The sequence below is a fragment of the Mesorhizobium sp. B4-1-4 genome, from assembly GCF_006439395.2.
Lineage (GTDB): Bacteria > Pseudomonadota > Alphaproteobacteria > Rhizobiales > Rhizobiaceae > Mesorhizobium.
Genome location: NZ_CP083950.1, coordinates 633087 through 748429, shown reverse-complemented (window position 1 = coordinate 748429; position 115343 = coordinate 633087). Strand labels below are relative to the sequence as shown.

General features: G+C 63.2%; 109 protein-coding genes, 1 pseudogene and 1 riboswitch (2 of these 111 cut by a window edge). Of the genes and pseudogenes, 66 read left to right on the top strand and 44 right to left on the bottom strand.

The window, feature by feature from the left end; all coding sequences use genetic code 11:
• The 5 genes from FJW03_RS03355 to FJW03_RS03335 form a co-directional block, all read right to left on the bottom strand.
• Nucleotides 1-1024, bottom strand: the 5' portion of a protein-coding gene (locus FJW03_RS03355) for a tetratricopeptide repeat protein (RefSeq protein WP_140760836.1). The gene continues 752 nt to the left of window position 1, outside the view; 1024 of the gene's 1776 nt are visible here — the first part of the coding sequence; the start codon lies at nt 1022-1024; the stop codon falls past the left edge of the window.
• A 143-nt stretch (nt 1025-1167) separates the two neighbouring features.
• On the bottom strand, nt 1168-1617 hold the full coding sequence (locus FJW03_RS03350) for a DUF1284 domain-containing protein (RefSeq protein ID WP_140760758.1): 450 nt from the start codon (nt 1615-1617) through the stop codon (nt 1168-1170).
• A gap of 9 nt (nt 1618-1626) precedes the next feature.
• The gene (locus FJW03_RS03345; protein ID WP_140760755.1) at nt 1627-2220 is read right to left on the bottom strand and encodes a biotin transporter BioY; all 594 of its coding nucleotides are present in this window, start codon (nt 2218-2220) and stop codon (nt 1627-1629) included.
• Nucleotides 2221-2410: 190 nt separating this feature from the next.
• Nucleotides 2411-3079, bottom strand: coding sequence for a GntR family transcriptional regulator (locus FJW03_RS03340; RefSeq protein WP_140760753.1), 669 nt, complete (start codon nt 3077-3079; stop codon nt 2411-2413).
• A gap of 103 nt (nt 3080-3182) precedes the next feature.
• Nucleotides 3183-4199, bottom strand: a complete 1017-nt coding sequence (locus tag FJW03_RS03335; protein ID WP_140697689.1) for a polyprenyl synthetase family protein — start codon at nt 4197-4199, stop codon at nt 3183-3185.
• A 291-nt stretch (nt 4200-4490) separates the two neighbouring features.
• Between FJW03_RS03335 and FJW03_RS03330 the strand changes: the two genes are divergently transcribed.
• The 6 genes from FJW03_RS03330 (at nt 4491) to moaB (ending at nt 8257) form a co-directional block, all read left to right on the top strand.
• A complete protein-coding gene (locus FJW03_RS03330) occupies nt 4491-4715 on the top strand; it encodes a DUF2007 domain-containing protein (protein WP_140611048.1) in 225 nt (74 codons plus the stop codon).
• The gene (locus FJW03_RS03325) at nt 4716-5519 is read left to right on the top strand and encodes a tRNA1(Val) (adenine(37)-N6)-methyltransferase (RefSeq protein ID WP_140760751.1); all 804 of its coding nucleotides are present in this window, start codon (nt 4716-4718) and stop codon (nt 5517-5519) included.
• A gap of 78 nt (nt 5520-5597) precedes the next feature.
• The gene (locus tag FJW03_RS03320; RefSeq protein WP_140611044.1) at nt 5598-6461 is read left to right on the top strand and encodes a S49 family peptidase; all 864 of its coding nucleotides are present in this window, start codon (nt 5598-5600) and stop codon (nt 6459-6461) included.
• A gap of 140 nt (nt 6462-6601) precedes the next feature.
• The gene (locus FJW03_RS03315; protein WP_013896713.1) at nt 6602-6787 is read left to right on the top strand and encodes a membrane protein; all 186 of its coding nucleotides are present in this window, start codon (nt 6602-6604) and stop codon (nt 6785-6787) included.
• Nucleotides 6788-6813: 26 nt separating this feature from the next.
• Complete coding sequence (locus tag FJW03_RS03310; protein WP_140760748.1) at nt 6814-7701, top strand: 4-(cytidine 5'-diphospho)-2-C-methyl-D-erythritol kinase; 888 nt, start codon at nt 6814-6816, stop codon at nt 7699-7701.
• A 1-nt stretch (nt 7702) separates the two neighbouring features.
• Entirely contained in the window at nt 7703-8257 is a 555-nt protein-coding gene (moaB, locus tag FJW03_RS03305; RefSeq protein WP_140611040.1) for a molybdenum cofactor biosynthesis protein B, read from the top strand.
• A 135-nt stretch (nt 8258-8392) separates the two neighbouring features.
• Here the strand turns inward: moaB and FJW03_RS03300 are convergent, their stop codons facing one another.
• The gene (locus FJW03_RS03300) at nt 8393-8920 is read right to left on the bottom strand and encodes a glycosyltransferase family 2 protein (protein ID WP_140760745.1); all 528 of its coding nucleotides are present in this window, start codon (nt 8918-8920) and stop codon (nt 8393-8395) included.
• Between the two features lie 148 nt (nt 8921-9068).
• Between FJW03_RS03300 and FJW03_RS03295 the strand changes: the two genes are divergently transcribed.
• Both FJW03_RS03295 and FJW03_RS03290 read left to right on the top strand, forming a co-directional pair.
• Nucleotides 9069-10223 (top strand): PA0069 family radical SAM protein, encoded by a 1155-nt coding sequence (locus FJW03_RS03295; protein WP_140697703.1) that lies wholly within the window; start codon nt 9069-9071, stop codon nt 10221-10223.
• Nucleotides 10224-10377: 154 nt separating this feature from the next.
• Entirely contained in the window at nt 10378-11073 is a 696-nt protein-coding gene (locus FJW03_RS03290) for a ribonuclease HII (protein ID WP_140760743.1), read from the top strand.
• Nucleotides 11074-11287: 214 nt separating this feature from the next.
• On the opposite strand, the gene FJW03_RS03285 is transcribed toward FJW03_RS03290, so the two are convergent.
• Complete coding sequence (locus tag FJW03_RS03285; RefSeq protein ID WP_140611036.1) at nt 11288-11674, bottom strand: hypothetical protein; 387 nt, start codon at nt 11672-11674, stop codon at nt 11288-11290.
• Between the two features lie 78 nt (nt 11675-11752).
• The gene (locus tag FJW03_RS03280; RefSeq protein WP_140760741.1) at nt 11753-12304 is read right to left on the bottom strand and encodes a carboxymuconolactone decarboxylase family protein; all 552 of its coding nucleotides are present in this window, start codon (nt 12302-12304) and stop codon (nt 11753-11755) included.
• On the opposite strand from FJW03_RS03280, the gene FJW03_RS03275 reads away from it, so the two are divergent.
• On the top strand, nt 12303-13202 hold the full coding sequence (locus tag FJW03_RS03275; RefSeq protein ID WP_226890573.1) for an AraC family transcriptional regulator: 900 nt from the start codon (nt 12303-12305) through the stop codon (nt 13200-13202). The genes FJW03_RS03280 and FJW03_RS03275 overlap by 2 nt on opposite strands.
• 145 nt (nt 13203-13347) lie before the next feature.
• On the opposite strand, the gene FJW03_RS03270 is transcribed toward FJW03_RS03275, so the two are convergent.
• The 8 genes from FJW03_RS03270 to FJW03_RS03235 all read right to left on the bottom strand — a co-directional run bounded on the left by FJW03_RS03270 (nt 13348) and on the right by FJW03_RS03235 (nt 19849).
• On the bottom strand, nt 13348-13839 hold the full coding sequence (locus tag FJW03_RS03270; protein WP_140760737.1) for a F0F1 ATP synthase subunit B: 492 nt from the start codon (nt 13837-13839) through the stop codon (nt 13348-13350).
• A gap of 10 nt (nt 13840-13849) precedes the next feature.
• The gene (locus tag FJW03_RS03265) at nt 13850-14431 is read right to left on the bottom strand and encodes a F0F1 ATP synthase subunit B (RefSeq protein ID WP_140742604.1); all 582 of its coding nucleotides are present in this window, start codon (nt 14429-14431) and stop codon (nt 13850-13852) included.
• A 59-nt stretch (nt 14432-14490) separates the two neighbouring features.
• A complete protein-coding gene (locus FJW03_RS03260; RefSeq protein ID WP_140611028.1) occupies nt 14491-14715 on the bottom strand; it encodes a F0F1 ATP synthase subunit C in 225 nt (74 codons plus the stop codon).
• A gap of 67 nt (nt 14716-14782) precedes the next feature.
• Nucleotides 14783-15541, bottom strand: a complete 759-nt coding sequence (locus tag FJW03_RS03255) for a F0F1 ATP synthase subunit A (protein WP_140611026.1) — start codon at nt 15539-15541, stop codon at nt 14783-14785.
• Nucleotides 15542-15595: 54 nt separating this feature from the next.
• Nucleotides 15596-16003, bottom strand: a complete 408-nt coding sequence (locus FJW03_RS03250; RefSeq protein WP_140611024.1) for an AtpZ/AtpI family protein — start codon at nt 16001-16003, stop codon at nt 15596-15598.
• A 256-nt stretch (nt 16004-16259) separates the two neighbouring features.
• A complete protein-coding gene (locus FJW03_RS03245) occupies nt 16260-17441 on the bottom strand; it encodes a cell wall hydrolase (RefSeq protein WP_140760734.1) in 1182 nt (393 codons plus the stop codon).
• Nucleotides 17442-17740: 299 nt separating this feature from the next.
• Nucleotides 17741-19177: a ribosome biogenesis GTPase Der gene (gene der, locus FJW03_RS03240; protein WP_140760732.1), complete on the bottom strand. Its 1437-nt coding sequence runs from the start codon at nt 19175-19177 to the stop codon at nt 17741-17743.
• A 6-nt stretch (nt 19178-19183) separates the two neighbouring features.
• Nucleotides 19184-19849 (bottom strand): tetratricopeptide repeat protein, encoded by a 666-nt coding sequence (locus FJW03_RS03235; protein ID WP_140760730.1) that lies wholly within the window; start codon nt 19847-19849, stop codon nt 19184-19186.
• A gap of 192 nt (nt 19850-20041) precedes the next feature.
• Here FJW03_RS03235 and FJW03_RS03230 point away from each other — a divergent pair, with 192 nt between their 5' ends.
• Nucleotides 20042-21049: a polysaccharide deacetylase family protein gene (locus FJW03_RS03230; protein WP_140760727.1), complete on the top strand. Its 1008-nt coding sequence runs from the start codon at nt 20042-20044 to the stop codon at nt 21047-21049.
• 34 nt (nt 21050-21083) lie between these two features.
• Here FJW03_RS03230 and sbmA read toward each other — a convergent pair whose 3' ends face one another.
• On the bottom strand, nt 21084-22343 hold the full coding sequence (gene sbmA, locus FJW03_RS03225) for a peptide antibiotic transporter SbmA (RefSeq protein ID WP_140611012.1): 1260 nt from the start codon (nt 22341-22343) through the stop codon (nt 21084-21086).
• A 223-nt stretch (nt 22344-22566) separates the two neighbouring features.
• Between sbmA and FJW03_RS03220 the strand changes: the two genes are divergently transcribed.
• The 4 genes and pseudogenes from FJW03_RS03220 (at nt 22567) to FJW03_RS03205 (ending at nt 23804) form a co-directional block, all read left to right on the top strand.
• Nucleotides 22567-22752, top strand: coding sequence for a hypothetical protein (locus FJW03_RS03220; protein ID WP_140611010.1), 186 nt, complete (start codon nt 22567-22569; stop codon nt 22750-22752).
• 3 nt (nt 22753-22755) lie between these two features.
• Nucleotides 22756-22986: an RNA-binding protein gene (locus tag FJW03_RS03215; RefSeq protein ID WP_140760726.1), complete on the top strand. Its 231-nt coding sequence runs from the start codon at nt 22756-22758 to the stop codon at nt 22984-22986.
• A 36-nt stretch (nt 22987-23022) separates the two neighbouring features.
• Nucleotides 23023-23436, top strand: a pseudogene (locus FJW03_RS03210) (IS1 family transposase); the annotation flags it as partial.
• Nucleotides 23433-23804, top strand: a complete 372-nt coding sequence (locus FJW03_RS03205) for an Imm8 family immunity protein (RefSeq protein WP_140760722.1) — start codon at nt 23433-23435, stop codon at nt 23802-23804. The pseudogene FJW03_RS03210 and the gene FJW03_RS03205, both read left to right, overlap by 4 nt.
• Here FJW03_RS03205 and FJW03_RS03200 read toward each other — a convergent pair.
• Both FJW03_RS03200 and FJW03_RS03195 read right to left on the bottom strand, forming a co-directional pair.
• Nucleotides 23796-24968, bottom strand: coding sequence for a YbfB/YjiJ family MFS transporter (locus tag FJW03_RS03200; protein WP_140760719.1), 1173 nt, complete (start codon nt 24966-24968; stop codon nt 23796-23798). The two genes, FJW03_RS03205 and FJW03_RS03200, sit on opposite strands and share 9 nt — an antisense overlap.
• Nucleotides 24969-25086: 118 nt before the next feature.
• Complete coding sequence (locus tag FJW03_RS03195) at nt 25087-25311, bottom strand: hypothetical protein (protein ID WP_140760716.1); 225 nt, start codon at nt 25309-25311, stop codon at nt 25087-25089.
• Between the two features lie 96 nt (nt 25312-25407).
• Here FJW03_RS03195 and FJW03_RS03190 point away from each other — a divergent pair, with 96 nt between their 5' ends.
• From FJW03_RS03190 to FJW03_RS03180, 3 genes are read left to right on the top strand one after another with little or no spacing between them, the layout of a single operon-like run.
• Nucleotides 25408-26400, top strand: a complete 993-nt coding sequence (locus tag FJW03_RS03190) for a LysR substrate-binding domain-containing protein (protein ID WP_140760713.1) — start codon at nt 25408-25410, stop codon at nt 26398-26400.
• Nucleotides 26397-27653 carry an aminopeptidase gene (locus tag FJW03_RS03185; RefSeq protein WP_140760711.1) on the top strand — a complete coding sequence of 419 codons (1257 nt, stop codon included), beginning with the start codon at nt 26397-26399 and terminating at the stop codon, nt 27651-27653. Before FJW03_RS03190 ends, FJW03_RS03185 begins: the two co-directional genes overlap by 4 nt.
• 28 nt (nt 27654-27681) lie before the next feature.
• Nucleotides 27682-28035: a DUF488 domain-containing protein gene (locus tag FJW03_RS03180; RefSeq protein ID WP_140760708.1), complete on the top strand. Its 354-nt coding sequence runs from the start codon at nt 27682-27684 to the stop codon at nt 28033-28035.
• Between the two features lie 206 nt (nt 28036-28241).
• Here the strand turns inward: FJW03_RS03180 and FJW03_RS03175 are convergent, their stop codons facing one another.
• The 8 genes from FJW03_RS03175 to FJW03_RS03140 form a co-directional block, all read right to left on the bottom strand.
• Nucleotides 28242-28595, bottom strand: a complete 354-nt coding sequence (locus FJW03_RS03175) for an ArsC family reductase (protein WP_140760706.1) — start codon at nt 28593-28595, stop codon at nt 28242-28244.
• A 189-nt stretch (nt 28596-28784) separates the two neighbouring features.
• On the bottom strand, nt 28785-29138 hold the full coding sequence (locus FJW03_RS03170; protein ID WP_140760703.1) for a nuclear transport factor 2 family protein: 354 nt from the start codon (nt 29136-29138) through the stop codon (nt 28785-28787).
• Nucleotides 29139-29285: 147 nt separating this feature from the next.
• A complete protein-coding gene (locus tag FJW03_RS03165; RefSeq protein WP_226890572.1) occupies nt 29286-29918 on the bottom strand; it encodes a 2'-5' RNA ligase family protein in 633 nt (210 codons plus the stop codon).
• A 164-nt stretch (nt 29919-30082) separates the two neighbouring features.
• Nucleotides 30083-31168, bottom strand: coding sequence for an ABC transporter ATP-binding protein (locus tag FJW03_RS03160; RefSeq protein ID WP_140760700.1), 1086 nt, complete (start codon nt 31166-31168; stop codon nt 30083-30085).
• Nucleotides 31158-31766, bottom strand: coding sequence for a cupin domain-containing protein (locus FJW03_RS03155; protein WP_140760698.1), 609 nt, complete (start codon nt 31764-31766; stop codon nt 31158-31160). Before FJW03_RS03155 ends, FJW03_RS03160 begins: the two co-directional genes overlap by 11 nt.
• A 228-nt stretch (nt 31767-31994) precedes the next feature.
• A complete protein-coding gene (locus FJW03_RS03150; RefSeq protein ID WP_140760695.1) occupies nt 31995-33065 on the bottom strand; it encodes an ABC transporter substrate-binding protein in 1071 nt (356 codons plus the stop codon).
• 40 nt (nt 33066-33105) lie between these two features.
• Nucleotides 33106-33936, bottom strand: a complete 831-nt coding sequence (locus FJW03_RS03145) for an ABC transporter permease (RefSeq protein WP_140760693.1) — start codon at nt 33934-33936, stop codon at nt 33106-33108.
• Entirely contained in the window at nt 33933-34817 is an 885-nt protein-coding gene (locus FJW03_RS03140) for an ABC transporter permease (RefSeq protein ID WP_140760690.1), read from the bottom strand. Before FJW03_RS03140 ends, FJW03_RS03145 begins: the two co-directional genes overlap by 4 nt.
• 341 nt (nt 34818-35158) lie before the next feature.
• Between FJW03_RS03140 and FJW03_RS03135 the strand changes: the two genes are divergently transcribed.
• From FJW03_RS03135 to FJW03_RS03115, 5 genes are all read left to right on the top strand, one after another.
• Nucleotides 35159-36316 carry a fumarylacetoacetate hydrolase family protein gene (locus tag FJW03_RS03135; RefSeq protein WP_140760687.1) on the top strand — a complete coding sequence of 386 codons (1158 nt, stop codon included), beginning with the start codon at nt 35159-35161 and terminating at the stop codon, nt 36314-36316.
• A gap of 260 nt (nt 36317-36576) precedes the next feature.
• The gene (locus FJW03_RS03130; protein WP_140607295.1) at nt 36577-37512 is read left to right on the top strand and encodes a substrate-binding domain-containing protein; all 936 of its coding nucleotides are present in this window, start codon (nt 36577-36579) and stop codon (nt 37510-37512) included.
• A gap of 117 nt (nt 37513-37629) precedes the next feature.
• Nucleotides 37630-38616: an ABC transporter permease gene (locus tag FJW03_RS03125; RefSeq protein ID WP_140760685.1), complete on the top strand. Its 987-nt coding sequence runs from the start codon at nt 37630-37632 to the stop codon at nt 38614-38616.
• A 3-nt stretch (nt 38617-38619) separates the two neighbouring features.
• A complete protein-coding gene (locus tag FJW03_RS03120) occupies nt 38620-39411 on the top strand; it encodes an ATP-binding cassette domain-containing protein (protein WP_140760682.1) in 792 nt (263 codons plus the stop codon).
• 136 nt (nt 39412-39547) lie between these two features.
• Complete coding sequence (locus FJW03_RS03115; protein ID WP_140760680.1) at nt 39548-40570, top strand: LacI family DNA-binding transcriptional regulator; 1023 nt, start codon at nt 39548-39550, stop codon at nt 40568-40570.
• Nucleotides 40571-40880: 310 nt separating this feature from the next.
• Here FJW03_RS03115 and FJW03_RS03110 read toward each other — a convergent pair whose 3' ends face one another.
• Complete coding sequence (locus FJW03_RS03110) at nt 40881-41471, bottom strand: TetR/AcrR family transcriptional regulator (protein WP_140747516.1); 591 nt, start codon at nt 41469-41471, stop codon at nt 40881-40883.
• Between the two features lie 123 nt (nt 41472-41594).
• On the opposite strand from FJW03_RS03110, the gene FJW03_RS03105 reads away from it, so the two are divergent.
• The 3 genes from FJW03_RS03105 to FJW03_RS03095 are packed head-to-tail and all read left to right on the top strand — an operon-like array spanning nt 41595 to nt 46306.
• A complete protein-coding gene (locus FJW03_RS03105; RefSeq protein WP_226890571.1) occupies nt 41595-41966 on the top strand; it encodes a hypothetical protein in 372 nt (123 codons plus the stop codon).
• Nucleotides 41960-45136 (top strand): efflux RND transporter permease subunit, encoded by a 3177-nt coding sequence (locus FJW03_RS03100; RefSeq protein ID WP_140760678.1) that lies wholly within the window; start codon nt 41960-41962, stop codon nt 45134-45136. The genes FJW03_RS03105 and FJW03_RS03100 overlap by 7 nt, the downstream gene beginning before the upstream one ends.
• A 15-nt stretch (nt 45137-45151) precedes the next feature.
• Nucleotides 45152-46306 carry an efflux RND transporter periplasmic adaptor subunit gene (locus tag FJW03_RS03095; RefSeq protein ID WP_140760676.1) on the top strand — a complete coding sequence of 385 codons (1155 nt, stop codon included), beginning with the start codon at nt 45152-45154 and terminating at the stop codon, nt 46304-46306.
• Between the two features lie 44 nt (nt 46307-46350).
• Here FJW03_RS03095 and FJW03_RS03090 read toward each other — a convergent pair whose 3' ends face one another.
• Nucleotides 46351-47259 carry a LysR substrate-binding domain-containing protein gene (locus tag FJW03_RS03090; RefSeq protein ID WP_140760674.1) on the bottom strand — a complete coding sequence of 303 codons (909 nt, stop codon included), beginning with the start codon at nt 47257-47259 and terminating at the stop codon, nt 46351-46353.
• A 100-nt stretch (nt 47260-47359) separates the two neighbouring features.
• Here FJW03_RS03090 and FJW03_RS03085 point away from each other — a divergent pair, with 100 nt between their 5' ends.
• The 9 genes from FJW03_RS03085 to FJW03_RS03045 all read left to right on the top strand — a co-directional run bounded on the left by FJW03_RS03085 (nt 47360) and on the right by FJW03_RS03045 (nt 59585).
• Nucleotides 47360-48148: a 2OG-Fe(II) oxygenase gene (locus tag FJW03_RS03085; RefSeq protein WP_140760671.1), complete on the top strand. Its 789-nt coding sequence runs from the start codon at nt 47360-47362 to the stop codon at nt 48146-48148.
• Nucleotides 48149-48267: 119 nt separating this feature from the next.
• Nucleotides 48268-48960 (top strand): GntR family transcriptional regulator, encoded by a 693-nt coding sequence (locus FJW03_RS03080; protein ID WP_140760669.1) that lies wholly within the window; start codon nt 48268-48270, stop codon nt 48958-48960.
• Nucleotides 48961-48994: 34 nt separating this feature from the next.
• Nucleotides 48995-50101: a mandelate racemase/muconate lactonizing enzyme family protein gene (locus FJW03_RS03075; protein WP_140760667.1), complete on the top strand. Its 1107-nt coding sequence runs from the start codon at nt 48995-48997 to the stop codon at nt 50099-50101.
• Nucleotide 50102: 1 nt separating this feature from the next.
• Entirely contained in the window at nt 50103-51287 is a 1185-nt protein-coding gene (locus FJW03_RS03070) for a mandelate racemase/muconate lactonizing enzyme family protein (protein ID WP_140760665.1), read from the top strand.
• A gap of 248 nt (nt 51288-51535) precedes the next feature.
• Nucleotides 51536-53200, top strand: coding sequence for an ABC transporter substrate-binding protein (locus FJW03_RS03065; protein ID WP_140760663.1), 1665 nt, complete (start codon nt 51536-51538; stop codon nt 53198-53200).
• Nucleotides 53201-53339: 139 nt separating this feature from the next.
• Nucleotides 53340-55691 (top strand): molybdopterin guanine dinucleotide-containing S/N-oxide reductase, encoded by a 2352-nt coding sequence (locus FJW03_RS03060; RefSeq protein ID WP_140760661.1) that lies wholly within the window; start codon nt 53340-53342, stop codon nt 55689-55691.
• A gap of 12 nt (nt 55692-55703) precedes the next feature.
• Nucleotides 55704-56657, top strand: coding sequence for an ABC transporter permease (locus FJW03_RS03055; RefSeq protein ID WP_140760658.1), 954 nt, complete (start codon nt 55704-55706; stop codon nt 56655-56657).
• Nucleotides 56654-57535 carry an ABC transporter permease gene (locus FJW03_RS03050; RefSeq protein ID WP_140607310.1) on the top strand — a complete coding sequence of 294 codons (882 nt, stop codon included), beginning with the start codon at nt 56654-56656 and terminating at the stop codon, nt 57533-57535. The genes FJW03_RS03055 and FJW03_RS03050 overlap by 4 nt, the downstream gene beginning before the upstream one ends.
• Complete coding sequence (locus tag FJW03_RS03045; protein ID WP_140760655.1) at nt 57528-59585, top strand: ABC transporter ATP-binding protein; 2058 nt, start codon at nt 57528-57530, stop codon at nt 59583-59585. The genes FJW03_RS03050 and FJW03_RS03045 overlap by 8 nt, the downstream gene beginning before the upstream one ends.
• 29 nt (nt 59586-59614) lie before the next feature.
• Here FJW03_RS03045 and FJW03_RS03040 read toward each other — a convergent pair whose 3' ends face one another.
• Nucleotides 59615-60517 carry a LysR family transcriptional regulator gene (locus FJW03_RS03040; protein WP_140760654.1) on the bottom strand — a complete coding sequence of 301 codons (903 nt, stop codon included), beginning with the start codon at nt 60515-60517 and terminating at the stop codon, nt 59615-59617.
• A 114-nt stretch (nt 60518-60631) separates the two neighbouring features.
• Between FJW03_RS03040 and FJW03_RS03035 the strand changes: the two genes are divergently transcribed.
• From FJW03_RS03035 to FJW03_RS03015, 5 genes are all read left to right on the top strand, one after another.
• A complete protein-coding gene (locus FJW03_RS03035; protein ID WP_140760651.1) occupies nt 60632-62287 on the top strand; it encodes an ABC transporter substrate-binding protein in 1656 nt (551 codons plus the stop codon).
• 175 nt (nt 62288-62462) lie between these two features.
• A complete protein-coding gene (locus FJW03_RS03030) occupies nt 62463-63332 on the top strand; it encodes a DUF427 domain-containing protein (RefSeq protein ID WP_140760648.1) in 870 nt (289 codons plus the stop codon).
• A gap of 433 nt (nt 63333-63765) precedes the next feature.
• Nucleotides 63766-64740, top strand: a complete 975-nt coding sequence (locus tag FJW03_RS03025) for an ABC transporter substrate-binding protein (RefSeq protein WP_140760645.1) — start codon at nt 63766-63768, stop codon at nt 64738-64740.
• A gap of 77 nt (nt 64741-64817) precedes the next feature.
• A complete protein-coding gene (locus tag FJW03_RS03020) occupies nt 64818-65897 on the top strand; it encodes a quaternary amine ABC transporter ATP-binding protein (RefSeq protein WP_140760642.1) in 1080 nt (359 codons plus the stop codon).
• On the top strand, nt 65894-67873 hold the full coding sequence (locus FJW03_RS03015; RefSeq protein WP_140760639.1) for an ABC transporter permease: 1980 nt from the start codon (nt 65894-65896) through the stop codon (nt 67871-67873). The genes FJW03_RS03020 and FJW03_RS03015 overlap by 4 nt, the downstream gene beginning before the upstream one ends.
• Nucleotides 67874-67909: 36 nt before the next feature.
• Here the strand turns inward: FJW03_RS03015 and FJW03_RS03010 are convergent, their stop codons facing one another.
• Together FJW03_RS03010 and FJW03_RS03005 are read right to left on the bottom strand one after the other, a co-directional pair.
• Nucleotides 67910-68488, bottom strand: a complete 579-nt coding sequence (locus tag FJW03_RS03010; RefSeq protein WP_140697121.1) for a hypothetical protein — start codon at nt 68486-68488, stop codon at nt 67910-67912.
• A 15-nt stretch (nt 68489-68503) separates the two neighbouring features.
• Nucleotides 68504-69862, bottom strand: coding sequence for an NAD(P)-binding domain-containing protein (locus tag FJW03_RS03005; protein ID WP_140760636.1), 1359 nt, complete (start codon nt 69860-69862; stop codon nt 68504-68506).
• Between the two features lie 258 nt (nt 69863-70120).
• Between FJW03_RS03005 and FJW03_RS03000 the strand changes: the two genes are divergently transcribed.
• Nucleotides 70121-70846, top strand: a complete 726-nt coding sequence (locus FJW03_RS03000; RefSeq protein WP_140760633.1) for a helix-turn-helix domain-containing protein — start codon at nt 70121-70123, stop codon at nt 70844-70846.
• A gap of 209 nt (nt 70847-71055) precedes the next feature.
• Here the strand turns inward: FJW03_RS03000 and FJW03_RS02995 are convergent, their stop codons facing one another.
• Genes FJW03_RS02995 through FJW03_RS02980 form a run of 4 tightly spaced genes read right to left on the bottom strand, consistent with a single transcriptional unit; the run spans nt 71056 to nt 74839 of the window.
• Nucleotides 71056-72096 (bottom strand): heme-dependent oxidative N-demethylase family protein, encoded by a 1041-nt coding sequence (locus FJW03_RS02995; protein ID WP_140760631.1) that lies wholly within the window; start codon nt 72094-72096, stop codon nt 71056-71058.
• A gap of 9 nt (nt 72097-72105) precedes the next feature.
• Nucleotides 72106-73071 (bottom strand): PDR/VanB family oxidoreductase, encoded by a 966-nt coding sequence (locus tag FJW03_RS02990; RefSeq protein WP_140760629.1) that lies wholly within the window; start codon nt 73069-73071, stop codon nt 72106-72108.
• Nucleotides 73068-73664 (bottom strand): dimethylamine monooxygenase subunit DmmA family protein, encoded by a 597-nt coding sequence (locus tag FJW03_RS02985; RefSeq protein ID WP_140760626.1) that lies wholly within the window; start codon nt 73662-73664, stop codon nt 73068-73070. Before FJW03_RS02985 ends, FJW03_RS02990 begins: the two co-directional genes overlap by 4 nt.
• A 41-nt stretch (nt 73665-73705) precedes the next feature.
• Nucleotides 73706-74839 carry an aminomethyltransferase family protein gene (locus tag FJW03_RS02980; RefSeq protein ID WP_140760624.1) on the bottom strand — a complete coding sequence of 378 codons (1134 nt, stop codon included), beginning with the start codon at nt 74837-74839 and terminating at the stop codon, nt 73706-73708.
• A 285-nt stretch (nt 74840-75124) separates the two neighbouring features.
• Between FJW03_RS02980 and FJW03_RS02975 the strand changes: the two genes are divergently transcribed.
• From FJW03_RS02975 to FJW03_RS02900, 16 genes are all read left to right on the top strand, one after another.
• The gene (locus FJW03_RS02975; protein ID WP_140607324.1) at nt 75125-75412 is read left to right on the top strand and encodes a hypothetical protein; all 288 of its coding nucleotides are present in this window, start codon (nt 75125-75127) and stop codon (nt 75410-75412) included.
• Nucleotides 75413-75424: 12 nt separating this feature from the next.
• Nucleotides 75425-75802, top strand: coding sequence for a hypothetical protein (locus FJW03_RS02970; protein ID WP_140607325.1), 378 nt, complete (start codon nt 75425-75427; stop codon nt 75800-75802).
• A 14-nt stretch (nt 75803-75816) separates the two neighbouring features.
• Nucleotides 75817-75978, top strand: a complete 162-nt coding sequence (locus FJW03_RS02965; RefSeq protein ID WP_140747593.1) for a hypothetical protein — start codon at nt 75817-75819, stop codon at nt 75976-75978.
• Between the two features lie 14 nt (nt 75979-75992).
• The gene (locus FJW03_RS02960) at nt 75993-77399 is read left to right on the top strand and encodes an APC family permease (protein ID WP_140607327.1); all 1407 of its coding nucleotides are present in this window, start codon (nt 75993-75995) and stop codon (nt 77397-77399) included.
• Between the two features lie 45 nt (nt 77400-77444).
• A complete protein-coding gene (locus FJW03_RS02955) occupies nt 77445-78134 on the top strand; it encodes a hypothetical protein (protein WP_181165505.1) in 690 nt (229 codons plus the stop codon).
• Complete coding sequence (locus FJW03_RS02950) at nt 78131-78460, top strand: hypothetical protein (protein ID WP_140760621.1); 330 nt, start codon at nt 78131-78133, stop codon at nt 78458-78460. The genes FJW03_RS02955 and FJW03_RS02950 overlap by 4 nt, the downstream gene beginning before the upstream one ends.
• An 81-nt stretch (nt 78461-78541) precedes the next feature.
• A complete protein-coding gene (locus FJW03_RS02945) occupies nt 78542-79438 on the top strand; it encodes a class II glutamine amidotransferase (protein ID WP_140607329.1) in 897 nt (298 codons plus the stop codon).
• Nucleotides 79439-79442: 4 nt separating this feature from the next.
• Entirely contained in the window at nt 79443-80168 is a 726-nt protein-coding gene (locus FJW03_RS02940) for a GXGXG domain-containing protein (RefSeq protein WP_140607330.1), read from the top strand.
• Nucleotides 80169-80174: 6 nt separating this feature from the next.
• Nucleotides 80175-81503, top strand: a complete 1329-nt coding sequence (locus tag FJW03_RS02935; protein WP_140607331.1) for an FMN-binding glutamate synthase family protein — start codon at nt 80175-80177, stop codon at nt 81501-81503.
• 37 nt (nt 81504-81540) lie between these two features.
• Nucleotides 81541-82848 (top strand): type III glutamate--ammonia ligase, encoded by a 1308-nt coding sequence (gene glnT / locus FJW03_RS02930; protein ID WP_140607332.1) that lies wholly within the window; start codon nt 81541-81543, stop codon nt 82846-82848.
• Between the two features lie 35 nt (nt 82849-82883).
• The gene (locus FJW03_RS02925; protein ID WP_140760619.1) at nt 82884-84137 is read left to right on the top strand and encodes a sarcosine oxidase subunit beta family protein; all 1254 of its coding nucleotides are present in this window, start codon (nt 82884-82886) and stop codon (nt 84135-84137) included.
• Between the two features lie 15 nt (nt 84138-84152).
• On the top strand, nt 84153-84428 hold the full coding sequence (locus tag FJW03_RS02920) for a sarcosine oxidase subunit delta (RefSeq protein WP_140760617.1): 276 nt from the start codon (nt 84153-84155) through the stop codon (nt 84426-84428).
• 223 nt (nt 84429-84651) lie between these two features.
• Nucleotides 84652-87636 (top strand): sarcosine oxidase subunit alpha, encoded by a 2985-nt coding sequence (locus tag FJW03_RS02915; protein ID WP_413466459.1) that lies wholly within the window; start codon nt 84652-84654, stop codon nt 87634-87636.
• Entirely contained in the window at nt 87629-88243 is a 615-nt protein-coding gene (locus tag FJW03_RS02910) for a sarcosine oxidase subunit gamma (protein ID WP_140760615.1), read from the top strand. The genes FJW03_RS02915 and FJW03_RS02910 overlap by 8 nt, the downstream gene beginning before the upstream one ends.
• Nucleotides 88244-88604: 361 nt before the next feature.
• Complete coding sequence (locus FJW03_RS02905) at nt 88605-90974, top strand: DUF1989 domain-containing protein (RefSeq protein WP_140760613.1); 2370 nt, start codon at nt 88605-88607, stop codon at nt 90972-90974.
• Nucleotides 90975-91228: 254 nt separating this feature from the next.
• Nucleotides 91229-92938, top strand: coding sequence for an APC family permease (locus FJW03_RS02900; protein WP_140760610.1), 1710 nt, complete (start codon nt 91229-91231; stop codon nt 92936-92938).
• 127 nt (nt 92939-93065) lie between these two features.
• Here the strand turns inward: FJW03_RS02900 and FJW03_RS02895 are convergent, their stop codons facing one another.
• The 4 genes from FJW03_RS02895 to FJW03_RS02880 all read right to left on the bottom strand — a co-directional run bounded on the left by FJW03_RS02895 (nt 93066) and on the right by FJW03_RS02880 (nt 100343).
• A complete protein-coding gene (locus tag FJW03_RS02895) occupies nt 93066-96206 on the bottom strand; it encodes an efflux RND transporter permease subunit (RefSeq protein WP_140760608.1) in 3141 nt (1046 codons plus the stop codon).
• A gap of 246 nt (nt 96207-96452) precedes the next feature.
• Complete coding sequence (locus FJW03_RS02890) at nt 96453-97595, bottom strand: efflux RND transporter periplasmic adaptor subunit (protein WP_140760606.1); 1143 nt, start codon at nt 97593-97595, stop codon at nt 96453-96455.
• 54 nt (nt 97596-97649) lie between these two features.
• Nucleotides 97650-98258, bottom strand: a complete 609-nt coding sequence (locus tag FJW03_RS02885; protein WP_140607341.1) for a TetR family transcriptional regulator — start codon at nt 98256-98258, stop codon at nt 97650-97652.
• A gap of 444 nt (nt 98259-98702) precedes the next feature.
• On the bottom strand, nt 98703-100343 hold the full coding sequence (locus FJW03_RS02880; protein ID WP_140760604.1) for an acyl-CoA synthetase: 1641 nt from the start codon (nt 100341-100343) through the stop codon (nt 98703-98705).
• 204 nt (nt 100344-100547) lie between these two features.
• Here FJW03_RS02880 and FJW03_RS02875 point away from each other — a divergent pair, with 204 nt between their 5' ends.
• A complete protein-coding gene (locus FJW03_RS02875; protein WP_140760601.1) occupies nt 100548-101513 on the top strand; it encodes a sugar-binding transcriptional regulator in 966 nt (321 codons plus the stop codon).
• A gap of 91 nt (nt 101514-101604) precedes the next feature.
• Nucleotides 101605-103659, top strand: a complete 2055-nt coding sequence (locus FJW03_RS02870) for a bifunctional aldolase/short-chain dehydrogenase (RefSeq protein WP_140760598.1) — start codon at nt 101605-101607, stop codon at nt 103657-103659.
• Nucleotides 103660-103726: 67 nt separating this feature from the next.
• Here FJW03_RS02870 and FJW03_RS02865 read toward each other — a convergent pair whose 3' ends face one another.
• The 3 genes from FJW03_RS02865 to FJW03_RS02855 all read right to left on the bottom strand — a co-directional run bounded on the left by FJW03_RS02865 (nt 103727) and on the right by FJW03_RS02855 (nt 107414).
• Nucleotides 103727-104779 carry a substrate-binding domain-containing protein gene (locus FJW03_RS02865; RefSeq protein WP_096455692.1) on the bottom strand — a complete coding sequence of 351 codons (1053 nt, stop codon included), beginning with the start codon at nt 104777-104779 and terminating at the stop codon, nt 103727-103729.
• Nucleotides 104780-104826: 47 nt separating this feature from the next.
• Complete coding sequence (locus tag FJW03_RS02860) at nt 104827-105822, bottom strand: ABC transporter permease (protein ID WP_140607345.1); 996 nt, start codon at nt 105820-105822, stop codon at nt 104827-104829.
• Between the two features lie 80 nt (nt 105823-105902).
• Nucleotides 105903-107414, bottom strand: a complete 1512-nt coding sequence (locus FJW03_RS02855; RefSeq protein WP_140696576.1) for a sugar ABC transporter ATP-binding protein — start codon at nt 107412-107414, stop codon at nt 105903-105905.
• A 137-nt stretch (nt 107415-107551) separates the two neighbouring features.
• Here FJW03_RS02855 and mtnK point away from each other — a divergent pair, with 137 nt between their 5' ends.
• Together mtnK and mtnA are read left to right on the top strand one after the other, a co-directional pair.
• Nucleotides 107552-108823, top strand: coding sequence for an S-methyl-5-thioribose kinase (gene mtnK, locus FJW03_RS02850; RefSeq protein WP_140760596.1), 1272 nt, complete (start codon nt 107552-107554; stop codon nt 108821-108823).
• A complete protein-coding gene (mtnA, locus tag FJW03_RS02845; RefSeq protein ID WP_140607348.1) occupies nt 108820-109929 on the top strand; it encodes an S-methyl-5-thioribose-1-phosphate isomerase in 1110 nt (369 codons plus the stop codon). The genes mtnK and mtnA overlap by 4 nt, the downstream gene beginning before the upstream one ends.
• On the opposite strand, the gene FJW03_RS02840 is transcribed toward mtnA, so the two are convergent.
• Nucleotides 109926-110465 carry an Lrp/AsnC family transcriptional regulator gene (locus FJW03_RS02840; RefSeq protein WP_140607349.1) on the bottom strand — a complete coding sequence of 180 codons (540 nt, stop codon included), beginning with the start codon at nt 110463-110465 and terminating at the stop codon, nt 109926-109928. The two genes, mtnA and FJW03_RS02840, sit on opposite strands and share 4 nt — an antisense overlap.
• 49 nt (nt 110466-110514) lie before the next feature.
• Between FJW03_RS02840 and FJW03_RS02835 the strand changes: the two genes are divergently transcribed.
• The 6 genes from FJW03_RS02835 to FJW03_RS02810 form a co-directional block, all read left to right on the top strand.
• A complete protein-coding gene (locus FJW03_RS02835; RefSeq protein WP_140760593.1) occupies nt 110515-111729 on the top strand; it encodes an MFS transporter in 1215 nt (404 codons plus the stop codon).
• Between the two features lie 34 nt (nt 111730-111763).
• Nucleotides 111764-111966: riboswitch (FMN riboswitch) on the top strand.
• Between the two features lie 76 nt (nt 111967-112042).
• Nucleotides 112043-112513 (top strand): 6,7-dimethyl-8-ribityllumazine synthase, encoded by a 471-nt coding sequence (locus tag FJW03_RS02830; protein ID WP_140760591.1) that lies wholly within the window; start codon nt 112043-112045, stop codon nt 112511-112513.
• Between the two features lie 251 nt (nt 112514-112764).
• Nucleotides 112765-113103: a FadR/GntR family transcriptional regulator gene (locus FJW03_RS02825; protein ID WP_246678537.1), complete on the top strand. Its 339-nt coding sequence runs from the start codon at nt 112765-112767 to the stop codon at nt 113101-113103.
• A 260-nt stretch (nt 113104-113363) separates the two neighbouring features.
• The gene (gene fba, locus FJW03_RS02820) at nt 113364-114428 is read left to right on the top strand and encodes a class II fructose-bisphosphate aldolase (protein ID WP_140760587.1); all 1065 of its coding nucleotides are present in this window, start codon (nt 113364-113366) and stop codon (nt 114426-114428) included.
• Nucleotides 114429-114751: 323 nt separating this feature from the next.
• On the top strand, nt 114752-114910 hold the full coding sequence (locus FJW03_RS02815; protein WP_140607354.1) for a peptide ABC transporter permease: 159 nt from the start codon (nt 114752-114754) through the stop codon (nt 114908-114910).
• A 107-nt stretch (nt 114911-115017) separates the two neighbouring features.
• Nucleotides 115018-115343, top strand: partial view of an MgtC/SapB family protein gene (locus tag FJW03_RS02810; RefSeq protein ID WP_140607355.1) — the beginning only. Its footprint extends 400 nt past the window's final position; the window shows 326 of its 726 coding nt (coding positions 1-326); the start codon lies at nt 115018-115020; its stop codon lies beyond the right edge, outside the window.

The following is a 115343-nucleotide window of genomic DNA, read 5'->3' as shown; positions in this document are numbered from 1 at the left end:
GCGAAGAATCGGGGATCCGCCGATAAAGCGCGATGGCGCCCTCGCCGTCCTTCAATTGCTCGGCGACCGCGGCAAGCTGCACAAGCGCCGCATCGCTGTCGGGCTTCAAGGCGAGAGCATATTGCAGGTAGAGACGAACGAACGGCTCGCCGCCGCCACGATTGAGCGCGGTGGCGAGATCGAGCAGGATCTCGGAGGCACCGTCGGACGGGCCGGAAACGAAGGGCGCAATCTTGTCGCCCTTGGCAATCCTGTCACGCAAGGCGACGATTTCCAGCTTGCCCGGCGAAAACGCCTCGGCCTGATTGAGCACCGAGATCGCCTTGGCCTTGTCGCCCTTGCGGGCCAGGAACGAGGCATAGGCCTGCGAATTGCGCATCCAGGTTTCGGGAGCCGCACCGCCGGCGGCGGTATCCTGCAACGTCGCGGCATAGATCGCCTCGGCCTTTTCGGGCATGTTGGAGGCATCGGCGATCAGCGCGCGGTGGAAGGACTTGAACAGGCCGAACCAGTCCGGTCCCTGCAGCTTGTCGATCGATGCCATCGCGTCGGCGGCCTCACCGGCACCTTGCTGTGCCCAGCCAGACATAACGCCTGAAATCAGGCGGTCCAGATCGGATTCCAGCGATAGCTTGAGCCAGTACTGCGCTTTGGTGAAATCCTTCTTGTGGAAGGAATCGACGGCCAGCGCCAGGCGCGAGAAGCGCTCGACATCGGGCACTTCCTTGAGCTTGTCGGCATAGACCAGGGATTCGTCGAAGCGTCCTTGGGCGACCAGCGACAGCATCAGGCTTTGCTGCAGGCCGGTATCGCCTGGATTAAAGGCCAGAGCCTGCTTGTAATAGGCGATGGCGCTATCGAGGTCGTTGTCGCCTTCGGCGATCCTGGCAGCCAGATAGGCGCCGGAGAACGACGAGATCTTGACCGGTTCGGTGGATTGCTTGGCATAGGCCGGCAAAGCCGAAATCGCCATGCCGGTCACAATTGCCAGCCTTGTCAGCCAGCGCGCACGTCCTTGCTGCATCATATCCCTTTCAGCCAGGCGCCATCTCCGCGTCAGCGGGATCGACGTAGACTCGATCTTTCCAGGCAAAGCATGGCCTTTTTGGGGTCGCGCTTCAATCCACATGAAATTCACAATCGGGTCACCCGATTAACAAACCATGGCTAGAAGGGACAATCTTGCGCGCCAACGGGCCGCTGCAGCCGCGTATCGGGATAACCGCCGGCGGCGATGGTGCCGCACAGCCCGCTCCATTCGCAGCCGCCGCACGCCGTGCGCACGAGGCCGGTCGAAAATGCCTGCCGCATCCGTATCAGCATGGTGGCATCGAGATCGAGGCGGATGCCGCCATGGATTGACCGGGCCAGCAGTTCCTCCACGTCCTGCGCGGCCAGCTGGTCGCGTGCGGCCGCGCCCTCGCGCAGGCAGTGCGGCTCGGGCTCGTCAAGCAATGGGGCGCAGATGTCGTCCGGTCCGGAAACGAGGAGGATGCCCTCGGCCCGGCTCAAGCGCTCCGCGATCCCGTCATAATTGGCGGTGAAGGCGGGACTATACCCCTTGCCCACATAGGTGAGCAGGCAAAGGAGGTGATGGGCGCGCAGCCTGATCGTCACGGCCGATAATCACATATTGGCCGGCTTCGCCTTGCCGCCGCGAAGCGCCATGAGCGTCGCCGCACCGAGCGCCGACTTCAACAACCCGCCGACAATGAACGGCAGGAAGCCGAAAGTGATGGCCTTCCCGGCACCAATCATGACGGCAAGCCAGGCCGTGCCGAGCGCCAGGCAGACAAGATTGCCGAGCAGCATGGCGGCGAAGGCAAGCACCACCCTATTGCCGTTCCAGCCACGCTCGGCCAGCCAGCCGACCAGCGCGCCGGTGACCGGGAACGCGAAGAGATAGCCGCCGGTCGGCCCGACGAAATGCTGCAAACCGGCAGCGCCTCCGGCCAGGACGGGAAAGCCGGCCGCGCCTTCGACCAGCCATGCCGCTATGGTGAGCGCGCCAAGCCGCCAGCCATAGAGCGCGCCGATGAGCGTCACGGCGAAGGTCTGCATGGTCACGGGGACAGGCACCATCGGCACCTCGATGTAGGAGGACAGCGCCAGGAACAGCGTGCCGAGCACCACGGCGCCGGCCTGCCAGCCAAGGGAGCGGTCCTGGAGCCGGAGTGGGCTGAAGGATGGCTTACGGGACGTGAATGCGATGTCTGTCATGGGGATTCCTTCGACCGATGGAAATTATAGATAATTTCGACTTTTGATCTATTATCGAATCCACATTTCTCCGGAGATAGCAAGCCTCTCCACGGCAAAGACTGTCTGAAGCACGTCACGACGCGCTTCAGGTCCTTGTTTCATGGATGTCGCTCGGCCAAAAACCGAGGCCCCTTGCGGGCGACATGCATCAACCCACGATCGCGAAAGCTTCGCGCGTCGCTCCCGAGGCCGTCCTGACCGGCTTGCGGCCAATCCACTGGACATGCCGCCCCAGCGTCGCAGCGGCCGATTCGGTGTTTCCCTGCCGCAAGGCGGTCAGTATTGCCCGGTGGTCCTGGTCGGTGCGCGTCTCCCACTCCGATCGCCATGCCGCGAACAGGAAGCGGGCGCTCGCGGCGTGCAGGTCGTCGATGGTGGCGAGCAGCCGCGGCATGGCGCATGGCGCCAGGATCAGCCGATGAAAGGCGCGGTTGGCTTCCTCCCATGACCTGACGTCGCGGGATTTGTCACCGGCCTTGGTGGCTTCCTCGGCGAGATCGAGAATGGCCGACGTCAGATGCGGCGCGGCATGGCGCAGCGCCAGCGCTTCGAGTGCTGCCCGCATTTCAGCGACCTCCTTGACCTCGCCGAGATCAAAGGCGGCGACGCGCACCCCGCGGCGCGGCTCGCTGACGGCGAGCCCCTGCGCCTCCAGGCGGCGAAAGGCCTCGCGTACCGGAACATGGCTGGTGTGGAATTCCTCGGCGACATGATCCTGGCGCAGCCGGGCACCAGGCTCGATCGCGCCCGAGATGATGCGGTCCGCGAGCGCCTTGCTGATGCGCACCGCTATGGTGTCGTCCGTGCCCTTTGCCATGTTTTATAGATAATTTGCGACATGGCAGCTTGTCGAGACGGCGAGACCGTTGTTGCCGACATTCCCCCAACACAATGCCGGGGAAACTCCGGAGAAACGCCGCTCAGTTCACCCGGCTGATGCAGAAATCGATGACGTCGATCAGCGCCGATTTCTGCGGCGTCTCTTCCAGCGGCGCCAGCGCGTCGCGGGCGATCTCGCCGAAATGGCGGGCGCGCCCGATCGTATCGGCGATGGCGCCGTGGCGGGTCATCAGGCCGATCGCCTTTTCCAGGCCGGCGTCATCGACGACATTGTCCTCGATGGCGCGTTTCCAGAAGGTGCGCTCGGCCTTGGTGCCGCGCCGGTAGGCAAGGATGACCGGCAAGGTCACCTTGCCCTCGCGGAAATCGTCGCCGACATTCTTGCCCAGGTCCTTGCTGGTGCCGCCATAGTCCAGCGCATCGTCGATGAGTTGGAAAGCGAGCCCGAGATTCATGCCATAAGAGCGAAGTGCGGCGCGATCATTGCGGGTCGCCAGGGCAATGACCGGTCCAACCTCGGCAGCGGCCGAAAACAGCGCGGCGGTCTTGGCCTTGATCACGGCGAAGTGCTCGTCCTCGGTCGTCTCCAGATTTTTGGCCGCCGCCAACTGCATGACCTCGCCCTCGGCGATGATCGAGGCGGCGCTCGACAGGATGTCGAGCGCTTCGAGCGAGCCGACATCGACCATCATGCGGAAGGCCTGGCCGAGCAGGAAGTCGCCGACCAGAACGCTCGCCTGGTTACCCCAGATCATGCGGGCGGTCTTCTTGCCGCGCCGCATGCCGCTCTCGTCGACGACGTCGTCGTGCAGAAGCGTGGCCGTGTGCATGAACTCGACCGAGGTGGCGAGCTTGACGTGGCCTTCGCCGGCATAGCCGAACATCTGGGCGGCGGCCAGCGTCAGCATCGGCCGCAGCCGCTTGCCGCCGGACGAGATCAGGTGGTTGGCGACCTCCGGGATCATCTCGACGTCGGAGCCGGCCTTGGACAGGATCAATTCGTTGACGCGCCCCATATCGCCCGCCGTTAGATCGATCAGATCCTTGATGGAGGCGGGTTCCCGCTTCCCATTTTCCATGTTGAGAACGACACCCACGACAACTCTCCCGCCTTGGTATAACGCGTGCGACGGCACCCTTGGTCCCAGTGTGACTCTAGGGCGGCGGACATGGCCACGGCAAGTGGCGAATTGGCGCGGCGGCGATGACAGCGTGTCAACCGGTACCGCAGGGAGCGAGGCTCTGCCGAGGATGCGAGGTTGGACAGCAAGCGGTCGATAGGGTGGGGCCGCGACCATGCCGTCGCTCAGAGGTAAGTCAGGGTGCTGGAGATGCCGGGAATCCACGTCCCCGTTTACATCAGCGCCGTAAACTGAGAGTTTCACCCGATGATAGAGCTCATCCGCACCAACGACGCCGTCATCATCTCCTTTGTCGAATCGCTGATGCGCGATGCCGGCATCGGCTGCTTCGTCGCCGACCAGAACATGAGCGTGCTGGACGGTTCTCTGGGCATCCTGCCGCGGCGCGTCATGGTCGACGCCGAGCAGGCCGACGCCGCGCGGCGCATCCTGAGGGACGCCGGCATCGCCAACGAGATTCGCGGAAAATAGATGTCGGCCGCGCCAGCCGCCCTCGCCCCGGACACACCGGCCCATACGGTCGACGCCTTCCATCGCGGCCGGTTCTGGCTCGTGCAGCCCAAGCATGGCGGCCACCGCGCCGGTATGGATGCAATGATGCTGGCGGCCTCCGTGCCATCCGCCTTTGGCGGACGCCTCGCCGATTTCGGCGCCGGCGCCGGAGCCGCCGGCCTCGCGGTGCTGTCGCGCTGCCCGGGTGCGGCGGCTGCCGTGCTTGTCGAACGTGCGCCGGAAATGGCGGCATTCGCCTCAGCCACGCTTGCCCATCCCGGCAATGCGCATCTCAGCGATCGCGCAGCCGTGCTTGTCGCCGATGTCACGGTGTCGGGCCGCGCCCGGGCCGCCGCCGGCCTCGCCGACAATGATTTCGACTTCGTCATCATGAACCCGCCCTTCAACGCCGCACGGGACCGCGCCACGCCAGAGCGCCTGCGGAAGGAAGCCCATGTCATGGAAGACGGGTTGTTCGAAAGCTGGATCCGCAGCGCGGCGGCGGTGGTCAGGCCGCGCGGCGGGCTTGCCGTCATCGCGCGACCCGAACAGCTCGGCGCCATTCTCGATGCGATCGCCGGCCGATTCGGCGACGCCGAGATGCTGGCCGTGCACCCTCGCCCCGACGCGACTGCGATCCGCATCGTCGTGCGCGCATCGCTTGGCGCGCGCGGAAAACTCGCCATCCGGCCGCCGCTGATGCTTCACCCGCAGTCGGGCAACGGCCCTGACGAGCGCAGCGAAATGATCACCAATGGTCTCGCCTCGCTGTTTGGAGATTGAGCTATTCCTGGCCGCCACATTGCCGTTGGCCGGGAAATCCCTACATGCCTGCAACCATCGACCGGAGACCGTCCTCTCGTGAAACGTCTTTTCAACCGACTGCTGCCGAAATCCTGGCGCTCCACCGTCGTCACCATTCCGGTCATCCGGCTGCATGGCACCATCATGGCCGGTGGCGGTCCGTTCCGGCCGAGCCTGTCGCTGGCCTCCACCGCTGGCCTCATCGAGAAGGCCTTTTCGTTCGACGCGCCGGCAGTCGCCATCTCGATCAATTCGCCCGGCGGCTCGCCAGTGCAGTCGCGGCTGATCTTCAAGCGCATTCGCGACCTGGCGAACGAAAAGAACAAGAAGGTGCTGGTCTTCGTCGAGGACGTCGCGGCCTCGGGCGGCTATATGATCGCGGTTGCCGGCGACGAGATCTTCGCCGATCCGTCCTCCATCGTCGGCTCCATCGGGGTCGTCTCGGCCTCGTTCGGCTTTCCGGAGCTGATGAAGAAGATCGGCGTCGAGCGCCGTGTCTACACCGCCGGCCAGAACAAGGCGGTGCTCGATCCGTTCAAGCCCGAGAAGAAGGAAGACGTCGAGCGGCTGAAGGCACTGCAACTCGAGGTGCACGGCACGTTCATCGATCTCGTCAAGGAGCGGCGCGGTACCAGGCTGAAGGACGATCCGGACCTGTTCACCGGCCTGTTCTGGACCGGCAAAAGGGGTCTTGAGCTTGGCCTCGTCGACGCGCTCGGCGACATGCGCACGGTGCTGAAGACCCGGTTCGGGACGAAGACGCAACTCAGACTGGTATCGGCGCCGCATGGTTTCCTCGGTCGCTTCGGCCTGTTCGGCTCAAGCAAGGGCTTTTCGGCGCCTGACATCGCCGCCGCGGCCGCCAGCGGCGTCATCGATGCGGCGGAAGAGCGCGCCTTGTGGGCTCGCTTCGGGCTTTGAAAAGCCGGTAAAACCGTCTAGCATGAAGGCTTGAAGTCTAATGCATTGTTGTCTTCCCGAAACCGAACACACTTTTGGACAACATGCATAACCGACCCGACCGGTCGCATTCGCCGGCCCAGCGTGGGAGGAGTTTTGACATGCCGCAGATCATTTTCTTCACCGTCGTTGGCGTCGCCGCCTATTTCGGCTACCGCACTTTCGTCAGGGAAGCCGAACGCGTGACGGCCAAGGTGCGGCGCACCGAAAAGCAGGCGGCCAATGGCGCGATGGGAACGCTGGTCAAGGATCCGAAGACCGGCGAATACCGGCTGGCCAAGGACTGAACATCATTCCCCATACGACTGACGCCGTGGACACCGACATCGGTTCGCGCACCTGGCATGCGCATGCCAAGATCAATCTGGCGCTACATATCACCGGCAGGCGCCCCGACGGTTATCACCTGATCGAAAGCCTGGCGGTGTTCACGCGTTTTGGCGACCGGGTCGAGATCGCGCTCGCCGACAGCGACGATTTCATCGTGTCCGGCCGTTATGCGCCGGCAGTTCCCCTGGACGACAGCAACCTCGTACTCAAGGCGCGCGATGCCTTGCGAAAATCGGCTGCATCCGAAAGAACTCCGCCCGTCGTCATCAGGCTCGAGAAAAACCTGCCGGTCGCCTCCGGCGTCGGCGGCGGATCGAGCGACGCGGCGGCGGCCCTGCGCGGGCTGGCACGGACATGGAGCCTGGACATCGATGGCGCCGAACTGGCGCGGATCGGCCTCTCGCTTGGCGCCGACATACCGATGTGCCTGGCGGCAAAGCCGCTGGTGGCGCGCGGCATTGGGGACGAACTGTCGATGGTGCCGGACTTTTCAGCGCTGGGACTGGTGCTGGTCAATCCTGGAATGCCGCTCCCGACAGCGGACGTCTTCGCGGCGCTTTCCCATCGCGACAACGAGCCATTGCCGCCGTTGCCGCGCAGCATCGATTTTCACAGCCTGCGCAATTGGCTGGAGGTCACCCGCAACGATCTCGAGCCGGCGGCCGTTGCCATGCAGCCCGCCATAGGCAGGGCGCTTTCATGGCTGAACAAGGCCGGATCAGGATTTTCGCGCATGTCCGGATCGGGCGCGACATGTTTCGGCCTGTTCGAGACCGGCAATGTCGCCAAGCGCGCGGCCGCCGAGATCCGAAGCCGCCAGCCCGACTGGTTCGTCGCGGCAACGCGCAGCATGACATCGGAGGCTGAGTGAGATGGCCACGACTGACGAGGGCCGTTCTTTCATTCCCGTGCGCATCGCGGTGCTGACCGTTTCGGACACGCGCGGCCTCGCCGACGACAAATCCGGCCAGACGCTGGCAGACCGCATCACCGAGGCCGGCCACATCCTGGCCGCCCGCGATATCGTTACCGACGACCGTGACAAAATCCGTGACAAGGTGCTTGGCTGGTCGAAGGACACGGGGATCGACGTCGTCATCACCACCGGTGGCACCGGCTTCACCGGCCGAGACGTGACGCCGGAGGCGTTGGAGCCGATCTTCGAAAAGCGCATGGACGGCTTTTCGGAAGTGTTCCACCGCATCTCCTACGACAAGATCGGCACTTCGACAATCCAGAGCCGGGCGACCGGCGGCGTCGTCAACGCCACCTTCGTCTTCGTGCTGCCGGGCTCGCCCGGCGCCTGCAAGGACGCCTGGGACGGCATCCTCAAGGCGCAACTCGACTACCGGCACATGCCCTGCAACTTCGTCGAGATCATGCCGCGCCTGGACGAGCATCTGCGGCGCGGAAAAGCCGCTCCATGAAAACCAAAGGCTGAATGGCTTTCCAAGCGCCATTTCCAAAAACGGAACGGCACCGGCGCCTCCGCTAACCCGCGTCACATTTTCTGCAATGCGAAACAGCCGTTTTCTGCAATGCGAAACAGCCGTTGCAAAATATCACTTCGAAGAGCGGTGTTCCTGCTTGGCCTGGGCGACCCAAATCTCGGCGTCGAGTTTCTTTGTCGCCAGGCCGCGCGCCAGAGCCTCGGCGCTGCCGGCGTTCTTCGACAGGGACGTGGCCTGACGCTTGCTGATCACCAGCCCCTCGGCGAGCGCCCGGTTTCCCGAAAAGACCCGGGCCAGGAACGGCGCGCGGCTGCCCCGCGCGCGTGAGAAGCGCGCCGCCATGGTTTGCTTGGCCGTGTGGACGACGACCGCCTCGATCCAGCCCTCCACCAGCCGCGCGCCCGGTTCCAACAGCAGCAGCCAGTCGCCCTTGGCCTGCCGGATGCCGGCGGCGATACCGCCGCTCGCCACATACTGGCAACCGGCGTGCTCGGCGACATAATGCGTCTGGTCGGTGGAACCGGTGTCGCAGATGATGACCTCGCGCACCACGCCCTCGACCGCCCCGCCAATCAGCGAGCCGAGCGTGCGGGCAAGAGCCTCCTCGTTATTGCGGGTTTCGATGAGAACACTGAGCATGTCAGCCGAATAGCGGAAACCCGCGCACAGTGCCAGTTTTGCAACGCAACATAGAAAGTTCTTGCTTTGTTCTCATCGGCGAAATAGGAATAATTTCATGAGCAGAGCGATTCGACACAACATGGACACTCCTTGGGAGCGGGCAAAGATGGAACCGATCATGCGTGCCGACATTGCCGCCTTTGGGGCAGGAAGAGCCGAGATGGCCAATGCGATGATCGAGCAGAGCGGCATGCGCATCCGTCCGGACCGCAACCGCGGCCGGTCGGCGGGCATCAATCCGTCCGGCCGGTTCGAACCTGTCAGCCGGCATGTTTTCGATGATGGCTGGAGTTCCCTGGAGGAACTGCCCCCGTTCAAGACCGAGGTGCAGGTGGAAAAACCGCGCACCATCATCACCCGCAATGAATCGCCCGATATCTCCTTCGACCGGTCAATCAACCCTTATCGCGGCTGCGAGCATGGCTGCGTCTATTGCTTCGCGCGGCCGACACACGCGTTCATGGGCCTGTCGCCTGGCCTGGATTTCGAATCCAAGCTGTTCGCCAAGCCGGATGCGGCACGCTTGCTCGACAAGGAACTGTCTAAGGATGGCTACCAGCCGCGCACCATCGCCATCGGCACCAACACCGACCCCTACCAGCCGATCGAGAAGCAATACCGGATCATGCGCGAGATCCTCGAAGTGCTGGAAGCGCGCGGCCATCCGGTCGGCATCGTCACCAAGTCCGCTCTGGTGACGCGCGACATCGATATCTTGTCGCGCATGGCCGAACGTGGGCTCGCCAAGGTGGCGCTGTCGGTGACGACAATGGATCGCATGCTGGCCAGGACCATGGAGCCGCGGGCGTCAACGCCGTCCAAGCGGCTAGAAGCGATCAGGCAGCTTTCGGATGCCGGCATTCCAACTTCGGTGATGGTGGCGCCGATCATCCCCGGTCTTACCGACCAGGAAATGGAACGGATCCTCGATTCGGCGCGTGCCGCCGGCGCGCGCGAGGCGGGCTATGTCGTGCTGCGCCTGCCGCTGGAAGTCAGCCCGATCTTCAAGGACTGGCTGCTGCGCCATTATCCCGACCGCTATCGCCACGTGATGTCGCTGATCCGCTCGATGCGCGACGGCAAGGACTACGATTCGGAATGGGGCAAGCGCATGAAGGGCGCCGGACCCTATGCCTGGCAGATCGGCCGCCGCTTCGAGATCACCGCCAAACGACTCGGACTCAACGCCGAACGGCGCACCCTGCGGACCGACCAGTTCGTCGCGGCCGGAAAGGACCAGGAGCAGTTGATGCTGCTCTGAAGACCCTAAAGCGCTGCGGCAGTTTCATTGCTGCCAAGCAAAAAAATCCCGTCCGGCCTGCCCCGGCCTGCAGACGGTGCCCTCCCGGTCCGGCGCCTCACCCGACCCGGAGGGACTTGCGGAGAATCGGAGCCGATGCGAACCTCGCCGCAACATGGCTCGCGCGCGTTCCGATTCTCCGCTTCTCTTCGAAATCGTCGAGAAGCCCGATTTCTCCTTCGAGACGAAGGCGATGGCCGACGGCCTGTGGCCGGTCGCGGGGATGGATGAGGCCGGCCGCGGCCCGCTGGCCGGGCCGGTCGTCGCCGCCGCGGTGGTGCTCGATCCCGCCAATATCCCCGAAGGGCTAGACGATTCCAAACGGCTGAGCCATTTGCAGCGCGAAGCGCTTTTCCAGCGTATCATCGGTTCGGCGCTTGGGGTTTCGATGGCGTCGATCAGCGCGGAAGGCATCGACAACAGCAACATCCTCAAGGCGAGCCTGGAAGCGATGCGCCGTGCCCTGGTCGGCCTGCCGGTAAAACCCAAGCTCGCGCTCGCCGACGGTCGCGATGTGCCGCCGGGACTGCCTTGCGACGGGCGCGCGCTGATCAAGGGCGACCAGCGCTCGCAGTCGATCGCGGCCGCTTCCATCGTTGCCAAGGTGATGCGCGACCGCATGATGTGCGGCTGCGGCGGCCACCACGAACGATACGGCTTCGAGGTCCATATGGGCTACGCCACGGCCCGGCATCGGACGGCGATCGAGGCGCATGGCCCGGTCGCGCGGCTTCACCGCGTATCCTTCGCGCCATTCAGGCTGGGCGGTGCCGAGGTCATTGAAGAAGAGGTCCTCGCTGGGTTGGATTAAACACTTAGTCCGCTATCGGTCACTTCCCGCATAACGCACAGCCGAATGGCTGCTTCTGGTTTCGCTTAGCCAATAACGGGATCGACCGGCGCTGACCGCCAGGGGTCGCGATTTCATAGGAGGTACCGCCAAGGCTTAGGCTTAGCGCCGACCTTGTCACAGCAGCAACGGCCCAAGACAACTCGGCCGCTGTCCAGTGATTTCCCACCAGCTTTCAGGTGTGCACCGTCCCCATCGCGCGATTCTCACCCTTGGGAGCGTTGAATACGAGAGTGACCAGGAGAACCGCAGCGCCGTTTGCCCAGTAGTAGAAGGCGTCCAGACCCTGGAGGCCGAGCGCGAAGGGCACTGCGACGAAGACAATTCCGACGAGACGGTCAACCGCCAAATGCAGCCAATATGGCAGCACACGGAACACACCGGTCCTGTGATCGGTGAACAGGGTCAGGATGAACGCGGCCACGCCGGCTGCGACCGACACCCAGAGCGCCGGCGGATTGCCGCGGCCAAGTCCGAGCAGGAACGGCGTGGCCGCCAGGCTCAGCGCAACGGGATAGTCGAGGAAGGCATGAACGGTCTTTGTGACGAAACGAAAATTCATGACACTCTCCGATTGCGTTTGAAGGTTTTGGGGCAAACGGGCGCGGCGCCGGACCGATTGTGCGCCGCGCCCATCGGGTCAGGCGGCAGAGCGCAGTTCGACGTCGACCTTGGGGAAATCGATCTCCGTCAATGCGACGTTGTTGGTGTAGTTGGTCAACACATTGATGGCGACATTTGCGACGATCTCGACGATGTGCGCATCGCCGAGACCGGCCGAACGCGCTGCGACAAGATCCGCATCCAGGACCTGCCCCCGCACGTCGATGAGACGACGCGCCAATGAGGCAACGGCCGCGTCCAGCGCGGTTTCAGCGCTGCCCTCGCGGGCTTTGCGAATACCTTCCGGGGACAAGCCTGCGCCCTTGCCCATCAGCGTATGGGCTGAGAGACAATAAGAGCATTCATTCGCCTGCCCGACAGCGAGCGAAATGATCTCGCGTTGCTTCGCCGTGAGCACACCCTTGCCAAGGGCATCGGACAAAGCGAGGTAGCCGTTCAGCACGGCGGGCGATTGGGCGAAGGTGGAAAAAAGATTCGGCACCATGCCGATTTTGGCTTTGACGCCCGCCAATGTGGTCTGGACGGCAGCGTCGGCATGGGCAGTGTCGATAGGAGCGATACGGGGCATGTCAGAGTTCCTTGTGTTGATTGCACGCCACTCCTATATGCAGCACTCCAGGTACTCTTCGGTGCCAATAACTTTGCTGATCGTCCCAATGGACCCGTTGGCCGCCCTCTTTACCCATGTCACGCCAACCGCTCAGACGTTCTTCACCGGGACGCTCTGCCAGGCGCTGCAATTCACTGGTGTGGGTCATCTGCACATGCTCAAGGCTGGCGAGCTCAGGGTCAGCCGGAGCGGAGAGGCCGATCTCGAATTCCTTGAGCCAACCCTGCTGTTTTTTCCGCGTGGGCGGACCCATGACTTCGCGGTTGATTCCAGGCGCGGGGCCGACCTCGTCTGCGCAACCGTCGAACTCGGGGGTGCGGAGGGCAATCCCATTGCACTGGGCCTGCCAGACTGCGTGGTCCTACCGCTCGCAGAGCATCCGGCGCTGCGGCCGGTTTGTGACCTGCTGGTCGGCGAAGCGTTCGCGGAAGGTGGTGGCCGCCAGACGGCGCTCGACCGGCTCTTCGAGTATCTCCTGATCCTGATCGTGCGACACGTCATCGAATGCGGTGTTGTCTCAACCGGCGTTCTCGCCGGGCTCGCCGACCCACGTCTCGTCAAAGCGCTGACGGCGATACACGAAGCGCCGAAGAAGCCCTGGAAGCTCGAGGAGCTCGCCGAAGTCGCAGGCATGTCACGCACGCGCTTCGCCGAGCATTTTCGGAAGCTGGTCGGTCGGCCACCGATTGAATACCTGACGGTCTGGCGCATCACGATCGCGCGCCAGCTTCTTGGTAAGGGCAAACCTGTCAAGACCGTCGCAGCACAGGTCGGCTACGACAGCGCGGCCGCCTTCTCGCGGGTGTTCAGCCGAGTCACCGGGCACCCGCCGCGCGATATTAGCCAACCACAGTAGGATGCTCGCCGAAACCTTCGAAGGCGGCGGCTCCATTGCCTCGTCGCAGTCGATCTCACGGTCGGGACGGGGGAGATTATCCGCGCACAACAAAAAAGCCGCCAGGTTGCCCGGGCGGCTTCATGTCGGCGGCTTGGCGCGCCGCTCAGTTCAGCTTGGCCTTCACATCCGCGAGCGAAGCCTTGAACAGGTCGGCCCCGGCCTTGATGTCGACCTTGGCGGCGAGCAGCGCGCGGGCGGCCTCGACGGCGATGTCGACGGCGCTGGCACGCACTTCGCCAATCGCCCCACGCTCGGCCTGACCGATCTTCTGTTCGGCCAGCGCAGTGCGCCGAGCGACATAGTCCTCGGTCTTCTTGTGCGCCTCGGCGGCGAGCAGTTCGGCTTCGCGCTTGGCGGCCGCGACGATGGCGGCAGCCTCCTGCTCGGCTTCCTTGCGCTTCTTCTGGTACTGGCCGAGCAATTGCTGGGCCTCGTCGCGCAGCTTGCGTGCCTCGTCGAGCTCGCTGCTGATCCTGGCGGCGCGGGCATCAAGTGCCTTGGCGATCATGCCAGGCACCTTGATGTAGATGGCGATACCCAGAAAGATGATCAGGGCAATCGTGGCCCAGAGCGTTGCTAGAGATGTGGCGTCCATGATGCGCTCCTCACCTGGCCACGGATTTGACCGCGGCCGCGATCTCGGCCTTGCTGGCCTTGCCGCCGACAAGTGCCTCGACAATCGCCGAAGCGGTGTCCTCGGCAATGGTGCCGACTTCCTTCATGGCATTGGCCTTGATGGAAGAAATGCGCGCCTCGGCCTCGCCAAGCTTCTCATCGAGGGCGGCCTCGATTTTCTTGCGAGCGGTCTCGGCTTCCGCCTTGGCCGCATCGTTGGCCTGCTGGCCGATCGAGTTGGCGTTCTTCTTGGCTTCCGCCAGTTCCTGCTCGTAAGCAGCGACGGCAGCGTCGGCCTCGCCCTTCAACCTGGCCGCATGGTCGAGATCCTGACTGATGCGGTCGTTGCGGACGTCGATGATGCCGCCAACACGCGGCATCACCACCCTCTTCAGGAAGAGGTAGAACAGCCCGAACGTGATCGCCAGCCACAGAAGCTGCGACGGGAACGTCGCAGGATCGAATGGCGGGAACGCGCCGTGTGCTTCCGCAGGCACGCCGGTACCGGAATGCGTGTCGCCTTCCGTGGTGGCAGGCGCGGACTCTTGCGCAAAGGCAGATGTCACGAACATGGACTATCCCCGAAATTCAAGCCCCGAACGCCGTGACGTTGGGCCAGATGGCGCAAGGCTTACTTGAACAGGGCCAGAAGCGCGATGAGAAGGGAGAAAATGCCCAGAGCTTCGGTCACGGCAAAACCGAAGATCAGACGGCCGAACTGGCCATCGGCTGCCGACGGATTGCGCAGCGCGCCCGAGAGATAGCTGCCGAAGATGTTGCCCAGGCCAATACCCGCGCCACCCATGCCCAGGCAAGCGATGCCGGCGCCGATGTACTTTGCTGCTTCCACGTCCATTTGTTCAACTCCTTTGGATCTAAAATTCCGTTGCGATTCCATCCGGCAGCCATGCCGGAAACTCCAATTAGTGCGAAGGATGCAGGGCGTCGTTCAGATACATGCAGGTCAGCACCGCAAAGACATAGGCCTGCAAGAGCGCCACGAGCAGCTCCAGCGCCGTCAACGCCACTGCCATGGCCAGCGGCAAGATCGAACCCGCAACGCCAAGCGCACCCAGCGCGCTCAGGCTGACGACAAATCCCGAAAACACCTTCAGCGTGATGTGACCTGCGAGCATGTTCGCGAACAGACGAACCGAGAGGCTGACCGGGCGCGATACGAAGGAAATCACCTCGATTGGAACAACAAGCACCATCATCACGAGGGGCACGCCCTTCGGCACGAACAGCTTCAGGAAGCCAAGGCCATGCTTCATGAAGCCGTAGACGATGACGGTGCCAATCACCAGGATGGCCAGGCCGAAGGTCACGATGATATGACTGGTAACGGTGAAGAAATAGGGGAACAGGCCGAGCAGATTGGCGACCAGCACGAACATGAACAGCGAGAACACGAACGGGAAGAACTTCATGCCCTGCGTGCCGGCGGCATCGCGCAACATGTTGCCGACGAATTCATACGCCATTTCGGAGACCGACTGCAGTCGGCCGGGGACCAGGCTCCTGCTCGACGTCGTCAGGAACAAGAACGCCGCCGCCACGAACACGGTCGCGACCATGAACAGCGCCGAATTGGTGAAGGACAGGTCGTAGCCGCCGATATTAATCGGAATCAGCTTGATGATATGGAACTGGTGGATCGGATCGACCTTGTCAGCTGCCACGTTCTCACCCCGTCAATGCCGCGTACGGCTAAATTACCATTGCCGCGAGAGCGGCTATTTGCTGTCGTCCCGGTCAGAGCGCGATTTGTCGCCCTGTCCGAATTCCGCCACAACGCCCGCTGAACGCATGACATTGAGCACGCCGGCGCCAAAACCCAGCAGCAAGAAAACGATCAGACCCCACGGCGATGTCCCCGCCATACGGTCGATGATCCAGCCGATGCCGGCGCCCACCACCACGCCAGCGATAAATTCACTGGAGAGTTTGACCGCCTGGCCATAACCGGCCGCACTGCCCGCTTTCGCGTCGTCTTTCCCCTCACGCCGGTTCGGCAGCCTTGTCGCAAGCGATGCTTCAAGTTCACGCCGACGTCGCTCAAGATCGTCATCGCGGATGCCGGCTTCATGCTGCTTGCCGCGGCCGGTTTCTCCGGATCCGTCTGGCCCGCTTTTATCGGCCATCGTACCCCCCCTGCCCGGTCAGACCGTCACCGTCCGTCCGCTTCTAAAGTCGCCGGCAACATAGTTAGAGGGTTTGCGCCCGTCAAGCCACGGGCGGAAGTTCATTGTCATGTATTTTAGGCAGCAAAATCAATCTATTAGAGAGGTGCGACATCGTGCCCGCCACGAGGATGGGGATGCGTTGCACGAATCCCCCCTGCAACGGCTCCCCAATCAGCCGCACAAGCGCATGAAAAGATCGGCGACTGCCGGGGCCTCAGCTCCAGCCGCCGCCATAGGTGCGATAGAAGATATGCAGGCCGATCTTGGTCATCTTCTGCATCGTGTGGGCCCAGCCCGGATGGACATACTGGGCGTAGTAATGCGTCGATGATCCGACCTCCGGGATGAAGATCTTGCCGGCGGTGACGGCCATGGCGATGTCCTGCGCGGTCTTGTAGGCGACAGGATTGTCGATGCGCTTCTTCCTGCCGTCGCAGGCGAAGGAAAACTGGCAACGGTTGAACCAGCTGTCGTTCTGGTAGACGACGCCGCAGATCGAGTTGGGATAGGCGGGGTTGCGGACGCGGTTGAGGATGACCTGGGCGACAGCGGCCTGACCGCGCACGGATTCGCCGCGCGCCTCGAAATAGATGCCGTTGGCCAGGCATTTCTGCTCGGGCTTGGAGAAGACGCTGGCTGGAAGCGGGTTCTGGATCCACCAATGGTCACCCTTGGCCATCGGCGGAATGAAGCGGCCGCTGTTGGGCTGTTCGTCCTGAAGCAGGGCTTCGAAGGGCGAGGCCTTGGCGTAGTCCGGCGCCGATTGCGCATAGGCGGTCGCCAGCACATCCGGATGGGAGTTGTTGACCAGGGCGGCAAGCATGGCCGGCACGCCCGGATCCGGCTTCTTGTCCTCACGCGCATGGAATTCCGAGGCGATCTGGATTTCCTTGCCTTTGATCTGCGGCTTGGCGAACGCCATCTTCAGGCCGCTGTCCATGGTCGGTCGCATCAGGGAGGAGGTCCGCTGGAAGATCGACCCGGCGTTGAAGTTCTTCGGCGGTGCAACGGGAGACACCTGGACGATGCGGCCCTTCTTGTCGGCTCGCACGACGCGGTCCTCGTCTGGCGTCGCGTTGACCTTGCCGCCCTTGCCCCGGAACGAGACGGAGCCGACGCCGGGAAGGCGCACGCCGGAACCGGAGAGCGACGCGGTTTTATCAGAATCGACGAACGGCATCTCGGCGGCATGAACCGAGCCGGCAACGGATTTTTCGACATAGGAATTCCAGCGCGCGGTCGGTGCCTCAAGGCCGGACACCAGGCTCGTCATATCCTGGTAGGCGGCGACGGTCGGAAAGCCTATCCAGATGCCGAGACCAATGATGAGCGGGGATACGAAGCTGCGTTTCTCACCGGCGGCGGCAACAAGCCGCTTCAACATACGTCGATGCACGGAACTCTCTCCAGGAACGCTACTGACCCCACTGGAGAGCAAAATGATGCATTAACCTTGATGGGACGTTAACGGGATTGATCGGGTTTTCTCAGTCGGCTCAAGGTCGTGGTTTCGAAGTCGGGCGGTTTTGCGGCGGAGCACTCAGGTCGGACGCAGAAAGATCGGCGAGGCAATCAGCGCGCAAATTGCGGTCGCCTCGCGGATATATCGACGGAAGCGGCGCGACAGGCACTGCCGGAAAACGCGAGGGCCAGCGATGCCGGGCCTGCGGGCCGTGGCCTGATCGGCGCCGAGGTTCAGCCGCGCTTCTTGGCCCGGCCGGCGAACGGATTGTCCGAGGTGCGCAGCGCCATGCGGATCGGCACGCCGGGCATGTCGAAGGCTTCGCGCAGGCTGTTGGAGAGATAGCGGACATAGGATTGCGGCATCGCGTCCGGCCGCGAACACTGGACCACGAAGCCCGGCGGCCGTGTCTTGGCCTGGGTGACATATTTGACCTTCAGCCGGCGCCCGGCAACGGCGGGCGGCGGGTGATGCGCCAGGATGGCTTCCAGCCAGCGGTTGAGCTTGCCGGTCGAAACGCGGCTGTTCCAGACCTTGTGGGTCTTCAATACTGCGTCCATAAGCTTGTCGAGGCCGCGTCCGGTCTCGGCCGAGACCGGCACCGCCTGGATGCCGCGCACCTGCGGCAGCAGCCGCTCGGTCTTCTCGCGCAATTCCGCCAGCAGTTCCTGGGGCTTGTCGATCAAGTCCCATTTGTTGAAGGCGATCACCGGCGCCCGGCCCTCGCGGATGATCAGGTCGGCGATCTGCAGATCCTGCTTCTCGAAAGGGATGGTGGCGTCCAGTACGATGATGACGATCTCGGCGAAACGGATGGCGCGCAAGCCATCCTGCACCGACATCACTTCCAGCTTTTCGTGGATCCTGGCCTTGCGGCGCATGCCTGCCGTATCGAACAGTTTTATCCGCCGCCCGCGCCAGTCCCAATCGACGGAGATGGAATCGCGGGTGATGCCGGCTTCCGGTCCGGTCAGCAGCCGCTCCTCGCCGATCAGCGCGTTGATCAGTGTCGACTTGCCGGCGTTCGGACGGCCGACGACGGCGATGCGCATCGGCTTGGTGTCATCGTAGGCAGGTGCATCCTCGGCATCCGGATCGGCGATGTCCTCGCCGATCAGCACTTCACTGGCGGCGACCTCCTCGTCATCCTCATCGTCCTCGCCGAAGGCGCGCTCCTCGCCAAGTGCTGCGATCACCGCATCCCGGAGATCGGGCAGGCCCTGGCCGTGTTCGGCCGAGACCGGGATCGGCTCGCCGAGGCCGAGTTCCCAGGCCTCCAGCATGCCGCCCTGCGCGCCTTTCGCCTCCGCCTTGTTGGCAACCAGCACGACCGGCTTGCCGGATTTGCGCACGATCTCGGCAAAGGTCCTGTCGTCCGGCAGCAGGCCGGATTTGGCGTCGATGGTGAAGAAGATCAGGTCGGCCTCGCGGATGGCGATCTCGGTCTGCGCGCGCATGCGTCCGGGCAAGGTCGAGGCGCCGGCGTCCTCGAAACCGGCGGTGTCGATGACGTCGAAATGCAGGTCGTAAAGCTTGGCGGCATGGACACGGCGATCGCGTGTCACGCCCGGCGTGTCGTCGACAAGCGCCAGCTTCTTTCCGACCAGCCGATTGAAAAGAGTCGATTTGCCGACGTTAGGCCGGCCGATGATGGCTACCTTGAACGTCATCCGAAATCACGACGCGTTGCCCGAGCCGCGGATCAGCTCGGACATCAAGGTCGCCCGTTCGCGCGTGTTGCGCGGGGCGCCGTCATCGGCGGCGATCTGGTCGAACAGCTTCAGCGCATCCTGGGTCTTGCCTTCCTTCCAGGCGGCAAGGCCGAGCGCCTCGCGCGCGGTATGACGCAGCGTGTTGGTGTCCGATGTCAGCGCCTCGACGCGGCTGGAGACATCGGCGAAAGAGCCGTAATCGACAAGCAGAAGTGCTGCCCTCAGCCGCGCCATGTCGCGAATGCCCTGGGGGATGGCGGTGTCGGCCGCGACCTCGTCGAAATCCTTGACGGCGGCATCGACGTCGCCCTTGTTCGCCTTGACCGTCGCGGCGCGCATGCGGGCAAGCAGCGGATAGGCGCCGTAGCCATCTTTCTCCAACTGATCGAGCGCAGCCAGTGCCTCGTCGTTCTTGCCATCGTTGGCAAGCTTCAAGGCCTGCGAGAAGGCGTCGCCGGATCGGTTGGCGCGTGTCTCGTCCCAATAGCGATAGCCGACGAAGGCGGCGGTGCCGAGCACCACGAGCACCGCAACGGCAAGCAAGGCCGGGCCGAAACGGTCCCACAGCGCCTGCGCCTGTTCGCGACGGATCTCGTCGTTGACTTCACGGATAAAACTGTCGTCGGACATCAATCAAACCATTCCTGCCCCGGGCCGGGGCGGTTCATGAGCCCGCGTTTTAGCGAAATTTTGTCGGCATGGAAGGGGTTCGACCGGAAAATCGCCTATTGCCAGGGCAAACGGACGAAAAGGCCAATCGCACCCGCGCCACATTTGGGCGATAGCCGGCTTTCTGACCGACCGGAGCCTGTAAATTTGCCTATGTCTCGTTTGTGTCGCGTTGTCGCGTTCTCGCTTGCCTCGCTGACCACTGTCGGCGGGGCTCTGGCCGATCCTCCCGCGCCGCCACTGCCGGCAAAACCGAAGCAGATCGTCATCATCTCCTTCGACAGCGCCCGCGACATCTCGCAGTGGAAGCGCAGCCGGGCGCTGGCGCAACGCACAGGCGCGCACTTCACCTATTTTCTGTCGTGCGTCTTCCTGCTGTCGCCAGAGACGCGCAAGGAATACACCGCACCGGGCAAGTCGACCGGCAAATCCAACATTGGCTTTGCCGCCTCCAGGCAGGACGTGGCCGAGCGGCTCGAACAGATCGGCCTCGCCGCACAAGAGGGTCACGACATCGCCAGCCACGCCTGTGGCCATTTCGATGGCAAGAACTGGAGCAAAGCCGACTGGCTGAAAGAGTTCGCCTCGTTCGAGCATATTCTCGAGAACGCCTACACGATCAACGGCATCACGCCCGAACCGGGAGGCTGGCAAAACTTCGCGCGGCATGCGGTGGTTGGCTTCCGTGCCCCCTATTTGTCGACCAGCAAGGCGCTTTACGAAGCGTTGCCCGCCGCCGGCTATCAGTTCGATGCCAGCGGTGTCTCACAGGGCCCTGCCCGGCCACCGACCGTCGGCGGCATCACCCGCTTTTCGCTGCCGCAGATCCCGGAAGGGCCGAAATCGCGACCAGTGATCGCGATGGACTACAATCTCTATGTCCGCCACTCGGGCGGCTTCGAACGGCCAAGCCAGGCGGACGAGTTCGCCAACCGGACCTATGACGCTTTCCGCGCGGCCTTCGACGCGCAATATCAAGGCAAGCGCATTCCGCTTGAGCTCGGCTTCCACTTCACGCTGATGAATGACGGCGCCTACTGGACCGCGCTGGAGCGCTTTGCAGGCGAGGTCTGCGTCAAGTCCGATGTCGAGTGCATCAGCTTCCGCGACTATGTCGAGCGGCAGGGCGGAGGCCGAAAAAAGGCCTCGGTTGGCGGCTGAACCGCCAACGCTTCGCATCAAGATCCAAGCTTTTTCAAGCCGGGTCCTCGGCGCCCTGCCTTGCGAGATAGCGCTGGTCGATGTCAGGCAGCGGCGCGCCTTCCAGCGTCGCCTCGAAGGCGCGCAGGCGCTTGTGGACCGACTGCAGCTCGACGATGGTCGACCAGGAGGTGAGCAGGAACTGCAGCGAGCCCGTCACCTTGCCGAACGCATTCGATATCTGGTTCAGCGCGCCGAACGTTATCTTGTGCGCGACCAGCGACGGACCCAGGATCAGCAGAGAGAAAATGTTGTCGGCCTGCAAGTAGGTGTACCGGACGACGTTGAAATAGATGTAATGGAAATAGAGCCTGAAATAGTTGTGTCGGACATTGGCGAACAGCTCGGCCGTGGTGGCGGGTTGCGCACGATCGGCGTGATCCTCGCCGTAAACAAGCTCCTTGCGGTAAGCAGCCTCGACACGCTGGTTGCGGAACTGCAGCCCCGGAAGCTTCAGGCCGGCAATCATCACCGAGATCGTTCCGAACAGACACCAGGCAAGGGCCGCGACGACCAGCGGCTGCGGGATCGCGCCGACGATCGGCAATTCGCTGATGTGGGCCTGCAACTGGATCATAACCGGCAGGAAGGCGATCAAGGTCATGATCGACTGGACGAAGCTGGAACCGAGATCTTCCATGATCTGCGAGAACCGCATCGTGTCTTCCTGGATGCGCTGCGAGGCGCCCTCGATATGGCGCAGTCTGGTCCAGTTCTCGATGAAATAGTTGTTCATCGCCGTGCGCCAGCGGAAGATCCAGTGGCTGACGATGAAGGCATTGACGACCTGCACGTTCATGCCCACCAGCGCAAGCCACGAGAAGTCGGCCAGTCCGGTGTAGAACTCGCCATTGGTCGACTTTCCCGTCCCCGACATCAGCCCTTGCACATAGTCGAAGAAAGGGCCGTACCAGGCGTTGACGGCGACGCTGACCTGCACATTGAAATAGATGAAGAACAGGATGACCGCGGTCATCAGGATCGACCAATTCTGCCATGGATGCGGCGAGTACCAGGTCCAGAACGCGTAGAAGATGGCCACGCATGCCACGAAATAAATATAGAACCAGAGGAACGGCTTCGACACCAGAACGGCGATGCCGATGATTGGTGGTGTCCCCGCAGCGGCTGGCGGCAGGCCAAACACAGCTCCCAGTTGCTCACCACCAAAAAACCAGAACAGGATCGCCGCAAGGCTCCAGACGGCGGCCGAAGAAAAGAAGAGCTTCGGCTGCGGGAAGAAGGATACGAACACTGGGGCGAATTCCTCGATCGATGCGCAAATCAGCGGATGACGGCGGGCATAAAGTCACACATTAGGGGGAAAGAAAATGCCTGCCCGATACCCGGCACAGAGCAAGACCACAAATCATGGCGATTTTGGGTAGTGTCTCAGTTTGAAATCCCGCGATACCGCTTTTAGGTTTGGCATTAAAGCGGTAAGCCCCATATGCTTAGCGGAAAGCATGGGAGCTTCAGTGGCCTACACTGTCATCTGGTATGGAAGACGGGGCGTCATCGACAAGGTGACCTTTGACGCTGAGAAGACGGCCAAAGATCATGCAATCGCCATGTTCCAGACCCGAAGGGGTGACGATGGCGTCGTATGCGTTGAAGTTCGCAAGGACAACGGCGCTGTCGTCTTTAGCCACGCGGAGAACTAGAGAATGCCAACCGGACCTAAAGGCCAGAAGCGGCCCGCCGACGTGATCGGCAACGCCGTCCGCGTCATGCGCATTGCAACAGGCGAGGAAGCCGACGAAATCGTTGAAGACGGCAAAGACCCTGCCGCCAAGGCGCTCGGCGCGAGGGGCGGAAAGAAGAGCGCTGAGAACATGACGCCAGAGCGGCGCGCAGAGATCGCCAAGAAGGCGGCTGCGAAGCGTTGGTCTAAGTAGGGTTTTTGTTGTCCTTGCCGCCAGTCAACGGTAGCTGAATTGTATGGCGAGCCGGAAGGCAAGGCGGTGCCACAGGAACGCCGCTACAGCCCCGCCGTATGCACTGGCGCGAAGAAGACCCGCATCGAAGGCCAGCCCGACCTGGCGCACGTCAGCACGTCGCACGTCGAGCGCCAGAACCTCACCATGCGGATGCAGATGCGCCGCTTCACTCGCTTGACCAACGCGTTTTCGAAGAAGTTCGATAACCACGTCCATATGGTCGCGCTGTACACGGTTTGGTACAACTTCATCCGCGTTCACAAGACGCTGAAAATGTCGCCGGCAATGGCCGCTGGCGTGTCGGCAACGTTGTGGTCGATGGACGATCTCTGCGGAATGATGGACGCCGTCGCGCCGAAACCGGGCAAGCGCGGACCGTACAAGAAACTCAAGGTGCCTGTCTCATGAAGGCCGAGTACAGAGGCTACCGTTTTACAAACTCCGCCATATTGGGGGAAGACCCGGCCACTTGGCTTCCAGACGATCCCGCTGACTTCTTGGTTGAAATAGACTTCTACGCTGGCGAAGCAGGCAAGGAAGGGTCAGACGCGTTCACGGCAACGGTTTGCTCGACAAATAGGTTTCTGCGGTCCCAGACAGAAAAGGTCTTTTCAGGCGGCGGCGTAATCTTCATGCCTAGGTTCGATCATGTAGAGCTGGAGAGTTTCCTGAGCGAACGTTGTGCGGTTGAGGGCGAGACGTGGAACGATATCGCCTTCCAGCTTTCCCGCTTAGGCGAATGGGAGTTTGAGTACCTGCTTGGAAATTCAAACTGAGACACTACCCGATTTTGGCGCGGCCGACCAGGTGATGACGCCGGAAACGATCAGCATGGCCGCGGCGACGATCGAAGCGAGAAAGAAATCGCCTGACATCTGGGCCAGAAACCCGGCGGCGATGGGGCCGATGATCTGGCCAAGGCCGAACGACGCCGTCATCAAGGCAAAGATGCGCCGGGGCGCCCTTGGCGCCTGCTGCCGCGCTGCCTGCAGGCCGAGCGCGGTGATGGCAATGAAGGTGCCGCCGAGCAGCAGGCCGCCAAGCAGTGGCCCCGAATATCCGCCAAGCGCCACGCTGGCGGTGACGCCAATCACCTCGATGAAGCACGCCAGCGCATAGGCGCCATAGAGCCCGATCCGCGTGGCGATCTTCTGCCAGAGCCAGGTCGAGGGAAAGCCGGCGAGGCCGGCGACCATCCATACCATGGCCTCGAAAACGCGGCTGCCGCCACCTTGCCGGACGATGGCGACCAGGAATGTCGCGGTCACCACATAGCCAAACCCAAACAGGCCGTAGGCGACGATGACCTTCCTCAGCGACCGGTCTTTCGGCAGTGCCGGCTCGCGGCTCGTTTCGCCATTGGCGAGCGGGCCCTCGTTTGCCAAGAGCGCGACGACCACGAAACCGCATGCCGAAATGGCCGCCGACCAGAGCCAGCCGGCCGCCCAGCCGGCATGCCCAGTGACCAGCACCGCCATCATCGCCGCCGATATCGCGATACCAAGGCCGACGCCGCCAAAATGCCAGGCCTGCAGGTCGCCACGACCGGCGGCGGCAATATGGCTGAAAACGATGCTGGCCATGAACACCATGACAAAGGCGCTGGCGAGACCCGCCAGAAAACGGATGACGAGAAAGGCGACCATTGTGTCGGTCAGCCCCATCAGCGCGGCAAGCACGGTGCTGGCGCCAAGACCTGTCAGCATCAGCAAACGCTCGCGCCCATGCGCCCAGCCGCCAGCCGCGGCAAGCGCCCCGACAAGGTAGCCGAGGTAATTGGCGGAAGCGATCCACCCGGCATTGGCCGGCGACAGATGCAGTTCTTCCATCATGCCGGGCAGGATCGGCGTGTAAACGAAACGGCCGATGCCCATGGCGACGGCCATGGCAATCATGCCGGCGAAGGCGAAGCGCAGCGCTGTGGAGTTGGCCGATTTCATTGCAGCGCACAATAAATGCAGCGACCGCCGAAACAATCCGCCTTTCATTGGGCCAGCGGGGCCTCAGCGCGCCATGCTCCGCTCGACTTTTGCTTGATCCCGAACGCGTGGCGTCCGCTCAGCAGCGTCCACCGAAATCGACGTGAAATGAAGCGGTCTCATGCACGGTCCGCCGCGCCGTCAGCCTGAACGGCACGTCAGCGAGTTCACGCTGCGACATGGCGTTCAGCACCGGATGCGACAGCGGATCGGTCACCCACCTCTGCGTATCGCGGTCGCAGAGTGGCTCATGCGACGCATTCGCGGCGAACATGACCTTCAGCGACGACAGCATCCTCAGCATTTCCGGCTCCGTGGATCTGTCTCCCCTCAACAAGGTCAGCCGTTTCGGTCTCTCTTTCAATTGAGATTCCGGTCGGATCGGTTTAGAAAAACTCAAATGGCCATGCTCAACCGCGTCCATCTCAATGGCCTTCGCGCCATCGAAACCGTCGCCCGTCTCGGATCGCTGGCGGCGGCCGCCGGCGAGCTCAACGTTTCCGTCAGTGCCGTCAGCCAGCAGATAAGCCGCACCGAAAAGCAACTCGGCCAGGCGCTGTTCGAGCGTACGGCGAGCGGTCTGGTCCTGACCGAATTCGGCGCCATCTTCGCCACCCGCCTCGGCGCGGGGTTTCGCGAGCTTGCCTACGCGGTGGCGATGGCGGACGAAGCGACCCAATGCACGCTGGTGGTTTCGGTGGCACCGGCCTTCGCCTCGAAATGGCTGCTGCCGCGGCTGTCGCGCCACTTCGCCCGGCATCCCGACGTGCTGCTGCGCATCGACGCCTCGGTGCGGCTCACCGATCTCGATCACTCGGACATCGACATCGCCATCCGGCTTGGCGACGGCAAATGGCCGGGCGGGCGAGCAGAACTGCTTTTGGCGCAGGAGATCTTCCCGGTCTGCGCGCCATCGATCGCTGGCAAATTGCAATCGATCGAAGATTTGGCGCAGACCTGCGCCATCACCGACGAACGGGCGATGATCAACTGGGAAAGCTGGTTCGCCGCCGCCGGCGTTCCGCCCGTCACCTTCCAGAAAGGCGCGCGCTTCACCGATCCGATGCTGTGTCTGGAATCGGCGATCGCCGGCCATGGCGTGATGCTGGGCTGGCAGTTGCTGACGGCCGATGCACTGGCCGACGGGCGGCTTGTGGCGCCGTTCGGGGTCCGCGCCCAAAGCGGGCTCGGCTACTGGCTGGTGACCTCGTCGGCCAAGGCGGAGAGCCGCAAGGTCCGCGATTTCAAGGTCTGGATCCGGCAAGAGATCGAGGCGACGATGGCACAGTTCGGATCGGTGACTGCAGGACCCGCTGGCACGAACGCGGTGGAAAGCAGCGTGGCACCGGTCTATGTTGAACGAGACATCCCACTACGACAGGCAGGATCATGACCACACATTCGCGCGGCGTTTCCGCAACGATCGACCCGGTGAAGCTCGACAGGCTGGCGGAGGTCGCCATCAAGGTAGGCCTGCAATTGCAACCGGGACAGGATCTGGTGCTGACATCGTCGATCGCAGCACTGCCGCTGACCAGGCGCATCGTCGAGCATGCCTACAAGGCCGGCGCCGGACTAGTGACGCCGATCTTCAACGATGACGAGATAACGCTGGCGCGCTACCGCTTCGGCGCCGACGCCGGCTTCGACCGCGCCGCCGGCTGGCTGTATGAGGGCATGGCGGAGGCCTTCTCCAACAATGCGGCCCGGCTTGCCGTGCGCGGCGAGGATCCCTCGCTGTTGTCGGCGCAGGACCCGGCCAAGGTGGCGCGCGCCAACAAGGCCAATTCGGTGGCCTACCAGCCGGCGCTGGAAAAGATCACCGGCTTCGATATCAACTGGAACATTATCGCTTATCCCGATCTGGCCTGGGCCAGGCAAGTCTTCCCGGATGACGCCGACGACGTCGCCGTGGCGAAGCTTGCCGACGCCATCTTCGCCGCCTCGCGCGTCGATGTCGAGGATCCGATCGGCAACTGGAAGGCGCACAACGCAGCGCTGCGCGGCCGCACAGAATGGCTCAACGGCCACAACTTCCACGCCCTGCATTTCACCGGCCCGGGCACCGACCTGACGGTCGGGCTGGCGGACGGCCATGAATGGATAGGCGGCGCCTCGACGGCCAAGAACGGCATCACCTGCAACCCCAACATCCCGACCGAGGAAGTCTTCACCACGCCGCATGCAAGGCGCGTCGAGGGGCATGTCTCCTCCACGAAGCCGCTGTCCTACCAGGGCACGCTGATCGACGAGATCTCGGTGCGTTTCAAAGAAGGCAGGATCGTCGAGGCCAAGGCGTCGAAGGGCGAGGATGTCTTGAAGAAAGTGCTCGACACCGACGAAGGCGCACGCCGCCTCGGCGAAGTGGCACTGGTGCCGCATTCCTCCCCAATCTCGGCCAGCGGCCTGCTGTTCTTCAACACGCTGTTCGACGAGAACGCCGCCTGCCACATCGCGCTCGGTCAGTGCTATTCGAAATGCTTCGTCAATGGCGCCTCGCTCAGCCAGGACGAGATCGCGGCGCGCGGCGGCAACAAGAGCTTCATCCACATCGACTGGATGATCGGTTCGGACAAGATCGACATTGACGGCGTCAACAAGGACGGCAGCCGCGTGCCTGTGATGCGCAAGGGCGAGTGGGCCTGACGACGCCCCTTGGCTTTCGGAGCTTTCCATGGCCCTCGAATTGGCGGTCAAGCGGATTTACGAGCCACCGGCGCCCGGTGACGGACAACGGGTGCTGGTCGACCGCATCTGGCCGCGCGGCGTCAGCAAGGAGGACGCCGCGCTGACGCTATGGCTGAAGGACATCGCACCGAGCGACGACCTGCGCAAATGGTTCGGCCATGAGCCAGCGCGTTGGAAAGAGTTTCAGCGGCGGTATCGAGCCGAGCTGGATAGCAATGACGATGCGGTGACGGTGTTGCGCGCTCTGCTTGATAAAGGCCGGGTGACGTTGCTCTACGGAGCGCATGACGAGGCGCACAACAATGCAGTGGCGCTGGCGGGGTACTTGCGCGGGGATTGAAGCGGTTTTCGAAAGCTGGCGGGACAGCGCCGCCCCCCCTCTGTCCTGCCGGACATCTCCCCCACAAGGGGGGAGATCGATGTCGCGATGGCTTTCGCCAATTTTCAACGTTGAAGACGAAGGTCCGACAGCGGAGCTGCCAATCTCCCCCCTTGTGGGGGAGATGTCCGGCAGGACAGAGGGGGGCGCGAAGGATCGCCACCTATCTACTTTGCACCAACCACCTGCTGATAAGCATCCGGCTTGAACCCGACGAGAACACTGTCACCGACCTCCAGCACCGGCCGCTTGATCATCGTCGGTCTGGCCAGCATCAGCGCCTTGGCCTGCTTTTCGTCGAGCGATTGCTTGTCTGTCTCCGGCAGTTCGCGGAACGTGGTGCTGCCCTTGTTGAGGAGCTTTTCCCAGCCGACCTTGCCGACCCAGCCATTCAGCCTGCCCGCTTCAATCCCGTCGGCCCGATAGTCATGGAAACGATAAGGCACGTCATGGCTCTCCAGCCAGACGCGTGCCTTCTTGATCGTGTCACAGTTGGTGATGCCATATATGGTGATCGTCAAAGCGCGCTTCCCTGCTGATTGTCGAATCCGTCCTGCACCCTAAACCGCCCTTCCCGCTTTGCCAGCGCCCGCATCCCATGTGAAGATGATTTGAACCTCGCATGAACGGCCAGGGCATTGCCCCGGCCGCCATGCTCGTTTTTCGCCTGCAGCGAAGAAAGCAGACTCCGGAAAGCCGGCGGCATTGCCTCAATAGTAGAAGCGCTCTTCGGTAATCTTGCCGTTCTTGACTGTGTACAGGCCAACCTCATCCATGGTGACGCGCTCGCCCGTAGCCTTGGGCGTTATGTCAAACGTGAAGCGCACCGCGAACTGGTCGCCGTTGACATACGGGCCTTCGACGGAGCCGCCGTGCACTTCGTTGTTCTCTTGCCACCACTGGCCCTTCTGTTTCACGGCTTCCTTGCCGTTGCAGACGGCCATAGGGCCCTCCATGGCTTCATAGCTGACGATTTCGTCAGCATTGTACTTCTGAGCGGCACTTTCGTTGTCGCCCCGCCTGAGCAGTTCGGTGAAATCCTTGGCAATTTCCGCGACGGTCATTTGTCTTCCTCCTGTTCCGACGCACTCGAAGTAGGGAAGCGCTCGCCAGTCCGCCAGCTTTGCCCGCACGACAGCTGACAAGCTTTGTCAGGACGATAGACATAGCGCGGCTCTGTGACGACGGTTTGAGGGCGAGCGATCGGCGCATCACATCGCACTGAGCGGCCAACAGTCCGGGAAAACGTACTTCTTCAGTCCGCGCAAGCTGTGCACAAGAACGAACTCCCGGGCGACAAAGCTGATTGGGCCGATAGGCTGTTGCGGAATAAGTTTCTGGTCATAGGCCAGCGTCAAATGTGGAACGAAACCGTCTGAAGCTTTGAGTCCTTCGCGCGACATTTCAGCGCCGAGCTTCCTGCTCAATTCACAAACCGGTCCGTCATCGGCGAGAAGCACGAAAGGATGCTTGGCCGGGCGGCCCCTCGTCGCCGGGCGACCGGGAAAGCTCCTGAAATGACGGAAGGTGACATCAAACTCAGACATCGCGATGCGTCGCCCCGATCGGGCCGCTGCGAAGATGATTTTCTCTGGCAGCCTTTTGTAATCACCGACATGTTGCAGGCTGACGTGAAACCGGTGATACAGCAGACGTGAGCCGGTTATCTCACATTGGCCGCACAGCTGGCTTTGACAATCCGCAAACCGCGAATAGTCCTTCTGCTGCAGAAACAAGCCGTAGAAGACGCGCTCCGGCCGCTTAGGCCGCCATGGCGGCTCTGGAATTCCGAAATCGAACTCGCCTTGGTACATACGCGTACGCTCGCCAAGGAACGCTCCCATTTTGCTCCGGCGTTAGAACAAAACAGGAACATCTCTTTGAGTCAAGCGTGGATTGCTTCGAAGCCCCAGCCCGCATCCGATGCCCTTGACCTCGAGAAAGTCATGGACCCCAGTCGGCGTATTCGCGGCCGTTGCCGACTGCCTGTAGCCGCCGATGGAGCAGGTCAGCCAGGCAGCATAGGGCAGTTGGCGCCACGGCGCAGGCTGATATGCGCGACGTCGCCGACGCTGAATTGGAAACCCTCCGCCTGGCGCGGCGCATCGATGACAATAGGTGCGCCTTGGTCGAGTTCGGCATGCAGCCGCAGCGTGCGGCCATGAAAGACGACGCTGTTGACGCGCGCCGGCGCCGTGCTCGGCGCGGCCTCGGTCGTTGCCAGCAAGTCCTCCGGGCGCACCCCGATGGTCCGCACTTCGCCTTGCCGGGGTGACTTCCCAGTTTCAGAAGTTGCCTCCAGCGCCAGGGCGCCGGCGGCGAAACGCAGGCGATCGCCGTCGCGGCCGACAAACCGGGACTGCAGGAGATTCATGGTGCCGATGAAGCTCGCCACGAACGTCGTGGCGGGCCGGTCGTACAGTACCGCCGGTGGCGCGATCTGTTCGATGCGGCCCTTGTTCATGACGACGATGCGGTCGGAGATCGACAGCGCTTCGGTCTGGTCATGGGTGACCATGACGAAGGTGGTGCCAAGCCGCGACTGCAGCCGCTTCAACTCGACCTGCATCTGTTCGCGCAGATGCGCGTCAAGCGCCGACAGCGGTTCGTCGAGCAAGAGCACGCGCGGTTCGCAGACGATGGCGCGGGCGAGCGCGACGCGCTGGCGTTGGCCGCCGGAGAGTTCGGAAACGCGGGCACGAAGCTTGTCGGCGAGGCCGACCATGTCGAGGGCTTCACCGACGCGTTTTGCCTGTTCGGCTCCGGACAATTTGCGCAGCGACAGACCGAAGCCGACATTTTCGGCGACGTTCATGTGCGGGAACAGCGCGTAGTCCTGGAACACGGTATTGACCGGCCGGTCGTAAGGTCGAAGCTCGGTGATGTCGCGGCCGTCGAGCAGCACCGCGCCGCTCGACGGGCTTTCGAAGCCCGCAATGACGCGCAGGCTGGTGGTCTTGCCGCAGCCCGATGGTCCGAGCAGGGTGATGAACTCGCCGCTGATGATGTCGAGATCGACGGCGTCGAGCCCGACGATACCGCCGGGAAAAATCTTCGATACCGCCTGCAGGCGGACGAGCGGATCAGGCGCCATCGCGAACCTCGGACGGTTTCGTGGTGTTGACCCAGAGGATCCGGCATTCCTCGCCGCCAGGATTGCGGAAAGCGTGCAACAGCGTGCTCTTGAAGGCAAAACTGTCGCCGGTCTTCAGCACGTATTTTGTCGAATCCACCACCAGTTCGACCTCGCCGGCCAATACGTAGCCAAACTCATGGCCTACATGCGCATAGGCTTCCGCGGTGCCGCCGCCGGCTTCCACCGTTACCAGCATGCCGGTCAGCGTCGCGCCCGGCGGCGACAGCAGCGCCTTGGCGATGCCCTCCGACTTCACCGGGATGGCGCGGCGGCTGTTGGCACGCACGCAGTAGAGATCGTTGGCGGCATCGTCGCCGTCGGCGATCAGCGCCGACGGCTCGATGTCCAGAGCCGCGGCGAGCGGCCAGATCACCTTGACGCGCAGCGAAGACATGCCGCGCTCGATCTGGCTGAGCGCGCCGATCGACACGCCCGCCCTGGCGGCAAGCTCCGCCAGCGAAAGGCGGCGCTCGAGCCGCAGGGCCCGCACCCGCCGACCGACGCGAACGTCGGCATCGTCCTTGGGTTTCTCGGCCTGTTCGTCCAGCATGTCCATGCATCGGTCCTCGTTTGCCGCATCCTTATCGAGCAACGCAGCATTGTCGTTCGCACGTTTGCGCTGCCCCTCACCCTTACCCTCTCCCCGTGAAAAACGGGGAGAGGGGGTCGCCGACGTTGCGGCCAGTCCCCTTCTCCCCGTCTCTATTACGGGGAGAAGGGGCAGGCGGATGAGCGGCGGCGCAAACTTCAGTAATCCAATCGCCTCCAACAAGGCTGGCCAGCGTCACCCGCCGGCCTTCACCTTCTCGAACATCTTGGCGACATCGTCATTCTGCTTCATCGGGCCGGTGAAGATCGTGCTCTTCAGCATCACTTCAGGGTCGGACGGCAGCTGGAGCTTTTCCAATTCGTCCTTCGGCACACCGGCGAAGGCAGTCGAGAGCGAGCTGCCATAGCCATAGGACTGGATCAGGAATTTGCCCGACTCGGCGTCCAGCCGGCTGTTGATGAAGTCATAGGCGAGATCGACGTTCTTGGCGTCCTTGAGCATGACGAAACCGCAGGCCCAGGTCAGCATCCCTTCCTTCGGCCTCATGAACTCGACCGGCACGCCCTGCTTCTTCAGCGAAGTGGCCGACGCGTTCCAGGTCATGGCGGCGACCAGCTGGCCACTGGCCAGCGCCTGCTCGACCGAAGTCATATCGGTGGTGTAGCTCGACAGCAGCGGGCGCTGTTCGCGCAGCTTCTCGGCGACCTTGTCCATTTGGTCCGCAGTCATGTCGAAGGGGTTCACGCCGGCAAGCAGTGCCGCGACGATGGGCGTGTCGTGGACGGCGTCGATGGTCGCCATGCGGCCGGCATACTGCTTGTCCCACAGAAGTTTCCAGCTCGCTTCGGGGTTCTTCACCAGATCGGTGCGGTAGAGGATCGAGGTGTTGCCCCAGTCCCACGGCACCATCCAGACCTTGCCGTCGCCCGCCTGCAAATCGGGCAGGTTCTTGAACACGGGGAAGACCGAATCCCAGTTCTTGATGCGCTTGGTGTCGATCGGCTGCAGCAGGCCTTCCTTGTTCCAGCGCGCCACCTTGTCGTAGCAGGGATGCGCTATGTCGGGGCGGAAGCCTGCCTTGACCTTGGTGAAGGCATCGTCATCGTCACCGAAGATGGAGGCCTCGACGCCATCGGGATGCGCGGCGAGGAAGCTCTTGTTGAAATCGGGCAGCTCGTACCCTGACCAGGTGAAGTATTGCAGCTTCTCGGCCGCCAGCGCCACGGTCGAGGACAGCGCGAGCACCAGTGCGGCAAGGCCGGCCCGGACTTTGTGTCCGGATATCGATTTCAGGTGGAATGCCATTTTCGTTCTCCTCTTCTTTGTTGTGGTTGGCGTGCTGTGATCAGGCTGGACTGGCGGATATCCGGCGCACCGCACCGAGCCCGCGATGGCGTAGGAACTCGGCTGTGCCGGCGATGATGAAGGACACGGCCAGGATCATCGTCCCCAGCGCCATGACGGTGGGCAGAGACCGTGGGAAGCGCAGTTGGCTCCAGATGTAGAGCGGCAGTGTCGGCTCGGTGCCGGCAAGGAAGAAGACGACGATGAATTCGTCGAAGGAGATCAGGAAGGCGAGCATGAAGGCCGACAGCACGGCGGGCAGGCTGAGCGGCAGCATGACGCGCCGGAACGTCGTCCAGTCGGAGGCGCCAAGGTCGAGCGCCGCCTCGCGAACCGTCCTGGGGATGGCGGCGAAGCGGCTGCGCATGACGACCACGGTGGTTGGCAGCGCCACCAGTATATGGCCGAGCACGATGGCGACACGCGACGGTCCTAGGCCGACGAGGTTGACCAGGATCAGCAGCGATATGCCGACGATGACGCCTGGAATGAGGATCGGCAGCCGTGCGATGGCGCTGATGGTGGCGGCCAATGGCGAGCGGCCGTAGAGGTCCATATAGGATATCGTGATGCCGCACAGCGTGGCGCCGGAGGCCGCGATGGCGCCGATGACGAGACTGTTCAGGAGCGCGCCGGACAGGGCGGAATTGCCATAAAGGATCGCGTACCACTGCAGCGTGAAGCCCTGCAGCGGAAATGCCGCCTGGATGGAATCGTTGAAGGAAAACAGCGGGATCAGCAGGACCGGGAGATAGAGAAACACGAGGTAGGCGAGCACATAAAGGCCTAGCCAGCGGCCATTTCGTTGCGTGCCGAGGCGTTCCACTCTCATGTGCGGCTGCCATACCTGCGGTCGGCGCCGCGTGCGACCAGCACCACGACCAGGATGACCAGCATGACGCAGACCGAAAGGGCCGCGCCGAACGGCCAGTCGTTGGCCTTGCCGAACTGCGACTGGATCAGCGTGCCGATCATGGTGCTGGCCGGTCCGCCGACCATCGCCGGCGTGACATAGTCGCCGATCGTCGGCACGAAGACGACCAGGGCCGCGGCCAGGACGCCCGGCATCGAGTTCGGCAGCACGACCCGGCGAAAGGACGTGAACGGCCGCGCGCCAAGGTCTGAAGCGGCCTCGATCAGCGATTTCGGAATGGTCTCCAGCGCCACATAGATCGGCAGGATCGCGAACGGCGCATAAGCGTGGGCAAGCGTGACGACGACAGCCGCTGGCGTATTGAGAAACGCCAATGTCGGCTGGGACCAGATGCCGCTTTCGATCAGCGCCGAGTTCAGCACGCCGTTATAGGCGAGCACGATCTTCCAGGCGAAGACGCGCAGCAAGTAGCTGGTCCAGAACGGTAGTGTCACCAGGAACAACAACAGGCCACGCCGCCGCTCGGCGTAAAAGGCAAGGTAGTAGGCGACGGGATAGGCGGTGACGACCGTGGCCAGGGTCACCAGCCCGGCGATCACCAGCGAGCGCAGCGTCACCGTCCAGTAGAGCGGATCGGAAACCACGGTGGCGAAATTCGCCAGGCTGAAGCCGCTGCCCAGCAGCGAACCGTCATTGCCGCGGAAGGCCAGGAAAAGCACGAGGCCAAGCGCAAACAGGATCAGCAGGAAGGTGACCAGCGCGCCCGGCAGCAGCATGGCGAACCGGAAGCCCGACGAAGACCGGGTCTCGGACACCTGTGCCGCAACTAGGGTCGACATCGACCGGCTCACCCAAATCTTGAAATTACCGAAGAGTTTTTCATATTCGTGAAACTGTCAAGCGAAATCCCGCGGGTGGGTTGTGACTGGCATCTGCTGAAACCGTTTCGACAAGGTTTGAACGGGCCACATGAAACACCCAGAGGTTTCACACTCTTGAAATGAACCAGTCGGGTTTTGACAATGACCGCCGCAGACCCGCTTGTCGGAAAGCCGGAATTTCATGGACGAGACGGCGGTCTGAATCGCCGTCGAATGGGATAGACCTTTGGGCGGAATCCGGGGAAAGTGCCGCGCCGACCTGGCAAGCCCGCATTTCGATGATCAGAGGGACCGCACGCATGACAAACCCGACGCGTCTGCCTATTGAGGGCCTTTTTGTCGGCCGCGCCAAGAGCAGCGATGCCTCGCATCCTCTGGTGGTCACGGTACGTGACGGCACCATCTTCGACATCACCTCAAGCGCGGCGCCGACCGTGCGCGATATCTGCGAGATGGCCGATCCGGCAGCGCATGTGCGCTCGGCCGAGGGCAAGCCGATCGGCTCGCTCGATGACATCGCGGCCAACAGTTTCGAGGCCACGCGTGATCCGGCAAAGCCATACCTCCTGTCCCCGGTCGACCTGCAGGCCATCAAGGCATCGGGCGTGACTTTCGTCGTCAGCCTGCTCGAACGGGTGATCGAGGAACAGGCGCGCGGCTCGGCGGAAAAGGCCGACGCCATCCGCGCCGACATTGCCGGGCTGATCGGCCATGACCTTTCGAAGCTCAAGCCCGGTTCGCCCGAAGCGATGGAGATCAAGGCCAAGCTGATTTCGCGCGGCGCCTGGTCGCAATATCTGGAAGTGGGCATCGGCCCGGATGCGGAAATCTTCACCAAGTGCCAGCCGATGGCTTCTGTCGGCTTCGGCGCCGATGTGGGCCTTCACCCGGTGTCGACCTGGAACAATCCGGAGCCGGAGATCGCCATGATCGCCGCCAGCAGCGGCAGGATCGTCGGCGCCACCATCGGCAACGATGTCAATCTGCGTGACGTCGAGGGGCGTTCGGCGCTGCTGCTCGGCAAGGCCAAGGACAACAATGCGTCGGCTTCCCTCGGTCCTTTCATCCGCCTGTTCGACGACGCATTCTCGATCGACGACGTGAAGCGCGCCGTCGTGCGCCTGAAGGTCGAAGGCGAGGATGGGTTCTCGCTGGAGGGCGCAAGCTCGATGGCCGAGATCAGCCGCTCGCCCGAAGAACTGGTCGCCGCTGCCATGGGTCCGCATCACCAATATCCGGATGGGCTGGCGCTTTATCTCGGCACCATGTTCGTGCCCTCGAAGGATCGCGGCGAAAAGGGCAAGGGCTTTACCCACAAGGTCGGCGACATCGTCACCATCTCGTCGGAAAAATTCGGCGCGCTGGTCAACCGGGTGCGGCTGTCGCCCGATTGCCCGCACTGGACATACGGCGCCAGCCATCTGATGCGCGACCTCGCCAAGGCCGGCCTGCTCTAGCTTTGAGCATTGCGCCTCCGTCAAGACGCTCCGCTAAGGCCAAGCCGATCACCGACTGCCGCTGAAAACTCACCCCAACTGATGCAATCTGATGGGTCCGTTGATGGCGCTGCGTCAGGCGCCAACTACATCTGCAGATGGAGGCTTGCCATCCGCCGAAAAAGAGAATGCTCTTGGGCATCCGAGCGGCGCTGGCAAAAGACGCAATCCGGCTGAAGCCGGAACAAGGGACGGATCATCTTCAACCGGGAGGAAATCAAATGCTGACAAGACTAAGACTTGTGCTCTACGGCCTGCTGGTCGCGCTGACGGTCCTACCGGCAGCCGCCCAGGCCAAGACGTTCTACTGGATTTCACATGGCGGCCCGGCCGATCCGGTCTGGACCTACTTCCTGGCCGGCGCCAAGCAATGGGCCAAGGACACCGGCAACACTGTCAACACCTCGTTCCACAATGGCGATGTCGCCTCCCAGCAGGAAGCGGTTCGCGCCGCGATCTCGGCCAAGGCCGACGGCATCGTCACCACCAGCCCCGATCCGGGCAGCCTCGTCGAAATCGTCAAGGAAGCCCGTACCGCCAACATCCCGATCATCAACTTCAACACGCCCGATCCCAAGGCCAATTTCAATGCCTATGTCGGCGGCGACAACGTCACCTTCGGCAAGCATTGGGCGCAGTATCTGGTCGACAAGGGCCTGGTGAAGAAGGGCGACTTCGTCTGGATGCCGGTCGAGATCCCCGGCGCCACCTACGGCGTCCAGGAGGAAGAAGGCATCAAGAGCGTCTTCGGCCCACTCGGCGTCACCTATGAAGTCACCGAGGCGACACTCGACCAGGCCGAGGTGATCAACCGCATGGTCGACTACCTCACCGCCCACAAGGGCAAGGTGAAGGCCATCATCGGCCTCGGCGATCTCGTCACCGGCTCGATCAAGCGGGTCTTCGACCAGGTCGGCATCAAGCCCGGCGAAATCCCGGTCGTGGGCTGGGGCAATTCGCTCGACACCACGCAGGAAGTGCTGAACGGCTACGTCAATGCCGGCCAGTGGCAAGATCCGCAGGCGACCAGCTATGTCGCGCTGTCGCTGGCCAACATGGCCGCCAGCGGCATTCCTCCAGGCTTCAACGTCATCACCGGCGCGCTCTACGAAAAGGACACCGCCGGCGTCTACGACAAGATCCTGTCCGGCAAATAACCGCGATCCTGGCGCCGCACCGTTCTGGCACGCGGCGCCAGACATCTTCCTGCGCCGCGACAGGGCCGCCGATGCGGTGGCGGTCGCGGCCCGCTCCAACCATGTCGCGGGTTCCCTGTGGAAAATCATTCGCTCATCCAACGCCTGATCGCGCGGCCGGAATTCGGACCCTTCGTCCTGCTGGTCGTCGAAATCGCCGTTTTCTGGAGCATCAACCCCGATTTCCTGTCGCCGCAGAACATCTCCAACACGCTGGCCTTCACCGTCGAACTCGGCCTGATCGCGCTGGCGATGACATTGCTGATGACGTCAGGCGAATTCGACCTGTCCGTCGGATCGCTGTTCGGCTTCTCGCCGGTGCTGATGTGGACGCTGTTCAACGGCGGCGTGACCTCGCTGGAGATGGGCTTCGTCGTCGCGCTGGTGGTCGCCGCCCTGATCGGGCTGGTCAATGGCTGGTTCGTCACACAGCTCAAGATCCCGTCCTTCCTGGTGACGCTCGGCATGCTTTTGGTGGTGCGCGGCAGCGCCCTTTTTATCACCGACGGCTTTCCGCAGCGGACCTGGAGCGCCGAGGGCAGCTGGCTGGCGGAAGCGCTGGTCGGCGACTTCTTCATCGGCCCGTTCCGCATCTATATGTCGCTGTTCTGGTTCATCGCCGCGGCAATCGCGCTTGGCTATGTGCTGACGCAAAGCCGGACCGGCAACTGGATCCAGGCGGCGGGCGGCAATCCCAACGCGGCGCGCGCTCGCGGCGTCAATGTCAACCGCGTCAAGGTCGGCCTGTTCATCCTGTCGTCGGTCATGGCCTCGCTTGCCGGTGTTATCTCCTCGCTGCGCACCTCCGCCGCCAATCCCAACAGCGGCACCGGCTATGAACTCGAGGTGATCGCCATGGTGGTTATCGGCGGCACGGCGCTGACCGGCGGGCGCGGCACCATCATCGGCACGGTGCTCGGCATCCTGATCCTGCGCGTGATGCGCAACGGCATCGTGCTGATCGGTGTACCCGGCCTTGCCTACAACATCTTCATCGGCGCGATCATCCTTGGCATGATGGCACTCCACTCATGGCTGGAACGCCGGCATCAGGCAGGGACTTGAACCATGGCTGAACCGCTCATCCGCATGCAGAACATTCGCAAGTCCTACGGCCGCGTGCAGGCGCTGGTGGATGCCAATTTTCATGTCAACGAACGAGAGATCGTCGGTCTGCTCGGCGACAACGGCGCCGGCAAGTCGACGCTGATCAAGGTTCTGTCGGGCGCGGTGCCGCTGACCAGCGGCGACATTTTCATACGCGGCAAGAAGGTGAACTTGCGTAGCACCAGCGACGCGATCGCCAACGGCATCGAGACCATCTACCAGGACTCCGCACTGGTCACGCAACTGTCGATCGCCCGCAACCTGTTCCTGGGACGCGAACCGATCAGGCCGCCGCGCTTCCTCAACCGCATGGACCAGGAGGCAATGAACACGGTCGCCCGCGACCTGCTCAAGCAGGTCGGCATTTCGAAGAACATTCCACCGACGACGCCGATCGGCTCGCTCTCCGGCGGCGAGCGGCAAGCGGTGGCGATCGCGCGCGCCATGCATTTCGACAGCGATCTCATCATCCTCGACGAGCCGACCAACAACCTTGGCGTGGCCGAAACACAGGGCGTGCTGAGTTTCGTGCGCAACGCACGCGATTCCGGTCATTCCTGCATCTTCATCGCGCACAACATCCACCATGTCTTCCAGGTGGTCGACCGCATCGTCGTCATGCGCCGGGGCAAGGTGGTCGCCGACGACATCGATCCGAAGAAGACCAGTGTCGCGGAAGTCGAACGGATCATCACCGGCATGTCGGACAAGGAAATCCGGGACGCCATCGCCGACGGCAAACCGGCGCACTGAGGACGGGCGGAAGCCGTCCTGTCGAAACCGTCGAATGCGAATGGGATGATGGTGGGCAATCATCCGTTGCTCAGATCGCATCGCTTCTCACATCACCCATATGGCGCGCCAACGCGTCGACGCATAGGGTTGCGGCATGAAGGCCACCGTCTCCGATATCGCCAGGAACTGCGGGCTCTCGACGGCGACGGTCGACAGGGTGCTCAACAATCGGCCCGGCGTGAGCGCCGCCAACAGGCAGCGCGTCATGGAGGCCGCCAAGCAGCTTGGCTATTTGCCGGTCGCCGATCAGGTGACGCTGCCCTCCAAGCCCGCAAACCTCGAATTCTTCCTGCCGATCGGCAGCAACGCCTTCATGCAGGATCTGGCAAGGCACATCGAGGACTATGCGTCGCGCCTGCCGCTGGTCGCGTCCTGCCGGATCCACAACCTCGCCGGCATCTCGCCGAACGCATTGCAGACAGCCGTGGAAAACCTGTCGCTGAAGGCCAATGGCGTCGGTGTCATCGCCATCGACCATCCACGAACCCGCAACATCCTGGGCGACATCGTCGAAGCCGGCATCCGCCTGGTGACGCTGGTGTCGGATATTCCGGCCGCCCCGCGCTCGGCCTATGTCGGCATCGACAACCGGGTGGCGGGGCGAACCGCGGCACTGTTGATGGGGCGTTTCCTCGGCGGCCGCGAAGGTCAGCTGGCGATGGTCGTCGGCTCACGCTCCTATCGTGGGCATGAAGAACGCGAAATGGGTTTCCGCTCGGTGCTTGGCGAGGAGTTTCCCAACCTGACCATCAGCAGCGCCGTCGAGATCAATGACGAGCCGGATGCCAGCTACGCCGAGACCATGAAGGCGCTGCGCAACGAACCGGAACTGCTCGGCATCTATTGCGTCGGGGCTGGACGCTCCGGTGTCGCGAAAGCCATCCGGGAGGCGCGGCCCAATCGCAAGCCGGTGTTCATCTGCCACGACCTGACCAAGGAGACGCGCGGCTACCTCGTCGACGACCTTGTCGACGTCGTCATCGACCAGAATGCGAGGCTGATCGCAGAACAATCGGTCATCCGCCTGCTCGGCTCCATTGCGTCATCGGCACCCTATCTGACCCGGAAATTTATCGAGCCGCGGCTGATCTTCAGGGAAAACGTGCCGGTGCAGTGAGGTCGCACCCGAATATCACGGGGCGACACGGCAAATCCGCACAGCTGCTATGCACTATTCGTGATTGCCGAATCATTGGGCAATTCGTAGCTTCTGGTTGTCGGCCATCTACTCCTCCCAGATGCGATGCCGGCGCTGAATGGGGTGCACCTCCTCCCGCACCACATTCGAAATCGAGCCCGCTGCCACCTCCTCCCGGCAGCGGGCTTTTTTCGTTCAGCCGGCGGGTAGTGCGTCAGCAGCCGGCCAACAAAGGCGTCAGGCATCGCCCGCTGATGCGGTGGGGAATGACCGATAGCCGCGACGAATTTCAGCCGGCCGCAGCGCCCCGGAAGGAAACGATCAGTCCTTCAGCCATGCGCACGAATTGCGTGCTGGGGCCTTCAGTGCCCACGGTCTGCACGCTGACACGCGCGCCCTCGAAAAGCAGCGACAGCGTATCGGCGAGAAGCTCGGCCTGACCGATGCCGGCATCGCGGCAGAGTCCGACAAGGCGTTCGCGCTGGGCTTCCTTGAGTTCCTTGATCACGCGCCTTGCCGGATGGTCCGGCTCGGTCAGCTCAGCGGCGGCATTGGCCATGTCGCAGCCACGGCCGTCGGTATTGAGCATGGCGGCCGCCTTGGAAACCCAGGCGTGAAGCTGCGCGAGCTTGTCGCCCGGATGCTCCGCTTCGAATGTTTCCCACATCGCGCCGGCCTTGGCCGCATTGGCGCGCAGGCACTCGACGATGAGATCGTCCTTGGATTCGAAGTGACGATAGAGCGTCATCTTGTTCGTGCCGGCGGCTTCGGTGATGGCGTCGACGCCGACGCCCTTGATGCCGTGCTTGTGGAACATGTCGCGTGCCGTCTCCAGGATCCGATCCCGGGGACGAGAGCGCTCCACGACGCCGTCTGTCATCATGATCTCCTTTCGTTTCCAAAAAACCCTCGGCCACCTCTTGACTAGGGTGTTACCGGTCTGTAACTTCCAGAATGTTACTTACTGGTAACACCTATATCGTCCGCCGTCAATAACAAGGTCGTGACCTGGTCCTACCAGATCGAGAGAGACGAAAAGATTGCCAATCATGCGGCCTCGGCCGGTGAAGAGATGAAAAACGGTTCGCGAGCATGGGCTGCGAATCGACAGACAAGGAGCCGGCCAATGTCACAGCGCCGCGATCTTACCATAGATGAAGCCGTCCGGGATCCGATGATCCGGCTGGTCATGAAAGCCGATGGCGTCGACCCGCGCGCCCTCGAAACGATGCTGCGGTCGCTCGCCGATGCGCAGAACCGCGACGAACCGCTGCTCCGCACGCGGAATGACACCGGGCGCCGCCAGCGGCTGTCCACCGTTGCCCGTGCATTCGGCAGGGCAAGAACAGCAGGCGAGGCGTGTGTGTCGTGGTAAATTTCTTCATCCACCGTCCGATCTTCGCCTCGGCGATCGCCATCATCATGGTGCTCGCCGGGACGATTTGTTATTTCCTGCTGCCGGTCTCGCAGTTTCCCGACATCACGCCGCCCCAGGTCGTGGTCAGCGCCCATTATCCTGGCGCCAGCGCGCAAGTGGTCGCCGATACGGTGACGACGCCGCTGGAGCAGCAGATCAACGGCGTGCAAGGCATGACCTACATGTCGTCGACGAGTTCCAATGACGGCTCCTCGACCATCACCATCACCTTCGATGTCGGTTATTCCTTGAGCACCGCCGCCGTCGACGTCCAGAACCGCGTCTCGCAGGCGGCTTCGTCGCTGCCGGCGATCGTCAACCAGGGCGGCGTGACGATCAAGAAGCAGAACCCGAACTTCGTGCTGATCGTCAACCTCACCTCGCCCGACAATTCCGTCGATCCGGTGGCGCTTTCGAATCTCGCCTATCTGCAGGTTGTCGATCCGCTGAAGCGCTTGCCCGGCGTCGGCGACGTGCAGATCTTCGGCGAGCGGCGCTATTCAATGCGAGTCTGGCTCGATCCGGACAAGCTCGCCAATCTCGGCATCACCGCAGTCGACGTGCAGAACGCCATTTCCGAGCAGAACGTGCAGGTGGCGGCCGGCAAGATCGGCCAGTCGCCCGCCCCGGCCGGCACCGCCTTCGAGATGCAGGTCAACGCGGTCGGCCGCCTGAGCGACCCGAAGGAATTCGGCGACATCGTCGTGCGCGCCAACACGACCAGCGGTTCGCTGGTGAGGCTACGCGACGTCGCACGCATCGAACTCGGCGCGCTGCAATACTCGTCCTCGGCCTTCTTCGGCAAGGACCCGACGGTGGTGCTCGCCGTCTACCAGATGCCCGGTTCCAACGCGCTCGACCTTCAGCAGCGCGTCAAGGACAAGATGCAGGAACTGTCGACCCGGTTCCCGAAGGGCGTTTCCTACGCCATGCACTACGACACGACGCGCTTCGTCTCGGCGTCGATGCATGACGTGCTGATCACGCTCGGCGAAGCGCTGGTGCTGGTCGTCGCGGTGGTGTTCGTCTTCCTGCAAAGCTGGCGCACGACCATCATCCCGACCATCGCCATTCCGGTGTCGCTGGTGGCGACGCTCGTCGTCATGGAGATGCTGGGCTTCTCTCTCAACATGCTCTCCCTGCTCGGCATGGTGCTGGCGATCGGCCTTGTCGTCGATGATGCCATCGTGGTGGTCGAGAATGTCGAGCGACAGCTCGAGGCCGGACTGAGACCACTGGCGGCAACGAAGGCCGCCATGGCCGAAGTCACCGGGCCGATCATCGCCACCACCGCCGTGCTGATGGCGGTGTTCATACCCGTCGCCTTCATTCCCGGCGTTTCGGGGCGGCTCTACAATCAGTTCGCTTTAACGGTGGCGATCTCGGTCGGCATTTCCGCCTTCAATTCGCTGACACTGAGCCCGGCGCTCAGTGCCGCCTTCCTGCGCCATCGCCATGGCACGCAGTTCGTGCTGTTCCGCTGGTTCAACACCGGCTTCGACAGGCTGTCGCATGCCTATGCCCACGGCGTTCGCATCCTCGTCCGCTTGCGCTGGATCATGCTCGGCCTGTTCGCGGCCGGGCTGGTCGCGACCTATTTCGTCTGGCAGCGCCTGCCCTCGACCTTCCTTCCGGTCGAGGACCAGGGCTACTTCTTCGTCGTCATCCAGCTGCCGGACGGCGCCTCGCTGGAACGCACCGACGCGGTGGCGCAGAAGGCACGCGACATCCTGCAGGCAACGCCCGGCGTCGACATTGTCGGCTCGATCAGCGGCCTGAACTTCTTGACCAGTGCCGCGCAGTCGAATTCGGCTGTCGAATTCGCCATCCTGAAGCCATGGGAGGAGCGCGGCCCCGACCAGAGCGCCTCGAAACTCGTCGCCGACGTGCGCATGAAGCTGCTGCAGATACCGGAAGCCTTCGCGCTCTCCTTCGATCCGCCGTCCATTCCCGGCATCGGCACGACCGGCGGTTTCGAATTCGTCGTGGAGGACCTCACCGGCCGCGGCAGCAATGCGCTTAACGACGCAACGCAGGCCGTGATCGCCGAGGCGCGCAAGCAGCCCGAGATCAATCCGCAGCAGCTGTTCTCGCCGTTCTCGACCTCGACGCCGCAGTTCAACTACGACCTCGATCGAGCCAAGGCGAAGCTGCTCGGCCTCAACCTGCCCGACGTCTTCAACACGCTGCAGATCTATCTCGGCTCGCTTTACGTGAACGACTTCAACCTGTTTGGCCGCACCTTCCGGGTGACCATCCAGGCCGACAAGGATGCTCGCGCGGGTGCGGCAGACATTTCGCGGCTCTATGTGCGCAATGCTTCCGGCGGCATGGTGCCGCTCAGCACGCTGGGCAAGTTGGTTCCGTTCGTCGGTCCGGAAACCGTGCCGCATTATAACAACAACGCCTCGGCCACGATCAATGGCGGCGCCGCGCCCGGCTTCTCGTCCGGTCAAGCTGTCGCTGCCATGGAACGCGCGGCGGCCACCGCACTGCCCAGGGATTTCGGCTTCGAATGGACCGGCATCACCTTCCAGGAACTCAAGGCAGGATCGATTGCGTCCGTCGTCTTCGGGCTCGCCATCGTCTTCGTCTTCCTGATCCTGGCGGCTCAATATGAGAGCTGGGCGATGCCGTTCATGGTGCTGCTGGCGGTGCCGCTCGCTCTGTTCGGCGCGTTCGCCGCACTTTGGGCGCGCGGCATGCAGATCGACGTCTATTCGCAGATCGGCTTCGTCATGCTGATCGGCCTGGCGGCCAAGAACGCGATCCTGATCGTCGAGTTCGCAAGACGGCGGCGCGAGGAAGGCTTGAGCATCGTCGAGGCGGCCATGGAAGCCGCGCGGCTCAGGTTGCGGCCGATCCTGATGACCGCCTTCGCCTTCATCCTTGGCGTGCTGCCGCTGATGTTCGCCACGGGTGCGGGCGCGGCAAGCCGTCAGTCGATCGGCACCACCGTGTTTGGCGGCATGGTCGCCGCGACCATCCTGTCGCTGGTGTTCGTGCCGGTCTTCTACGCGGTCATCGAACAATTCCGCGAACGCCGTGGCGGTGATGAGCCTGCTGCCACGCACACTGAACCAACCGCCGAACCCGCCTTCCCTCCCCTGGCGCAAGCGGCCGAATAAGATTGGAGACTGACCATGCGTAAATGGAAAATAGCGTTGGGAACGGCTGTCGCGCTGGGCGCCATCTCGGTGGCGAGCGTCCACCTGCTCGACATGGGTAACCTCAGGCTGAGCGCCGGCACTGCTGGAGCGGCGACGCCGGCCGCGGCAGCCTTTGTCATGCCGGTGCCGGTGGCGAGCGTCGTCAAGAAGACGATCCCGATCTATCTCGACTACGCCGCCCGCATCGAACCGATCCGCAGCATCACCTTGCAGGCCAGAGTGCCGGGCTATCTGCAGGAACAGACGGCGCAAGACGGCGCCGATGTGCGGCAGGGCGATCTGCTCTACAAGATCTCGCCCGACGACTTCCAGGCCGCGCTCGACCAGGCGAAAGCCCAGGTGCAGCGCGACACGGCGACGCTCGACTATGCGCGGTCCAACCTCGGCCGCGGCTCCGAACTGGCCAAGAGCGGTTATCTGGCCAAGGACAGCTTCGACCAGCGCACCAGCACCTTGCGCGAGGCGCAGGCGTCGCTGGCGCTCAACCAGGCGGCCGTGCGCACGGCCGAGCTCAATCTGAGCTACTCGGAAATCCATGCGCCGTTCACCGGACGCCTGGGCCGCAACCAGGCCTCCGTCGGAACGCTGGTCAGCGTCGCCGGCACGGTGCTGAACACGCTGGTGCAGCTCGACCCGATCTACGTTACCTTCAATCCGAGCGAGACGGACCTTGCGCAGATCGAGGAAGCCCGGGCATCGGGGCCGATCGAAGTCGAAGTCTTGCTGCCCGGTACCACGGAAGCCAGCCAGAAAGGGCAGCTGACCTTCATCGACAACACCGTCGACCACTCGACCGGCACGATCACGGCCCGCGCCACAATCGGCAATGCGAAGTTCACCTTGCTGCCGGGCCAATATGTGCGCGTGCGGCTGCACGTCAAACAGCAGCCCGATGCGCTGATGGTGCCTCAGGTCGCGCTCGGCTCGAGCCAGCTCGGCAAATATCTCTATGTCGTCGGCAAGGGCAACACGGTCGACCAGCGGCTGGTTTCGCTCGGACCGACCAGTGGCGACCAGATCGCCATTTTGAGCGGCGTCGCCGAAGGCGACCAGGTGATCACGGGCAATCTGCAGAAGATCGGACCCGGAATGCCGATCTCGCCACTGCCACAGAAACCGGCTACCTGACTCCCCCGCAGGCCCGGTTTTCGCGCGGCGTCCTCGACCTTTTCTCAGGTCGTGGGCGCCGTTTTCACGAGCAGGCCGACAAGAGCGGCCACGTCGGCGCGGTCGGCCTTGGCTGGCGGCATGAAGGCGCAATAGGGATGACCGAGGCGCACCGAGACCGATGACAGCGCGATCAGGCGCCCTGCCTCCAGATCGGCCTGCGCCATCACCCGCTGGCCGAGGGCAATACCCAAGCCGAGCCTCGCCGAGGCGATCGCCAGGCTGGACAGGCCGACGCGACGGCCATGCGACGGGTCTGGCGAGCGGTTGCCGCCGGATGCCGCGAACCAATCCGCCCAGGTCGGGTGCGAGGCATAGTTCGGACCCCAATTGGTGTGGATGAACAGGCTCTCATGCAGATCCGACAGACCTCTGTCGCCATTGCCATGCCGGTGCCAGAACCCTGGGGCGCAGACCGGCAGCACATCGTCATGGACAAGGCGGACCATCCGCAGGCCGGGATAGTGGTAGTCGCCATAGGAGATCCGCAGATCGACACCCTGGCGCGTCAGGTCGACCGGATCGTCTTCCGCCCGCACGTCGCTCGCCATGTGCGGGAAGGCTTCAAGAAGTGCTGCCAGCCTCGGCGCCAACCACAGCTCGGCCAGCGAGTACGGCACGCTGACCACAAGCCGTGTCCTCAAGCCGCCTTCCAGCATGCGCTGGCCGATGGCGGCAATGTCGCCCAGCGCACGCGCGGTCTGCGGATAGATGGCATGGCCGGCATCGGTTAGCGTGATGCGGTTGCCGGTGCGCACGAACAATTGCTTGCCGAACCAGGTTTCGAGGTTGCGTATCTGCTGGCTGACCGCCGCCGAGGACACGCCAAGCTCACTCGCCGCCAGAGTGAAACTGCCAACGCGGGCAGCGACCTCGAAGGCCCTGATCGCATTCAGCGGCGGCAGGCGCTCCATGCAGCCTCCATAAGTTTTTCTTGGCCATTCCTAATAATTTTCCGCGTTGAGGGAAAGAATTTTTTGCCCTCTTCTGTGCCCAACCTATGGAGCACGCGACATGAAAGACATTCTCGATCTCGACCGTTATCCGCTCGACCGCGAAGGCAGCCCCGAATGGAACCGTCTTGTCGAACAGTCCATCGCAGCGCTCGAAGCCGATGGCATGTTCAATCTCGAAGGTCTCTTGAGGCCCGGCGTTGCCGAAAAGGCGGTGCGGGAAATCAAGCCGGTGATGGACACGCAATCCCACGTCCACAAGCGCATGCACAACATCTATTTCAAACCCGATATCCCCGAACTCGCGCCCGATCATCCCGCGCTGCGCAAGGTCGAAACCATCAGCCACACCGTCTGCGCCGACCAGATACCCGGCAGCACGGTGATGGCGATTTACGAGTATGAGCCGCTGGTGCGGTTCCTGGCCGCAACGATGGGCAAGGAGAGGCTGCATGTCATGCAGGATCCGCTGGCCCGCGCCAATGTCATGGCCTATCGCGCCGGTGAGGCGTTGAACTGGCATTTCGACCGCTCGGAATTCACCACGACGCTGCTGTTGCAGCAGGCGCAACGCGGCGGCGACCTCGAATACCGCACTGATCTCAGATCGGATGACAACCCGAACTTCGAGGGTGTCGCGCGGCTGCTCGAAGGGCGTGACCCTGACACCAAGATCCTGCGCATGAAGCCGGGCACGCTCAATGTCTTCCGCGGCAAGAACACCGCGCACCGCGTCACCACCGTCGAAGGCGAACGCGAACGCATGATCGCGGTGTTCTCCTATTATGAAAAGCCGGGGGTGATGTTCAGTGACGAGGAACGGGTCGGCTTCTATGGCCGGGCAGCCTGAGCCGCCCCAGACCGCATTCGGGTCGGACTATGGGCAAGAATGAAAAATCTCAGAAAGAGACTTGTTGGATTGTCGACAATCTGATTGTCTAGCCTTCTGTTCTCGCTGGAGTGGGCCGAATGGTGAAGACGGAGTTCAGCCCGATTGTCGACACGACGCGCCGGGCCGAAATCGTGGCTCTGCTGCGGCGTGCCATCCTGACCGGCCAATTGGAACCCGGCCAGAAGCTCAACGAGCTCCGTATTTCCGAACAGATGCGGGTCAGCCGCGCGCCGTTGCGCGAGGCGATACGCGAACTGGTGCAGGAAGGCATCCTGACCAGCATTCCCTATGCCGGCACCTTCGTCATCGACGTCAACGCCAAGGACATCGACGATGCCTATTCACTCAACAAGGTGCTGGACGAGTTCGCCATTGAGCGGACCTGGAAGCTGCGTGACCAGCGCTTTTTCGATGAGCTCGACCGGCGTCACGAGGCGGTCAAGCAGGCAACGCGCGACCGCGACACCACAAGGCAGATCGAAACCGCGCTGCAGCTGCACGGCCTGATCCACGAATGGGCCGACAATTCGGTGCTCCTGGAGACATGGCAGCGGCTGACCAGCCGGCTGCAGATGTATTTCGCCCTGCACCAGCAGGCACGCAAGGAAGCCGTGCCGGCCGAGGATGTCCATGAGACCTATGTGCGGCTGCTCAAGGGCGACGACATGCGCGCCGCCCAGCGTCACGCCCGCGAGCACATCGACCTCGATTTCGAAGAGCTTCTTGCCTATGCGCGCGGCCTCGAAGCGCGCACGCCAAAAGGCGCCTGATCATCTCTCCTCATCGCTGAGAACGGACACCAAAGTGCAGATCGAAACCATCAAAGCCTATCATGTCGTGCAGCCCTTCGTTGACGGCCCCTACCGCATGTCCAAGGGACGCGTCGCCGATGCTTTCGACGCGGTGATTGTCGCCGTCACCTCGGACAGCGGTTTGACCGGATGGGGGGAGATGGCGCCGCTCGGCAATTTCTACTCGGCGGCGTTTCCAGCGGGGACACGCGCGGGCGTGCCGGAAATCGGGCCGCACCTTATCGGCCAGGATCCGCGTGGGCTGGCCAGCATCGGCCGGCTGATGGACACTGTGTTCAAGGGCCATCCCTACATTAAGTCGCCGCTCGACATGGCCTGCTGGGATCTCGCGGCACGCGCCGCCGACGTGCCGCTGGTCACGCTGCTCGGCGGCAAGGAGAGCGACACGGCCGAACTCTACAAAGTCGTCACCCATGGCACGGTCGATCAAATGGCGGCGCTGGCCGAGCGGATCGTCAAGGACGGCTTCCACCGGCTGCAGGTCAAGGTCGGCGGCAATGTCCGCGACGATATCGAGCGTGTTACCGCGGTCGCTGGCTCGGTGCCGAAAGGCACTGTGATCTTCTGCGACGCCAATGCCGGCTGGACGCCCTATCAGGCGCGCCAGTTCGCCGACGCGACGCGCGCAATCGACTACACGTTCGAGCAGCCCTGCACGACGATCGACGAGAACATGTCGGTGCGCCGCATGCTCGACAAGCCGATGGTGCTCGACGAATCCGTCACCTCGCTGGAGGAGATGCTGGAAATCCATCGCCAGGGCGCCGCCGACGGATTGACGCTGAAGATTTCGCGGCTCGGCGGCATCACCAAGACCCGGTTGATCCGCGACGTTGCCGTCGACCTCGGCTTCATGATCACGGTCGAGGACACTGGCGGCGCCGAGATCGATACAGCGGCGATGGCGCACCTGTCGCTGTCGACGCCGGAGGAGCGGCGGCTGCATGCCATCGCCTTCCACGAATGGGTGACGGTGCGCACCGCATCGAACATGCCGCCGGTGATCGGCAGCCGCATGGGCATTCCGGACGGGCCCGGCCTCGGCATCGACGTCGTTCCCGACCTGCTCGGCAAACCCTTCTTCGAGATCGGCCGCTGAGATGAAGATCAGGCGCATCAGGGCAACGCCGATCAACTACCGGCTGGAAGCCCCTTACGTCTGGGTCTTCGGCGAACTCGACGGCTTCTCGCCGACCATTGTCGAGGTCGAGACGGAGGACGGGCTTGTCGGCCTCGGCGAGGCGCCGACGCCGGCCGCGGCGGCCATCGTCAATGACGTGCTTGCCCAACGGCTCGTCGGCCGCGACGCCTTCGACATCGCCGGTGCGGAGCATGTCTGCCTGCCCTTCTGGGCCGGCGTTCAGTCGATCAATGATCGCGCCCGCATCATGGCCTTCGGCGCCATCGAGATGGCGTTGTGGGACCTGCGCGGCAAGGCGTGGAACCAGCCGCTCTATCAACTGCTCGGCGGCGCGGTGCGCAAGGACATCCCGTTCACCGACTATTTCTCGCTGCGCGGCGACGGACCTGATGTGAAGGGCGAGACGACGCCGGAAGAAGTCGCTGACTATTGCGTCGAATTGCACGAGACGCATGGCACGACCTTCTTCGAGGGCAAATTCTCGACCGACGATCCGAAAATCTCACTGACGATGGTCGAGTTGATCCGCCGCAAGCTCGGCGACGACGCGATGATCCGCATCGATTCCAATCAGGCCTATTCGCTCAGCACCGCGCGGCGGCTGGCGCGGCCGCTGGAGGAACTCGGCGTGCGCAACTGGGAGGATCCGGTGGCCACGATCGAAGAAATGCGCGAACTGCGCCGTCATTGCTCGATCCCGTTCTCGACCCACAACATCGACGTTGCGCGCGCCATGGACCTCAAGGTTCCGGACGCCTTCGTCGGCAACCCGACGGCGCATGGTGGCATCGGCCGCATGCTGCGCTTCGTCGGCGCCTGCGAGCACGCCGGTATCGACTACTGGTGCTACAGCGGCGACACGGGCATCGGCAGCGCCTGTTATCTGCATCTGTGCGCCGCGCTCGGCTGGATCCGGGAGCCCAACCAGTCGCTGTTTCGCATGCAGCCGATGGATATCATCGAGGAAGGGCCGTTTGCGCCGAAAAACAATGTGGTGGCGGTGCCGCAAGGACATGGCCTCGGCGTCACGCTGTCACGCGAGAAGCTTGCCGCCTGTCATCGCGACTTCGTCGAGAACGGGCCATGCAATAAATATCATGACCCGGAAAAGCCCGGCACTTACCGCAGATTGCCACTGAACTAGAAGGACGCTGAAAGGAAGGAGGAATATCGAGAAAAAAGGCGGCTACGCTTCAATCCGGTCGCCCGGCCGACAGAAAATGCATCAAGAAAATCTGACCTTTCCGACCCAAGGGGCGGATGGACCAGACAGAACCGCATGCTACAGTCCGTCGACCGATAGTGATGAATGCCTGGACAGGAGAACTCCACGGAACTCGTCAACTGGAATGCTTCGCCAACCACAACAACTGGGGAAAGGGCTTAGAACCCATGAACAAGAATTACCGCATTCTCGATCTCATCCGCCGTAACCGCACGCCGCTCGAAAACCATCTGATCGATGGCCTCGTCGATGGCCGTGTCAGCCGCCGCGACTTCATCCGGCATGGCAGCCTGCTCGGCCTGTCGCTGCCGCTGCTTGGCGGCATAACCACGGCGGCCGGCCTGGGCGGCATGCCGTCGCTCGCCCGCGCCGCTGGCGCAGCCGGCGCCACAATCCGCGTCGCCAGCAGCGTGCCGGCAGCAGCCATCGACCCCGTCACCATCGCGGATGCCGGCGGCCTGCTGGTCATGCAGCAGGTCGCTGAATTCCTCTGCGTCGACGGTCCCGATCTCGTGCTCAAGCCGGCACTGGCCGAAAGCTGGAAGCCGAACGACAACGGCTCGGTGTGGACCTTCAAGCTGCGCAAGGGCGTGAAATTCCATAGCGGCGGCGAAATGAAGGCCGAGGACGTGGTGGCCAGCATCGACCGCCTCGCCGATCCAGCCAATTCCTCCAACGCTCTGTCGGTCTTCACCGGCATCCTGTCGAAGGGCGCCAGCAAGAAGGTCGACGATTACACGGTGGAATTCCACCTCGACGCGCCCAACGGCAACTTCCCTTACATGCTGTCGTCCGACAACTACAACGCCGTAATCATCCCGGCGAGCTACAAGGGCGACTACGAAAAGAGCTTCGACGGCACCGGGCCGTTCAAGGTTGAGAAATACACACCGAAAGTCGGCGCGTCGTTCGTCCGCAACGACGACTATTGGGGCGAGAAGGCGCTGCCGGATCGCACGGAATTCACCTTCTTCACCGATGTGCAGCCGATGATCCTGGCGCTGCAAGGCGGCCAGGTCGACATCATCAACCAGATGCCGGTGCTGGCTGGCGTCGCCCTGCTCAACGATCCGAGTGTCGACATCATCAGCCTGAAGTCTTCAGCGCATCAGCAACTGCATCTGCGCTGCGACGACGGCCCGCTGAAGGATGCGCGCGTGCGCCGCGCCATCGCGCTCAGCATCGACCGCAAAAAGCTGGTCGCAGGTCTGATGAAGGGGCGCGCCGTGGCGGGCAATGACAGTCCGTTCGCCGCGGTCTACCCTTCGACCGATGCGAGCGTGCCACAGCGCGAGCAGGACATCGCGCAGGCCAAGCAGTTGATGGAAGCCGCCGGTGCCGGCAAGGGCTTCAAGATAACGCTGACCACCGAGCGTTACCTCGAAATCCCGGAATATGCCCAGCTCATCCAGAACTGGGTCAAAGAGATCGGCATCGAGCTCGAACTCAACATCCTCGACCAGAGCGCCTACTACGGAGACGCGGTGTTCGGCAAATCGAACTGGCTGGATTCGGTGATGGGCATCACCGACTATGGCCATCGCGGCGTGCCGAACGTCTATCTCGCGGCTCCCTTGAAGAGCGACGGCACCTGGAACGCCGCGCATTTCAAGAACAAGGACTATGACACGCTGGCGACCAGCTATATCGCCGCGCTCGATCTCGAAGCGCAGAAGGCGACGGCGGGCAAGATCCAGAAGCTGCTGCTCGAGGAAACGCCTGTCATCTTCGGCTATTTCTACGACTACCTGACGGCAACGGCGAAGGGTGTGGCCGGCGTGCAGCCGACCGCCATGTCGCAGTTGTTCCTCGAAAAGGCGTCGAAGGCCTAAGCGCGAGGAGACAAGCCCATCCCGCAACTGCCGGTCCCCATCGGGGGCTGGCGCTTTCGCGGCCAGGCCGAGGCAAGGCGTTGCACGTCGGCCTGACGCGGACCCTCGCCTGCGGGACGATTGATCGTTGACCGGTCTGATGGAGTCCGAGACCCTGCTCACCACCATGCATTGGGGGACATACGAAGTCCGTGCCGAGAACGGCAGGCTCGTTGGCGTCGAGCCATGGAGCGGCGACCCCGATCCATCGCCGATCGGCAAGTCCATGCTCGGCACGGTACAGGGGGATCTGCGCGTGGCACGTCCTGCCGTGAGGCGCGGCTGGCTCGAGGGAAACAGGTCCACCACCAACGGCCGGCGGGGCAGCGAGCCCTTTGTCGAAGTGTCGTGGGAAACGGCACTGGACATCGTGGCGGCCGAACTGGACCGGGTTCGCGTCGAGCATGGAAACAGTGCAATCTATGCGGGATCCTATGGATGGGCGAGCGCGGGAAGATTCCACCACGCCCAGAGCCAGGTGCACCGCTTTCTCAACACGATCGGCGGCTATACGAGCTCGGTGTTGAGCTATTCCTATGGCGCGGCCGAAATCATCCTGCCGCATGTGCTTGGCGGGACCGACGGCCTGACGGGCAATCATTCCACCTGGGACGGTATCGAACGGCACAGCAAGCTGATCGTCGCCTTCGGCGGGCTGCCCTGGCGCAACGCGCAGATACAAGGCGGCGGCGCGGCGCGCCACGAGGCTGCGGCCGCCCTGCGCAAAGCCGTCGGCAATGGCGCCCGCCTCGTCAATGTTTCGCCGGTGCGCGACGACGCGCCGCGCGGTGTCGACACCGAATGGCTGCCGCTTCGGCCGAACAGCGACACGGCGATGATGCTGGCCTTGTGCCATGTCCTGGTCAGCGAACGCCTTCATGACGAGGGGTTTCTGGCGCGCTACTGCACCGGTTTCGAGATCGTTCGCGCCTACATCCTCGGGGAAAGCGACGGGCAACCGAAGGACGCGGCATGGGCTGCCGCCCTGAGCGGCGTGGCCGAGGACCGGATCGTCGCCCTGGGCAGGGAGATGGCCGCCAAGCGCACCATGTTGATGGTCAGCTGGTCGCTGCAGCGGGCCGACCATGGCGAACAACCTTACTGGGCCGCGATTACGCTTGCCGCACTGCTTGGCGAGGTCGGGTTGCCGGGCGGCGGGTTTGGCTTCGGTTATTCGTCGACAAATGGCGCCGGCAGACCGGAGATGGGATTTCGCTGGCCATCCGTTCCGCAAGGCAAGAACCGCGTGCCTGACTTGATTCCCGTCGCCCGCATTGCCGACATGCTGCTTAATCCAGGCGGGTCGTTCGAATTCAATGGCGCCGCGATGTCCTATCCCGACGTCAGGCTCGTCTACTGGGCCGGCGGCAACCCGTTCCACCACCATCAGGACCTGAACCGCCTCGTCGAGGCATGGCAACGGCCTGAGACGATCATCGTCCACGAGCCGTTCTGGACGGCAACAGCACGCCATGCCGACATCGTGCTGCCGGTCACCACGCCGCTGGAGAGGAATGACCTCGCTTTCTCGAACCGTGAAAATCTCGTCGTCGCCATGAAGCAGGCGATCGATCCGGTCGGTGAGGCACGCGACGATTACCAGATCTTCTGCGGTCTCTCGGCGCGACTCGGTGCCAGCGAAGCCTTCACCGAAGGGCGCGATGCCTCTCAATGGATTCGTGTGCTTTACGAACAGGCCAAGGATAATGCGGGCGCGGCCGGGGTCGAGATGCCGTCATTCGACCGTTTCTGGCAGGATGGCCATGCGGATCTTGCCCGGCAAGTCACCTCGCAGACATTGCTTGGCTCCTTCCGCGCCGATCCGGAGCGGAACCGGTTGGCGACGCCGTCAGGCCGCATCGAGCTGTTTTCCTCGACGATCGATGGTTTCGGCTATAACGACTGTCCCGGCCACGCGGTGTGGCGGGAGCCCAGGGAATGGCTGGGCAGCGACCTTGCGGAGCGGCTCCCCCTGCATCTCCTGTCGCCGCAGCCTGCGGACAAGCTCCACAGCCAGTACGATCATGGCTCGGTCAGCCGCGCGGGAAAGGTGTCGGATCGCGCACCGCTGTGGATCAATCCGGTGGATGCCGCGGCACGCGGCATACAGGACGGGGCGGTCGTCCTTGTTTCCAACGATCGCGGGTCATGCCTGGCGGGCGCCGTGCTGACGGACGGCTTGATCCCTGGCGTGGTCCAGCTGCCGACCGGCGCATGGTTCGACCCTGCCGAGCCAGGACAGCCGCACAGCCTGGAAAAGCATGGCAACCCGAACGTGCTGACACCAGACCGGGGGACGTCGCGCCTTGCTCAGTCACCGACCTGCAATTCGACGCTGGTCGAGGTGTCGCTGTTTGCCGGGGTCATTCCGGCGGTGACAGCCTTCGATCCGCCTGTCACAGTAAGTTCACTAAACCGCCCGGGCGTGGCCGGGCCGATACCTCGTTCATAAGGAGCCGATGCCATTCTCTCCTTCTTCGCCCGGCGTGTGTCGCTGTCGCTGATCACATTGTTCTTGCTCAGCATCATGGTGTTTCTGGGCGGCCAGGTTCTGCCCGGCAATGTCGGACGCGCGATATTGGGCCCGTTCGCCGACCAGCGGGCCGTGGACGCGCTCAACCACTCCCTCGGCGTCGATCGCCCGCTCCTCACCCAATATGCGACCTGGATCTGGAACTTCGTCCGGGGAGACATGGGCACCTCCTACATCTTCCGCTCGCCGGTCGCGCCGTTCGTCGTCAACGCGCTCGGCAATTCGATGAAGCTGGCCGCGGTCGCCTTCGTGCTGGTGGTGCCGATCGGCATCCTGGGCGGCGTCATTGCGGCGCTTAATCTCAACCGGCCGCTCGACCGCATCATCAGCCTTGGCGGCCTGTCGGTGACGGTGCTGCCGGAGTTTGTCACCGGCATCATCCTGATCCTGATCTTCGGTGTGTGGCTGCGCTGGCTGCCGATCTCGGCCGCATGGCCCAAGGACGCGGGCTTCTTCACCCAGCTCTATTACCTCATCCTGCCCGCTTTGCCGCTGTTCCTGGTGTTGTTCGGCTATATCGCGCGCATGGCGCGCTCCGGCATGATCGAGGCGCTCGATTCCGATTACACGCGAACCGCCGTGCTGAAGGGCCTGCCATGGCGCACGGTGATCTGGCGCCACGTGCTGCGCAATGCGCTCTTGCCCACCATCACCGTCATTGCCACCCAGACCGGCTATCTCATTGGCGGCCTGGTGGTGATCGAGACGCTGTTCCGCTACCAGGGCATCGGCTCGCTGATCTTCACCGCCGCGCGCGGCAAGGACTTTCCAATGCTGGAATCGGGCATTCTCACCATCGGCATCGTCTATGCCGTGGCGACATTGATCGCCGACTTCCTCTATTCCGTGCTCAATCCACGCATCCGGCTGGGGACAGACCAATGAGCGCCGTCCAGACCACCTCTCCTGCTCGACAAGACGACACGCGCCGGCGCAGCCCGGCAGCGGAGGTCCTGTCCTCGCTCATGCGTTCCGGCACCTTTCTGACCGGTCTGGCCATCGTCCTGTTCTGGGTCGCCTGCGCGCTGTTCGGCGAACATTTCGCGCCCTATGATCCGCTTGCCGACGACATCATCAACGCGCTGTCGCCGCCTTCGGCCGAACACTGGTTCGGCACCGACCAGATCGGCCGCGACGTCTTCTCGCGCGTCATTGTCGGCTCGCGCGATATCCTGACCGTCGCACCGCTCGCCACCTTGCTGGCGACTGTCGCCGGCACCGCGCTTGGCCTGCTCACCGGTTACTTCCGCGGCATCGTCGACGATGTCGTCAGCCGCATCCTCGAAGCCTTCATGGCCATCCCCGTGGTCATCGTGGCGCTGCTCGCCATCGTCGCGCTCGGCACCTCCAAGACCACCGTCATCATCGTCATCGGCCTGAGCTTCGCGCCGATCATCGCGCGCACCGTGCGCTCGGCGGTGCTGGCGGAGCGCGAACTCGACTACGTCGCCGCCGCACAGCTCCGGCACGAGAGCGCCTTCCACACGATGTTCGTCGAGATCCTGCCCAACGTCATCCCACCGATCCTGGTCGAGACCACGGTGCGGCTGGGCTATGCCATCTTCGCGGTCGCCACACTCTCCTTCATGGGCTTTGGCATCCAGCCGCCCTCACCCGACTGGGGACTGTCCATCTCAAGCAACTACGGCATGATCGGCGGCGGCTTCTGGTGGACGGTGCTGTTCGATGCGCTGGCCATCGCCTCGCTGGTGATCGGCGTCAATCTGGCCGCCGACGGCGTTCATGGAGCCTTCAATGACTGAACCCGTCAAGGCACAGGACGCAAAAGCAAAAAACGCGCTCGAACTCGAGGATCTCTCGGTCGCCTACCGTGTCGCTGGCCGCAACCGCGCGGTGCTGCGCAATCTGAGCCTCACCATCGGCCTGGGCGAAGCCTATGGGCTGGTCGGTGAATCCGGCTGCGGCAAATCCACCGTCGCGCTCACCGTGGTCCGCTATCTGCCCAGGAACGGTTCGATCACCGGCGGCGCGATCTCGCTCGACGGCAAGGATCTGATGAAGCTCGATGCCGAGGCGCTCAGGCGGGCCCGCGCCGAAAGCGTGTCCATGGTCTATCAGGATCCGGGCAAGGCATTGAACCCGTCGATCCGTATCGGCCGGCAACTGACCGAGATTTTCGAGCTTGGCGGCATAACCGGACAGGCCGCCACCGATCGGGCGATCGCCATGCTCAACCGGGTGCGCATCTCCGATCCGCCAAGCGTCATGCAGCGCTATCCGCACCAGCTGTCGGGCGGCATGCAGCAGCGCGTGGCGATCGCCATGGCGCTGGCCAACGATCCCTCCATGCTGATCCTCGACGAGCCGACCACCGGACTCGACGCCACCGTCGAGGCCGAGGTGCTCGACCTCATCGCGCAACTGCGGCAAGAACTCTCGGCCTCGATCCTGTTCATCAGCCACAATCTCGCCGTCGTCTCCAATATGTGCGACCGCGTCGGCGTCCTCTATGCCGGCATGCTGGTCGAGGAAGGACCGACGGAGGTCGTCTTCAACGATCCCCGCCATCCCTATACCGTCGCCCTGCTGCGCTGCCTCCCACGCGGTGGCCAGCGCAAGGACCAGGGCCGGCTCGACACCATCCCCGGCTTCCTGCCCGGCATTGGCGCCACCATCACCGGCTGTGCCTTCGCCGACCGCTGTGCGTTGGCGACCGAGCGCTGCCGCACCGAATTGCCGCCCCTCTATGATCTGAGCGACGAGCGCGGCAAGCGCTTGTCGCGCTGCCACTATCACGACAAGGCGCAAGCGCTGCCGCGCGCCACACCCAGCGATGTGGCGCCCGCGCCAAGGCCTGCGGCCCAACCTGTGTTGCGGGTGGCGGGAATGAACAAGACCTATGCCAGCCATGGCCATCCCTTGCGTGCCGTCAAGGACGTCTCGCTTGATCTCAGACCCGGCGAGACGCTGGGGCTGGTCGGCGAATCCGGCTCAGGCAAGACCACCTTCGCCAGGCTGCTGCTCGGCCTGGTACCACCCGATGATGGCGGCCTCATAGAACTGGAGGGCAAGGCGCTGGCGCCGAAGCTGGAGAACCGTGGCGACGACCAGGTCAAGGCGATGCAGATCGTCTTCCAGAATCCGGATTCAGCACTCAACCGCTCGCATTCGATCCGCCACATCCTTGGGCGGGCGTTGAAGCGGCTGGCCGGTCTCTCCGGCAAGCCGCTGGAGACGCGTCTCGACGATCTGGTCCGCTCGGTGCGGCTCACCGACCGGCACCTGGCCGTTAAGCCGCGCCAGCTGTCGGGCGGATTGAAGCAGCGCGTCGCCATCGCCCGCGCCTTCGCCGGTGACCCGCGCATCGTCGTCTGCGACGAGCCGACATCGGCGCTCGACGTCTCCGTGCAGGCGGCGATCCTCAACCTGCTCGCCGATCTGCAGTCGAAGGAAGACGTCAGCTACGTCTTCATCTCGCATGACCTAGGCGTGGTGCGTTATCTCTCCGACAAGATCGCCGTGCTCTATCTCGGCCGCATCATGGAGCTCGGGCCATCGGAAGCCGTCTTCTCCGGCCCGCATCATCCCTATACCGAAGCACTGCTCTCGGCCGTGCCAAAGCTCGACCAGACCGAGACGGCGCGCATCCGGCTCGACGGCGAAATCCCCAGCGCCGTCAACCCGCCCTCCGGCTGCGTATTCCATACGCGCTGCCCGCGCAAAATCGGCCCGATCTGCGAACAGCAGGAGCCACCGCTCGCCGAGGCGCAACCTGGACATTCCATCCGTTGCCACATCCCCTATCCGGAGCTGGCGAGATTGCAGAAGGGTGTCGTCATCGAAGCGGCATAGCGGCATTTCCTGCTCGCCATGCCGGCCCGTCACGTCCGCCCGGTCATGCCCAGCGAACGATCGCCTTCCGAAAAACCCTGATCGCTGTGCCAGTCCCCGGCCAGCGTGCGCAACCCGGTGAGCGCGACATCCAGGACATCCGAGGAAACCGGGTTCGAGGGATAGGCAAGATAGATCGGCCGCTGGAACACCGGCGTGTTGTCGATGCGCCGCATCTCGCCGCGCTCGATATGGCCGCTGACAGCGCTGAGCGGGAGATAGGCCGCCGCCTGCTGCGACAGGACATGCTGCAGCCCGATGAAGACCAGCCCGGCCGAAATCGCCGGCTTGACCATGCCGGCGAAGGCACGGTCATGTTCGATGCGAAATTCGAGCCCCCAGTCCATCAGAATGTAGTTTTCGGTCCATGGCTTCGTCTGACCCGCATGCTGAACGAGCACAACCTGATCGACGGCGAGCGTCTCGTAGACGATGCCGGGATGCGGGCGCGGCAGATAGAGGATACAGATGTCGAGCAAGCCTTCCGCCAACTGGTCGATCGCCAGATCCGGAAAACTGCCTTCGAGCCGCAGCGCTACATTTGGCCGTTCGGCACGCATCCATTCGACCCATGGCGAGGTGATGCGCTCCCACAAATAGGCGGGAGCCGTCAGCCGCAGCAGGCTCTCATAGCCATCGGGAACAGCGATGTCCTGCCTGGATTGCTCCCAGGTTCGGGTGATCGACGATGCGTGCGGCAGGAACTGCCGGCCGGCCGGCGTGAGCGTGACGCCATCGCGATCCCTGACGAAAAGCCGGCGCCCCAACTGTTCCTCCAGCCCCCTGATCCGCGCGCTGACGGTGGATTGGGCGAGGTTGAGCCGGCTGGCCGCGACGGTGAAGCTGCCATGTTCGGCGACCTCAAGGAAACTGCGCAGGTTCTCGGTATCCATGAATCACTCCTGCATCGAAAATTTCGATGGACCCCATCAAAAAATATCGCTTTCCGGTCGCGGTCAACAATGACCTAAATGGCCAACCCCCAAGGGCAAGCGAGGAATGCAGCCATGCCAAGGCATTTCAGGATGATCGACGCCGCTCGCAGAAGCCTCACCGCAATCGAAAATTCCGCTGTCGACGAATTGCTGGCCGGCAGGCTCGACCGGCGCGGTTTCCTGCGCCATGGCAGCGTGCTTGGCCTTTCCCTGCCGTTCCTGGGCAGCCTTGTCGCCGCAGCCGGTTTCGGCACGCAGCAAGCGCGCGCCGAGGGGAAGCCGGGCGGCACTGTGCGCGCCGGCGTCGCTACGCCCGGCGGCGCCATCGATCCCGTCACCTACTATGACAGCGGCAGCTACCAGCTGGTTTTCCAGACCGCCGAGTTTCTCTGCGTCACCCAGCCCGACCTCACCTTGAAACCGGTGCTGGCGGAAAGCTGGTCGCCGAACGAGGATGGCAGCGTGTGGACCTTCAAGCTGCGCAAGGGCGTGAAATTCCACAATGGCGAGGACTTCAAGGCCGACGACGTCGTCGCGACCTTCGACCGGCTGGCCGATCCGAATGGCGCCTCCAACGCGCTGTCGGTGTTCAAGGGCCTGCTGTCGAAGGGCGGCACGCAAAAGGTCGACGACCACACCGTCGCTTTCCATCTCGATGCGCCGAACGGCAGCTTTCCCTATTCGTTATCGATCGACAACTACAACGCCGTCATCCTGCCGGCGAGCTACAAGGGCGACTACGAAAAGACCTTTGAAGGCACCGGTCCGTTCCGGCTGGAAAGCTACACGCCGAAGGTCGGCGCGACCTTCGTCCGCAACCCCGACTATTGGGGCGAGAAGGCCCTGCCTGATCGCCTTGAGTTCAAGTTCTACGGCGACGTGCAGCTACGCATCCTGGCACTGCAGGCCGGCGAGGTCGACATCCTCGACGCCGTCCCACTCGACGTCAGCCAGGTGGTGCTGAACAGCCCCGACATCACGGTGCTGCGCGTCGCCTCGACCGCGCACCGCCAGCTCCACATGCGTTGCGACATGGCGCCGTTCACGGACAAGCGTGTGCGCCAGGCGCTGGCGCTGTGCATTGATCGCTCCAAGCTGGTCGACGGCCTCTGCCGCGGCATGGCCGCGACCGGCAATGACAGCCCGTTCGCGCCGGCCTTCCCCGCCACCGACAAGTCGGTGCCACAACGCACGCAGGATATTGCCAAGGCCAAGCAACTGCTCGAGGCGGCGGGGCTGGCCAGCGGCTTCGACATCACCCTGACGACGCTGCGCTATTCCGACATTCCAGGCTACGCGCAGCTGTTCCAGAACTTCGCCAAGGAGATCGGCGCGCGCATCGCGCTCAACATCGAGGACCAGGACAAATATTACGGCAAGGCGGTGTTCGGCCAGTCGGACTGGCTGGACAGCCCGCTCGGCATCACCGATTACGCGCATCGCAGCGTGCCGAATGTCTTCCTGAAGAGCCCGCTGGTCAGCGACGGCCCATGGAATGCGGCGCATTTCAAGAACCCCGCCTATGACGGCATGGTCACGTCCTATCTGAAAGCGCTCGACATCGGCGCGCAGCGCGCGGCCGCGTCCGACATACAGAAACTGCTGCTCGATGAGACGCCGGTCATCTTCAGCTATTTCCCGGATCTGCTGGTGCCGGTGCGCAAGAATGTCAGCGGCCTGCCGCCGATCGCCGCCGGGCTGCTGCTCGATCGTGTGTCCCTGGGTTAGAGGCTCGGCTGTGAAACTCCGCTTTTCGGGCGGCGAGGCTATCCGGCAGCAGGGCTGCGAAGAGCGGTGGGGGCCATCGTTCCAGCAGCTTGATGCAGGAGAAACCCGCCGCCCGGAACCCCTCTCCGATACAACAGCTCAATCCGAAGCTCATCTCACTTTTGGCCAACGCTCGATGACAAAAGAAAAGAAACGGGAGACTACCATTCGCAAACCTCATTTGCGCGGCCGCGGGCCGCATTTCCCCGTGCTCGACAACATCGTCCAGTACGAGTTCGAGCCGGGCTACGTCGCCTTCACTATGCCGATGCAGAAGCGGCTGCGCGTGCAAGTGGGGTCGATGATCGTGGCCGACACGATCAGGGCGCTGGTCCTCTACGAATCCGACCACCTGCCGGTCTACTACTTCCCGATGAGCGACGTGCGCGAGGAGTTCCTGCTGCCGAGCGCGACGACCACCGAAAGCCCGTTCAAAGGCGTCGCCACGCACTACTCCCTGAACACCGGCATCACACTGGTCGAGGATGCCGCCTGGCGCTATCTCGATCCGGTCAAGGGGTCCCCGCTGCCGACGGACTACATGTCCTTCTATTGGCCCAAGATGACGCACTGGTATGAGGAGGACGAAGAGATCTTCGTCCATGCCCGCGACCCGTTCCGCAGGGTCGACTGCCTGCCCTCGTCGCGGCGGGTGCAGGTCATCCTCGATGGCGAGCAAGTTGCCGATTCACGCCGTGGGGTGTTCCTGTTCGAGACCGGCCACCCGGTGCGCCACTATCTGCCGATCTCGGATACGCGGCTCGATATGTTCGCACCCAGCCGCTACATTTCGCGCTGCCCCTACAAGGGTATCTCCAATTACTACCACGTGACGACAGCCAAGAAGCGGCACGAGAACCTTGTCTGGTATTATCCGGAGCCGGTGCACGAGGCGGAGCGTATCAAAGGGCTGGTCTGCTTCCACCACGAACTGGTCGACAAGATCCTGGTCGACGGCGTCGAAGTTCCGAAGGAAGCCACCGCTGCCTCGAACGGTTATTTCTGAGCGAATCCGCGCAACTTCGCCTGCGGTCTGAAATTCCGCCGCGAGCGAAGCGTTAGTCGTTGCGCCGCATGAACGTTGGTATATATAATTTCATCCCATGAAACGGCCTTGCGAGATGGGGCTCGCCGGGCCAACAGCCGAGATCATGGGACCGTGATGGCTCGCACCTCGCAGGGCGCCGCAGGACTGGCAATCGATCCGCGGATGATCGCTCCCGCGACGATGCAGCGGCAGCCATGACGCTGGCGCTCTCGATACCATCCACCATATCGGAAATTCAGCATCATCCCGCCTGCGCCGGCTTGTGCCGCGACATGGCGGCAACAGCTTGCGCGACGACAGGTCTTTCCAGCACAATCAGGGAAAGCAAAAGGCTACAAAAGACGCAAGAAGGGAACGAGCGATAACCCTCACAGCTTGAAGGAGAACAAGCATGTCATTTCGGAATAGAGTTTCGAAACTATCCATGGGCGCCATCGCGCTTGCTTCGCTGAACTTGCTGACACCTTCCGCCAATGCCGCCGCACCGGAATCCAACGACCCGATCAAGATCGCACTGTTCGACTGGACCAGCGTCAACCTCAACGCCAAGATCCTCGGTGGCATCCTCGAAAAGCTCGGTTACACGGTCGAGTATCCGACCGCCGACTACCTCTCCAGCCTGACCACCGGCCTCACCAATGGCGACCTCGATGTCGGCCTGGAATTCTGGGATACGACCGCCGGCGAGGCCATGAAGGCGTCCGACGCCACCGGCCAGACCGAGCGGCTCGGCAAGCTCGGGCCGAAGGCCAAGGAGGAGTGGTGGTTCCCCGAATATATGAAGGAAAAGTGCCCGACCTTGCCGGACTGGCATGCGTTGCTCGACGCCACATGCGCGGCATCGTTCTCGACCGCCGAGACGGCACCGAAGGGACGCTATCTCGGAGGTCCGGTCACATGGGAAGGCTTTGACGACGAGCGCGTTGCCGCGCTGAAGCTGCCCTTCACCGTGATCCATGCCGGCACCGATGCCGCGATGTTCGCCGAGCTCGAGTCGGCCTATCAGCGCAAGGCGCCAATCATGCTGTGGATCTACTCGCCGCACTGGGCGCCGGCCAAATACAAGGGCGAATGGGTGCAATTCCCCGAATACACGCCCGAATGCTACAACGATCCGAAATGGGGCGTGAACCCCGACGCCAAATATGACTGCGGCAAGCCGCATGGCGAGATCTGGAAGTACTCCTGGAACGGCATGAAAGACAAATGGCCGGTCGCCTACAAGGTGGCCAAGGCCTACACGATCGACACCGACGAGCTCAACAAGATGAGCGGCGAGATCGACCTCGACGGCAAGACGCCGGAGGAGGTTGCCGCCGCCTGGATCGCCGCCCATGAGGCAGATTGGAAAGCCTGGGCGCAGTGACTGTTCCGACTGGAAGAATGAGACCCGGCCGTTGATCGGCCGGGTCTCAGCTGTTGATGTTCCCCAAGGACCATTGGATGACGGACAGGACTGGACAGGGGTCGCCGCAACCGGGCACGGATGACCGCCCGGTAAAACTTGCCTGCCGCAATGTCTGGAAGCTGTTCGGGGCGAACGCGGCCAATTTCATCCGCGAGCGCGACGGCAAGGCCAGCATGGCGGACGTGGCCGCGGCCGGGCTGGTCGGGGCGGTGCGCGCCGTGGACCTCGAAATCCGCCAGGGCGAGATCTTCATCATCATGGGGCTGTCCGGCTCCGGCAAGTCGACGCTGGTGCGCTGCATGTCCAGGCTGGTCGAGCCGAGCCATGGCAAGGTCGAGTTCGAAGGCAAGGACCTGCTGAAAATCTCCGACGCCGCACTCATCGAGTTGCGGCGCCATCGCATGGGCATGGTGTTCCAGAATTTTGCCCTGCTGCCGCATCTCAACGTGCTGGACAACATCGCCTTTCCTCTCAGCATCCAGGGCCAGGATCGGACGACGCGCGAGGCGCGCGCCCGCGAAGTCATCGAACTTGTCGGCCTGCGTGGCCGCGAGCATTTCTACCCCCGTGAACTCTCCGGCGGCCAGCAGCAGCGCGTCGGCATCGCCCGCAGCCTTGCCACCAAGCCCGAGATATGGTTCCTCGACGAGCCGTTCTCCGCGCTCGATCCGCTGATCCGCCGCGAGATGCAGGACGAGTTGATGCGGCTGCAGACCATGCTGCACAAGACCATCGTCTTCATCACCCATGATTTCGACGAGGCGATAAGGCTCGCCGACCGCATCGCCATCATGAAGGACGGTGAGGTTATCCAGATCGGTACGCCGGAAGAACTTGTGGTCAATCCGGCGACCGACTATGTGGCCGAATTCACCCGCGATGTCGACCGCGCCAAGGTGATCTCGGCACGCAGCCTGATGCGCGCCTGCGAAGGTGCGGAGCATGGCGGCGTGGTCGCGCCGGATGCCAAGATCGCCAGTTTCTCGGCCGACATCGTTTCAGCCGGCAAGCCGTTCGCGGTGGTCAACGGCACCGGCAAGCCGATCGGCGAAGTGACGCCGCAAGCCGTCATCGATCTGTTGGCCGGCATCGAGCGCGCGGCGGCCGGAACATGACGGTAGCGGCAAGCGCCAGCAAGATGAGACTGCCGGTTCAGCGGTGGCTCGTCATCTGGGCGCTCGCACTCACCACCGTGCTCATGATGTTCCTGCTGCAAGACACCATTCCTTGGGCCGTCAACTATCCCGCCAGCGCCGTCGTCCCCATCCCCGAGTGGGTCAGCGCGCTGATGAGCTGGATCAAGTCGAACCTGTCCTGGCTGACCCGTTCGATCACAGCGGTCCTCGGCGTGCCGCTCGATTTCGCGCTCGATCTCTTGGCCAAGAATTTCAAGATCGGTCATGGCGCAGACGCCTATGTCCTGCCACGCCTGTCATGGGTCGGCGTGTGCGCCGCCGCCTTCCTCGCCGGCCATGCCGTGGGAGGCCGGAAACTCAGCCTGTTGGTCGGTGGCTGCTTCCTCTACATCGCGCTGTTCGGCCAGTGGACCAGCGCCATGCTGACGCTGGCGCTGATCTCCATCGCCGTGCCGTTCTGCATCGTCACCGGGCTGTTCGCCGGCATCTGGGCCTGGCGCAAGCCGTGGGCGGAAAGGCTGGTGGTCTCCCCTGCCCTCGACCTGATGCAGACGATCCCGACCTTCGCCTATCTCATCCCGATGCTGCTTCTGTTCGGCAACAGCCCGGTGTCGGCGATGATCGCCACCGCTATCTTCGCCACGCCGCCGATGGTGCGCGCGACGATGCTGGGGCTATCGCGCGTGCCGCTCGAGATCGGCGAATTCAGCGATATGGCCGGCTGCACCGCGCGGCAGAAACTGTGGCGGGTGCTGCTGCCCTCGGCGCGGCCGACGCTGATGGTCGGCGTCAACCAGGTGATCATGCTGGCGCTCAACATGGTGATCATCGCGTCGATGATCGGCGCCGGTGGCCTGGGTTACGATGTGCTTCTGGCGCTGCGCGCGCTGAAGGTCGGCGAGGCGATGGAAGCGGGTCTCGCCATTGTCGCGCTCGCCATTGCGCTCGACCGGCTGAGCCAGGCCATCGCACACAAGCAGGCCAGGGGTCATATCCGTCAAGAGACGACCCCAGGCGTCTGGCGGCGCCACCCCAATCTGTCGTTGGCCATCGCAATCCTCATCGTGACGACCCTGCTCGGCCTGTTCCTGCCGGCCTTCGCGGCAGTGCCGAAGGCGATCACATTCACAACGGCACCGCTGTGGAAAGCGGCGGTAAACTGGGTCACGATCAACTTCTTCGACACGATCGAGGCGTTCCGCGTCGCGCTTATCCTCAACGTGCTCAACCCGGTGCGCGCTTTCTGCGAGGGTTTCCCGTGGCTGGGTGCCGTGTTCCTGCTTGGCCTTGCCGGCTATCAACTCTCAGGCTTGCGCCTGGCGGCGCTCGTCGCGGCGCTGACCGCCTTCTGCGCCGTGACCGGACTCTGGGAAAAGACCATGGCGACAGTCTATCTCTGCGGTATCTCGGCCTTCATCGCCTGCCTGATCGGCATCCCGATCGGGTTCGCGGCATCGCGCAGCGACCGCTTCGAGAAGATCGTCACACCCATCATCGACACACTGCAGGTGCTGCCGTCCTTCTGCTTCATCATTCCAGTGGTGATGCTGTTTCGCGTTGGCGACGTCACCGCGATGATCGCCACCGTCGCCTTCGCCGTGGTGCCGGCGATCCGCTACACCAATCACGGCATCCGGCAGGTGCCGCCGGCGCTGATCGAGGCGGCAAAAGTGTCCGGCTGCACGCCGCGCCAGACCTTCTTCCGCGTGCAATTGCCGCTGGCGCTCCCCGAGATCATGCTCGGTGTCAACCAGACCATCCTGATGGCACTGGCGATGATCATCATCTGCGCCATGGTCGGCACACGCGACCTTGGCCAGGAGGTGTTCATCGCGCTGTCGAAGGCCGATTCCGGCCGGGGCATCGTCGCGGGCCTGGCCATCGCCTTCATCGGCATTGTCGCCGACCGGCTGTTCAACGCCTGGACGGCGAAGGCCAGGGCAAGGCTTGGTTAGCTAGCAGCCGAGCGCTACCCCGCCGAAGTTCGCAGCTCAATCCCCCAATCGAAAGACAGGTAATGCCAGCAATCGAACAGCCATGCTGATGGCGAAAGAAGCGTCCTTTTGCAAATGGTCATCGGCTGGCGACATGGTGTTGAGTACACGCCGCGAGAGATTCGAAGGATCGTCGATACTCCGATAGTGGGAAAGTGGGTTACGCAAGTCCATCAGACGACGCAGATCATCTGAATCATTCTGCGTAATCACGTTCCGTGAGACACACCTGCGCAGGGTTTCCTGAAACGAAATACGATCCGGCAACTTCTCGCCGTTAATACCAAGAGCGAGATGTGCGGCCAGCATATGCTCCGCGAGCCCCTGACACAGCAGTACTGTTGCTATGAAATTTCCGTGTACGAAGCTCGCGCGCGCTTCAATCCAAGCCGCGTAAGTCGTTTCGCCGCCGGGAAGCATTGTGCCGCTCGATCCCAGCGCATTGGAAAGGTCCGAAAGCTGGCGAAACCGCGCAACCTTGCTCGGAAGATCGTCATGCAGTTCCGCTAGAAGTAGGCGCGCGAATCCTAGATCGCTGACGGGAGATAAGAGATCAGATTGATCTTTGTCAGCCAAGAATGACTCCCAGAGCTACTCCGCCGCGACGCCCTTCACTTCGAGATAGCTCTCCATCGAATCGTCGAGCGCGTACAGCCATGGCGTGTGATGCAGCGGCGCCATGGTGCCGGTCATCAGCGAGCGATAGGCGTGGTCGCGGAAGCTCATAATGTCTTCCGCCTTGTGATGCTCCCACTCCATGAAGGTCCGGTTGACCGCCTCGACGTCGAAGCCCGGATAATCGGTCTGGTCCATCAATTCCTTCGTGTAGTCGCCCTGGAACCAGATCATCTGCTCGGCGTCTTCCAGCGTCTCCTCACGCGCCCGCCACTTTGCGCTGTGCTCGGCCATCGCCTCGGCGGAGGGCAGCTTGATGCGGCCCATGATGACGTCGCGGGCGAACCAGGCCTGAGCATCGAACATATTGAAGGTGTAGAACTGGTCCTGCATGCCGATATAGAAGAGCTTCGGATTCTTCTCCCAGACGATGCCCTCATAGAGATCCAGCGGCCACATGCGGTTAGCTGTCTTGAGCTTGAGGTCGTCTGTCAGGAACGGGAAGGAATGCAGGTAGCCGGTGCACAGGATGATGGCGTCGACATCCTTGGTCGAGCCGTCCTTGAAATGGGCGGTCTTGCCGACGACCTTCTGCAGCAGCGGCACTTCCTTCCAATTGTCAGGCCATTTGAAGCCCATAGGCTTGGAGCGGTAGCTGGAGGTGATCGACTTGGCGCCGTATTTGTAGCATTGCGAACCGATGTCCTCGGCCGAATAGGAGCGGCCGATGATCAGGATGTCCTTGCCCTTGAACTCCATGGCGTCGCGGAAATCGTGGCTGTGGAGAATGCGGCCGTTGAAGGTCGAAAAACCCTCGAAATAGGGAACGTTGGGCACCGAGAAATGCCCGGAGGCGACGACGACATTGTCGAACTCTTCCGAATAGGTGACGTCGTTGGTGCGGTCATGCGCGGTGACGGTGAATTTCTTCGTCTCGTCCGAGAACGTCACCATGCGCACCGGGCTGTTGAAGCGCACCCATTTGCGCAGGCCCGACTTCTCGACACGGCCCTTGATGTAGTCCCACAGCACGGCGCGCGGCGGATAGGAGCCGATGGGCCGGCCGAAGTGCTCCTCGAAGGTGTAGTCGGCGAATTCCAGGCATTCCTTCGGCCCGTTCGACCAGAGGTAGCGATACATCGAGCCATGGACCGGATCGCCGTGTTCGTCCAGGCCGGTGCGCCAGGTGTAGTTCCACAAGCCGCCCCAGTCGGCCTGCTTCTCGAAGCAGACGATTTCGGGAATATTGGCGCCCTTGTCGGCCGCCGACTTGAAGGCCCTGAGCTGTGCCAGACCGGACGGTCCGGCTCCGATGACGGCAACGCGAGTGTTCATTTCCGGGCCTCCACTTTTTTGATTTCCCCAGCGAAACAAATTTCACTGACAGTGACAGTAATTGGCCCTTTGGTGCTGTCAACAGCCAACTGCGGGAACCACGTTCGCGCGCAATGAATTCCTGGCGGAAAAAACTGCGGCGGCCGCGATCATGGGACCGGCGCATGCGACACAAGATGGCTTGCCGTCGCGGTTGCGCTCCTGTATCGGCACCTGACATGTTCACCTTGAGTGAAATAAATCCTGGGGTCGGGAGACATGGCGAAGAAAATTTCCGCTTCCAACATTGGTCCTGGTTCCACGACCGCCAAGCCGAAGCCGCAGCTGAAGGCCTTGGCGGAAGGAAAGGCCATTCGCGCGCCGCTGACGCAGAATCCGCATGCCATTCGCGACAAGCGCGAAAAAGTGCTGGAGGTCGCGATCGGCCGCGAGGTACGCGCATTCCGCAAGAAGCTCGGCATCACCGTGGCCGACCTCGCTGTCGCCACAGACATTTCGCTCGGCATGCTATCCAAGATCGAGAACGGCATCACCTCGCCGTCGCTGACCACCTTGCAGGCGCTGTCGCGGGCACTTGGGGTTCCCGTGACAGCCTTCTTCCGCCGCTTCGAGGAAGAGCGCAGCGCCGTTTTCGTCAGGGCCGGCGAAGGACTGGACGTCGAGCGCCGCGGCACGCGCGCCGGCCACCAGTACAATCTGCTCGGCCATATCGGCTCCAACACCAGTGGTGTGGTCGTCGAACCCTATCTGATCACGCTGACCGAAGATTCGGACGTGTTCCCGACCTTCCAGCATGAGGGCATGGAATTCCTCTACATGCTCGAAGGCGAGGTCGTTTACCGGCACGGCAGCAATCTTTATCCGATGAAGCCCGGCGATAGTCTGTTCTTCGACGCCGACGCGCCGCACGGGCCCGAGCAGCTGACGCAGCTGCCGATGCGTTATTTGTCGATTATTTGTTACCCGCAGAATAGTGCGGGGTAAGCGGAGTTGATCTCCCCCCTTGAGGGGGAGATGGCCGGCAGGCCAGAGGGGGGCGCTGTCCCGCCGACTTATCAATCGATCGTAGCTGCTACCTGAGGAGGTTGTTTGCCTTTCGCCAAGTGGGCAAGGCTTGCGTTCCTTCACGCCCCCCTCTGCCCTGCCGGGCATCTCCCCCACAAGGGGGAGATCGGCAGTTTCGCGAGCATTGCTCAGTCCGGCCCAAATCCCGGGCTCGTCGGACTGCCGTCATCGAGCTTCGACAGCCATTCGACCAGGGTCGGTCGATAGCGCGTCAGGCCCTTGTAGGTGGCGAGTTCCTCGGGCAGGTCGCGGATGACGCGGTGCAGGCGCCGTGCCCATTTCGGTTGCGTCACCAGCTCATCCATCTTGATCAGGTAGCAGCGGATCGGGAAGACGATGCCGTTGGAGCGCGGCAGCCGCCAGAAGCTCTGCAATTCGACGCGCAGATGCACCTTGTCGCCGACATTCTCGGGCGTGACCGTCGCCCGGTCCGGCCCCCATTTGTGGTAATTTTCCGGGCTCGTATCGAGACGCGGATTGATGGTCATCGTCCAGTTGAGACGCCGTGCCGGCTTGCCCTGCTGAATGTTGGTGAGGAACTTCAGCGCGCGCGTGAAAATCCCCTTCTCATGTGCCAGCGGCACCGGCGCGTGCCATTCGAAGAAGTTCATGCCGATGTCGAAATCGAGCGACCAGTCGGCCTGGGTGGTGACCATGCCGGCATCCATCCACAGATTGCCGTCGCGCTGGTCGAGGATGCAGAAATCGCCCTGGCTCTGGCGGATGATGTATTCCATCGGACCGTAAGGCAATGTCGAGGTGTCGCCGAAGGTGAAGGTGTCGTCGATGCCGAGCGGCCTGTTGATCCAGCGCCAGCGGTCACCGTCGCGCGTCAGCGTGAAATGCTCGGGATAGCCGAGCGCCTGCTGCTCCATCAAAAGCTCGAGCAGATCCCAACCGGCCAAGGTCATGTGCGGCAGCGACTGGCAGCGCAGCGGGTCCTCGGCCAGCACCAATGCGCGGTCCTGCATCTCGGCGACATAGTGCTCGTCGACATCGATCAGGTTCTCGAGCACGCTGCCCTTGGGACCGACAACATGCGGCTCGATATTGACCGCATACATGTAGGCGTCTTCATGGAACGGGAACGGGAACCGCCTGATGTGTTCCGGGCTGTTCCTGAAGGTGAAATCGTCGCGGAATGTTTCCTTACGAAAGCTGATTCCCAAGCTCGCCTCCTATCTTTCCAAGACCAGCGATTTGCCCTCGAAGCGCGACACGCACGGCATGATCTTGCAGCCGGAGCGGTGGTCTTCCTCGCTCAGCCAATGGTCGTTGTGGACGAACTTACCGTCATACGAAACGACATTGGTTTCGCACTGGCCGCAAACACCGCCACGGCAGAGATAGGGTGGATCGACGCCCGCCGCCTCGATTGCCTCGAGCAGGCTCTGCTGCGAACCGACGCGGATCGTCTTGCCGCTGACAGCAAGCGTCACATCGAAGGGCAGACCGGGCTGGGGTGCCGCGAAATGCTCGAAATGCACGGCCTCCAAAGGCCAGCCCAAGGCAGCCGCGCGGTCGCGCACCCAGTTGATCATGCCGGCGGGACCGCAGACATAGAGATGTGTACCGAGCGGCTGCGTCGACAACAGACGGTCGAGATCGATGCGCTCGTCGCGATCGTCGTGGTAGAGCCGGACGCGGCGGTCGTAACGTTCCCGCAGCACATCGGCGTAGGTGCCGAGCGAGGCGGTGCGACAGGTGTAGTGCAGCTCGAAATTGCCGCCCTCCCCCGCCAGCTGCGCGGTCTGCGCCATGAACGGCGTGATGCCGATGCCGCCGGCGAGCATCAGGTGCTTCTTCGCCCTGAGGTCGAGCGAGAACAGGTTGACCGGATAGCTGATCACCATCTCCAGGCCCGGCTTGACGCTCCTGTGCATGAACAGCGAGCCGCCGCGGCCGACATCGTCGCGGCGCACGCTGATCGTGTATTCGCGCGTGTCGAGCGGCGAGCCCATCAGCGAATAGGGATTGAGCCTGGTGCGCTCGCCGTCGCGCATTTCGACCACGACATGGGCGCCGCCGGAGAAGGTTGGCAACAGTTCGCCGTCACGCCGGCGGAAATGGAAGCGGGTAACGAGGTCGTTGACCGGAACGACATCGCTGACCACCACATCGAGCTTGGTTGTGCCGGTGCTCATGGGAAGGCCTCCTCCATCGGAGGAATTTCGCCGCGATCCTCGGCATTGATGCACACGCCCTGAAAGGCGGCGAGGCGCCTGGAATAATGATCGCGGACCAGAAGCAGCAGGCCGCAATGCGAACAGGTGGCGGGCTGCGTCGTCACATTCTCGGTGATGCCCTTACAGTGCACGCATTGCATGCGCCGCGCCAGCGAGCCGCGATGCTCGGTCTGCATGGAGGTATGATCGACGCCGGCTTCGAGCGCCACCTGCATGGCCTGGCCGATCAGCCCTTCGGTGCCGCTGAGATAGAGGCGCAGACCCATATGGGCATTGCTCAGCGTCTGCTTCAGCCTCGGCAGCAGGCTGGCGAAGGACGGCGCCTGGTGAAACTGCGCCGGCCTCAGCGATTCCAGCGCGGCGATGTGTTTGCCGTCAGGACCGGGGATGAAGACGATCTCGGCGCCGTCGAAAAAGCCGGCCGGCGCTTTCGCGGCCATCTCGGATATAGCGAGCGCCCCCTCGGCATCGGCGATGAAAAGATGGTGCTTGCCGGGCTGCGGAGAGAGCGTTCCGTAGACCGGCCGGCTGATGATGCTTTTGGCTGCCATTTAAGTCTTCGTGCCTCGAACCCCTCGCTGGTGATTATGCCTCAGCCTTTCGCCGTGCGCTTGGCCTTCTTGGGATCGTCGAACGGCAAGGGCTGCGCGGTCGCCTTGATCGAACCGCTCCTGTTGCGGATTTCGAGCTTGGTGTCCTTCACCGCGCAGTCGACGTCGAGCCGGGCGATGCCCATCGATTTCTCGACCAGCGGCGAATACATGGCGCAGGTCACCACGCCGACCTTCTTGCCGTCGCGATAGACCGGCGCACCTTCGTCGGCGGGCTCCTTGCCATCGAGCAGCACGCCATAGATCTTGAAGCGCTCCTTGCCTTTTAGGCGATAGTGTTCCTCGGCGCCACGGAAACCTGTCTTGCCGGGGCTGACGGTGAAGTCGAGACCGAGTTCCCACAGCGTGTCGCCGGGGCCTTCATTCTCGAACGGGTACTTCTGCGAATTGTCGTAGGGGTAGAACAGCAGGTAGCTCTCGACGCGCAGCATGTCGAGCGTGGTGAAGCGGCATGGAATGATGCCGGCGCTCTTACCATCTTCAAGAATCCTGTCCCAGATCGTGCCGGCATCCTGGCCACGGCAGAATATCTCGTAGCCGCGCTCGCCGGTGTAGCCGGTGCGCGAAATCATGACCGGGAACCCGAACAGCTGCGTCTGCATGTGGTGAAAATAGTTGAGGTCGCGAATGCCGGGCACATGCTTGGCCAGATAGTCGACCGCTGTCGGCCCCTGCAGCGACAGGTCGTGCAGATTGTCGTCGAAGCGCAGCGACACGTCACGCCCCATGGCGGCCCGCTGCAACTCCTCATGGCCGGTGCCAGAGCCGTGCACGACCATCCAGGCATTCGGCCCGGTGCGGTAGAGGATGCAGTCGTCGGTGAACTTTCCCGCCTCGTTCAACATGCAGGCATAGGCAGACTTGCCGGGATAGATTTTTTCGACATCGCGCGTGGTGGCGAGATCGATGAGGTGCGAGGCGTGCGGCCCGGTGATATGGACTTTCTTCAGGCCGGAAACATCCATCAGCCCGGCCTTGGTGCGGATGGCGATGTATTCCTCGTCGGCGTCCTTCTCGTAGGTCCAGGCGGTGCCCATGCCGCTCCAGTCTTCGAGCTTCGAACCCAGCGCGCGATGGCGATCCGCCAGGGTCGAAAATCTCCAGGATGCCGTCATCCGATCGTCCTCCGTCCGATAGTCGTTGATGTTCCCTGCCCCTTTGCACAGCGGCCGGGGCCTTGCGCGAATATTGACCGCAAACGAGGGAGGCCCGCAATCCCCTGAAGCAAATAATTTCATTGTCAGGCAAAATTCATTGCCCGGGCCAAACGGTTAACTCTGCGTAAATTCATCTTGACAATTCCGGAAATCGGCCTGATTTTGTGAAAAAAATTTCACTCTCTTGAAAGAGAGCGGCGAGCGGCAACTTCGGAACCGGACGCCGGAAAAAGGGGAAAACCGATGTCAGACCTGCAGCAGCGCATCGAGGCGCTGTACCGTTCCGATTTGCGTGGATCCGCGCTCCTGATCATCTGCCTGTGGGCGACGATCTTGTTCGTCCTTTCCATGACATGGCCCTACATCCCACATAGCGGCATCAAGGCCGTCGTAGCGGTTGCCGCCGCCGCCGTGCTGATCTTCAACACGGCCGCCATCCTGGCGATGGTCAGGCACTACAAGGAAGACAAGGAGTTCATCTACGGGCTCGATATCAAGAACGCGGACGCGTTCCGCAACCGCAAGTCCTGAGAGGTAGGAGCCATGTCCCGCTATACGCCGCCGGAGCAGAGCAAGACCGGGCAGATATTCGATATCGTCGTCGTGGTGGTGGCCATATTCGTGGCGCTATGGCTGCCGCTGAAGCTCGGGCTCGCCGGCGCGGCCAAATCCATCGACGCACTCGACGCCAAGACGTGGGAAGCCCTCGGCCAGAATCCAACCATGGCCTCGATCTGGGAAAAGCTGGGCTACACGCCGGAAACGGCGCATGACGTCATCCAGAACCGATTCCACTATGTGATCGACTGGCCAACGCTCATCATCATGGCGATCGTGCTGATCGGCTATTTCGTGTTCCTGTTCCGCGCATCCGACCGGGAATATCGCGACGTCATCAACGAAAAATTCGAAGACAAGTAGACCGGGGAAGCATCATGTGGATAGCACTCTCTTATGCATGCTGGGGCATCTCGATCGTGCTCGCCCTGTGGATGCTCTTCGACTGGTTCAAGGTCGACACGACCTATAGCGAGGGCGTTCTGACCTCATCGCGCGAAGGCGAGCTTGAGGCCGTTTCCGAAAAACACCGGATCTGAGTGGGGATTGAACGATGACGGTCGCGGTTGAAACGGCAGGAACGGCGGTAAATGGCGGCGACAGGGTTTCGCTGCTCAGGGTGCTCGGCCCGGCCCATGTCTGGGCGCTCGGAGTCGGCATCGTCCTGGTCGGCGAATTCACGGGCTGGAATTTCTCCGCCGACAAGGGCGGTACGCTGGCGGCCCTTATCGTGTGCTGGGTCGTGGGCCTGCTCTACACTTCCGTCGCCATGATCGATTCCGAGGTCACGTCGACCGTCGCCGCCGCGGGCGGCCAATACGCCCAGGCCAAACACATCGTCGGGCCGCTGATGGCCTTCAACGTCGCGCTGTTCCTGGTTTTCGCCTACACGATGCTCGAAGTGTCCGACGCCATCCTGCTCGGCGACACGATCGTCGCCAAGGCGGGGATCGATGGGCTCACCCACAATTCCTTCATCGCCGCCACCATCGTGGTGCTGGCGTGGCTCAACTATCGCGGCGTTCTGATGACGCTCAACGTCAACTTCGTCATCACCGCGATCGCCTATGTCTCGATCGTCATCCTGTTCTTCTCGGTCAGCCCATGGACGCAAGGCGCGGTGCTGAAGCTCAACGAACTGGTCACTCCTGGCAATGCGCTGCCCTACGGCTGGATCGGCGTCATCGCAGCCTTCCAGTTCGGCATCTGGTATTACCTCGGCATCGAGGGCACCACGCAGGCCGCCGAGGAAGTGCGGTCGCCGGCACGCTCGCTGCCCTACGGCACCATGGCGGGCATGATCACGCTTCTGATCGCGGCCGCGATGACCTGGTATGTCTGCGCCTCGCTAATGCCATGGGAATATCTCGGTATCACGCCCTATCCGCTTTGGGACGCGGGCAAGCTGACCGGCAGTCCGCTGCTCGAAAACCTCCTGTTCGTCGCGACGCTGCTTGCCGCCATCGCGTCCGCCAATGGCTGCATCAATGACGCCGCGCGCGCCTGGTTCTCGCTTGGCCGCGACCGCTACCTGCCGAGCTGGTTCTCGGCCGTGCATCCTAGATATCGCACACCCTACCGCTCGATCCTGTTCCTGCTGCCGATCGCGCTCGCCTTCGCTTTCATCGCCGACCTCAATCAGGCGATCACCTTCTCGATCCTGTCTGGCGTGCTGCAATACACGTTCATGAGCATCAACATCATGATGTTCCGCAAGAAGTGGCCGCTGGGTACCATCCGCCGTGGCTACACGCATCCTTTCCATCCGCTGCCGGCCATCGTGCTGTTCTGCCTGTGCGTGGTCACCTACTTCGCCATCTTCCTCGGCTTCGGTTCGCAGTTGATCGCCATGGTCGCGTTCTACTTCCTGATCTCGGTATGGTTTCATTTCTACCGCTACAAGTTCGTCCGTCGCGGCGATCAGTTCTCCATGCCGTGGCCGAAGCCGCAGGGGTATTGATGGAAGAAGGCCCGTCCGGACCCCGGGCGGGCATGGCATGATAAGGTGTCCGAGGTGACGTCAGCACTGCTCGCCGGGGCGATTGCCCTGGCTTTCGCCCTTCACCTGATGTGGTTGGTGCGCGCCAGCCGCAACAGGGCTTCGGCCGCACTCGCGGTCGAACAAGCCAACCTTCGTTCCGTCATTTCGGATGCAGCCAATGTCTCGGACGGCACCGCCGGAATCGTCACCTGGGAAGGCTCATGGAACGGCCGGCGCGTCCAGGTGCGGACCATCGTCGATACGCTGGCTACGCGAAAACTGCCGGCACGCTGGTTATCGATCTCGATCCTCGAAAAGATCGCGATCGCCGCCACTTTCGACATGATGATGCGGCCAGGGTCGCCGACGACGTTCTCCAATTTCGACCACCTGGAACACACGCTGCCGAAGGCCCCGGGATTTCCGGCAGAGGCAGTGCTGCGGACAGACGGCAGGGGCGCACGCTTTCCGCAGGGCCTGATTGCCAGCCATCTCGACCCCTTTTCCGACGGACGCGCCAAGGAGCTGCTCATCACACCCAAGGGGATACGGATCGTCTGGCTCCTGGCCGAGGCGCAGCGCGCCCGCTACGGCGTGTTCCGGCAGGCCGATTTCGGCGGTGCAATACTCGATCCGGCACTGGTCGAAAGGTTGCTCACTTCGATTTCGGCGCTTCGCGACGCCATCAACCATGCTGAAAGGCAGGCCGCATGACCAGCACAACCAACGCGCCCGCTCCACCGAACCCGTATCTGGTTCTCGGCGCGGCAATCATCCTGCCGGCAAGCGGACACGTCATTCTCGGTGTGCCGGTGCGCGGCCTGCAGTTCATCTTCTTCATGGTGATCCTAGCGTGGGTAACGATGAAGATCGCGCCGCCGGACGCCAGCTTCGTCGGCCGCCATGCGGGTGGTCTCCTGATCTATGCGCTGTCGGTACTCGACGCCTACAAGAGCGCCCGCATCCGTACCGCCAAATGGGTTCACAGCGAACGTCACCAGGGGAATACCGCCGGTGGCGGTGCGCAGGCAGATATATAACTACAGGAATATTTTTTTCATCCCATTGAATTCCCGGAACTCATTCGGTACATCTCCAGAGAACAAAGGTCGGAGGCTGACATGTGTGGAATCGTCGGGCTGTTTCTGAAGGACAAATCGTTGGAGCCCAAGCTCGGGGCGATGCTGTCGGAAATGCTGGTATCGCTTAGCGATCGCGGCCCGGACAGCGCGGGCATCGCCATCTATGGCGCCCCATCCGGCAACGAAGCCAAGATCACTATCCAATCGGCGAAACCAGACCGTGATTTTCGCGACCTCGATACCCAGCTTGCCAAGGCGCTCGGCGTGCCAGTGAGCATCGCGGTGAAGTCGACCCACGCCGTCGTCAGGACCCGTCCCGACAAGATCGACGAGGCCCGCGAGGCCATCCAGGCGCTGCGCCCCGACATCCGCATCATGGGCGCCGGTGACGTGGTCGAGATCTACAAGGAGGTCGGCCTGCCCGAAGCGGTCGTCGATCGCTTCGATGTCCGCAAGATGACCGGCACGCATGGCATCGGCCACACCCGCATGGCGACCGAATCGGCGGTGACGACGATGGGCGCGCATCCGTTCTCGACCGGCGCCGACCAGTGCCTGGTGCACAATGGTTCGCTGTCCAACCACAACAATGTCCGCCGCGAGTTGATCCGCGAAGGCATGAGCTTCGAGACCGAAAACGACACCGAGGTCGCGGCCGCCTACCTTTCCTCCCAGATGGCGCATGGCAAGAATCTCGGCGAGGCGCTGGAAGGCACGCTGTCGGACCTCGACGGCTTCTTCACCTTCGTCGTCGGCACCAAGAACGGCTTTGGCGTCGTGCGCGACCCGATCGCCTGCAAGCCCGCCGTCATGGCCGAGACCGACCAGTACGTCGCCTTCGGCTCGGAATATCGCGCGCTGACCAAACTGCCCGGCATAGACAATGCGAGGGTCTGGGAGCCGGAGCCCGCAACCGTCTATTTCTGGGAGCATTGAGTTCATGACGGCAACCTCCAAGGCAACGCGCGACCAAGCCCATGCGCGCGTCTTCGACCTCGACGCCATGTCGCTGCGCGAACTGAACCAGGCGCTGCACGGTCTGGCCCCCGGCTCGAACGAAACGGCGTGGGAAGTGCTCAACCCGAAGGGCAACCATTCGGTCGCCGTCGGCGTCGACCAGCCTGTCAGCATCGATGTGCGCGGCAGCGTCGGCTATTATTGCGGCGGCATGAATTCCGGCGGCACCATCACCGTGCATGGCTCGGCGGGACCCGGTGTCGGCGAGAACATGATGTCGGGCTCGATAACAGTGAAAGGCGACGCCAGCCAGTATGCCGGCGCCACCGGCAAGGGCGGCCTTTTGGTCATCGAGGGCAATGCGTCGTCGCGCTGCGGCATCTCGATGAAAGGCATCGACATTGTCGTCCACGGCAATATCGGCCACATGTCGGCCTTCATGGCGCAGTCCGGGAACCTGGTGGTGCTGGGCGACGCAGGCGACGCGCTGGGCGATTCCATTTATGAGGCGCGGCTCTTCGTGCGCGGCAAGGTCGACAGCCTCGGCGCCGACTGCATCGCCAAGGAGATGCGGCCCGAGCATCTGGAATTGCTGCAAGGCCTGCTCGACCGTGCCGGCGTCACCGGGGTCAAGCCGTCGGAGTTCAAGCGCTATGGCTCGGCGCGCACTCTCTACAATTTCAACATCGACAACGCCGACGCGTATTGAGGCAGCATGACCTATCGCAACCCGCCGACGACGCCCCGCAAATCCGCGACCTTCGACGATTACACACTTTCCGAAATCCGCCGCGCCGCGGCGACCGGCATCTACGACATCCGTGGCGCCGGCGCCAAGCGCAAGCTGCCGCATTTCGATGACTTGCTGTTCCTCGGCGCCTCGATCTCGCGCTATCCGCTGGAAGGCTATCGCGAGCGCTGCGACACATCAGTCGTGCTTGGCTCGCGCCACGCCAAGAAGCCGATCGAACTGAAGATCCCGATCACCATCGCCGGCATGAGCTTCGGCTCGCTCTCAGGCCCCGCCAAGGAAGCGCTCGGTCGCGGCGCGACGCTGTCGGGCACTTCGACCACGACCGGCGATGGCGGCATGACCGAGGAAGAGCGCGGCCATTCCAAGCAACTGGTCTATCAGTATTTGCCGTCGCGCTACGGTATGAACCTGCGCGACCTGCGCCGCGCCGACGCCATCGAAGTCGTCGTCGGCCAGGGCGCCAAGCCCGGCGGCGGCGGCATGCTGCTTGGCCAGAAGATTTCCGACCGCGTCGCCGAGATGCGCACGCTGCCGAAAGGCATCGACCAGCGCTCGGCCTCGCGCCACCCCGACTGGACCGGGCCGGACGATCTCGAGATCAAGATCCTCGAACTGCGCGAGATCACCGATTGGGAAAAGCCGATCTACGTCAAGGTCGGCGGCGCCCGCCCCTATTATGATACAGCGCTCGCGGTGAAGGCCGGCGCCGATGTCGTCGTCGTGGACGGCATGCAGGGCGGCACGGCGGCCACGCAGGAAGTGTTCATCGAGAATGTCGGCCAGCCGACGCTCGCCTGCATCAGGCCGGCGGTGCAGGCGCTGCAGGATCTCGGCATGCACCGCAAGGTGCAGCTGATCATCTCAGGCGGCATCCGCAACGGCGCCGATGTCGCCAAGGCGCTCGCACTTGGCGTCGACGCGGTCTCGATCGGAACGGCAGCCCTGGTCGCGCTTGGCGACAACGACCCCCGCTGGGAGGCGGAGTATAACGACCTCGGCACCACGGCCGGCGCCTATGACGACTGGCACGAGGGCCGCGACCCCGCCGGCATCACCACGCAGGATCCCGATCTGATGAAGCGGGTCGACCCGGTGGCCGCCGGCCGCCGGCTGGCGAACTACCTCAAGGTGATGACGCTCGAGGCTCAGACCATTGCCCGTGCCTGCGGCAAGAACAGCCTGCACAATCTCGAACCCGAGGACCTCGTCGCACTGACGATCGAGGCAGCCGCGATGGCCGGTGTCCCGCTGGCCGGCACCAATTGGATACCGGGGAAGAACGGTTTCTGACAAGACTACCCAGATCACATAGCGAGGAAACTACATAATGGGGAACGATCTCGCCGCATTCGCCAAGGAGAACGGCGTCAAATACTTCATGATTTCCTATACCGACCTGTTCAGCGGGCAGCGCGCCAAGCTGGTGCCCGCGCAGGCGATTGCCGATATGCAGAAGGATGGCGCCGGCTTTGCCGGGTTTGCCACCTGGCTTGATCTGACCCCGGCGCATCCCGACATGCTGGCGGTGCCGGACCCGGACTCCGTCATCCAGCTGCCGTGGAAGCCTGAAGTCGCCTGGGTCGCCGCCAACTGCATCATGGACGACAAGGATGTCGACCAGGCGCCGCGCAACACGCTGAAGCGGCTGATCGCGGAAGCCGCCAGCGACGGCATGCATGTGAAGACCGGCGTCGAAGCCGAGTTCTTCCTGATTTCGCCCGACGGCAAAACCATCTCCGACGAATACGATACCGCCTCAAAGCCCTGTTACGACCAGCAGGCGGTGATGCGCCGCTACGACGTTATCGCCGAGATCTGCGATCATATGCTGGCGCTCGGCTGGGGCGCCTACCAGAACGACCACGAGGACGCCAACGGCCAGTTCGAGATGAACTGGGCGTTCGACGATGCGCTGCCGACCGCCGACAAGCATTCCTTCTTCAAGTTCATGGTCAAGTCGATCGCGGAAAAGCATGGCCTTCGCGCTACTTTCATGCCCAAGCCCTTCCAGGGCCTGACCGGCAATGGCTGTCATGCTCACATCTCGGTGTGGGACAAATCCGGCAAGACCAATGTTTTCGCCGACAATTCGATGGAACTCGGCCTGTCGGCCAAGGGCAGGAACTTCCTCGGCGGCATCATGAAGCATGCCTCTGCGCTCGCCGCGATCACCAACCCGACGGTGAATTCCTACAAGCGCATCAACGCGCCGCGTACTATTTCCGGCGCGACCTGGGCGCCGAACACGGTGACCTGGACCGGCAACAACCGCACCCACATGGTGCGTGTGCCCGGCCCAGGCCGCTTCGAGTTGCGCCTGCCGGATGGGGCCGCCAATCCTTACCTTCTGCAGGCTGTCATCATCGCCGCCGGCCTCGACGGCATCCGCTCCAAGGCCGATCCGGGCAGGCGTTACGACATCGACATGTACCAGAACGGCCATACGGTGAAGGGCGCGCCGAAGCTGCCGCTCAACCTGCTCGATGCGCTGCGCGAGTTCGACAAGGACAAATCGCTCAAGGCGGCGCTAGGTGAGGAATTCTCGTCGGCTTATCTAAAGCTGAAGCACCAGGAATGGAATTCCTATGCTTCGCACTTCACGCAATGGGAGCGCGACCACACGCTGGACATATAACCGTCCAGCGGTGCGAGCGGCCTCGGAATGACCTGATGAAATACTCGATCTTCTCGCTCGCCCGGGCCGCCCTTTCCGGCCACAAGAACTGGCAGCGCACCTGGCGCGACGCCACGCCGAAGGATCGCTACGACGTGGTGATCATCGGCGGCGGCGGCCATGGCTTGGCCACCGCCTGGTTCCTCGCCAGCGAGTACGGCATCAAGAATGTCGCCGTGCTCGAAAAGGGCTGGATCGGCTCCGGCAATGCCGGCCGCAACACCACCATCATCCGCTCCAACTACGGCCTGCCCGGCAATACCGGCTTCTATGAATTGTCGATGAAGCTGTGGGAGCGGATGGAGCAGGACCTCAACTACAACGCCATGGTCAGCCAGCGCGGCGTCATCAACCTCTACCATTCTGACGCCCAGCGCGACGCCTATGCGCGGCGCGGCAACACGATGCGCATCAACGGCATCGATGCCGAACTGCTCGACCAGCCGGCGCTCAAAAAGATGATGCCGTTCCTGAATTTCGACCATGCACGCTTTCCGGTACAGGGCGGATTGCTGCAGCGACGCGGCGGGACCGCGCGGCATGACGCCGTGGTCTGGGGTTATGCCCATGCGGCGAGCGAGCTTGGCGTCGACATCATCCAGAATTGCGAGGTTACCGGCTTCGTCAGGGATGCCAACGGCAAGGTAATGGGCGTCGAGACCTCGCGCGGCAGGATCGGCGCCGGCAAGATCGGCATGGCGGTCGCCGGCTCCTCGTCACGGGTCGCCGCGATGGCGGGCCTGCGCCTGCCGATCGAAAGCCATGTGCTGCAGGCCTTCGTCTCCGAGGCGATCAAGCCGCTGATCCCCAATGTCATGACCTTCGGCGCCGGCCATTTCTATGTCAGCCAGTCGGACAAGGGCGGCCTCGTCTTCGGCGGCGACATCGACGGCTACAATTCCTATGCCCAGCGCGGCAACATGCCTGTGATGGAGGATGTCTGCGAGGGCGGCATGGCGCTGATCCCGATGATCGGGCGCGTGCGCCTGCTGCGCCAGTGGGGTGGCATCATGGACATGTCGATGGACGGCTCGCCGATCATCGACAAGACACCGGTGGATGGCCTCTACCTCAACGCCGGCTGGTGCTACGGCGGCTTCAAGGCAACGCCGGGATCCGGCTTCGTCTTCGCCCATCTTCTGGCCCGAGACGAGTCGCACAAGGAAGCCGCGCGCTTCCGCCTCGACCGGTTCCGCACCGGCGCCATGATCGACGAAAAGGGCCAGGGCGCCCAACCGAACCTTCACTGAGGACGGTCAGGAACCATGCGCATTGTCTGTCCCTTCTGCGGCGAACGCGAACTCGGCGAGTTCACCTATCTCGGCGACGCCAAGCCACAACGTCCGGCGGCGGACGCCGGCGACGACGCTGTTTACGACTACGTCTATCTGCGCGAGAACATCGCCGGCGTGATGGAGGAGAACTGGTATCACGGTGGCGGCTGCCGGGCGTGGCTGAAGGTCACCCGCAACACGCTGACGCATGAGATTTCTTCGGTTGAGCCGGCGGCTGGTGCTGGTGCGAGGCAGGTTGCGAAATGAACATTTTCTGCCACCTCGGCGCTGCCCCTCACCTGCCTGCCGGCATCCTCTCCCCGTATAGAGACGGGGAGAGGGGCGCTGTCTTCGATGATTTCGCCAATAGCCTGCATTGCAAGAAGGGCGCCAGCGTTGCGGCCGTCTCCCTTCTCCCCGTCCCTATACGGGGAGAAGGTGCCGGCAGGCGGATGAGGGGCGGCGCGACCTTTTTGCGTGAGGGCCGGGCATGGTGAGTTCCAGCCAATCCCATCGCCTCACATCGGGCGGTCTCATCGACCGCTCGGCAGCGCTTAACTTCCGCTTCGACGGCAAGACTTTCTCCGGCTACCGGGGCGATACTCTCGCCTCGGCGTTGATAGCCAACGGCGTCAAGCTGGTCGGTCGCTCGTTCAAATACCACCGCCCGCGCGGCATCCTGACCGCGGGTTCCGAAGAGCCCAACGCGCTGGTCGAATTGCGCACCGGCGCAAGGCGCGAGCCGAACACCAAGGCCACGACCGCCGAACTCTATGAAGGGCTCGAGGCCGCCAGCCAGAACCGCTGGCCGTCGCTGCGTTTCGATGTCATGTCGGTCAACCAGTTGTTCGCGCCGATCTTCGTCGCCGGCTTCTACTATAAGACCTTCATGTGGCCGGCGAAGTTCTGGGAGGCGGTCTACGAGCCGGCGATCCGCCGCGCCGCCGGCCTCGGCCGTGCCGCGGGCATCGCCGATCCGGACCACTACGACAAAGCCTGGGCGCATTGCGACGTGGTGATCGCCGGCTCCGGTCCAACGGGCCTCGCGGCGGCGCTTGCTGCTGGGCGCACGGGTGCGCGCGTCATCCTGTGCGAAGAGGATTTCGCGCTCGGCGGCCGCCTGCTCTCGGATGGCGGCACGGTCGACGGCCTGCCGGCGGCAGAGTGGCTGTCGCGAACGCTGGCTGAACTCTCGGCAATGCCCGATGTCCGCATCATGACACGCACGACGCTGTTCGGCGCCTATGACGGCGGCACCTATGGCGCGATCGAACGGGTCAACGACCATCTCCCCTCACCGCCCGAGCATCAGGTGCGCCAGCGGCTGTGGCGGATCGTGGCCAAGCGCTGTGTGGTCGCGGCCGGAGCCATCGAACGGCCGATCGTCTTTGCCGGCAACGACACGCCCGGCGTGATGATGGCCTCGGCGATGCGCAGCTATGTCACGCGCTACGCGGCAACCCCGGCCAAACGCATCGCGCTGTTCACCAACAATGAGGACGGCTGGCGCACGGTCGAGACCGCCCTCGGCGCGGGATTGCAAATCGCGGCGGTGATCGACGCACGGCCTGACGTGTCCCCGGCCCATCGTTCGCTCGCCTCGAAGGGCGGCTTTCCCGTGCTGCACGGCTCCGTCAGCGGTGTCGACGGCGGCAAGGACGGCGTCCGCAAAATCGCGGTCTCCCTCACCGGCGGTGCGCGCGCCGAGGTCGAGGCCGACGGCCTCGCCGTTTCCGGTGGCTGGAACCCCGCTGTCGGGTTGACCTCCTATCATCGAGGCCGGCCGAAATGGCGCGAAGACATCGCCGCCTTCGTGCCCGACGGCGCTCCTCCCGGCATGGTTGCCGCTGGCGCCGCCACCGGTTCGTTCGGCCTTGGCGCCTGCCTGCGTGAAGGGTTTGCGGCAGGCACTGCGGCGGCCCACGATGCGGGGCGCAGCGGCAGTTCCGGCTCGATGCCGGTCGCCGACGACGAACCCTTTTCGCTGACCCCGGTCTGGCATGTCGCCGGCAAAGGCAAGGCCTTCGTCGACCAGCAGCACGACGTCACCGCATCCGATGTCGAGCTTGCTCAGCGCGAGGGCTTTGAATCGGTCGAGCATCTGAAGCGCTACACCACGCTCGGCATGGCGACCGACCAGGGCAAGACCTCGAATGTAGCCGGCCTCGCCATCATGGCGGCGGTGAGCGGCCGGTCGATCCCCGAGACCGGCACGACGATCTACCGGCCGCCTTACGTGCCCGTCGCCATCGGCGCCTTTGCCGGCCATCACCGCGACGAGGCCTTCCACGCGACGCGGCTGACGCCGTCGCATCACTGGGCGGCCGAACAGGGCGCGGTCTTCGTCGACACCGGCCTATGGAAGCGCGCGCAATGGTATCCGCGCGCCGGCGAGAAAGACTGGCTGGAATCGGTAACCCGCGAGGTCAAGGCGGTGCGCTCGGGCGTGGGCTTCTGCGATGTCTCGACGCTCGGCAAGATCGACGTGCAGGGCCCGGATGCCGGCGCCTTCCTCGACCGCGTCTACATCAACACATTCTCCAACCTCGCGGTCGGCAAGGCGCGCTACGGACTGATGCTGCGCGAGGATGGTCTGGTCTACGACGACGGCACGACGTCGCGGCTGGCCGAGGATCACTATTTCCTGACCACCACGACCGCCAAGGCCGGGCTGGTGATGCAGCATCTCGAATTCTGCCGGCAGGTGCTGTTTCCGGAACTCGACGTGCAGCTGACCTCGGTCTCCGATCAGTGGGCGCAATTCTCCATTGCCGGACCCAAGACCCGCGACCTGCTGAAAGCGATCGTCGATCCCGCCGAAGATCTCTCCAATGAGGGCTTCCCGTTCATGGGCGCGCGCGAAGTGGCGTTGCGCGGCGGCATCAAGGCGCGGCTGTTCCGCATCTCGTTCTCCGGCGAGATGGCGTTCGAGATTTCCGTGCCGGCGCGCTACGGCGAAGCCATGGCGCGCAATCTGATGCTGGCCGGCAAGCCTTTCGGCGTGACGCCTTACGGCACCGAAGCGCTCGGCGTGATGCGGATCGAGAAGGGCCATGTCGCCGGACCCGAGCTTAGCGGCACGACGACGGCCGCCGACCTCGGCCTCGGCAAGATGATGTCGACCAAGAAGGATTTCATCGGCCGCGTCATGGCCGGCCGCGAGGCGCTGGTCGCGCCGGACCGGCAGGTCGTGGTCGGCGTCAAGCCGACCGACAAGGCGAGCCGGCTGCGCTCCGGCGCGCACATCATCCCGAAGGGGCAGACGCCTGGACCCGGCAACGATCAGGGCTATGTCACCTCGGTCTGCTTCTCGCCGACATCAGACCAGTGGATCGGGCTCGCACTCGTCGAGCGCGGCCGTGAGCGCATCGGCGAGATCGTGCACGCGCATGATCCGCTGCGCGGCGAGGACTATGATGTCGAACTCTGCAACCCCGTCTTCTACGATCCGGATGGAGGGCGCCAGCGTGGCTGAGTTTTCCTGGGAGGTCCGCAGCCCTCTCGAACGCGCGCTCGTCGCTGGACCGTACGGCGCACACGGCGATGCCGGTGTGTCGCTGACCGAGATTCGTAATTTCGACCTCGTCCAGGTGATGGCGCGGCGCGGCAAGGCGGCCGAAATGGCGACAGCCGCCAACGGCTATTTCGGTGTCGCCGCTCCAGAAACGCCCAAGGCAGTGCGGACGGCGGATGCCACGCTGATCTGGTCGGGACCGGACCAGTTTTTCGTCCTGTCGAAGGGAGGGATGGGCGCGCTGACGCCGGCGTTTTCCGGCGCCGCCTCGCTGTCGGACCAGTCGCATGCGCGGGTGCTGATCAGCATTTCCGGTGCCAAGGCGCGCATGATGCTGGCCAAGCTGTCGTCGATCGATCTGCACGCCGAGGCGTTCCCGATCGGTGCGGCCGCCGCGACCTCGATGGATCACACCAGCGTCACGCTGTGGCGCGGTAATGATCGGACTGATTGCCAGGCGGTGTTCAACGTTCTGGTGTTCGCGACATTTGCCGAGAGCCTGTGGCACACGATGCTCGACTCGGTTGCCGAGTATGGAATCGAGATTGGGCATTCGGAGGAATTTTAGCTCGACAATTGTAGATTTTGGCGCCGCTGTAGATCTTGGCGCCGCCCCTCATTGCCCTGCCGGGCATTTCTCCCCCGGGGAGAAAGAAGCTGACCCCACGCCGGCGCCGTTTTTTGCAACGTTGGAGATGGGCGAAACCGCCAATGAAAGCGTCCTTCGCCCCGTTTACGGGGAGAAGATGGCGGCAGCCAGATGAGGGGCAGCGCCGACGCCCGGGAATAGAGCGGGCCGGCGAAATTCGACCTGAACTACGCTCCCAAAAAAGCCACCTCCGCCTTGCCAAACTCAACCTCGCTGCTATTCTCCCTGCTAAAATAATTTCACGCACAGGCAAACTTGGTGCTCGAACCGCAAGGCTGAAATGAGCCAGTCGCCTTACCCCACCGTCGCAGCCGGACCGCCCAGGCCGAGCCTCATCCTGCGGCCCGGCCAAATCGCGCTGCCGCCAGGCATGGAGCGCTATACGATCCAGGGCAATGGCGCGGTGCTGATCGACGTCGAGGCCGGCGATACGATCACGGTGCGCAATGTCGAAGGCGGCCAGGCTTGCGAGCTACTGGCGTGGGATCAGAGCGGCGTCACCGACCCAGGAATTCTTGGCGAGAAGTCGAACAGCAACGCTGCCGGCATCAAGGCGTTGCTGGCGGCAGGCGACGACAGTCTCGCCTCCGTGCGCCGTGGGCTCGAGCGCCGGCAAGTGCAAGTCGACCAACCCAAGGCGGTGCGCGTCTTCGGCGGCTCGACGCCTGCCGGTACGGAACAGGCGTTTGCCGTCGCCCGCGACGGCGCTTTGCTGATCGTCGCGCCCGGCGGGCCGATGCTGGTCGATGGCCATGACACGGCGACGCCGCTTACGGTCATCGTGCGCCGCGCCACGGTCCGCCTGAAAACAAAATCCCAGCTTGCCGATCCGCTCGCCGATCCGGTGCTCGACCTGCGCGTCCACTCGGCAACAGCCGAATCCTACTTCGTCAAGGCCGGCGATTATCTGCAGATCATCGATGTCGACGGTCGCCAATGCACAGACTTTCAATGCTTCTCGGCGCGCAAGCTGGACAGCGGTCTCGACCATCCGCTCGATGTGACGACGACACGCACGCTGATGGGCTCCAGCTATCCGATGCCTGGCCTGCATTCGAAATACTACGACCAGGACATGGAGCCGCTGGTCGAGGTTGTCCAGGACACATGCGGGCGGCACGATGCGTTCGCCCTCGCCTGCGCGGCCAAGTATTACGATGACATCGGCTATCCCGGCCACACCAACTGCTCGGAGAATTTCAACCGCGCGCTCTCCGACAAGGGCGTCGATCCCCGCGCCGGCTGGATGGCGATCAACTTCTTCTTCAACACGGCCATCGATGCGCATGGCGTCATGGTCGCGGACGAGCCGTGGTCGCGCGCCGGCGACTATGTGTTGCTGCGCGCGCTGACCGACATCGTCTGCGTGTCCTCCGCCTGCCCCGACGACACGACGCCGGCCAATGGCTGGGATCTCACTGACATCCATGTGCGGACCTATTCCGGCCAGCACAAATTCTCGCGAGCGATCGCCAGACGCATGACGCCCGATTCGGAACCGAAAATGACACGCGAGACAGCCTTTCATTCGAGCTTTGCCAAGCACACCCGCGACTTCGTCGAGTACCGGGGCTACTGGTTGGCCAATTCCTTCGCCAAGGAGGGACCGATCGCCGAATACTGGGCCTGCCGTCAGGATGCGGTGATCATGGACCTGTCGCCGCTGCGCAAGTTCGAGGTCACCGGTCCGGATTCCGAAGCGCTGCTGCAATACACGCTGACCCGAGACGTCAAGAAACTTGGCGTCGGCCAGGTCGTCTACTCCGCCATGTGCTATGAGCATGGCGGCATGATCGACGACGGCACGCTGCTCAGGCTCGGCAAGGATAATTTCCGCTGGGTCGGCGGCGACGATCTGTCCGGCGAATGGCTGCGCGACACCGCCAAGAAGCTTGGGCTCAACGTGCTGGTGCGCTCCTCCACGGACCAGATGCACAATGTCGCCATACAGGGCCCGAAGAGCCGCGACATTTTGAGGGAATTTATCTGGACCTCACCGCTGCAGCCGTCGATCGAGGAGTTGGAGTGGTTCCGCTTCGCGGTGGCCCGCATCGGCGGCGGCAATGGCGTTCCGATCGTCGTCTCGCGGACAGGTTATACGGGCGAACTCGGCTACGAGATCTGGTGCCATCCGCGCGACGCCGAAAAAGTGTTCGACGCAATCTGGGAAGCCGGCCAGCCGCACGGACTAAAGCCGATGGGCCTGCAGGCGCTCGACATGGTGCGTATCGAGGCGGGGCTTATCTTCGCCGGTTACGAATTCTCCGACCAGACCGATCCGTTCGAGGCCGGTATCGGCTTCACCGTGCCGCTGAAGACCAAGACCGACGACTTCATCGGCCGCGAGGCCCTGATCCGCCGCAAGGAGAACCCGCAAAACAAACTGGTGGGGCTCGATATCGACAGCAATGTCGCTGTCGGCCATGGTGATTGCGTCCATGTCGGCCGTGCCCAGATCGGCGTTGTAACCTCGGGCATGCGCTCGCCGGTGCTGAACAAGAACATCGCGTTGGCGAGGCTCGACGTCACACACGCGGCCGTCGGCACGGAGGTCGAAATCGGCAAGCTCGACGGCCATGCCAAGCGGCTACCGGCGCGGGTCGTCGCCTTCGCCCATTATGATCCGCAGAAGACCAAACCACGCTCCTGAGCGCTGCGCTCCGACACATGGATTTGGCTTGCCGGTGATGCCCGCAAGCCGCATTGCGGGCTGCGCTCGCAAGCGTGATGTGCACGACGTGACAAATCGCTTGACGTGAAAGCGCGCGGGGTCAATCTTCACTCCTAAGAAAAAAATACGACTGAGTGGAAACACCGGGATCGTACCGATCATTGGCCGGGGAGCAAGCTTCGCAAAGCCGAAGCATCGCCGGCGGGGAACATCAAAAAGGGGAATTCACCGACATGAGCACGATAAGCACTGCCCTGGAGCAGCCTGCCGAAAGCAAGCTGCTCAGGCATATCGACTGGCGCGGCGCCTTCTGGGTGGCGAGCGGCGTTCCGGCGCTGGTCCTATTCTCGATCGGCGGCATTGCCGGCACGACGGGAAAGCTGGCCTTCCTGATCTGGACGGTGTCCATGATCATGGGTTTCCTGCAGTCCTTCACCTATGCCGAGATCGCCGGCCTGTTCCCCAACAAGTCGGGCGGCGCCTCGATCTACGGCGCCACGGCCTGGCTGCGCTACTCCAAGTTCATCGCGCCGCTGTCGGTGTGGTGCAACTGGTTCGCCTGGTCGCCGGTGCTGTCGCTCGGCTGCTCGATCGCCGCCGCCTATATCCTCAACGCGCTGGCGCCGGTGCCGATCTTCACCGAGACATCGGCGGAAGTCGTAGCCTACATCGCCGCGCACGCCGGAACCGCTCCGGCCGACGCCATCGCGGCGGTCACCGCAGCCGCAACGCCGGCGATCCGCAACTGGACGCTTTTCAGCCACACGCTGGGTCCGGTATCCTTCACCTTCAACGCCACCTTCTTCATCGGCGCCGTGCTGATGCTGATCATCTTCTCGATCCAGCATCGCGGTATCCTCGGCACGGCCAGCGTGCAGAAGTATATCGGGCTGCTCGTCATCGTCCCGATGCTGATCGTCGGCGTCGTGCCGATCTTCACGGGACAGATCGACTGGGCGAATTTCTCGCCGCTGGTGCCCCTCGCGGCGGCCTACGCGCCCGAGCCCGGCTCCTGGAACATAGCCGGCTGGACGCTGGCACTTGGCGGCATGTTCATCGCCGCATGGTCGACCTACGGTTTTGAGACCGCCGTCTGCTATACGTCGGAGTTCAAGAACCCCGGCACCGACACCTTCAAGGCCATCTTCTATTCCGGTCTGCTCTGCATGCTTCTGTTCATCCTGGTGCCCTTCACCTTCCAGGGCGTTCTCGGCCTGAACGGCATGCTGGCGACGCCGATCGTCGACGGCTCCGGCGTGGCGGATGCGCTGGCCGGCATGGTCGGCGGCGGCCAGCTTATTCATAGCCTGCTGGTGATGCTGATGATCCTGGCGCTGGTGCTGTGCATCATGACGGCGATGGCCGGCTCGTCGCGCACGCTCTACCAGGGCTCGGTCGACGGCTGGCTGCCGCGCTACCTCAGCCATGTCAACGAGCACGGCGCGCCGACCCGCGCCATGTGGACCGACCTCTGCTTCAACTTGATCGTGCTGGCCATCGCCTCGGCCGACGCGACGAGCTTCTTCTTCATCCTCGCCGTGTCGAATTGCGGCTACATCATCTTCAACTTCCTCAACCTCAATGCCGGCTGGATCCATCGCATCGACAACGGCCATATCGCGCGCCCCTGGAAGGCGCCGACCTGGCTTCTGGGGATCGGGGCGATCTTCGCCTATGTCAACGCGATCTTCATGGGCGCGGGTGCCAAGGTCTGGAATCCCCTGGCGCTATGGGCCGGGCTGATCACCGCGGCGCTGATCATCCCGGTGTTCTGCTTCCGCCACTACATCCAGGACAAGGGCAAATTCCCGGATCACATGCTGGCGGACCTCGGCATGGCGGGAGCCGACCTCTCGGTCAAAAAGGCGGGCATGCTGCCCTATCTGACGCTGATCGCCGGCGTGGCGGTGATGCTCATCGCCAATTGGGTGTTCGTCATCTGACCAACGCAATAGGCCGGGCGCCTGTCGGGGCCCGGCCCACATCTCCCATCGATCTCCAATTCATCCCTGCGAAAGCCGGGGTGGAAGCGAAACGTGCCAGCCGGACCGCATGGCTCGGCCGGTGCGATCATTCGGCTGCCAGCGCCAGTTGCGGCCTTTTGGCAGGCAGCTTGGATTCGGACGCCTGTTCATCGGTCTTGGCCTTCTTCGGCTCGCGACCGAAGAACAGGGCGTAGCCGGCTGGCAGCACCAGTATGGTGAGCACGGTGGCAACGAGAATGCCGCCCATCATGGCGTAGGCCAGCGGCCCCCAGAACACGGCGCGCGAGATCGGGATCAGCGCCAGCACCGCCGTCATCGCCGTCAGCACGATCGGCCGGAAGCGGCGAACCGCCGAGCCGATGATGGCCTCGGAACGGTTCATGCCGGTGGCGATGTCCTGATCGATCTGGTCGACCAGGATGATCGAGTTGCGCATGATGATGCCGAGCAGCGCGATGACGCCGAGGATGGCGACGAAGCCGAACGGCGCGCCGCTGATCAACAGCGCGGCGGCAGCGCCGATGATGCCGAGCGGGCCGGTCGCCAGCACCAGCATCGCCTTGCCGAAATTCTGCAGCTGGATCATCAGGAGAACAACGATGATGGCCAGCATGACCGGCGCCTTGGCGGCGATAGAGGCCTGGCTTTCGGCCGAATCCTCGGCACCACCCTGAATCTCGATCTTGTAACCGGGCGCCAGGCCGTCGCGCAGGCCCTGCATGTCCTTGTACATCTTGGCCACGACATCGTTGGACTGCACGCCGTCGGGCAGCGTGGCGCGCACGCTGATGGTCGGCAGGCGGTCGCGGCGCCACTCGATGCCTTGCTCCAGCACCGGCACCACCTTGGCCACCTGCGACAGCGGTACGAAGCCGCCGAAATCGGTCGGGATATAGACCGAATCGACAGAGGAAAGGAGACTGCGGCTGGTATCCGGTTCGCGGACGACGATCGAGACCGTTTCCTCGCCATCGCGAAAGTCGTCGAGCGCCGCGCCGGTCATCGTTGCCTGCAGCATCTGGCGGATGCGCTGCGAGGTGACGCCGAGCGCACGCGCACGGTCCTGGTCGATGACCAGCTTCATCGCCGGAACGGGTTCGAGCCAATCGTCATGGACCGCGCCAAGCAGCGGATCCTCGCGGAACTTCGCCTTCACCTGGTCGGCGATGCGGCGCACCTCCTGGCGATCCGGACCCATGACGCGCATCTGCACCGGCCATCCGGTCGGCGGTCCGAGGAACAGGCGGTCGACCTTGGCGCGGATCGACGGGAAATCCTCTGCGAGCACGCGGCGCAGCTTGATGATCAGCCGCTCGCGCGCCGGCTCGTCATTGGCCATCACCAGCATCTGGGCAAAATTCGGATTGCGCAGCTGTTGGTCGAGCGGCAGGAAGAAGCGCGGTGCGCCCTCGCCGATATAGGTCGCGATGAAGCGCTTGTCCTTGTCGTCCATCATCTTGGTTTCGAGCGCCTTGGCTTGCGCCTCGACCTCCTTGATCGAGGTGCCTTCCGGCAGCCAGAGATCGACGAGAATCTCCGGCCGCGACGATTGCGGGAAGAAATTCTGCGGGATGAACTGGAACGCCCACAGGCTGGTGCCGAAAGTCACCAGCGTCATGACCAGCACGATGATGCGATGGCGCACGGCCCAACCGACCGTAGCGCGCAGCCGGCGATAGAAGCGCGTGTCGAAGACATCATGATGGCTGCCGGCATGCTTGCGCTGCTTCAGGATCATGTTGCCCAGCCATGGCGTGAAATAGACCGCGACGAACCATGACACAATCAGCGCGATGCCGACGACATAGAACAGGGTACGGACATACTCACCTGCGGTCGAGGCGGCGAAGCCGACGGGGATGAAGCCGGCGGTGGTGATCAGCGTACCGGTCAGCATCGGGAAGGCGGTCGAGGTATAGGCGAAGCTCGCCGCCTCGATCTTGACCAGCCCCTCCTCCAGCTTGCGTTCCATCATCTCGACGACGATCATGGCGTCGTCGACGAGCAGGCCGAGCGCGATGATCAGCGCGCCCAGAGAAATGCGCTGCAGGTCGATGCCAAGCTCGTACATGATGGCGAAGGTGGCGGCCAGAACCAGCGGAATGGCAATGGCGATGACCAGACCGGAGCGCCAGCCGATCGACAGGAACGAGACGACGAGCACGATCAGCAGCGCTTCGCCGAGCGCGTGCATGAACTCGCTGACGGCATCCCTGACGACCTCGGGCTGGTCGGAAATCTGGTCGACGGAAACTCCATAGGGCAGCGCCGCCTCGAAGCGCTTGTAGGTCGCCTCGACATCCTTGCCGACGTCGGTGACCTTGAAGCCCTTGGCCATGACGACGCCAAGCTGCACGCTGTCGTGGCCATTGAAGCGGTATTTACGCTGGAAGGGATCCTCGAGGCCCGAAGTCACGGTGGCGATGTCGCCGAGCCGGGTCACCTGGCCACCGGCGCGCAGACGCAGTTCGCGAATGTCGGCGGCCTTGGTGACGTCGCCTTCGACGGAGATGCGTACCGAATTGACGCCGGTGTCCACGGAGCCGGCCGGATCGACATTGTTCTGGCCCTTGATCGCGTTCTGGAGGTCAGTCAGCGTCAGGCCGCGTTCGGCGAGCGCCTTGGATGAGACGTCGATATAGAGTTTTTCCGGCTGATCGCCGATGATCACCGCCTTCTCGACGCCGGGCGTCGTCAGAAGCATGTCGCGCGCCTGGATGGCGAATTTCTTGAGCTCGGGATAGGAGAAGCCGTCGCCGCTGATCGAATGCAGCGTGATGAAGGTGTCGCCGAACTCGTCGTTGAAATAGGGGCCGAGCAGGCCCTGCGGCAGGTCGCCTGCAATGTCGCCGATCTTTTTGCGCACCTGGTAGAAGGCGTCCGTCACCTCGGCGGCATTGGTGTCGCCCTTGATCTGCACCGTGATGATGGCGCTGCCGGCGCGGGTGAAGGAGCGCACGAAGTCGAGATGCGGCGTCTCCTGCAGCTTGCGCTCGATCTTGTTGACGACCTGGTCCTCCATCTCGTGAATCGAGGAGCCCGGCCAGATCGCCTGCACGACCATTACCCGGAAGGTGAAGTCGGGGTCCTCCTTCTGGCCCATGCGCATCAGGCCGAGCGCGCCGGCGATGATGATGAGGCCGAACAGGAACCGCGCGATGGAGGGATGGCCGATGGCCCAGCGCGAAAGGTTGAATGGCCGCTTTTCTTCAGTGGAGGTCGTCATCGGTGCTGATCCACTTTGCTTGTTTGCCGGCGCCTGATGCTTCGACGAAGCGCGGCGCGCGAAACGAAATCATCTGCGTTCGATACTGGCTTCCGGGCGGCGCGACTCTTCGAGCGGAGAGACACTCATCGCGGTGGGACGCGAGGATCGATGCGGGGGGTACATCGGCCTTGACGTCTCGACCTTCGGGGCGTGCGCCGCCCGGAAACCTGCGGCCGCGGGAACGCGCGGCCGATCTGTCTGCCGTCAGCGCAGCCGGCTGGCGTCATCACTCTCGGCGGAGGCGGATTGCTGCGCCATGGCGCCGGCGAGCTTCACCTTCAGATTCTCGGTCATGAACTGCGTGCCGGCGGCGACCACGATATCGCCAGGCTTCAACCCTTCGGCGACACGCACGCCGCCGGCGGCGAACTCGGCGACCTTGACCGGACGGGCATGGACGGTGTCGGCGCCACGGTCGACGGTCCAGACGATCGACTGGCTATCCTTCTGCGCCAGCGCGCTCAGCGGGATCGACACGAGCTGCTTCTCGTTGGCCGCCGACGCCTCGATATTGGCGGTCATGCCGAGCAGCACGCGCGGGTCGTTAGGCAGGCTGACGCGGACGGCAAAGGTGCGCGACTGCGGATCGGCGCTGCCGGCAACCTCGCGGACTTTGCCGTCGAGCGCCAGTGCACTGTCGGACCAGAAGCCGGCCCTGACGATCTTGCCCGGCTTGAACTCGGCGATTTCCATTTCCGGCACCGCGATCAGCACTTCCTTTTCGCCGTCGACCGCGACCGTGACCACCGGCGTGCCGGAGCCGACCACCTGGCCGACATCTGCGTTGACCGCAGTGACGATGCCGTCCCTGTCGGCCTTGAGATCGGTATAGCCGACCTGGTTCTTGGCCTGGTCAAGCGACGAGCGGGCGGAGTCGCGCGTGGCGACGGCCTGGTCATAGGTCAGCGTCGCCTGTTCAAGCTGCGATTTCGGGGCAAAATTCTTGGCAAAGAGCTGTTCGGCCCGCTTGCGCGCAAGCTCGACGGTCTCGACCTGCCGCTCGGCGGCATCGAGGGCGGCTTGCGCACTCTTGACCGAAAGGTCGTAATCGGAGGGATCGATGCGGGCGAGCACGTCGCCGGGCGCCACACGCTGCCCAATGTCGACAAGGCGCTCCGTGATCTTGCCGTTGACGCGGAAAGCCAGGGCGCTTTCGGTGCGGGCCCGCACCGACCCCGAATAAGACAACGTGCGGGTGTCATGCGCCTGGGCGATCTCGACGACCTTGACCGGGCGGATGATATCCTTGACTTCGGTTTTCTCCTGGCTGCAGCCGGCAAGCCCGAGCGCCGCGACGATCAAGCCGGCGACCGGCAATTTGCGGAGGATGGAATTGGACAAAGACACCTTGGCACTCCCGAACTGGAGATGAACTGTCGACCGGCGCCCGGCGGGCGGCGGCTATTTCTTCAGGGCCTTGATCGCGTAATCGATAAGGTCGTCCGGCATCGCGCGGTTGGTCTTGGCGAGGCACTGCGCCACCATCTGCGGATGGCATAGGATGACGGTGGCGGCCCCGAAGCAGCGTGACGCGATCACCGGATCCTGCTCGGCGAACTCACCGGCCTCGATGCCCTCGCGGATCACTTCCGCGAAAAGGTCGTGGATGCTGTCAATATGCTTGTCGATGACGCCCCAATCGCGTTCGAGGGCGACGATGACCATCTCATGGACCTTATGGTCGTCGAGCATCACCTCCATCGTCATCTTGTACTGCGCGTGCACGTAGCGCCGCAGCCGCTCCTCGGCGCTGATCGGCAGGCGTGAAATCTCGTACGCCATCTTGTAGCTGGCACCGAGCATGCGGCCGCAGACGGCCTGGTGGATCTCGACCTTGGAGGCAAAGAAACGATAGATGTTGGCGGGCGACATGCCGAGCTCGCGGGCGATGTCGGCAACATTGGTCTTGCCATAGCCGTAGTGGCGGAACAGGCGCTCGGCGCAATCGAGAATACGGGTGACATTCTCCTGTCTGGCGGCATCGGCCACGATGTTGGCAGCTTCGGACATCTTCGCTTTCGATTTATTAGTGACGAATTTCAATTTTCGTCAGTCGTAAATCGAAAGACGACCCATGTCAACGCGAAATCGGCGTACGCGTATAATTGGTGACAGATGGTGACAGAGGGCGGGTGCGACAACCGGCGCTCGCGATTGGCGATCAGCCCCCATGAATTCGTCATCCTAGGGCGAAGTAAGGAGCGTAGCGACGCAGCGCAGACCCTAGGATCCATTCCGTGACGTCAGTCAAAGAATGAGGCGGATCAATATGTTACATCAAAAGGCGAACTGTTGCCCGCAGCAGTCATTCACGACCGTTGGAGCACGGCCGCCAGGTCGCGGCATGGATCCTAGGGTTTCCGCGACGTCGCTTCGCGACTGCTCCACCCTAGGATGACGAAGCCGCCTAGGTCCGCGGCAAATTGTCGAGACCTAGCAAAAATGACGGTGCGCTCACGCCACCTTCGCCATTTCCCGCAGCCGGAATTTCTGGATCTTGCCGGTCGAGGTCTTGGGAATTTCGGCGAAAATCACCGCTTTCGGCACTTTGAAGCGGGCGAGCAGCGTGCGGCAATGCTCGATGATCTCGGTCGCGGTCGCGGTCTTGCCGGGCTTCAGTTCGACATAGGCCACGGGCACCTCGCCCCATTTGTCGTCAGGGCGCGCCACCACGCCGCAGGAGGCAACGGACGGGTGCTTGTAGAGCGCGTCCTCGACCTCGATCGAGGAAATGTTCTCGCCGCCAGAGATGATGATGTCCTTGGAGCGATCCTTGAGCTGGATGTAGCCGTCGGGATGCATGACGCCGAGATCGCCGGAATGGAACCAGCCGCCGGCGAAGGCTTCGGCGCTCGCCTTGCGGTTTTTCAGATAGCCCTTCATGACGATGTTGCCGCGGAACATGACCTCGCCGATGGTTTCACCGTCGGCCGGCGTCATCCGCATCGTCTCGGGGTCCATCACGGTCAGCCCTTCGAGTGCTGCGTAGCGCACGCCTTGTCTCGCCTTCTTGCTCGCCCTCGCCCCCTTGTCGAGCGTGTCCCAGTCGCTGTGCCACTCGTTGACGACGGCCGGGCCATAGGTCTCGGTCAGGCCGTAGAGATGAGTGACGGCAAAGCCGGCGTCGGCCATGCCGGACAACACGGCCTCCGGCGGCGGTGCGGCCGCGGTGTTGAAGGTCACCGTCTGCGGGAACTGGCGCTTGTCCTCCTCCCTGGCGTTGATCAGCACCGACATCACGATCGGCGCGCCGCACAGATGGGTGACGCCATGGTCGGCGATGGCGTCGTAGATCGGCTTCGGCCGCACCCAGCGCAGGCAGACATGCGTGCCGGCCTGGACGGCGAGCGTCCAGGGGAAGCACCAGCCGTTGCAATGGAACATCGGCAGCGTCCAGAGATAGACGGCGTGCTTGGCCATGCCGGCATGGATGGTGTTGGTGTAGGCCATCAGCGCCGCGCCGCGATGGTGATAGACGACGCCCTTCGGATTGCCTGTCGTGCCTGAGGTATAGTTGAGCGAGATGGCATCCCATTCGTCATCCGGCATCGACCAGGCGAAATCCTCGTCGCCACCGGCGACAAACGCCTCATAATCGATGCTGCCGATCCGCTCCCCCTTGGGATAGGGCGCGTCGGCGGCGTATTCGGGATCGTCGTAGTCGATGACCAGCGGCCTGACCCTGGCCAGATCGAGCGCTTGCCGGACGACACCGGAGAATTCGCGGTCGACGATGAGCACCTTGGTCTCGGCGTGGTCGAGTTGGAAGGCGATGACAGCGGCATCGAGGCGGGTGTTGAGCGAGTGCAGCACCGCCCTGGTCATCGGCACGCCGAAATGCGCCTCCAGCATCGGCGGCGTGTTGGACAGCATGACGCTGACCGTGTCGCCCTTGCCGATGCCATGCTTTTGCAGCGTCGAGGCAAGCTTTAGCGAGCGGCGCCAGAAATCGCGATAGGTGATGCGCTGCTTGCCATGGATGATGGCGGTGTGATCAGGATAGGTCTTTGCCGCCCGCTCGAGATAGGTGAGCGGGGTCAGCGGCTGATGGTTGGCCGCATTCCGGTCGAGATCCTGTTCGTAGGGATTTCCCATCCCGTCCTCCCCAAAGTCCCTTTTTCAAGCTTTCTAACCTCAGGCCTCTCGTCAGGCTATCCCCCCGGATGATCGAAAATGCCAAGCTATACCAGCTTTGTAGAACGGCGATCCGATTAAGCGTCTGCCGAGAGGCGATGGTGCCCGCACATCCCAATTTGACTTTTGTCGAGAGCCGTGACTAATGTCAGACGAGGAGACGGCATGGCGATCCGACCGGCAGAACAGCTCATCCACAAGGCCGCCTGGCTGTACTATGCGCATGGCCTGCGCCAGGACCAGGTGGCGAGCCAGCTTAACATTTCCCGCGCCTCCGTGGCGATGTATCTGCGCAAGGCACGCGAGACCGGCATCGTCAACATCTCGACCTCGACCCAGCTTTTCACCGACGACGTGATGGCGCGCAGGCTCGAGGACGCGCTGGGCCTCGACGCGGTCTGGATCGCGCCGGAAAACAGTCATGTCCCGGACCCCTCCACCGACATCGCCGTGCTGGCGGCGAGCGTGTTCCTCGAACTGGTCAAGAAGGGCGACCGCATCGGTGTCGCCTGGGGCCGCACGATCTACACGATCGCCGACATGATGCCCTATGCCGACCTGCAGGATGTGACGGTGGTGCAGCTCTGCGGCAATCTCGGTGCACCCTATTCCTACCGGCCGGACCAGTGCACCATGGAGATCGCGCGCCGGCTCAACGCCAAGGGCCTCAATTTCTACGCACCGCTGGTGCTGTCGACGGAAGAGCTGGCACGGGCGCTGCGGGCCGAGCCGGTGATCCGAGAGCAGCTGTCCGATATCAGCGACTGCGATCTTGCGCTCTACTCGGTTGGCGCGGTCGATGCCGACAGCCACCTGGTCAAATGCGGCGCGCTGACATCGGGCGAAATGGCGGAACTGCGCAATCAAGGTGCCGCCGGTGTCATTGCCGGGCAGATCATCGATGCCGAGGGCAAGGTGCTCGACTGCAGCTACAACCGCCGGGTGATCTCCGCCGAGCTTGCCTCGCTGCGCGCCATCGCCAGGCGACTGATGGTGGTGCAGGAGGACAGCAAGTTCGAACCGCTGCTGGCGGCGATCACCGGCGGACTTTGCACGCATCTGGTGGTCGGCGCGCATATGGCGCAGCGGCTGCTCGATCATGCCGGAGCGGCGCCTAAAAAAGCACCCTGAAGAAAAGCACATTTGCCGCCGGCACATTGTCATCAAGGCGTCGCGGCATTCCTGTTTCACCATCCAAAGACAGCAACTGGACGAAGCGAACATGAAGAACCTGTGGAACGACGACGCGGCCGAGAAACTTGTCGCCGACTATGCGAAGAAAGGCGTCGGCCGCGACCTCGCTCTGCGCGTCTACACGACGCGGCTGCTGGGAGGCGTGCCACAACTGGTCCTGCATGGCGGCGGCAACACCTCCTGCAAGACCAAGGCGACCGACCTCGTCGGCGATGAATGGGACGTGCTGTGCGTCAAGGGCAGCGGCTGGGACATGGCGGTCATCGAGCCGCAGGGCCTGCCGGCGGTCAAGATGGGCGCCCTGCTCAAGGCGCGCGCGCTGGACAAGCTTTCCGACGAGGACATGGTGGCGCTGCAGCGGGCAAACCTGATTGATCCGGCCTCACCCAACCCCTCTGTCGAAACGCTGCTGCACGCCTTCCTGCCGCATAAATTCGTCGACCACACCCATTCGACCGCCATCCTGGCCATTGTCGACCAGCAAGACAGCAAGCCGCTGGTGAAGACGGTGTTCGGGGAGAAGATGGGCTACGTGCCCTACATCATGCCGGGCTTCGACCTCGCCAAGGCGGCAGCCGATGTCTTTGATGCCGACCCTGATGTCGAAGGTCTGATCCTCGACAAGCACGGCATCTTCACCTTCGGCGACGATGCCAGGCAGGCCTACGACCGGATGATCCACTATGTGAATGTCGCCGAGGATTATGTCGCCAAGCACGCCAAGCCGCAGGCGGCAAAGGCGGCGCTGCCGGCAAGGCTCGCGACATCGGGCTCCATCGCGCCGATGCTGCGCGGCGCTGTCGCGGTGGCGCGCGGCGAAGGCCGCTTCGACCGCATGATCAGCGATTTCCGCACTTCGGACGCGATCGTCGATTTCATCAACTCATCCAAGATCGCCGACTATGCGGCACGCGGTGTTTCGACCCCCGATCTGTCGATCCGCATCAAGACCGGGCCGATGGCCGTGCCGGCGCCCGATGCTGAAAAGATCAGCGACTACAAGGCCGTGATCAAGAGCCATGTCGACGCCTTCGCCAAGGATTATCGCGCCTATTTCGAGACAAACGACGCGCTCGACGACGTCAAGCGGACCATGCTCGACCCCATGCCGCGCCTTACGCTGGTCCCGGGCCTCGGCATGTTCGGCCATGGCCGAACGTTGAAGGACGCAAGGATCGCTTCCGACGTCGGCGAGATGTGGATCGAGGCGGTGCGGGGCGCTGAAGCGGTCGGGCGTTTCCATCCCCTCTCCAAGGCGGATCTGTTCCCGCTCGAATACTGGTCGCTCGAACAGGCCAAGCTCGCCTCCAACAAGCCAAAGCCGCTGACCGGCCAGGTGGTGCTGATCACCGGCGGTGCCGGCGCGATCGGCGCGGCGACAGCCAAGCTGTTCGCCGACAATGGCGCTCATGCCGTGGTCGTCGATCTCGACGCCGAAAAGGCCGCCGATGCGGCCAAGAAAGCCGGCAACAATTCGATCGGTGTCGCCGCCGACATCACCGATCCGGCACAGGTGCGCGCCGCCTTCGACAAGGCGGTTGCCGTCTTCGGCGGCGTCGACATACTGGTGTCCAATGCTGGCGCGGCCTGGGAAGGCCGCATCGGCGAGCTCGATGACGCACTGCTGCGCAAGAGTTTTGAGCTCAACTTCTTCGCCCATCAGTCGGTGGCGCAGAACGCCGTGCGCATCATGCTGGAACAAGGCACGGGCGGGGCGCTTTTGTTCAACACCTCCAAGCAGGCGGTCAATCCGGGCCCGAAGTTCGGCGCCTATGGCGTGCCGAAGGCGGCGACGCTGTTCCTGTCCAGGCAGTATGCGCTCGACTACGGCGCTTACGGTATCCGCTCCAACGCGGTCAATGCCGACCGTATCCGCTCCGGCCTTTTGACCGATGCCATGATCGCCAGCCGTTCCGGCGCGCGCGGCGTGTCGGAGAAGGAATACATGTCCGGCAACCTGCTCGGCCAGGAAGTGACGGCGCAGGACGTGGCGCAGGCCTTCCTGCATCATGCGCTCGCCGAACGCACGACGGCCGACGTGACGACCGTCGACGGCGGCAACATCGCGGCGGCGCTGCGGTAAACACCTCCAACTGACAATAAAAAGGGCGGCTCACGGGCCGCCCTTTTCCTTTGTGTGTTGACGAGCTTTACTTCGCGTTCGGGTTCGGCATCCAGGCCGGCATGGCGACATCGGCATGGGCGAACTGCGGCAGCTTGGCCGACAGGTCTTCCATGTTCTTGATATCCTTGTCGATCAGTTCCTTCTGGGTGATCAGCGTCGGCGGTACGATGACGTTGTGGCCGGGGTCCTCGCCGGCGAGCAATTGAGCCAGCGCGCGCACGGAGACCTGACCGACGACGGCCGGGTTGGTGGCGGCGGTGGCGGCCCAGGCGCTGTCGGGCTCGCGCATCGCTGATATGTCGGAGGTCGAGATATCGGCCGAGTAGATCTTGATGCCCTTGTTCAATCCCGCCTCGTCGACGGCGATCTTCACGCCCTTGGCGAACTCGTCATAGGGGGCGAACATCACCTTGATGTCGGGGTGAGCCGACAGCACCGAACGCGCCTGGTTGGCGACGGAGTTGGCGATCGGGTTGTCAAGCGTGCCGAACATGGCGACTTCCTTGATGCCCGCATATTTCTTCTTCACGTCGACCCAGGTCTCGTTGCGGCGGTCGAGCGGCGCGATACCGGCGACATAGACATAGCCGGCGTTCCAGCTTTCGCCATTGTCCTTGACCGCCTGTTCGAGCGCGAGGCGGGCAAGATCCTTGTCCGACTGTTCGATCTGCGGGATCTTGGGGTTTTCGACATTGACGTCGAAGGCCACCACCTTGATGCCGGCGTCGACCGCGCGCTGGGCGGCGTCCTTCATCGATTCCGTCAGGCCGTGCTGGATGATAATGCCCTGCACGCCGAGCGCGATGGCCTGGTCGACCATATCCGACTGAAGGGCGGCGTCCTGGCGGCTGTCGAGCACGCGCAGGTCGATGCCGAGCGCCTTGGACTGCGCCTCGACGCCGGAGAGATAGGCCTGGAAGAAGTCGCCGGTCGAAAGATAGCGGACCAGTGCGATCTTGACGCCGGGCTTGTCGAACGGCGCCGGCTTGTCCGCGGCAAAAGCCGGGACCTGCATCAGCATGGTTGCGCCGGCCAGTCCGAGCGCCACCTTCCCCAGAAGTCTTCTTGTGATGTTCACCTTGTTTCCTCCACTTTTGTTGAACCCAAAATACCGTCCGGCCGAAACTACCTCCCGCCCCTGCCCGAAAGCGCAAAGGTGAAGACAAGGGCGACGACCAGAACCACGCCCTTGACGAAATCCTGCGTATAGTAGGGAGCGTTCATCATGGTCAGGCCTTGCAGCAGGATGCCGACGAACAGCGCGCCGATGGCGGTGCCGAAGGCGTTCGGCTTGGCGGCGCCAAGCACCGCGTAGCCGATCAGCGCCGCGGCGACGGCATCGAGCAGAAGATTATTACCCGAGGCGATGTCACCGCGTCCAAGCCGTGCGGCGAGCAAAATGCCGCCGATCGAGGCAAAAACACCCGAAATAACGTAGGCCCAGATCTTGTATGCCTTGACAGGCGCACCGGCGAGTTCGGCGGCGCGCTCATTGGAGCCGACGGCGTACATCATGCGGCCGAAACGGGTGTATTCGAGGAAGAACCAGATCAGCAGCGCGAGGACCAACAGCACGACCACCGACACCGGAATGAGGTTCGGGATGAAGAAATCGAATCGGTGGCGGCCAAGCGCCAGGAAGGCGTCGCCGAACTTGCCGTTGGCGACAGAACCATCCGGCATGGTCATGCCGGTGGCGATCGAGCGGCCCTCGGTCGGGATGCGCTGCAGGCCGACCAGCAGGAACATAATGCCGAGCGTCGCCAGGAGATCGGGCACGCGCATGTAGACGATCAGCCAGCCATTGATGAGCCCGACGATGGCGCCGATCAGCAGGCAGACGATGACCGCCACGACCGCGTTCTGTTCCAGCACGACCATGACATAGGCGGCCGCCATCATGGCCGAGGTGGCGACCGAGCCGATCGAGAGATCGAAACCGCCGACGACCAGCGTGGCGGTGACGCCGAGCGCCAGCACGCCGGTGATGGCGACTGACTGAAAGATGAAGACGGCACTCTGCGGTGATACGAACCCATCGGCGGCAATCGCGAAATAGGCGACGAGCCCGACCAGCAGGACGATGAAACCATAGCGGATGGCATAGTCTCGAAGCGTCATTCGGCGCATCCCGACGCCGCTGTCCTGTTTACCCGATCCGAACCCATACTCTCTCCATCCCAATTCCATCGGCCGCCCGCTCAGGCAGCGCTGTGCAGTTGTCCGCCGGCGACCTCGGCCAGCAGGCGGTCGAGGTCCACATCGGCGTTGCGGTGTTCGCCGACGATCGTGTGTTCCGACATCACCAGGATGCGGTCCGCCGTCTCCAGCGCCTCGTCGATTTCGGTAACGAACAGCAACGTCGCGCGGCCGTTCGCGCTCGCCCGTAGCTTGGCGGCGATGTCGCGCCTGGCCGAAATGTCGACGCCCTGAAACGGCTCGTCGAGGATGAACAGCGCGGCATTCTGCGCCATCCAGCGGGCGACCATCACCTTCTGCTGGTTGCCGCCAGACAATGCCGACATCTCGTCCTTCTCGGAGCGGCAGACGATGCCCAGTTCCTCGATCTGCCGGCGCGCGACGGTGCGTTCGAGGCGGCGCTTGAGCACGCTGAAAGTCGACATGCGCCTGTGGAACGGCAGGCTGACATTGCGCTCGATGTTGAAGCCGCCGACGATGCCGCTGGTGGCGCGGTCCTTGGCAACGAGGAACACACCGGCGGCGATCGCGTCGCCCGCCGAGCGCGGTGCATAAGGCTTGCCGTTCATCGTCATGGTGCCGGCGAGCGGCCGGCGCACGCCGAACAGCGTTTCGGCGAGTGCCGTCTTGCCGACGCCGACGAGGCCGGTGATGGCGACCACCTCGCCATCGCCAAGCGTCAGCGAAATCGGCCTGGCGCCCTGCCCGATGCGAAGGCCTGCGACGGTCAGCACCGCCTTGGCGGAACTCCTGGCAATGATCCGGTCGAGATGGATCTTGCGGCCGAGCATGGCGTTGACCGCGCCTTCATAATCGAGCGGTTTAGTGTCGAAGACCCCTGAAATGACGCCGTCGCGCATCGAGACGATGCGGTCGGCGAGCCGCCTGATATCCGACATGCGATGCGAGATATAGAGGATCGCCACGCCCTGCTCGCGCAGCCGGTCGACCAGCGCGAACAGCCGGTCGGCTTCAGCACTTGAGAGCGATGAGGTCGGTTCGTCAAGGATCAGCACTTTGGGCTGATGCGCAAGCGCGCGGGCAATCGCCACCATCTGGCGATCGGCCAGCGACAGATCGTTGACGCGGGCCTTGAGATCGATGGCCAGTCCCATGCGGTCGGCGACCGCTTTGGCCTCGCGGCGCACGCGGGCGGGATTGAACAGGGTCGGCGCGCCTTTGCCGCTCAGCCTGTCCAGGGTCAGGTTGGTGGCGACATCGAGGTCGGCGACCACGCCGTCATTGATGTTCTGGTGGACGGTAACGACGCCGGCGCGGATTGCTTCCGCCGGCGTGTTCGGCGCGAAATCCTGCCCGGCAAGCGTCATGGTGCCACCGCCACGCTCGTAGACGCCGCTGATGATCTTGACGAGGGTGGATTTGCCGGCGCCATTGGCGCCCATCAGCACGGTGACCTCGCCGGAATGCAGCTCGAGCGAGATGCCGCCAAGCACCTCGTTGCGGCCAAAGGATTTCCTCAGTCCCTCCACGCGGAACACGGCATTGCCGATCATGCGTTCCTCCCTGACCGTGACGCTATGGTCAATGTCGGCAATTGTCAACACGATTGACAATTGCCAGACAGCTTCCTAGCTTGGCCCCGCCGCCAAGGCTCCCCTATGATGGGAGCAAATAAGCGGGAGGGAGAAGAATGACTGGAAAATTGCCGTTCGAAGCATTGTCTGTGGAGATGCTTTCGACGCGCCTCGGCACGAACGAGGCGCTGTGCGCGAAAATCGGCAAGGACGCGACACAATGGAAGGTGCGCGAAGTCGGCGACGGCAATCTGAACCTCGTCTTCGTCGTCGAGGGCGCCAGTGGTACCGCCGTGGTCAAGCAGGCCCTGCCTTATGTCCGCCTGGTCGGCGACAGCTGGCCGCTGCCGCTGAAGCGTTCCTTCTTCGAATATCACGCGCTGACCCGGCAGGAGGCGCGCGCGCCGGGCTCGGTGCCGGCAATCCATCATTTCGATGAAGCCCAGGCGCTGATCATCATGGAATATCTGTCGCCGCACATCATTCTGCGGCGGGCACTGATCGAAGGCCGGCAGTTGCCGAACATCGCCAGGGACATCGGCGTGTTCATGGCCCGCACGCTGTTTCGCGGCTCCGATCTGTCGATGACAGCCAGGGATCGCAAGGCCGATCTGGCGCTGTTCGCCGACAATGTCGAACTTTGTGACATCACCGAGAACCTGGTGTTCTCGGACCCCTATTTCGATGCGAAGATGAACAGGCATACCAGCCCGCAACTCGACGCCGTGGTTGCCGAACTGCGCGCCGACCGCGACCTCAAGGTCGAGGCGCAGCGGCTGAAGCATATTTTCGCCGCCAATGCCGAGACGCTGCTGCATGGCGACCTGCATTCCGGCTCGATCATGGTCACCGACACGGAAACCCGGATGATCGATCCGGAGTTCGCCTTCTACGGCCCGATGGCCTTCGACGTCGGCATGCTGCTCGCAAATTTCTGGATGTCGTTCTTCTCACAGCGTGGGCATGAGCAACAGGGCAAGCGCGATGCCATGCGCGCCTACCTGCTCGATGTCATCGTCGAGACATGGGCGGTGTTCCGCGCCGAATTCTCGCATCTGTGGCGCACCGAGCGCACCGGCATGCTCTACCAGAAGAGCCTGTTCGAGGATCAGGGCGACAGGCTCGGCGCCGAGCAGGCGCTCGACCATGTGCTGCACCAGATCTGGACGGACCTGCTCGGCTTTGCCGGCATCGAGGTGCACCGGCGCATCCTCGGCCTCGCCCACAATGCCGATTTCGAAACCATTGCCGATGAAGACCTGCGCGCCAGTTGTGAAGCCAAGGCGCTGAAATTCGGCCGTCACATCGCCGTCAACCGGCGCCAGATCCACAGCATCGACGAGGTCAACCATTTGGCCGCGCTGATCGAACAGGAGAGCGGAATTTGAACGTCGGCGACCGCCACTACCGGACAATCTGGCTGAGCGATGACGGGCGTTCGGTCGATATCATCGACCAGCGCTGGCTGCCGCATGATTTCCGCATCGAGACGATCGGTACCGTTTCCGGCATCGCCACCGCCATCCGCGACATGTGGGTGCGCGGCGCGCCGCTGATCGGCGTCACCGCCGCCTATGGCGTTGCCATGCAGATGACGGATGATCCATCCGACGCGGCGCTCGACGCCGTGTGGGAGACGCTGCACGAGACGCGCCCGACGGCGATCAATCTGCGCTGGGCGCTCGACGAGATGCGGCGCTTCCTCCGCCCGCTGCCAACAGAACAACGTGCCGCGGCCGCCTATCGGCGCGCCAGCGAGATCGCTGACGAGGACGTCGGGCTGAACCGCGCCATCGGCGAAAACGGACTTGCCATCATCAAGGCGATCGCCGCGCGCAAGCAGCCCGGCGAGACAGTCAATATCCTGACCCACTGCAATGCCGGCTGGCTGGCGACCGTCGACTATGGCACTGCCACCGCGCCGATCTACCTGGCGACCGAGGCGGGCATTCCCGTCCACGTCTATGTCGACGAGACGCGGCCGCGCAACCAGGGCGCCCAGCTGACCGCCTGGGAGATGGCAGGCCACGGCGTGCCGCACACGCTCATCGTTGACAATGCCGGTGGTCACCTGATGCAGCGTGGCGAGATCGACATGGTCATCGTCGGCACCGACCGCACCACCGCCGACGGCGATGTCTGCAACAAGATCGGCACTTATCTGAAAGCACTGGCCGCCGCCGACAATGACGTGCCGTTCTATGTCGCGCTGCCGTCGCCCACCATCGACTGGACGGTGCATGACGGGCTCAAGGAGATCCCGATCGAGCAGCGCTCGGCCGACGAGGTTTCGCTGGTCTGGGGCAAGACCGCCGGCGGCGAAATCGCCCAGGTGCGCGTCTCCCCGGAGGCGACGCCCGCGGCGAACCCTGCCTTCGACGTGACACCGGCGCGGCTGGTCACCGGACTGATCACCGAACGCGGCGTCGCCCAGGCCTCGCGCGATGGCCTGAAGGCGATGTTCCCCGAGCGGGATGATCGGTCGGCAACTTAGTAAAGTGGCCTGACCAGGTGCCGCGGCATTGGCCATTGTGCCGTGATGCCGGGCTGTACCGGTCGTTCGAGATAGGTCGACAGCACCACATAGCTGCGCGTCGAGGTGACGCCCGGCGTATCGTAAAGGCGCGACAGAAGTCCTTCGAGCGCCCGCGTGTCCTCGGTGCGGACCTTGAGCAGCACGCATGTATCCCCGGCGACCGTGTGGATCTCCTCGACCTCGGGATATTCGGAGACCGCCATCAGCTCGGGGGTCTTGCCCCAACCCCTGGTGTCGATATGGACGAAAGCGAGCAGCGGCTTCCTTACCGCATTGGGATCGATGATGGCGGCTGTGTTGCGGATGGCGCCGCTGCGCCGAAGCCGCTTGACGCGCTCGTGGGCAGCCGGAGGCGAAAGGCCGACGCGATCGCCGAGTTCGGCATAGCTGACGGTCGCATCGTCGACCAGCACGCCTAATATTTTTCGGTCGATTGCATCGATATCCCGGGCCGTTGGCCTGTTCTGCGGAATGCCATTTGTTTCTTCATCCATGGAGAGAATTCCCGATTGCAGCTGAATGAAATACGGCCATTATGGTGATATGTCGAACAGCAATCAAGCAGCAGCTCTAACCGCAAACGTCCGGCCGCCCATCCCGGCTCTCGCTTATCTGTTGACCGGGTGCATCGCGGTGATCGGCTCGAACTCGCTGGTTCTTGGGCCGATAGCCCCTGCTGTCGCGGTGTCGTTCGGAACCAGCGTCCCTGCTGTCATGGTGGCGGCGGCAGCGTTTGGCCTCGGAACCTCGGCAAGCGCCCTGTTCCTGGCACGCTATATCGACCGGCTCGGTGCCCGCCGGATGCTGCAGGGGGCATTGCTGCTGCTGGCGATAGCCCTTGTGGCCAGCGCGGCGGCACCGACGGTGCTGATGCTGGTCGCGGCCCAATTACTCGCCGGCATCGCCGCCGGCGTCGCCATGCCGGCCATTTATTCCAGCTCCGCGGCCATCGCGCCACCTGGCCGCGAAAGCGGGACCATCGGTGTCGTGCTGACCGGATGGACGCTCAGCATGGTGGCCGGGGTCTCCTTGTCGGCCGTGCTTGCCGATCTCGTGCATTGGCGCGCCGTTTTTGCCGCCGTCGCGCTGCTCGCGATCCTCGCGCTGGCAAGCCTTGCGATGACGTCGCTGAGCGACGCCAGGAAGGCTGGCCCGGCACCAACGCCGCTGGCGGCGTTGAGCATTCCCGGCATCGTGCCGCTGCTCATCGCCTGCGCGGCCTTCATGACCGCCTTCTACGGCGTTTACGGCTATCTCGGCGATCACCTGCACAGCGGGCTGGGCAAGCCGGTGAGCGCCAATGGGTGGGCCGCGCTCGCCTATGGTATCGGCTTCGGCGCGGCCGCTCTCCTCGACGGCGTGATCGATCGCCTGGGTGCCCGCCGCGTCATGCCGTTCGCCTATCTTCTCGTTGCTGTCGTCTATGTGGCCATCGCCGCGACAAGCAACAGCTTCGGGCTGACCCTGACCATGGTGGCGGTGTGGGGACTTGCCAACCATTTCGGACTGAACGTCCTGGTGACCCGCCTGTCGGCACTCGATCCCTCGCGGCGCGGCACGATCATGGGCCTGAACAGCGCGGTGACCTACCTGGCGGTCTTTGTCGGCACCACCGGTTTCGGTCCACTCTATTCCAATTTCGGCTTTGTCGTCTGCGCGATGGTCGCGGCGCTGCTGATGCTGGTTGCGGCTTCCGCGGCGGCATGGCGCCAGACTGGCCAAATAGACGTGATGGGCCACCGGCGTTCGCACGGTTGACAGCGGCACCCCCGCCCTTTCATACAAAGCACGTTAATGTTCTCAGGGCGGGGTGAAAGTCCCCACCGGCGGTAAGGACTCTCACCTCGCATGGTTCCTTTCCGAAAACCGTTGTCGGTTTTCGGGGCCATGCACGAGACCCAAGCCCGCGAGCGCTTTCCAACAGAGTTGGAAAGGTCAGCAGATCCGGTGTGATTCCGGAGCCGACGGTCACAGTCCGGATGAAAGAGAACGAAACGGAAAACGGACCGCCCAGGCGGCCGGCTTTCGTATCGTGCGTCCTGATTCTGGTTCGAAGCGGAAGGATGGACCCATGAATCAGCATTCCCACAAAGACTATGAAACACGCATCGCCGTTGTCAGGGCGCGCTGGCACGCCGATATTGTCGACCAGTGCGTCACCGCCTTCGAGGCGGAACTTGCCGCGCTCGGCGATGGGCGCTTTGCCGTCGAAGTCTTCGACGTGCCCGGCGCCTATGAGATCCCGCTGCATGCCAAGACCCTGGCGGCGACCGGCCGCTATGCCGCGATCCTTGGCACGGCATTCGTCGTCAATGGTGGTATCTACCGGCATGAGTTCGTCGCCGGCGCCGTCATCGACGGCATGATGAACGTGCAGTTGTCCACCGGCGTGCCGGTGCTTTCGGCGGTGCTGACGCCGCACAACTACCACGACAGCGCCGAGCATCACCGCTTCTTCTTCGAACACTTCACCGTCAAGGGAAAGGAAGCGGCGAAGGCCTGCGTGCAGATCCTCGCCGCTCGGGAAAAGATCGTGGCATGACGGCGGCGGCTCAGGCCATGAGCCGCCCCTCGCCCGGCTACGGGGCAAGAAACTTCCGATGCCGTCGCAATCGGCAATGTCCTCGCCTCGCCACCGCCCTATCCGATGCTCGGACGCGGCAGGAGTTGAGCGGGTCAGCGATTACCAACGCTGAACCGTTCTGACGCTTTGCAATTGGTCTGACGCAAGGCCGCGCCGCCCATCCCGGCGCCCTGGCGGCGGAGCGCGCCAGCCCGGAGCAGATCGCTGAATTGCGGGCAATCCTCGAACAGATGGAACAGGCTAGCGATGACGGCGAACGCTTCGCAGTACCGGATCTGGCATTCCACCAGACGATCCTGCACATATCGGGCAACGAGCTGATCGGTTCGCTCGCCGCCTTGATCGAGACCGCACTGGTGATCAGCTTCCGGCTTTCGGACGACAATCCGGCCGGCCAGCGCCACTCGCTCAGCCTGCACCGGCAGATTGTGGAGAACATCGAAAAGCGTGATCCGGCAGCCACCAGCAAAGTTCTGATCGACCTGCTGGACGGGGCGGAAGCCGACGTGCGGCGTTCCCTCGCGGCCAGGCTTGGCAGACAGAAATAAGCCGGCACTGCCGCGCACACTCAGCACTGGTCGTCCCGGCCCGAAGCCTCTTTCACCCCACGCCGACACCGCCTTCCATCCGTCAGGCGGGGCGGTCAAAGGGAGCCGGCCTTTATCGCTGCGCTGTAACAACATTTGCGGCTGGGATGGTCCGGGGCGGTTGCGGTCGCGCGGAAATCCGGCCAGAAACATCGGCGGGCTGGACGATGCGCGGACAGCCCGCAACCAAAGGCTTGAAAACAGATACGGGAGACTATTCGTTGGCTCGCATCACACTGAGACAATTGCTCGATCACGCCGCCGAATACGGCTATGGCGTGCCGGCCTTCAACATGAACAACATGGAGCAGGGCCTCGCCGTAATGGAGGCGGCGGAAGAGACCAAGTCGCCCGTCATCCTGCAGGCGAGCCGCGGCGCGCGCGCCTATGCCAATGACGTCGTGCTGGCCAAGCTGATCGACGCGCTGGTCGAGATCCATCCCGACATCCCGGTCTGCATGCATCTCGACCATGGCAACAACGAAGCCACCTGCGTCACGGCGATCCAGTACGGCTTCACCTCGGTGATGATGGACGGCTCGCTCAAGGAAGACGGCAAGTCGCCCGCCGACTACGCCTACAATTCCGGCATCACGCGCCGCGTCGTCGACATGGCGCATTGGGGCGGCGTTTCGGTGGAAGGCGAAATCGGCGTACTCGGTTCGCTGGAGAGCGGCGGCGGCGAGCAGGAGGACGGCCATGGCGTCGAGGGCGCGATCAGCCACGACCAGTTGCTGACCGATCCGGTGCAGGCCGAACAGTTCGTGCGCGACACCCATGTCGATGCGCTGGCGGTCGCCATGGGCACCAGCCATGGCGCCTACAAATTCTCGCGCAAGCCCGACGGTGCTGTGCTGGCGATGAACGTCATCGAGGAAATCCACCGCCGCCTGCCCAACATGCATCTGGTCATGCACGGCTCGTCCTCGGTGCCGGAAGACCTGCAGGAGATCATCAACAAATATGGCGGCCAGATGAAGCCGACCTGGGGCGTGCCGGTGGAAGAGATCCAGCGCGGCATCAAGCACGGCGTGCGCAAGATCAACATCGACACCGACAACCGCATGGCGCTGACCGGCGCGATCCGCAAGGTGCTGACCGAGAACCCCAGCGAGTTCGACCCGCGCAAGTACCTGATGCCGGCCATGGCGGCGATGAGGAAGCTCTGCAAGGAGCGCTTCGAGCAGTTCGGCACCGCCGGCAATGCGCCCAAGATCAAGCCGATCCCGCTGTCGGACATGGCCAAGCGCTACAAGTCGGGTAGCCTCGATCCGAAATTCGGCTGAACGGCCGGCTGCTGGAGCGGTTCAGCGTTTGACGCGCCGAACCGCTCTTCGTTTTTCACGCACTTGCCGGGATCCTGCGAGGCCCGCTGTGCAGGGCGCCAGGGCAATCGGTGATCTCGAGCGGTATGACTATACCGGCGGCGTCGATCGCATTCTGCAGGATCCCCAGCCGCTTGGCGACCTCGCACTGGGCCAGGCCGCCGACGTGATGAAGCCCACGTGGCACGTACGGCGGCAGTTCGGCTGGAACTTCGAGCGTCAAAAAAGGTTTTTAACATCGACACTTCAGCGTCGCGGCGCGCGCGGCAAGGAAGGAGCACGTCATGAGCAAGGATCGCGGCAGGGAAGGACCCGTCTTTTCCGGACAGGACGCAAGGCAGGGCGAAATCATCCTGCGCACGCGCACTCACCGCATCATCTTCGTCGCCGGCCTGATCGGCATCGTTGTGCTGGGATTGGTGCTGGCTTTGGCCGTCCGATGACCGGCGTGCCCCGTCTCGACTCGAGGGTGCGACGCATTGCGCCATAAGAAATCGCCAGCGCCGGGCGGTGCTGAAGGCCTGGGGGACAAGGGCGGAGCACGAAAACAATGTTCGAGCCGCTTTGCTGCGATATGCCGGTTCATCCGACTTGGCCCGATCTCGTCGCGCGCCTCCTGTTTGTGCTGCTGGCAGGTTTCCTCATTGGCCTGAACAGGGAAGCGCGCGGCCACACCGCCGGGCTTCGCACGACCATCCTGGTCGGCCTTGCGGCCGCGGTTGCCATGATCCAAGCCAACATGCTGCTTGATACGATGGGCAAAGGGGCGGACTCCTTCGCCCGCATGGATGTCCTGCGTTTTCCGCTTGGCGTGCTGACCGGTGTCGGCTTCATTGGCGGCGGCGCCATCCTTCGGCGCGGCGATCTTGTGACCGG

Excerpts from the sequence above, each read along its gene's own strand:
- FJW03_RS03015 (WP_140760639.1), top strand. The coding sequence starts at position 65,894 with ATGACGGTAGCGGCAAGCGCCAGCAAGATGAGACTGCCGGTTCAGCGG.
- FJW03_RS03070 (WP_140760665.1), top strand. The coding sequence starts at position 50,103 with ATGAAGATCAGGCGCATCAGGGCAACGCCGATCAACTACCGGCTGGAA.
- FJW03_RS03085 (WP_140760671.1), top strand. The coding sequence starts at position 47,360 with ATGAAAGACATTCTCGATCTCGACCGTTATCCGCTCGACCGCGAAGGC.
- FJW03_RS03120 (WP_140760682.1), top strand. The coding sequence starts at position 38,620 with ATGGCTGAACCGCTCATCCGCATGCAGAACATTCGCAAGTCCTACGGC.
- FJW03_RS03295 (WP_140697703.1), top strand. The coding sequence starts at position 9,069 with ATGGAACCGATCATGCGTGCCGACATTGCCGCCTTTGGGGCAGGAAGA.
- FJW03_RS02870 (WP_140760598.1), top strand. The coding sequence starts at position 101,605 with ATGAAGAACCTGTGGAACGACGACGCGGCCGAGAAACTTGTCGCCGAC.
- FJW03_RS02940 (WP_140607330.1), top strand. The coding sequence starts at position 79,443 with ATGACGGCAACCTCCAAGGCAACGCGCGACCAAGCCCATGCGCGCGTC.
- FJW03_RS02985 (WP_140760626.1), bottom strand. The coding sequence starts at position 73,664 with ATGGCAGCCAAAAGCATCATCAGCCGGCCGGTCTACGGAACGCTCTCT.
- FJW03_RS02920 (WP_140760617.1), top strand. The coding sequence starts at position 84,153 with ATGCGCATTGTCTGTCCCTTCTGCGGCGAACGCGAACTCGGCGAGTTC.
- mtnK (WP_140760596.1), top strand. The coding sequence starts at position 107,552 with ATGACTGGAAAATTGCCGTTCGAAGCATTGTCTGTGGAGATGCTTTCG.
- FJW03_RS02945 (WP_140607329.1), top strand. The coding sequence starts at position 78,542 with ATGTGTGGAATCGTCGGGCTGTTTCTGAAGGACAAATCGTTGGAGCCC.
- FJW03_RS03250 (WP_140611024.1), bottom strand. The coding sequence starts at position 16,003 with ATGGCCGATAAAAGCGGGCCAGACGGATCCGGAGAAACCGGCCGCGGC.
- FJW03_RS03000 (WP_140760633.1), top strand. The coding sequence starts at position 70,121 with ATGGCGAAGAAAATTTCCGCTTCCAACATTGGTCCTGGTTCCACGACC.
- FJW03_RS02935 (WP_140607331.1), top strand. The coding sequence starts at position 80,175 with ATGACCTATCGCAACCCGCCGACGACGCCCCGCAAATCCGCGACCTTC.
- FJW03_RS03135 (WP_140760687.1), top strand. The coding sequence starts at position 35,159 with ATGACAAACCCGACGCGTCTGCCTATTGAGGGCCTTTTTGTCGGCCGC.
- FJW03_RS03110 (WP_140747516.1), bottom strand. The coding sequence starts at position 41,471 with ATGACAGACGGCGTCGTGGAGCGCTCTCGTCCCCGGGATCGGATCCTG.
- FJW03_RS03200 (WP_140760719.1), bottom strand. The coding sequence starts at position 24,968 with ATGAAATCGGCCAACTCCACAGCGCTGCGCTTCGCCTTCGCCGGCATG.
- FJW03_RS02880 (WP_140760604.1), bottom strand. The coding sequence starts at position 100,343 with ATGGGAAATCCCTACGAACAGGATCTCGACCGGAATGCGGCCAACCAT.
- FJW03_RS03160 (WP_140760700.1), bottom strand. The coding sequence starts at position 31,168 with ATGGCGCCTGATCCGCTCGTCCGCCTGCAGGCGGTATCGAAGATTTTT.
- FJW03_RS03235 (WP_140760730.1), bottom strand. The coding sequence starts at position 19,849 with ATGTCCGACGACAGTTTTATCCGTGAAGTCAACGACGAGATCCGTCGC.
- FJW03_RS03130 (WP_140607295.1), top strand. The coding sequence starts at position 36,577 with ATGCTGACAAGACTAAGACTTGTGCTCTACGGCCTGCTGGTCGCGCTG.
- FJW03_RS03090 (WP_140760674.1), bottom strand. The coding sequence starts at position 47,259 with ATGGAGCGCCTGCCGCCGCTGAATGCGATCAGGGCCTTCGAGGTCGCT.
- FJW03_RS02915 (WP_413466459.1), top strand. The coding sequence starts at position 84,652 with ATGGTGAGTTCCAGCCAATCCCATCGCCTCACATCGGGCGGTCTCATC.
- FJW03_RS02895 (WP_140760608.1), bottom strand. The coding sequence starts at position 96,206 with ATGACGACCTCCACTGAAGAAAAGCGGCCATTCAACCTTTCGCGCTGG.
- FJW03_RS02835 (WP_140760593.1), top strand. The coding sequence starts at position 110,515 with ATGTCGAACAGCAATCAAGCAGCAGCTCTAACCGCAAACGTCCGGCCG.
- FJW03_RS03270 (WP_140760737.1), bottom strand. The coding sequence starts at position 13,839 with ATGGACGCCACATCTCTAGCAACGCTCTGGGCCACGATTGCCCTGATC.
- FJW03_RS03150 (WP_140760695.1), bottom strand. The coding sequence starts at position 33,065 with ATGGCATTCCACCTGAAATCGATATCCGGACACAAAGTCCGGGCCGGC.
- FJW03_RS03280 (WP_140760741.1), bottom strand. The coding sequence starts at position 12,304 with ATGCCCCGTATCGCTCCTATCGACACTGCCCATGCCGACGCTGCCGTC.
- FJW03_RS03190 (WP_140760713.1), top strand. The coding sequence starts at position 25,408 with ATGGCCATGCTCAACCGCGTCCATCTCAATGGCCTTCGCGCCATCGAA.
- FJW03_RS02980 (WP_140760624.1), bottom strand. The coding sequence starts at position 74,839 with ATGACGGCATCCTGGAGATTTTCGACCCTGGCGGATCGCCATCGCGCG.
- FJW03_RS02855 (WP_140696576.1), bottom strand. The coding sequence starts at position 107,414 with ATGATCGGCAATGCCGTGTTCCGCGTGGAGGGACTGAGGAAATCCTTT.
- FJW03_RS02960 (WP_140607327.1), top strand. The coding sequence starts at position 75,993 with ATGACGGTCGCGGTTGAAACGGCAGGAACGGCGGTAAATGGCGGCGAC.
- FJW03_RS03095 (WP_140760676.1), top strand. The coding sequence starts at position 45,152 with ATGCGTAAATGGAAAATAGCGTTGGGAACGGCTGTCGCGCTGGGCGCC.
- FJW03_RS03140 (WP_140760690.1), bottom strand. The coding sequence starts at position 34,817 with ATGTCGACCCTAGTTGCGGCACAGGTGTCCGAGACCCGGTCTTCGTCG.
- FJW03_RS03325 (WP_140760751.1), top strand. The coding sequence starts at position 4,716 with ATGTCGGCCGCGCCAGCCGCCCTCGCCCCGGACACACCGGCCCATACG.
- FJW03_RS03145 (WP_140760693.1), bottom strand. The coding sequence starts at position 33,936 with ATGAGAGTGGAACGCCTCGGCACGCAACGAAATGGCCGCTGGCTAGGC.
- FJW03_RS03330 (WP_140611048.1), top strand. The coding sequence starts at position 4,491 with ATGATAGAGCTCATCCGCACCAACGACGCCGTCATCATCTCCTTTGTC.
- FJW03_RS02950 (WP_140760621.1), top strand. The coding sequence starts at position 78,131 with ATGACCAGCACAACCAACGCGCCCGCTCCACCGAACCCGTATCTGGTT.
- FJW03_RS02970 (WP_140607325.1), top strand. The coding sequence starts at position 75,425 with ATGTCCCGCTATACGCCGCCGGAGCAGAGCAAGACCGGGCAGATATTC.
- FJW03_RS02975 (WP_140607324.1), top strand. The coding sequence starts at position 75,125 with ATGTCAGACCTGCAGCAGCGCATCGAGGCGCTGTACCGTTCCGATTTG.
- FJW03_RS03040 (WP_140760654.1), bottom strand. The coding sequence starts at position 60,517 with ATGGATACCGAGAACCTGCGCAGTTTCCTTGAGGTCGCCGAACATGGC.
- FJW03_RS02925 (WP_140760619.1), top strand. The coding sequence starts at position 82,884 with ATGAAATACTCGATCTTCTCGCTCGCCCGGGCCGCCCTTTCCGGCCAC.
- FJW03_RS03030 (WP_140760648.1), top strand. The coding sequence starts at position 62,463 with ATGACAAAAGAAAAGAAACGGGAGACTACCATTCGCAAACCTCATTTG.
- FJW03_RS03065 (WP_140760663.1), top strand. The coding sequence starts at position 51,536 with ATGAACAAGAATTACCGCATTCTCGATCTCATCCGCCGTAACCGCACG.
- FJW03_RS03080 (WP_140760669.1), top strand. The coding sequence starts at position 48,268 with ATGGTGAAGACGGAGTTCAGCCCGATTGTCGACACGACGCGCCGGGCC.
- FJW03_RS03185 (WP_140760711.1), top strand. The coding sequence starts at position 26,397 with ATGACCACACATTCGCGCGGCGTTTCCGCAACGATCGACCCGGTGAAG.
- FJW03_RS02990 (WP_140760629.1), bottom strand. The coding sequence starts at position 73,071 with ATGAGCACCGGCACAACCAAGCTCGATGTGGTGGTCAGCGATGTCGTT.
- FJW03_RS03020 (WP_140760642.1), top strand. The coding sequence starts at position 64,818 with ATGACGGACAGGACTGGACAGGGGTCGCCGCAACCGGGCACGGATGAC.
- FJW03_RS02885 (WP_140607341.1), bottom strand. The coding sequence starts at position 98,258 with ATGTCCGAAGCTGCCAACATCGTGGCCGATGCCGCCAGACAGGAGAAT.
- FJW03_RS03170 (WP_140760703.1), bottom strand. The coding sequence starts at position 29,138 with ATGACCGTCGCGGAAATTGCCAAGGATTTCACCGAACTGCTCAGGCGG.
- FJW03_RS03205 (WP_140760722.1), top strand. The coding sequence starts at position 23,433 with ATGAAGGCCGAGTACAGAGGCTACCGTTTTACAAACTCCGCCATATTG.
- FJW03_RS03035 (WP_140760651.1), top strand. The coding sequence starts at position 60,632 with ATGCCAAGGCATTTCAGGATGATCGACGCCGCTCGCAGAAGCCTCACC.
- FJW03_RS03260 (WP_140611028.1), bottom strand. The coding sequence starts at position 14,715 with ATGGACGTGGAAGCAGCAAAGTACATCGGCGCCGGCATCGCTTGCCTG.
- FJW03_RS03215 (WP_140760726.1), top strand. The coding sequence starts at position 22,756 with ATGCCAACCGGACCTAAAGGCCAGAAGCGGCCCGCCGACGTGATCGGC.
- FJW03_RS03230 (WP_140760727.1), top strand. The coding sequence starts at position 20,042 with ATGTCTCGTTTGTGTCGCGTTGTCGCGTTCTCGCTTGCCTCGCTGACC.
- FJW03_RS03165 (WP_226890572.1), bottom strand. The coding sequence starts at position 29,918 with ATGGGAGCGTTCCTTGGCGAGCGTACGCGTATGTACCAAGGCGAGTTC.
- FJW03_RS02905 (WP_140760613.1), top strand. The coding sequence starts at position 88,605 with ATGAGCCAGTCGCCTTACCCCACCGTCGCAGCCGGACCGCCCAGGCCG.
- der (WP_140760732.1), bottom strand. The coding sequence starts at position 19,177 with ATGACGTTCAAGGTAGCCATCATCGGCCGGCCTAACGTCGGCAAATCG.
- FJW03_RS03345 (WP_140760755.1), bottom strand. The coding sequence starts at position 2,220 with ATGACAGACATCGCATTCACGTCCCGTAAGCCATCCTTCAGCCCACTC.
- FJW03_RS03315 (WP_013896713.1), top strand. The coding sequence starts at position 6,602 with ATGCCGCAGATCATTTTCTTCACCGTCGTTGGCGTCGCCGCCTATTTC.
- moaB (WP_140611040.1), top strand. The coding sequence starts at position 7,703 with ATGGCCACGACTGACGAGGGCCGTTCTTTCATTCCCGTGCGCATCGCG.
- FJW03_RS03265 (WP_140742604.1), bottom strand. The coding sequence starts at position 14,431 with ATGTTCGTGACATCTGCCTTTGCGCAAGAGTCCGCGCCTGCCACCACG.
- FJW03_RS03005 (WP_140760636.1), bottom strand. The coding sequence starts at position 69,862 with ATGAACACTCGCGTTGCCGTCATCGGAGCCGGACCGTCCGGTCTGGCA.
- glnT (WP_140607332.1), top strand. The coding sequence starts at position 81,541 with ATGGGGAACGATCTCGCCGCATTCGCCAAGGAGAACGGCGTCAAATAC.
- FJW03_RS03275 (WP_226890573.1), top strand. The coding sequence starts at position 12,303 with ATGTCAGAGTTCCTTGTGTTGATTGCACGCCACTCCTATATGCAGCAC.
- FJW03_RS02965 (WP_140747593.1), top strand. The coding sequence starts at position 75,817 with ATGTGGATAGCACTCTCTTATGCATGCTGGGGCATCTCGATCGTGCTC.
- FJW03_RS02815 (WP_140607354.1), top strand. The coding sequence starts at position 114,752 with ATGAGCAAGGATCGCGGCAGGGAAGGACCCGTCTTTTCCGGACAGGAC.
- FJW03_RS02830 (WP_140760591.1), top strand. The coding sequence starts at position 112,043 with ATGAATCAGCATTCCCACAAAGACTATGAAACACGCATCGCCGTTGTC.
- FJW03_RS02900 (WP_140760610.1), top strand. The coding sequence starts at position 91,229 with ATGAGCACGATAAGCACTGCCCTGGAGCAGCCTGCCGAAAGCAAGCTG.
- FJW03_RS02840 (WP_140607349.1), bottom strand. The coding sequence starts at position 110,465 with ATGGATGAAGAAACAAATGGCATTCCGCAGAACAGGCCAACGGCCCGG.
- FJW03_RS03155 (WP_140760698.1), bottom strand. The coding sequence starts at position 31,766 with ATGGACATGCTGGACGAACAGGCCGAGAAACCCAAGGACGATGCCGAC.
- FJW03_RS03300 (WP_140760745.1), bottom strand. The coding sequence starts at position 8,920 with ATGCTCAGTGTTCTCATCGAAACCCGCAATAACGAGGAGGCTCTTGCC.
- FJW03_RS03180 (WP_140760708.1), top strand. The coding sequence starts at position 27,682 with ATGGCCCTCGAATTGGCGGTCAAGCGGATTTACGAGCCACCGGCGCCC.
- FJW03_RS03050 (WP_140607310.1), top strand. The coding sequence starts at position 56,654 with ATGAGCGCCGTCCAGACCACCTCTCCTGCTCGACAAGACGACACGCGC.
- FJW03_RS03285 (WP_140611036.1), bottom strand. The coding sequence starts at position 11,674 with ATGAATTTTCGTTTCGTCACAAAGACCGTTCATGCCTTCCTCGACTAT.
- FJW03_RS03115 (WP_140760680.1), top strand. The coding sequence starts at position 39,548 with ATGAAGGCCACCGTCTCCGATATCGCCAGGAACTGCGGGCTCTCGACG.
- FJW03_RS03060 (WP_140760661.1), top strand. The coding sequence starts at position 53,340 with ATGGAGTCCGAGACCCTGCTCACCACCATGCATTGGGGGACATACGAA.
- FJW03_RS03290 (WP_140760743.1), top strand. The coding sequence starts at position 10,378 with ATGGCTCGCGCGCGTTCCGATTCTCCGCTTCTCTTCGAAATCGTCGAG.
- FJW03_RS03025 (WP_140760645.1), top strand. The coding sequence starts at position 63,766 with ATGTCATTTCGGAATAGAGTTTCGAAACTATCCATGGGCGCCATCGCG.
- FJW03_RS02860 (WP_140607345.1), bottom strand. The coding sequence starts at position 105,822 with ATGACGCTTCGAGACTATGCCATCCGCTATGGTTTCATCGTCCTGCTG.
- FJW03_RS03195 (WP_140760716.1), bottom strand. The coding sequence starts at position 25,311 with ATGCTGAGGATGCTGTCGTCGCTGAAGGTCATGTTCGCCGCGAATGCG.
- FJW03_RS03045 (WP_140760655.1), top strand. The coding sequence starts at position 57,528 with ATGACTGAACCCGTCAAGGCACAGGACGCAAAAGCAAAAAACGCGCTC.
- FJW03_RS03340 (WP_140760753.1), bottom strand. The coding sequence starts at position 3,079 with ATGGCAAAGGGCACGGACGACACCATAGCGGTGCGCATCAGCAAGGCG.
- FJW03_RS02875 (WP_140760601.1), top strand. The coding sequence starts at position 100,548 with ATGGCGATCCGACCGGCAGAACAGCTCATCCACAAGGCCGCCTGGCTG.